The sequence below is a fragment of the Mycetohabitans rhizoxinica HKI 454 genome (assembly GCF_000198775.1).
Taxonomy (GTDB): domain Bacteria; phylum Pseudomonadota; class Gammaproteobacteria; order Burkholderiales; family Burkholderiaceae; genus Mycetohabitans; species Mycetohabitans rhizoxinica.
On record NC_014718.1, the window covers coordinates 461,037 to 576,379 of the forward strand.

The 115,343-nt window shown below is 59.9% G+C and carries 82 protein-coding genes and 13 pseudogenes (1 of these 95 only partly in view); 48 read left to right on the plus strand and 47 right to left on the minus strand.

What is annotated here, in order from left to right; translation table 11 throughout:
• Positions 1–415, minus strand: a pseudogene (locus RBRH_RS13875) (GNAT family N-acetyltransferase) (it extends 210 nt beyond the left edge of the window).
• Positions 416–622: 207 nt separating this feature from the next.
• Positions 623–937, minus strand: a complete 315-nt coding sequence (locus RBRH_RS19340; RefSeq protein ID WP_157864542.1) for a hypothetical protein — start codon at positions 935–937, stop codon at positions 623–625.
• Positions 938–1,037: 100 nt separating this feature from the next.
• Between RBRH_RS19340 and RBRH_RS19345 the strand changes: the two genes are divergently transcribed.
• The 5 genes and pseudogenes from RBRH_RS19345 (at position 1,038) to RBRH_RS16480 (ending at position 4,801) form a co-directional block, all read left to right on the plus strand.
• On the plus strand, positions 1,038–1,256 hold the full coding sequence (locus tag RBRH_RS19345) for a hypothetical protein (RefSeq protein WP_157864543.1): 219 nt from the start codon (positions 1,038–1,040) through the stop codon (positions 1,254–1,256).
• Complete coding sequence (locus RBRH_RS21465; protein ID WP_370645099.1) at positions 1,159–1,425, plus strand: D-glutamate cyclase family protein; 267 nt, start codon at positions 1,159–1,161, stop codon at positions 1,423–1,425. The genes RBRH_RS19345 and RBRH_RS21465 overlap by 98 nt, the downstream gene beginning before the upstream one ends.
• Before the next feature lie 601 nt (positions 1,426–2,026).
• Positions 2,027–2,589 (plus strand): annotated as a pseudogene (gene ahpC, locus RBRH_RS13890) (alkyl hydroperoxide reductase subunit C).
• A 77-nt stretch (positions 2,590–2,666) separates the two neighbouring features.
• Positions 2,667–4,268, plus strand: a complete 1,602-nt coding sequence (gene ahpF, locus RBRH_RS13895) for an alkyl hydroperoxide reductase subunit F (RefSeq protein WP_013428723.1) — start codon at positions 2,667–2,669, stop codon at positions 4,266–4,268.
• A 116-nt stretch (positions 4,269–4,384) separates the two neighbouring features.
• Complete coding sequence (locus RBRH_RS16480) at positions 4,385–4,801, plus strand: hypothetical protein (RefSeq protein ID WP_049786542.1); 417 nt, start codon at positions 4,385–4,387, stop codon at positions 4,799–4,801.
• Between the two features lie 328 nt (positions 4,802–5,129).
• Here the strand turns inward: RBRH_RS16480 and RBRH_RS13905 are convergent, their stop codons facing one another.
• On the minus strand, positions 5,130–15,407 hold the full coding sequence (locus tag RBRH_RS13905; protein ID WP_049786543.1) for a non-ribosomal peptide synthetase: 10,278 nt from the start codon (positions 15,405–15,407) through the stop codon (positions 5,130–5,132).
• A 917-nt stretch (positions 15,408–16,324) separates the two neighbouring features.
• Here RBRH_RS13905 and RBRH_RS13910 point away from each other — a divergent pair.
• The 3 genes and pseudogenes from RBRH_RS13910 to RBRH_RS21585 all read left to right on the plus strand — a co-directional run.
• Positions 16,325–16,597, plus strand: coding sequence for a hypothetical protein (locus RBRH_RS13910; RefSeq protein ID WP_041754802.1), 273 nt, complete (start codon positions 16,325–16,327; stop codon positions 16,595–16,597).
• A 67-nt stretch (positions 16,598–16,664) separates the two neighbouring features.
• On the plus strand, positions 16,665–16,874 hold the full coding sequence (locus tag RBRH_RS21470) for a transposase (protein WP_041755025.1): 210 nt from the start codon (positions 16,665–16,667) through the stop codon (positions 16,872–16,874).
• A 99-nt stretch (positions 16,875–16,973) separates the two neighbouring features.
• Positions 16,974–17,096: pseudogene (locus RBRH_RS21585) on the plus strand (HPP family protein); the annotation flags it as partial.
• Between the two features lie 789 nt (positions 17,097–17,885).
• On the opposite strand, the gene RBRH_RS19365 reads toward RBRH_RS21585, so the two are convergent.
• Both RBRH_RS19365 and RBRH_RS19370 read right to left on the minus strand, forming a co-directional pair.
• Entirely contained in the window at positions 17,886–18,029 is a 144-nt protein-coding gene (locus RBRH_RS19365) for a hypothetical protein (RefSeq protein ID WP_013428734.1), read from the minus strand.
• 284 nt (positions 18,030–18,313) lie between these two features.
• The gene (locus tag RBRH_RS19370; protein WP_232509382.1) at positions 18,314–18,919 is read right to left on the minus strand and encodes a hypothetical protein; all 606 of its coding nucleotides are present in this window, start codon (positions 18,917–18,919) and stop codon (positions 18,314–18,316) included.
• 1,153 nt (positions 18,920–20,072) lie between these two features.
• Between RBRH_RS19370 and RBRH_RS20600 the strand changes: the two are divergent.
• The 3 genes and pseudogenes from RBRH_RS20600 to RBRH_RS13945 all read left to right on the plus strand — a co-directional run.
• Positions 20,073–20,294: pseudogene (locus RBRH_RS20600) on the plus strand (hypothetical protein); the annotation flags it as partial.
• Positions 20,295–20,428: 134 nt separating this feature from the next.
• Positions 20,429–20,737: a DUF1488 family protein gene (locus tag RBRH_RS13940; RefSeq protein ID WP_041755027.1), complete on the plus strand. Its 309-nt coding sequence runs from the start codon at positions 20,429–20,431 to the stop codon at positions 20,735–20,737.
• Positions 20,738–20,824: 87 nt separating this feature from the next.
• Positions 20,825–21,184 (plus strand): DUF3564 domain-containing protein, encoded by a 360-nt coding sequence (locus tag RBRH_RS13945; protein WP_041755028.1) that lies wholly within the window; start codon positions 20,825–20,827, stop codon positions 21,182–21,184.
• 11 nt (positions 21,185–21,195) lie between these two features.
• On the opposite strand, the gene RBRH_RS13950 is transcribed toward RBRH_RS13945, so the two are convergent.
• From RBRH_RS13950 to RBRH_RS13975, 5 genes are all read right to left on the minus strand, one after another.
• A complete protein-coding gene (locus RBRH_RS13950) occupies positions 21,196–22,257 on the minus strand; it encodes a lysylphosphatidylglycerol synthase domain-containing protein (RefSeq protein WP_013428741.1) in 1,062 nt (353 codons plus the stop codon).
• A complete protein-coding gene (gene hpnK, locus RBRH_RS13955; protein WP_013428742.1) occupies positions 22,254–23,111 on the minus strand; it encodes a hopanoid biosynthesis-associated protein HpnK in 858 nt (285 codons plus the stop codon). The genes RBRH_RS13950 and hpnK overlap by 4 nt, the downstream gene beginning before the upstream one ends.
• On the minus strand, positions 23,108–24,529 hold the full coding sequence (gene hpnJ / locus RBRH_RS13960) for a hopanoid biosynthesis associated radical SAM protein HpnJ (RefSeq protein WP_013428743.1): 1,422 nt from the start codon (positions 24,527–24,529) through the stop codon (positions 23,108–23,110). The genes hpnK and hpnJ overlap by 4 nt, the downstream gene beginning before the upstream one ends.
• A gap of 88 nt (positions 24,530–24,617) precedes the next feature.
• The gene (hpnI, locus tag RBRH_RS13965) at positions 24,618–25,844 is read right to left on the minus strand and encodes a bacteriohopanetetrol glucosamine biosynthesis glycosyltransferase HpnI (RefSeq protein ID WP_013428744.1); all 1,227 of its coding nucleotides are present in this window, start codon (positions 25,842–25,844) and stop codon (positions 24,618–24,620) included.
• 768 nt (positions 25,845–26,612) lie between these two features.
• Positions 26,613–28,037 (minus strand): F-box domain-containing protein, encoded by a 1,425-nt coding sequence (locus RBRH_RS13975; RefSeq protein ID WP_157864548.1) that lies wholly within the window; start codon positions 28,035–28,037, stop codon positions 26,613–26,615.
• A 1,244-nt stretch (positions 28,038–29,281) separates the two neighbouring features.
• Between RBRH_RS13975 and RBRH_RS13985 the strand changes: the two genes are divergently transcribed.
• The 7 genes from RBRH_RS13985 (at position 29,282) to RBRH_RS14015 (ending at position 36,124) form a co-directional block, all read left to right on the plus strand.
• Positions 29,282–30,685: a TfuA-like protein gene (locus RBRH_RS13985; RefSeq protein ID WP_041754814.1), complete on the plus strand. Its 1,404-nt coding sequence runs from the start codon at positions 29,282–29,284 to the stop codon at positions 30,683–30,685.
• A complete protein-coding gene (locus RBRH_RS13990) occupies positions 30,682–31,911 on the plus strand; it encodes a YcaO-like family protein (protein ID WP_013428751.1) in 1,230 nt (409 codons plus the stop codon). Before RBRH_RS13985 ends, RBRH_RS13990 begins: the two co-directional genes overlap by 4 nt.
• 75 nt (positions 31,912–31,986) lie before the next feature.
• A complete protein-coding gene (locus RBRH_RS13995) occupies positions 31,987–32,931 on the plus strand; it encodes a phytanoyl-CoA dioxygenase family protein (protein WP_157864549.1) in 945 nt (314 codons plus the stop codon).
• Complete coding sequence (locus tag RBRH_RS14000; RefSeq protein ID WP_041754815.1) at positions 32,924–33,862, plus strand: ketopantoate reductase family protein; 939 nt, start codon at positions 32,924–32,926, stop codon at positions 33,860–33,862. The genes RBRH_RS13995 and RBRH_RS14000 overlap by 8 nt, the downstream gene beginning before the upstream one ends.
• A gap of 176 nt (positions 33,863–34,038) precedes the next feature.
• Positions 34,039–34,311 (plus strand): MoaD/ThiS family protein, encoded by a 273-nt coding sequence (locus RBRH_RS19790; RefSeq protein WP_157864550.1) that lies wholly within the window; start codon positions 34,039–34,041, stop codon positions 34,309–34,311.
• 1 nt (position 34,312) lies between these two features.
• Complete coding sequence (gene moeB, locus RBRH_RS14010; protein WP_157864551.1) at positions 34,313–35,470, plus strand: molybdopterin-synthase adenylyltransferase MoeB; 1,158 nt, start codon at positions 34,313–34,315, stop codon at positions 35,468–35,470.
• Between the two features lie 3 nt (positions 35,471–35,473).
• Complete coding sequence (locus RBRH_RS14015; RefSeq protein WP_013428756.1) at positions 35,474–36,124, plus strand: class I SAM-dependent methyltransferase; 651 nt, start codon at positions 35,474–35,476, stop codon at positions 36,122–36,124.
• 26 nt (positions 36,125–36,150) lie between these two features.
• Here the strand turns inward: RBRH_RS14015 and RBRH_RS14020 are convergent, their stop codons facing one another.
• Complete coding sequence (locus RBRH_RS14020) at positions 36,151–37,302, minus strand: YcaO-like family protein (protein ID WP_157864552.1); 1,152 nt, start codon at positions 37,300–37,302, stop codon at positions 36,151–36,153.
• 100 nt (positions 37,303–37,402) lie between these two features.
• Positions 37,403–37,636: a Nif11-like leader peptide family RiPP precursor gene (locus RBRH_RS14025; protein ID WP_013428758.1), complete on the minus strand. Its 234-nt coding sequence runs from the start codon at positions 37,634–37,636 to the stop codon at positions 37,403–37,405.
• A gap of 199 nt (positions 37,637–37,835) precedes the next feature.
• Here RBRH_RS14025 and RBRH_RS14030 point away from each other — a divergent pair, with 199 nt between their 5' ends.
• The gene (locus RBRH_RS14030; protein ID WP_157864553.1) at positions 37,836–40,967 is read left to right on the plus strand and encodes a type 2 lanthipeptide synthetase LanM family protein; all 3,132 of its coding nucleotides are present in this window, start codon (positions 37,836–37,838) and stop codon (positions 40,965–40,967) included.
• A 69-nt stretch (positions 40,968–41,036) separates the two neighbouring features.
• Here RBRH_RS14030 and RBRH_RS21590 read toward each other — a convergent pair.
• From RBRH_RS21590 to RBRH_RS21475, 5 genes and pseudogenes are all read right to left on the minus strand, one after another.
• Positions 41,037–41,204 (minus strand): annotated as a pseudogene (locus RBRH_RS21590) (gamma-mobile-trio protein GmtX); the annotation flags it as partial.
• An 87-nt stretch (positions 41,205–41,291) separates the two neighbouring features.
• Positions 41,292–41,700: pseudogene (gmtX, locus tag RBRH_RS21005) on the minus strand (gamma-mobile-trio protein GmtX); the annotation flags it as partial.
• Between the two features lie 1,552 nt (positions 41,701–43,252).
• Positions 43,253–44,314 carry a lipopolysaccharide heptosyltransferase I gene (waaC, locus tag RBRH_RS14060; RefSeq protein WP_013428763.1) on the minus strand — a complete coding sequence of 354 codons (1,062 nt, stop codon included), beginning with the start codon at positions 44,312–44,314 and terminating at the stop codon, positions 43,253–43,255.
• 272 nt (positions 44,315–44,586) lie between these two features.
• Positions 44,587–44,925 (minus strand): GNAT family N-acetyltransferase, encoded by a 339-nt coding sequence (locus tag RBRH_RS21165; protein WP_013428764.1) that lies wholly within the window; start codon positions 44,923–44,925, stop codon positions 44,587–44,589.
• 28 nt (positions 44,926–44,953) lie between these two features.
• Complete coding sequence (locus RBRH_RS21475) at positions 44,954–45,103, minus strand: hypothetical protein (RefSeq protein WP_232509383.1); 150 nt, start codon at positions 45,101–45,103, stop codon at positions 44,954–44,956.
• A gap of 106 nt (positions 45,104–45,209) precedes the next feature.
• Between RBRH_RS21475 and RBRH_RS14075 the strand changes: the two genes are divergently transcribed.
• On the plus strand, positions 45,210–46,442 hold the full coding sequence (locus RBRH_RS14075) for a metallophosphoesterase (protein ID WP_013428766.1): 1,233 nt from the start codon (positions 45,210–45,212) through the stop codon (positions 46,440–46,442).
• A 230-nt stretch (positions 46,443–46,672) separates the two neighbouring features.
• Complete coding sequence (locus RBRH_RS14080; RefSeq protein ID WP_041754823.1) at positions 46,673–46,873, plus strand: hypothetical protein; 201 nt, start codon at positions 46,673–46,675, stop codon at positions 46,871–46,873.
• 365 nt (positions 46,874–47,238) lie between these two features.
• Here the strand turns inward: RBRH_RS14080 and RBRH_RS14085 are convergent, their stop codons facing one another.
• The 5 genes and pseudogenes from RBRH_RS14085 to RBRH_RS16800 form a co-directional block, all read right to left on the minus strand.
• Positions 47,239–47,949 carry an MIP/aquaporin family protein gene (locus RBRH_RS14085; protein WP_013428770.1) on the minus strand — a complete coding sequence of 237 codons (711 nt, stop codon included), beginning with the start codon at positions 47,947–47,949 and terminating at the stop codon, positions 47,239–47,241.
• Positions 47,950–47,970: 21 nt separating this feature from the next.
• A complete protein-coding gene (glpK, locus tag RBRH_RS14090) occupies positions 47,971–49,467 on the minus strand; it encodes a glycerol kinase GlpK (RefSeq protein WP_041754825.1) in 1,497 nt (498 codons plus the stop codon).
• A 334-nt stretch (positions 49,468–49,801) separates the two neighbouring features.
• Complete coding sequence (locus tag RBRH_RS20620) at positions 49,802–49,957, minus strand: hypothetical protein (protein ID WP_232509423.1); 156 nt, start codon at positions 49,955–49,957, stop codon at positions 49,802–49,804.
• A gap of 38 nt (positions 49,958–49,995) precedes the next feature.
• Positions 49,996–50,262: pseudogene (locus tag RBRH_RS20625) on the minus strand (AMP-binding enzyme); the annotation flags it as partial.
• A 509-nt stretch (positions 50,263–50,771) separates the two neighbouring features.
• Entirely contained in the window at positions 50,772–70,472 is a 19,701-nt protein-coding gene (locus RBRH_RS16800; RefSeq protein ID WP_041754829.1) for a non-ribosomal peptide synthetase, read from the minus strand.
• A gap of 1,295 nt (positions 70,473–71,767) precedes the next feature.
• Between RBRH_RS16800 and RBRH_RS14110 the strand changes: the two genes are divergently transcribed.
• Together RBRH_RS14110 and RBRH_RS21010 are read left to right on the plus strand one after the other, a co-directional pair.
• Positions 71,768–72,058, plus strand: a complete 291-nt coding sequence (locus RBRH_RS14110; protein ID WP_157864555.1) for a hypothetical protein — start codon at positions 71,768–71,770, stop codon at positions 72,056–72,058.
• Positions 72,059–72,303: 245 nt separating this feature from the next.
• Positions 72,304–72,435, plus strand: a complete 132-nt coding sequence (locus tag RBRH_RS21010) for a hypothetical protein (RefSeq protein ID WP_255743527.1) — start codon at positions 72,304–72,306, stop codon at positions 72,433–72,435.
• 378 nt (positions 72,436–72,813) lie between these two features.
• On the opposite strand, the gene RBRH_RS14120 is transcribed toward RBRH_RS21010, so the two are convergent.
• A complete protein-coding gene (locus RBRH_RS14120) occupies positions 72,814–73,017 on the minus strand; it encodes a hypothetical protein (protein ID WP_041754833.1) in 204 nt (67 codons plus the stop codon).
• Positions 73,018–73,025: 8 nt separating this feature from the next.
• Here RBRH_RS14120 and RBRH_RS14125 point away from each other — a divergent pair, with 8 nt between their 5' ends.
• The gene (locus RBRH_RS14125; RefSeq protein ID WP_013428777.1) at positions 73,026–74,126 is read left to right on the plus strand and encodes a DNA topoisomerase IB; all 1,101 of its coding nucleotides are present in this window, start codon (positions 73,026–73,028) and stop codon (positions 74,124–74,126) included.
• A 36-nt stretch (positions 74,127–74,162) separates the two neighbouring features.
• Here RBRH_RS14125 and RBRH_RS19380 read toward each other — a convergent pair.
• A pseudogene (locus tag RBRH_RS19380) lies at positions 74,163–74,282 on the minus strand (LysR family transcriptional regulator); the annotation flags it as partial.
• Positions 74,283–74,453: 171 nt separating this feature from the next.
• Here RBRH_RS19380 and RBRH_RS14130 point away from each other — a divergent pair.
• From RBRH_RS14130 to RBRH_RS14145, 4 genes are all read left to right on the plus strand, one after another.
• On the plus strand, positions 74,454–76,583 hold the full coding sequence (locus RBRH_RS14130; RefSeq protein ID WP_041754836.1) for a 3-hydroxyacyl-CoA dehydrogenase NAD-binding domain-containing protein: 2,130 nt from the start codon (positions 74,454–74,456) through the stop codon (positions 76,581–76,583).
• 364 nt (positions 76,584–76,947) lie between these two features.
• Positions 76,948–77,751 carry an EAL domain-containing protein gene (locus tag RBRH_RS14135; RefSeq protein ID WP_013428780.1) on the plus strand — a complete coding sequence of 268 codons (804 nt, stop codon included), beginning with the start codon at positions 76,948–76,950 and terminating at the stop codon, positions 77,749–77,751.
• A gap of 75 nt (positions 77,752–77,826) precedes the next feature.
• Positions 77,827–79,236 (plus strand): NADP-dependent phosphogluconate dehydrogenase, encoded by a 1,410-nt coding sequence (gene gndA, locus RBRH_RS14140; RefSeq protein ID WP_041754840.1) that lies wholly within the window; start codon positions 77,827–77,829, stop codon positions 79,234–79,236.
• A 162-nt stretch (positions 79,237–79,398) separates the two neighbouring features.
• Positions 79,399–80,811: an MFS transporter gene (locus tag RBRH_RS14145; RefSeq protein ID WP_157864556.1), complete on the plus strand. Its 1,413-nt coding sequence runs from the start codon at positions 79,399–79,401 to the stop codon at positions 80,809–80,811.
• A gap of 427 nt (positions 80,812–81,238) precedes the next feature.
• Here RBRH_RS14145 and RBRH_RS14150 read toward each other — a convergent pair whose 3' ends face one another.
• Positions 81,239–81,577 (minus strand): hypothetical protein, encoded by a 339-nt coding sequence (locus RBRH_RS14150; protein ID WP_013428784.1) that lies wholly within the window; start codon positions 81,575–81,577, stop codon positions 81,239–81,241.
• Positions 81,578–82,094: 517 nt separating this feature from the next.
• Between RBRH_RS14150 and RBRH_RS21480 the strand changes: the two are divergent.
• Positions 82,095–82,238: pseudogene (locus RBRH_RS21480) on the plus strand (double zinc ribbon domain-containing protein); the annotation flags it as partial.
• Positions 82,239–82,765: 527 nt separating this feature from the next.
• On the opposite strand, the gene RBRH_RS20630 reads toward RBRH_RS21480, so the two are convergent.
• Positions 82,766–83,008 carry a hypothetical protein gene (locus RBRH_RS20630; RefSeq protein WP_232509384.1) on the minus strand — a complete coding sequence of 81 codons (243 nt, stop codon included), beginning with the start codon at positions 83,006–83,008 and terminating at the stop codon, positions 82,766–82,768.
• 85 nt (positions 83,009–83,093) lie between these two features.
• On the opposite strand from RBRH_RS20630, the gene RBRH_RS20635 reads away from it, so the two are divergent.
• Genes RBRH_RS20635 through RBRH_RS14175 form a run of 3 tightly spaced genes read left to right on the plus strand, consistent with a single transcriptional unit; the run spans position 83,094 to position 85,322 of the window.
• Positions 83,094–83,345 carry a hypothetical protein gene (locus tag RBRH_RS20635; RefSeq protein WP_049786546.1) on the plus strand — a complete coding sequence of 84 codons (252 nt, stop codon included), beginning with the start codon at positions 83,094–83,096 and terminating at the stop codon, positions 83,343–83,345.
• A 19-nt stretch (positions 83,346–83,364) separates the two neighbouring features.
• Positions 83,365–84,048, plus strand: a complete 684-nt coding sequence (locus RBRH_RS14170; RefSeq protein ID WP_049786547.1) for a hypothetical protein — start codon at positions 83,365–83,367, stop codon at positions 84,046–84,048.
• 29 nt (positions 84,049–84,077) lie between these two features.
• Entirely contained in the window at positions 84,078–85,322 is a 1,245-nt protein-coding gene (locus tag RBRH_RS14175) for a zinc ribbon domain-containing protein (RefSeq protein ID WP_041754846.1), read from the plus strand.
• A gap of 434 nt (positions 85,323–85,756) precedes the next feature.
• Here the strand turns inward: RBRH_RS14175 and RBRH_RS14180 are convergent, their stop codons facing one another.
• From RBRH_RS14180 to RBRH_RS14190, 3 genes are read right to left on the minus strand one after another with little or no spacing between them, the layout of a single operon-like run.
• Positions 85,757–86,074, minus strand: coding sequence for an AtuA-related protein (locus RBRH_RS14180; protein WP_013428790.1), 318 nt, complete (start codon positions 86,072–86,074; stop codon positions 85,757–85,759).
• A 1-nt stretch (position 86,075) separates the two neighbouring features.
• The gene (locus tag RBRH_RS14185) at positions 86,076–87,431 is read right to left on the minus strand and encodes an acyclic terpene utilization AtuA family protein (protein WP_041755037.1); all 1,356 of its coding nucleotides are present in this window, start codon (positions 87,429–87,431) and stop codon (positions 86,076–86,078) included.
• A 21-nt stretch (positions 87,432–87,452) separates the two neighbouring features.
• Positions 87,453–88,757 carry a CitMHS family transporter gene (locus RBRH_RS14190; RefSeq protein WP_013428792.1) on the minus strand — a complete coding sequence of 435 codons (1,305 nt, stop codon included), beginning with the start codon at positions 88,755–88,757 and terminating at the stop codon, positions 87,453–87,455.
• A gap of 71 nt (positions 88,758–88,828) precedes the next feature.
• On the opposite strand from RBRH_RS14190, the pseudogene RBRH_RS14195 reads away from it, so the two are divergent.
• From RBRH_RS14195 to RBRH_RS21485, 3 genes and pseudogenes are all read left to right on the plus strand, one after another.
• A pseudogene (locus tag RBRH_RS14195) lies at positions 88,829–89,673 on the plus strand (LysR substrate-binding domain-containing protein); the annotation flags it as partial.
• Positions 89,674–89,828: 155 nt separating this feature from the next.
• Positions 89,829–90,636, plus strand: a protein-coding gene (locus RBRH_RS18010; RefSeq protein WP_157864558.1) for an IS5 family transposase whose coding sequence is annotated in 2 segments (ribosomal slippage) — positions 89,829–90,107 and positions 90,109–90,636 — 807 coding nt in all. Because the reading frame shifts where the segments join, the coding sequence is not laid out codon by codon here.
• A 318-nt stretch (positions 90,637–90,954) separates the two neighbouring features.
• The gene (locus RBRH_RS21485; RefSeq protein WP_415878043.1) at positions 90,955–91,089 is read left to right on the plus strand and encodes a hypothetical protein; all 135 of its coding nucleotides are present in this window, start codon (positions 90,955–90,957) and stop codon (positions 91,087–91,089) included.
• Positions 91,090–91,219: 130 nt separating this feature from the next.
• Here RBRH_RS21485 and RBRH_RS18015 read toward each other — a convergent pair whose 3' ends face one another.
• The 3 genes from RBRH_RS18015 to RBRH_RS14220 form a co-directional block, all read right to left on the minus strand.
• On the minus strand, positions 91,220–91,390 hold the full coding sequence (locus tag RBRH_RS18015) for a zinc ribbon-containing protein (RefSeq protein WP_083813545.1): 171 nt from the start codon (positions 91,388–91,390) through the stop codon (positions 91,220–91,222).
• Between the two features lie 34 nt (positions 91,391–91,424).
• Complete coding sequence (locus RBRH_RS14215; protein WP_013428800.1) at positions 91,425–92,213, minus strand: OBAP family protein; 789 nt, start codon at positions 92,211–92,213, stop codon at positions 91,425–91,427.
• A 70-nt stretch (positions 92,214–92,283) separates the two neighbouring features.
• Entirely contained in the window at positions 92,284–92,523 is a 240-nt protein-coding gene (locus RBRH_RS14220; protein WP_157864560.1) for a hypothetical protein, read from the minus strand.
• 323 nt (positions 92,524–92,846) lie between these two features.
• Here RBRH_RS14220 and RBRH_RS14225 point away from each other — a divergent pair, with 323 nt between their 5' ends.
• From RBRH_RS14225 to RBRH_RS21015, 3 genes are all read left to right on the plus strand, one after another.
• The gene (locus tag RBRH_RS14225; RefSeq protein ID WP_083813563.1) at positions 92,847–93,542 is read left to right on the plus strand and encodes a PadR family transcriptional regulator; all 696 of its coding nucleotides are present in this window, start codon (positions 92,847–92,849) and stop codon (positions 93,540–93,542) included.
• Positions 93,539–94,381, plus strand: coding sequence for a siderophore-interacting protein (locus RBRH_RS14230; protein WP_013428803.1), 843 nt, complete (start codon positions 93,539–93,541; stop codon positions 94,379–94,381). The genes RBRH_RS14225 and RBRH_RS14230 overlap by 4 nt, the downstream gene beginning before the upstream one ends.
• Before the next feature lie 331 nt (positions 94,382–94,712).
• Entirely contained in the window at positions 94,713–94,844 is a 132-nt protein-coding gene (locus tag RBRH_RS21015; protein WP_255743525.1) for a hypothetical protein, read from the plus strand.
• A gap of 419 nt (positions 94,845–95,263) precedes the next feature.
• On the opposite strand, the gene RBRH_RS21595 is transcribed toward RBRH_RS21015, so the two are convergent.
• The 8 genes and pseudogenes from RBRH_RS21595 to RBRH_RS14265 all read right to left on the minus strand — a co-directional run.
• Complete coding sequence (locus tag RBRH_RS21595) at positions 95,264–95,524, minus strand: KfrB domain-containing protein (RefSeq protein WP_463140225.1); 261 nt, start codon at positions 95,522–95,524, stop codon at positions 95,264–95,266.
• Positions 95,481–96,572, minus strand: coding sequence for a zeta toxin family protein (locus tag RBRH_RS16495; RefSeq protein ID WP_049786548.1), 1,092 nt, complete (start codon positions 96,570–96,572; stop codon positions 95,481–95,483). The genes RBRH_RS21595 and RBRH_RS16495 overlap by 44 nt, the downstream gene beginning before the upstream one ends.
• A 1-nt stretch (position 96,573) precedes the next feature.
• Positions 96,574–96,837 (minus strand): hypothetical protein, encoded by a 264-nt coding sequence (locus RBRH_RS19390; RefSeq protein WP_013428807.1) that lies wholly within the window; start codon positions 96,835–96,837, stop codon positions 96,574–96,576.
• A gap of 176 nt (positions 96,838–97,013) precedes the next feature.
• Positions 97,014–97,433, minus strand: a complete 420-nt coding sequence (locus RBRH_RS14245; protein WP_013428808.1) for a PIN domain-containing protein — start codon at positions 97,431–97,433, stop codon at positions 97,014–97,016.
• Positions 97,430–97,714, minus strand: coding sequence for a prevent-host-death protein (locus RBRH_RS14250; protein ID WP_041755040.1), 285 nt, complete (start codon positions 97,712–97,714; stop codon positions 97,430–97,432). Before RBRH_RS14250 ends, RBRH_RS14245 begins: the two co-directional genes overlap by 4 nt.
• Before the next feature lie 242 nt (positions 97,715–97,956).
• A complete protein-coding gene (locus RBRH_RS21020) occupies positions 97,957–98,211 on the minus strand; it encodes a DUF4158 domain-containing protein (protein ID WP_255743526.1) in 255 nt (84 codons plus the stop codon).
• 113 nt (positions 98,212–98,324) lie between these two features.
• Positions 98,325–98,588 carry a DUF4158 domain-containing protein gene (locus tag RBRH_RS21025; RefSeq protein ID WP_269764298.1) on the minus strand — a complete coding sequence of 88 codons (264 nt, stop codon included), beginning with the start codon at positions 98,586–98,588 and terminating at the stop codon, positions 98,325–98,327.
• 54 nt (positions 98,589–98,642) lie between these two features.
• Positions 98,643–99,428: pseudogene (locus tag RBRH_RS14265) on the minus strand (tyrosine-type recombinase/integrase); the annotation flags it as partial.
• A 131-nt stretch (positions 99,429–99,559) separates the two neighbouring features.
• Here RBRH_RS14265 and RBRH_RS14270 point away from each other — a divergent pair.
• Positions 99,560–100,567: an IS110 family RNA-guided transposase gene (locus RBRH_RS14270; protein ID WP_013428815.1), complete on the plus strand. Its 1,008-nt coding sequence runs from the start codon at positions 99,560–99,562 to the stop codon at positions 100,565–100,567.
• Between the two features lie 14 nt (positions 100,568–100,581).
• On the opposite strand, the gene RBRH_RS18030 is transcribed toward RBRH_RS14270, so the two are convergent.
• Entirely contained in the window at positions 100,582–101,214 is a 633-nt protein-coding gene (locus RBRH_RS18030; protein WP_013428816.1) for a transposase family protein, read from the minus strand.
• 454 nt (positions 101,215–101,668) lie between these two features.
• Between RBRH_RS18030 and RBRH_RS19795 the strand changes: the two genes are divergently transcribed.
• A complete protein-coding gene (locus RBRH_RS19795; protein WP_041754855.1) occupies positions 101,669–103,024 on the plus strand; it encodes a hypothetical protein in 1,356 nt (451 codons plus the stop codon).
• 593 nt (positions 103,025–103,617) lie between these two features.
• On the opposite strand, the pseudogene RBRH_RS20645 reads toward RBRH_RS19795, so the two are convergent.
• The 3 genes and pseudogenes from RBRH_RS20645 to RBRH_RS14295 all read right to left on the minus strand — a co-directional run.
• Positions 103,618–103,824, minus strand: a pseudogene (locus RBRH_RS20645) (transposase); the annotation flags it as partial.
• The gene (locus RBRH_RS18040; protein ID WP_013428820.1) at positions 103,767–104,132 is read right to left on the minus strand and encodes a transposase; all 366 of its coding nucleotides are present in this window, start codon (positions 104,130–104,132) and stop codon (positions 103,767–103,769) included. The pseudogene RBRH_RS20645 and the gene RBRH_RS18040, both read right to left, overlap by 58 nt.
• Before the next feature lie 158 nt (positions 104,133–104,290).
• The gene (locus RBRH_RS14295) at positions 104,291–106,606 is read right to left on the minus strand and encodes a TAL effector repeat-containing protein (RefSeq protein ID WP_013428821.1); all 2,316 of its coding nucleotides are present in this window, start codon (positions 106,604–106,606) and stop codon (positions 104,291–104,293) included.
• A gap of 364 nt (positions 106,607–106,970) precedes the next feature.
• On the opposite strand from RBRH_RS14295, the gene RBRH_RS18045 reads away from it, so the two are divergent.
• From RBRH_RS18045 to RBRH_RS14320, 5 genes are all read left to right on the plus strand, one after another.
• On the plus strand, positions 106,971–107,402 hold the full coding sequence (locus RBRH_RS18045; RefSeq protein ID WP_232509410.1) for a transposase family protein: 432 nt from the start codon (positions 106,971–106,973) through the stop codon (positions 107,400–107,402).
• Positions 107,338–107,475, plus strand: coding sequence for a nucleotidyltransferase (locus RBRH_RS21490; RefSeq protein ID WP_370645097.1), 138 nt, complete (start codon positions 107,338–107,340; stop codon positions 107,473–107,475). The genes RBRH_RS18045 and RBRH_RS21490 overlap by 65 nt, the downstream gene beginning before the upstream one ends.
• Before the next feature lie 61 nt (positions 107,476–107,536).
• Positions 107,537–107,689 carry a hypothetical protein gene (locus RBRH_RS20650; RefSeq protein ID WP_232509411.1) on the plus strand — a complete coding sequence of 51 codons (153 nt, stop codon included), beginning with the start codon at positions 107,537–107,539 and terminating at the stop codon, positions 107,687–107,689.
• A 12-nt stretch (positions 107,690–107,701) separates the two neighbouring features.
• The gene (locus RBRH_RS20655; protein ID WP_041754861.1) at positions 107,702–107,896 is read left to right on the plus strand and encodes a hypothetical protein; all 195 of its coding nucleotides are present in this window, start codon (positions 107,702–107,704) and stop codon (positions 107,894–107,896) included.
• A gap of 547 nt (positions 107,897–108,443) precedes the next feature.
• On the plus strand, positions 108,444–109,820 hold the full coding sequence (locus RBRH_RS14320) for a hypothetical protein (RefSeq protein ID WP_013428825.1): 1,377 nt from the start codon (positions 108,444–108,446) through the stop codon (positions 109,818–109,820).
• Between the two features lie 153 nt (positions 109,821–109,973).
• Here the strand turns inward: RBRH_RS14320 and RBRH_RS19410 are convergent, their stop codons facing one another.
• The gene (locus tag RBRH_RS19410) at positions 109,974–110,117 is read right to left on the minus strand and encodes a hypothetical protein (protein ID WP_157864562.1); all 144 of its coding nucleotides are present in this window, start codon (positions 110,115–110,117) and stop codon (positions 109,974–109,976) included.
• A 297-nt stretch (positions 110,118–110,414) separates the two neighbouring features.
• Between RBRH_RS19410 and RBRH_RS14330 the strand changes: the two genes are divergently transcribed.
• Positions 110,415–111,110: a hypothetical protein gene (locus RBRH_RS14330; protein ID WP_013428827.1), complete on the plus strand. Its 696-nt coding sequence runs from the start codon at positions 110,415–110,417 to the stop codon at positions 111,108–111,110.
• 117 nt (positions 111,111–111,227) lie between these two features.
• Here the strand turns inward: RBRH_RS14330 and RBRH_RS20660 are convergent.
• A pseudogene (locus tag RBRH_RS20660) lies at positions 111,228–111,774 on the minus strand (error-prone DNA polymerase); the annotation flags it as partial.
• 37 nt (positions 111,775–111,811) lie between these two features.
• On the opposite strand from RBRH_RS20660, the gene RBRH_RS20665 reads away from it, so the two are divergent.
• Both RBRH_RS20665 and RBRH_RS14345 read left to right on the plus strand, forming a co-directional pair.
• Positions 111,812–112,150 carry a tyrosine-type recombinase/integrase gene (locus tag RBRH_RS20665; protein WP_232509385.1) on the plus strand — a complete coding sequence of 113 codons (339 nt, stop codon included), beginning with the start codon at positions 111,812–111,814 and terminating at the stop codon, positions 112,148–112,150.
• A gap of 476 nt (positions 112,151–112,626) precedes the next feature.
• Positions 112,627–114,225 (plus strand): hypothetical protein, encoded by a 1,599-nt coding sequence (locus tag RBRH_RS14345; RefSeq protein ID WP_013428830.1) that lies wholly within the window; start codon positions 112,627–112,629, stop codon positions 114,223–114,225.
• A 95-nt stretch (positions 114,226–114,320) separates the two neighbouring features.
• Here RBRH_RS14345 and RBRH_RS18070 read toward each other — a convergent pair whose 3' ends face one another.
• Positions 114,321–115,094: a hypothetical protein gene (locus RBRH_RS18070; protein ID WP_157864563.1), complete on the minus strand. Its 774-nt coding sequence runs from the start codon at positions 115,092–115,094 to the stop codon at positions 114,321–114,323.
• Positions 115,095–115,343: the final 249 nt, after the last annotated feature.

Consider the following 115,343-nt stretch of genomic DNA (forward strand, 5'->3'; position numbering starts at 1 on the left):
GTAGCCGCGGGTGGCCGCCCAATGCTCGGCGAACGCTAGCAGCATCGTGCCGAGCCCGCGTCCTTGCCATGCCGGATCGATGCCAAACTGACGCAGCGTCGCAACATCACGCAGCCGATAGTAATCGCATGCGGAATCGACATCGCGGGCATACAACGTCATTGTGCCGATTGGCGCAGAGCCATATGCCGCGACGAAGCAATCGCCGGCCCGCGCACGTTGCATCGTCGAGATGACCGGCTGATCGACGCAGGTGCAGTTCAGCCCCATGGCCCCAAGGCCGGCGAATGCCACGATGCAGCATAGCGGTCAACGACGCATAGGAATCCACGCGTGGATCGAATCGTCTGAGCGTGACGCTCCGTCCGACTGTTCGCGCCTTGCCATCATCGACATACGAGCGCTGCAATGACATGCGACCTCCTCCACACTGAATCAGCTGTACGAAGTCTAGAGCCCGGCTTTGCGGCGTCGCAAGAAAAAATACCGTAAAAACAGCGACGAACCGGCGTCGCAACGCGCGCTGCGCCGTCAGGCCGCGTGACTCGCAGGCCACGCGGGTGCCGATCGTACTGCGCTCGTTATATTCGTGCCAATAGCGATATTGATCGTTGTATTGCCGTCAATGCCTTTGTTGATCGTTATATTGACGCCAGTATCGTTGCTGATCGTTATATTGGCGCCAGTACCGTTGTCGGTCGTTATATTGCCGCCAATACCGTTGTTGGTCGTTATATTGGCGCCAGTATCGTTGTCGATCGTTATATTGGCGCCAGTACCACTGCTGATCACGACGCGCCCGCTCGCTCGCGTTGTCGCTGATGCGCATGCGCCAATCGTCGTTTCCGTGCTGCATGGTGCCCGGCTCCACGGCCACGCATCGAAGCGCGTACGCAAGGATCATCGTGGCCAGCAGCATCGCTCGTTTCTTGTGCACCGACATTCTCCATTGCATGGCTTGTACGGGACGTGGCACGGTAACGTGGCATCGCGGTCACGTGCCAAAACAACTTCGCATGCGGCGCGACGGTAACGCAGTGCCAAATACAAAATTCGTCAAGCCGGTCATGCTTTCGGATACATTGGCGACCCTGGCGGATCACCACATGGACAACCCAGGCAAGAGGGCGCAGAAAACAAACGGTGTCGAAGGCATGCTTGACGTCGGCAACGGCATCACTGAGTTGTTGGACGATATCGAGAAGCTGTGCGAACACTTGCGCATCGAGCACTGGGTCGTGTTCGGCGGCTCATAGGGTACGCCGCTCGCACTCGCCTATGGCAAGAGCTTGCGGGCTTACCTCGCAAGGCACCGTGATGGCAGCTGAGCTACCTTTTGCTATCGGTCACGCTGCGGGGCACATGTTGATTAACGGACATCTCAATCGAAACGCTTTTATCCTGACAGGTTGCAGACGCTGTTGACTCCACCAAGACGCCTCGTTGCTGGCTCCCAGACTGGCGACGAAGTCCCGCGCCTATCATCAAAGCTGCAGAGCGTTTCATACGGCTTTTATGCGACTAGGCCTCGGCGGCCGCTAATAGTGCTTCGTTGGACGCAGGTCACAGTCATTCGTCGGGGTCATCGCGGACCGCATTAGAAGATGTCAGTTTGAACACAGAGAACTATAGGGCTACCTTTGACAAAACTAGCCCATTCAGGTTTTGTTCGCAACGGGCGTCGTCCAGTCAAACGGTCGTCGTCCGGTCAATGTCCGCAGGCCCAGCAACGTCGCAGCGTTCTGTCACGATATAGGGCATCGTCAACGATGGGTTCAAGTGGACCTCGGATTCGGCTGGCCATAACCGCTACGACATGTCCAGCCCAGCGAACGTAAGGCTTAGGCAGCGCCTGATCAACGCCTTCGCCGCACCGTTGCCCTGCCCGCGACGTGAGGCGGTCCAAACATCGGCGTCGCACCATAGAATATTTAAATTTAATTCATAAAATCAATTAAATTTACCTAATCACATATCGGCGACATACTGGATTCCTGGACCAAGACCAGACAAACAGGAGGACCGAATGTCGATCATCAACAGCCGGATCAAGCCGTTCAACGCAACCGCTTATCGCAACGGTCAATTCGTACCGGTCAGCAACCAGACGCTTAAGGACAAGTGGTCGGTGATCGTCTTCTACCCGGCCGATTTCACCTTCGTCTGCCCGACCGAGCTCGGCGATCTAGCCGACCGGTACGCTGAGTTCCAGCAACTCGGTGTCGAGATCTACAGTGTATCAACCGACACGCATTCCACACATAAAGCGTGGCACGACACGTCGGACACGATCGGCAAAATCGCCTACCCCATGATCGGCGACCCGACGCAAGCGATCTCGCGTCACTTCGACGTGCTCGTCGAAGAGGAAGGCATGGCGCTGCGGGCACATTCGTCGTCAATCCGGCAGGCGAGATCAAGTTATGCGAAATCCATGACAACGGCATCGGCCGCGACGCCGGTGAGTTGTTGCGCAAGGTGCAAGCGGCCCAGTATGTCGCTGCGCATCCAAGCGAAGTCTGCGCTGCGAAATGGTCCCCCGGCGCGCAAACGCTCAAGCCGTCGCTGGACCTGATCGGAAAGATCTGACGCAAGGCGTCGCATGACGCGCGACGCCGTCACCCCGAAGGCGCCGCGCCCCCCAATCGTACCCAACTGGCACTGACATGCTCGACACAACCCTGAAGCATCAACTCAAAGCGTACCTGGAAAAGGTTAGTCGGCCAATCGACATCGTCGCATCGGTCGACGACAGCGACAAGTCGCGCGAACTGCTCGCGTTGCTCGACGATATTGCGTCGCTGTCCGACCACATCCGTGTCAACGTGCGGCGCGACGAGGAACCGCGCAAGCCGTCGTTCTCGATTGGCGAGCCGGGCAAGCCCAACGGCATCCGCTTTGCGGGCGTCCCGCTCGGCCACGAGTTCACGTCGCTGGTACTTGCGCTGCTGCAGACCGGCGGACACCCATTGAAGCTCGACGATTCACTGATTCAGCAGATCCGTGAATTGGACGGAGACTACCGGTTTGAAACGTATTTTTCGCTGTCCTGCCAAAACTGCCCGGAAGTCGTGCAAGCGCTCAACTTGATGGCATTGATCAACCCACGCATCCATCATGTCGCGATCGATGGCGCGCTGTTCCAGGATGAGGTCCAAGCCCGGCAAATCATGGCGGTACCCACGATTTTCCTGAACGGTGAACGCTTCGGCCAAGGGCGTAGCGGCATCAAGGATATCCTTGCCAAGCTGGACAGCGGCGCGAGCGCGCGCGCGGCGCAGGCACTACAGGACAAGCCGGTGTTCGACGTACTGGTTGTCGGTGGCGGACCGGCAGGCGCGGCCGCCGCTATCTACGCCGCGCGCAAGGGGATCGCCACAGGGGTGGTGGCCGAACGCTTCGGCGGGCAAGTACTCGATACACTGGCAATCGAGAATTTCGTGTCGGTGCAGGAAACGGAAGGACCCAAGTTCGCCACAGCGCTCGAACAGCACGTGACCCAATACGACGTCGATATCATGGATACGCAACGGGCCGAAGCACTCATTCCCGGCCCCATACATCAGGTGCGGCTCGCCAGCGGCGCGGTGCTGGAGGCGAAAGCCGTCATCCTCGCCACCGGCGCGCGCTGGCGCGAGATCGACGTGCCGGGCGAGCGAGAATATCGCAACCGCGGTGTCGCCTATTGTCCGCACTGCGACGGCCCCCTCTTCAAGGGCAAGCGCGTCGCCGTCGTGGGGGGCGGCAATTCGGGCGTCGAAGCAGCCATCGACTTGGCGGGCATTGTCAGTCATGTCACGCTGCTCGAATACGGCCCCCGGTTGCGCGCCGACGCGGTGTTGCAGCGCAAGTTGCACAGCCTGCCCAACGTCACGGTGATCACGCAGGCACAGACCGCCCGCATCACGGGCGACGGCAGCAAGGTAGACGGGCTGACGTACCGGGATCTTCGCACAGGCGAGTCGCAACACATCGAACTGGCGGGTGTGTTCGTGCAAATCGGCCTGGTGCCCAATACCGAGTGGCTGAAGGGCACGGTCGAGTTGTCGACGCACGGCGAAATCGTCGTTGATGCCAAGGGGGGGACGTCGATACCGGGGGTGTTCGCTGCTGGCGACGTGACCACGGTGCCATTCAAGCAGATCGTGATCGCTATTGGCGAAGGAGCGAAAGCGTCGCTCGGCGCGTTCGACCACCTAATCCGCCACGCTGACCCGGTAGTGACCGAGCCGGTGACCGTGCAGCCCATTCGCGGCGGCACGGCGTAGCCTGCGCACGTGGCGGCCCGCCGCTACGTGCGGCACGCGCCTTGCGAGCGGTCCCATTGCAAGCGCGTCGGCGCCATAGGGGCGCAGCGACCACGCGCGCAGAATGGAGAATCGACATGATCAGCATCCCGGATTCGACTTTGCCTCAATTCGACCGCCCGTTCCGGCTGTTCGCGACGGAAAAGCGCGTGCTGGCGCAGAACGCGGTGGGCAAGCTGATCGATATTGGTGCCATTGAACACCTGCACGACGGCCACTGCGCGATCCACCTCGATGTCGATGCAATCAACACCGGCCCGCAGCCGAATCCGCAGTCGGCGCTGCGTACCCTAGTTCCGAAGCTAAACTTCGACTATCTGGACGGATTGTTCACCGCCGAAGCAAATGCGAGGTTTGACGGTCGGCCCGATATGACGGACGTGACGGATACTTCACTTGGATCAAGGTTGGCAGTACCAGATGTCGGTGTATCGCAAGGCGCTCCAAAAGCATTCCGTCATGCAGAACATGTCGCGCCGACGCGACCGGCATAACGCGACTGAACACGTCGTCGAGTAAGTGTGCGGCGTGTGCCTCAAGCAACGCCGCTGTCTCGGGGAGATCGACCATCGAGAACGTTGTTTCGGCATCGGAATGCGCACTACCCGGCTTAGACCGATTGCTTGCAAAAAACGCGGCTGGGTGCTGCGCGATCAGCTACTCAAGCCACACGAATTCGCCGCGGTCCACGTCGAACCAATGCAATACATCGTTCAACTCGCGTGCTGCGCTGTCATTATCAGGCAGACTAACCATGGCCATTACCGGTTGGCGCGATCGAATCCGCGCTTAAGGATATTGAGCATTTCTGCACCGTAAAATTTATCGTACCGCATTCGTCTGTCCTTGAGCTTGTTGATTCTCCAATTCATTTAGCTTGCGGGCTAGAATGGGACCAATGAGGGCCGTTGATTCCGGCTTGAACATTTCTCCATGGCTGCAGTGAACATTGCAAACTTCGATATTCCCACACACATAAGGGTTCCACGCATCGGGTGAGACGAGCGTTTCATCTTCAGCCTCTACTACCGTGGCTCGAAACAATAGCGCATTACCGCCATACTGCGATGGAGAATAATCTTTTATGATACGAGAATTATTCTTTACAATTTCCTCGGTTTTTTCCAATAAATGCTCATCCATCGCCGAGACTAATTCATTGCCATAGTGGTGGGCGAATACATCTCTAACCATCGCCTTGTCAAGTTGGTTTTCTTTCTCTGCAAAGGCGTTGCTGCCCACAAGAGGAGTACTATCCAGTAACACCAGCAACGCCACTTTTTCGCCTTGGTGCTCGAGTCGAACAGCCATGCTATGCGCCACTATGCCACCAAAGCTCCATCCTAATAAGCAGTAAGGCCCTTTGGGCTGAACACGGCGTATGTGCTCAAGATAGTCTGACACCATCTCGTCAAGAGTAGACGCAAGCGGGCTTGTTCCATCGAGCCCGCGAGCCTGCACACCATAAAGGGGCTGATCCGTGTGAAGGTAATTGGACAGCCCCATATAGCTCCAGCTCAAACCCAATCCGGGATGAATGCAGAAAAGAGCAGGACGGCTGCCTGTGGGCTTAAGAGGAAGCAGAACAGAGAACGAATTTTCTTGAATCCCGTCACGCTTAACTAAATGGCGTGCTAAGCCTGCGAGGGTGGGTGCCTCAAACAGCGTGCGAATAGCAAGGTCAACTCCTAACGCTGTGCGTACACGATTGATCAGGCACATGGCCAACAGCGAATGGCCCCCGAGCGCAAAGAAGCTGTCATGCCGACCCACACGTTCGACACCCAATAGCTCGGCCCAGATCGCTGCGAGCGTCGTCTCCAACTCGCCTTGCGGTGCTTCATACGCTTGATGCGCCAGCGCCTGATCATCCGGTGCGGGCAGCGCACGCCGATCGAGCTTGCCGTTGGGCGTCAGCGGAAACGCATCCAGCCGCACAAACGCGCTGGGCACCATATACTCGGGCAGGCTTGCTGAGACATGCGCGCGCAGCGTGCTCGCGAGTGGCTCGTCCGCTTCAGCCTGCACATACGCCACCAGCCGCTTATTCGAACCCTCGCCTGTTGCCAGCACCACCGCATCACGCACCTGCGGATGCGCCGTTAAGCACGCTTCGATTTCACCTGGTTCAATGCGAAAGCCGCGGATCTTGACCTGCTCATCATTGCGCCCCACAAACTCCAGATTGCCGTCCGGTAAATAACGCGCCAAATCCCCAGTCTTATACAGCCGTGCACCCGCGTCCTCTGAGAACGGATCGTGCACAAAGCGCTCGGCGGTCAGCGCCGGGCGGTTCAAGTAGCCGCGTGCCACCCCGACGCCACCAATATACAACTCGCCGACCGCGCCCAATGGCACCGGCTGGCCGTGCGCATCGAGCAGATAAACGCGCACGTTCGCAATCGGCCGACCAATCGGGACCTCACCGCTGAAGTCACGTGTACCACGCCATGCTGTGGCACAAACGGTCGCCTCCGTGGGGCCGTAAGCATTAAAGACCGTGCCTTGGTCGGCCAAGTTTCGAATCAACGTTGCACTGGGCGTTTCGCCTCCCAAAATTAGAGTTAAAGGCGTATGCAGGTTAGGCAGCCCCTCGCCATTTTGAAGCAGCGCAGGAGGTAAGGCGACATGCGTGATCTGGTGTCTGGTCAAATAGTTCCATAATCCGTTTCGATCATGCCGGGCCGTCTCAGGAGATAGATACAAGCTTGCCCCGCAACCTAAAGCTGTAAAAATGTCGGAGGTGCTTACATCGAAACTGAACGAAACAAACTGCAAAATGCGGCTAGCTGGCTGCACCCCAAAACAGGCAATCTGCGCCAGAGCAAGGTTCACCACGCCCCGATGCTCGACCATCACGCCCTTCGGGGTGCCGGTCGAGCCCGACGTATAGATCACATACGCCAGATACCGGGCCGTCAGCTCGGCGATCGACGGATTCGTGTCCGGCAACGCCGGCAGGGTGGTCGGATCGAGCACCGTGCACTCGACCAGCGCTGCCTCGCCCAACGCAGCGCGCCCAGCCGCATCGGCCAGCACAATGTTCGGTGCCGCATCGGCGAGGATGTGCGCCAAGCGCTCGCCCGGATAGCTCGGATCGAGCGGCACATACGCGCCCCCAGCCTTCAAAATCGCCAGCAGCCCCACGACCAGCGCGGCACTGCGCTGCACGCAAATCGCCACGCACGTGTCCGGCTTAACGCCCAGCTCGATCAACTGGTGCGCGAGGCGATTGGCTTGTGCGTTCAGCTGCGCATAGCTCAGTGTCTGCGCTTCATACACCAGCGCTGGCGCTTCGGGCGTGCGCTCAACCTGCGCTTCGAATAGCTGGTGGATGCATAAGTGCGACGGGTAATCCCGCTGTGTCGCATTCCACGTGTCAAGCAGCAACTCACGCTCCGCCTCGGGCAGCACCTGCAACTGCTGCACGGCGATGTCGGGCGTCGCCTCGAGCGCATCGGCCAAGCTTTGCAGCGCCTGCTGCATATACGCGCACACTCGCTCGGGCTCCAGCGGCGGCACGCTCTGGGCCGTTAGACCCAGCGACTGCCCAAAGTCCTCCACTGACAGCCCGATTGGATAATTGGTGCGCTCCTGCGCGCTGAGCAGTTCCACACCCGGTAGCCCGCTGCGCTCATCCGAGCCCATCGCATTGTGCCGGTAATTGAGCAGCGCACTAAAGAGCGGCGTGCCCGCCGGCACGCCACTGCAGCGCTGCGCCAGCGCCAGCGACGCGTGCTCATGCTCGAGCAACGCCGCCAGCCGCGCATGCGTCGCATGCACGGCGGCCTGCACACTGCCCTCCAAATCCACGCACAGCGGCAGCGTATTGATAAACAGGCCCATCGCACGATCAGCACCCTCACCCGCTTGCATGCGCCCGAACAGCACCGTGCCAAACACCACGCGTGGTTGGCCACTCGCGCGTGCGAGCACCTGCGCCCACGCCAAGTGACACAGGCTCGCTAAACTCACGCCCAGGCGCCGCGCATGCGCACGCAGCCGATTGTTCAACGCCGACGGCAGCATCCGGTGTGACTCGCTCACCTCACTGCCGTCGCGCTGTACCTGCGCGAGCCCAAACGGCAATGTCGGCTCCACATCCGCGAGCAGCTCGGTAAAAAAGTGTTCGTGTTCGGCTTGACTGACACCCAGACGCGCTTGCGCGACCAGGTAGCGGAACGGCTGCGCCGGCGGCAGTGCGTCGCCTCGACCTTCGATGAACGCGCGCACCTCCGCGTGCATCACGTCCAGCGTCGAGTGATCGCTGATTAAATGGTGCAGCCGCTGCATGAGCAGCCAGCGCCCCCTACTGTCCTGTGCAATCGCACAGTGCAGCAGCGGCGCTTGCGTCAAATCCAGACGCGTGTGACGCGGATCAAAGCGCCGCGCCAATTGCTCCGCGATCGGCCCGTCAGCGGCGTCCAACGTCAACTCAGTGACCGGCAGCCGCGCGTGGCGCCACACCACTTGCGCGGGCATGGACACGCCTTCCCAGACGAACGCGGTGCGCAAAATATCGTGGCGATCGATCACYTGCTGCAGCGCGTGCAAATACTGGTCAAGCCGCTCACGACTGTCGAAAGCCAACTGCACCATCAGTAGATACGGATCGCCTGTGCTGGCCAGCAGATGGTGAAACAGCAGCCCGTCTTGCAGCGGCGACAGGGCATAAATGTCCTGAATATTAGCCACGCCACCGGACACTTGCTCGACAATCTTGTCAATGTCCGCTTGCGTCAGCTCAATGAGCAGCAGCATCGACGGCGTAATCGCACTCGTGTCGGGCGTGATCGCGTTCGCAGGCACCGCCACGTCACAATGCTCACCCAACGTCTGGGCCAACGCGCTGAGCACCGGCGTGTCGAACAGCGCGCGCACGGATAACCCGACTCCCCGACGCCGCAGGCGCTCAATCAACCGCACCGCGAGCAGTGAATGGCCCCCGAGCGCAAAGAAGCTGTCGTGCCGACCCACACGTTCGACACCCAATAGCTCGGCCCAGATCGCCGCGAGCGTCGTCTCTAACTCGCCTTGCGGCGCTTCATACGCTTGATGCGCCAGCGCCGCGTCATCCGGTGCGGGCAGTGCACGCCGATCGAGCTTGCCGTTCGGTGTCAGTGGAAACGCATCGAGTCGCACAAACGCGCTGGGCACCATATACTCAGGCAGGCGAGCCGAGACATGCGCGCGCAGCGTGCTCGCCAGTGGCTCGTTTGCTTCGGCCTGCACATACGCCACCAGCCGCTTAGCCGTGCCCTCGCCTGTTGCCAGCACCACCGCATCACGCACCTGCGGATGCGCCGTTAAGCACGCTTCGATCTCACCCGGTTCAATCCGAAAGCCGCGAATCTTGACTTGGTCATCGTTGCGCCCCACAAACTCCAGATTGCCGTCCGGTAAATAACGCGCCAAATCCCCGGTCTTATACAGCCGTGCACCCGGCTCACCCACGAACGGATCGCGCACAAAGCGCTCAGCGGTCAGCTTCGGGCGGTTCAGATAGCCGCGTGCCACCCCCGCGCCACCAATATACAGCTCACCGACCGCACCCAGTGGCACCGGCTGGCCATGCGCATCAAGCAGATAAACTCGCGTGTTCGCTACCGGCCGGCCAATCGGGATGCTGGCGTTTGTTTCCGAAACGGACGTGATCTTGTAAGTCGTCGCAAACGTGGTGCTCTCAGTCGGACCGTAACCGTTGATCAGCTGCTCAGGAGGTGACTCGCGCATCACTCGCGCAACCAACCTCGCACCCAACACGTCTCCTCCGACAATCAATACCTTGAGTTGAGAGAAGGCCGTGTCCACCTGTGCGGCCATCTGATTAAACAAGCCAACGGTGAGCCACAAGATGCTGATGTGCTGTTCGCGCAAAGTGTGCGCAAACGCAGCGGGCATTAGCACCGTGTCATGATCGATCACCACAACGGTGGCGCCATTCAACAGCGGTGCCCACACTTCAAACGTGCTCGCGTCGAAAGCCGGGTTCGCTGCGAACGCCACACGATCACCGGTGCAAATGTCAACATAGTCATTGTTGATGACCAACCGCGCAATCGCATGATGCGGCACCATCACGCCCTTCGGGGTGCCGGTCGAACCCGACGTATAGATCACATACGCCAGATGCCGGGCCGTCAGCTCGGCTACCGACGGATTCGTGTCCGGCCACGCCGGCAGGGTGGTTGGATCAAGCACCGTACACTCGGCAATCACCGCCTCGCCCAACGCAGCGCGCCCGGCCGCATCGGCCAGCACAATGCTCGGTGCCGCATCAGCGAGAATGTGCGCCAAGCGCTCACCCGGATAGCTCGGGTCGAGCGGCACATACGCGCCGCCGGCCTTCAAAATCGCCAAGAGCCCCACCACCATCGCCGGTGAGCGCTCAGCGCAGATCGCCACCTGCGCATCCGGCTTGACGCCTAACTTGATCAACTGGTGCGCGAGGCGATTGGCTTGTGCGTTCAGCTGCGCATAGCTCAGTGTCTGCGCTTCATACACCAGCGCTGGCGCCTCGGGCGTGCGCTCAACCTGCGTTTCGAATAGCTGGTGGATGCATAAGTGCGACGGATAGTCCCGCTGCGTCGCATTCCACGTGTCAAGCAGCAACTGACGCTCGGCCGGTGACAGCAACTCAAGCGTTGCAACCGGCTGCTGGGGGCGAGCCACCATGGCGCGCAACATCGTCTGTAGATACCCGACGTGCCGCTCGATCGTGGATCGGTCAAACAGCGCCGTCGCATACCCTAAGCTGCCAACGACCTCCTCGCCTGCCTCAGATAAATTCAGCTCGAGATCGAACTTCACTGCGTCATACTCCAGCTCCGCCGGCGTGGCCGCGAGCCCGGGTAGGCGCCACTCGCCTGGCGCATTGTTCTGCCACGCCAACATCACTTGAAACAGCGGCGTATGATTCAAGCGACGCGGCGGCTGCACGATCTCCACCACTTGCTCGAACGGTAAATCCTGATGCGCTTGCGCATCGAGTGTCGGGCGCCGCACGCGCGCGAGCAGCTCTGCGGTATCAGGCTCGCCCGACAAATCCATGCGCAACGCCAACGTATTGACAAAAAAGCCAATCAACGGCTCGATCTGCGGGTGGTTACGATTAGCGCTGGGCGTGCCGATGACCATGTCGTGCTGACCTGACAGACGCGCGAGCACCGTGCTCCATGCAGCGAGCATCGTCATAAATAGCGTCGTGCCGTGCTCAGCGCTTAAGCGCTTGAGCGCTTGCGTGGTGGCCGCATCAATGCGCACCGGCGCCTGTGCGCCGGCAAACGACTGTTGCGCCGGGCGCGGCCTGTCGGTCGGTAGCTCAAGCAGCACCGGCGCATCCGCGAGCGTCGCGCGCCAATAGTCACTTTGCGCCTGCAGCCGCTCACCTGTGAGCCACTGTCGTTGCCACGCCGCATAGTCCGGATACTGAACCGCCAACGGCGGCAGCGGATCGGCTTGCGCCCCGACGCTTGCGGCGTACAATGCGCTCAACTCGCGCGCGAGCACCCCGATCGACCAGCCGTCCGACACAATATGGTGTTGCGTGATTAGCACCACGTGTTCCTCATCGGCCACTTGAATGCCGCATGCGCGCATCAACGGGCCCTGCGCTAGATCGAACGGCGCGTGCACGGCTTCGTGACTCAAGCGTGCCAGTTGTGCCTGCGCGTGCGGCACCCCGCGCAGATCATGCCAGCGCAGCGGCACGCCCGTGTCCGCCGGCAGCAGCCGTACCTGCGGCTGACCCTCGACGCTCACAAACGTCGAGCGCAACGCTTCATGACGCGCGAATAGCGCATCGAGCGCCTGCTGCCATGCCGCTCGATCCAGCGGCCCGCGCACGTGCAGCGCCAGCGGCGTATGATACGACTCACTGACTCCATCGAGCTGCGCGAGGAACCACAGCCGCTGTTGTGCGAACGACAGCGGCAAACTACCTTTGCGAGACACCGGTGTGATCTCGGACAGCGCATCGGTGCCTTGCTGCAAGTGGGCTTCGAGCGCCGCGGCAAACGCGGCCAACGTCGGTGTGGCGAACAAGGTCGCCAGCGGCACGTCAGCGCCCAGCCTTCTGACCCGGTTCATCAACCGCACTGCCAGCAGCGAGTGGCCCCCGAGCGCAAAGAAGCTGTCATGCCGACCCACACGCTCGACACTCAATAGCTCGGCCCAGATCGTCGCGAGCGTCGTCTCCAACTCGCCTTGCGGTGCTTCATACGCTTGATGCGCCAGCGCCTCGTCATCCGGTGCGGGCAGCGCACGCCGATCGAGCTTGCCGTTCGGTGTCAGCGGCAACGCATCGAGCCGCACAAACGCACTGGGCACCATGTACTCGGGCAACGCGGCCGCCACATGTGTGCGCAAGGTACCGGCCAACGCGTCATCGGGCTCGGCCACCACATACGCGACCAGACGCTTGGTGCTGCCTTCTCCCATGGCCAGCACCACCGCCTCGCGCACCTGTGCATGCTGGGCCAAGCACGCCTCGATCTCGCCTAGTTCAATGCGAAAGCCGCGGATCTTGACTTGATGGTCGTTGCGTCCCAGGAACTCCAGATTGCCATCGGGTAAATACCGTGCCAAATCCCCCGTCTTGTACAGTCGCGCATCGGGCTTGTCTGAGAACGGATCACGCACAAAACGCTCAGCGGTCAACTCCGGGCGGTTCAGGTAACCGCGCGCGACGCCCACGCCGCCAATATACAGCTCACCGACCGCACCCAACGGCACCGGCTTCTTGTGCGCGTCCAGGATATAAAGCCGAGTATTGTCAATGGGACGACCAATCGTACGCCAGTTATTTTCTTCGTCGATGACCTCATGCACGGTGGCGGTCACCGTCGTCTCAGTCGGACCATAAACGTTGAACAAACGCGGTCGGTAACCTGCCCCCGCAAACCATGCGCTTTGTGCTGACACGCTCAGCGCCTCTCCACTAATCATGACCACGCGCACATTGTCCGGAACAGGGACTTTTTCCTGCGCCAATTGGGACCAAAATTGGGTAGGTAAATCCGTCACGCTCACACGGTTCGCCTTGCAAAGCGCCCAAAATTGCTGGGCCCCAGCTAACCAAGCATCGGTGCGTAGCACCAATGCCGCACCCTGGGTCAACGTGACAAAAATCTCTCCGACCGACGCATCGAAGGACAGCGACGAGCATTGCAACACCCGGTCGTGCGCAGTGACGCCAAGTTTTTGAGTCATGGACGTCACAAGGTTGACCGCGCTGCGATGTTGAATCATCACCCCTTTGGGCTGGCCCGTGGAACCTGACGTATAAATCACGTAGGCCAAGCTCTGTGCAGTCAGTGTCAATTCAGGATTGCGTGCGCTTTGGCGTGTCCACTGCGCTACATCAGCCTGCAAGTCCAGTACCGGCACTCCGGCTCCCAGGCATTGCGTCACTGCGGCAGGCGGAGTGCCAACGCTCAACAAGGCTACGGGCGCACTGTCCGCCATCATATACGCTAAGCGTTCTGGCGGATACGCGGGATCGAGCGGCACGTATGTACCGCCCGCCTTTAGAATCGCGAGCAGTCCGGCCACCATCGCCGGTGAACGCTCGACGCAGATCGCCACCCGTGCATCGGGCTTGACGCCCCACTCGATCAACTGGTGCGCGAGGCGATTGGCTTGTGCATTCAGCTGCGCATAGCTAAACGTTTGATCTTCAAACACCAGCGCTGGCGCCTCGGGCGTGCGCTCAACCTGCGCTTCGAACAACTGGTGAATGCATAAGTGCGACGGATACGCCCGCTGCGTCGCATTCCATTCAACCAGCAGCCGATGCCGCTCGTCAGCGTCGAGCAGATCGATGCGGTCAATCGGTTGCGTGGCATCGGCTGCGAGCACTTGCATGAACCGGATAAACCGGCGCTGATGCGCGTTAAGCGCCTCTGTCGTGTAGCATGCAGGATTGGCATCAAAGTCAATCCGTAATTGGCGGCTATGGGGTGTCCAATAAACACCAAGCATCAGATCGTCAACCGGACCAGCGAGCAGATTATGGTTCGTCGATGCATGCCCGCCAAACGACAGCGCGTAGTCAAACGGCATCACGTTGACCGTGGTACCAAACAGCCGCTGCCCGGGCGCCAGCCCAAGTTGACGCTGCAGCGCTTCGCTCGGGTAGCGTTGATAGGGCAGTGCGCTTTGGATTTCCTGCGCCGCCTGCCGCATCAACGACAATAAGTTCATCTCCGGCTCGACGCTAAACCGCAGCGGCACCGTATTGGCCACCATGCCAGGAATGTGCTGGTCTGCCCCTAATCGGGCAGTCATGGGCAAACCGAGCACCACGTCCTGCGCGCCGCTCATCCGATGCAGATACGCGGCTAGCGCGGCGCTCAAGAACTGCGCCAGCCGGCCCGCATCCAGCACATAGTCGTCCACCCATTGGGTAGCCAGGTACGTCGTCTGACGCAGCCGCTGCTGTAAAGCCGGGGCTGCGCGGCTTGCCAGCGTCACGGGCTCAGGCCAATGGGCGCAGTGCTGAAGCCAATACGCTTCGTCTTGTGCTCGTTGGGCCGATGCCTGATATTGCGCATCACTTTCCAATAGCTGTCGGATCGAGCCAAAATTACATGCCGTCGGCGCCTCTCCCGCGCACAGCGCGCTATACACGTGTGCAACGCGTTGGGCGATCAAGGACTGGCCATAGCCATCCATCATGATATGGTGATAGCGCTGGTACCACATCCATTGCGCGGGCGCCACTTTCAGCAACGCATAGCAAAAAAGCGGTCCCTGCATTAGATTCACCGGCTGCTGATAATCGGCCCGCATCCACGCCTGGGCCGCTGCTTGAGGATCGGTTTGTGCCGTGAGGTCCAGCACCGGCATCGACCATGCGGGTGCACCGATCCTCTGCCGCAGCCCGTCATCGCTATCGATAAATTGCAAGCGCAGGGTGTCGGCCTCGTCGATCACTTGACGCAATGCCGCTTCAAACACGGCCGGCTCAACTGCACCTTCGATCACCGTGTACTGCGCAATGTTGTACACGGGGCTGTCTGGATGCAGCTGCTGCGCGAGCCAAATCTCCGTTTGAGCAGCGGATAATGCATACGTAGTGAGCATGACGCTGACATCCATAACACAGCTCCGATTCATGCGACCGAGCGGCCTGATGTTTAATAGGTGTACGAATAAATATTAATACGATAATCAGAATCTATCGTTGCGCTTCAGGGACCACGACGGCTTTGATGACACGTAGCGTGTAATTTTTAGTCATTCACTGCGGCGACCAGGGCCACTCATCACACGCGTCAGTGCGCCGTTCGTGTCACCTGGCCGGCCAGTGATCACGGCACGACCAATTTATGTCAAGCTTTAGCAAAAACGCTGAGTATCACGCGCGTGACGCTGCGCGCAAATTAACATTACAGTCGGTCAAGCAAGACGGTTCAAAAAACAGGGCAAGCCAGCGCATCGCACAGGCGTGGCGTCATTGGGTTCAGTACTGCGTACTGCTTCATTTTCCCGCCAGACATCACTTTTATGTAGCCATACGACTACGGCAACGCACTCGTTCTCTGGCCCATCAGCTCGACATTAACTGCTTCACGTCTCGCAAACACTGTGCCCAGCTGTCAGGAGCCGCTACAAAGATTCAGGTCATTGCAACGCTTAGCGCCGAGTTGAAAGACTATAAAGCGCCCGCCATGATGCACTCAAGTCCATTATCTTTTCTTAAAACGACAGTTCTTGAATGAATGAAACGATAAAGTTGAAACTCGCAAACAAAAGCGGAAGGCAAGCCATTGCGGTTCGCCACTGTGCCAACCTATCAGCGAGGCTTGGCACGCACTTAGCTCAGACTGCTGGGGCAGCAGAGCGCATTAAATGCTGTTAAGTGTGAAGCCACCGCATTGCTGGCATAACAGCGTCGCCCTTCGATTACAGACCATCACAATCGCATCATCGTATTTTGCGCCCTACATCATTCTCACCGCCCATCGATCATCGTGGGCGCCGCTACCTCATCCGTCAGCGTACAGCGATCCGTTATGAGCGTGAGTCCTTGGCATTACCTTGCTGACCATGACACTTGGGGTTATCGGTATCACCTTTCCGATTCTGCCCAGCCTGCTGCGCGCGCTCAGCACCACCGAGCCAATCTTCACATCCTGCTGGACGCCTATGCGTTGGCGCAGTTGCTATGTTCATCCGTACTCGGCGCGCCCAGTGATCACTTCGAACGCCGCCCGGTGCTGCTAGCCTCGTTAATCGGCGGGGCGGCGATTAACTCTGCTGTGATGGCCATCGCGCCTACACTGTGACCGCCTGATTGCCAACATGACTGTGAACCGACCCCGGAAAGTTGGACGCTAACCTCTCGGGGGCTTCATAAGCAGGTACACCGAGCAGCAGAAGCTGCGAGTAGTTGAGGATTATTTGTCGGGTCAGTCGGGCCTGAAGACTGCCGCCAAGCGGCATGATGTCGATATTTCTGCGGTGCGCAGCTGGGTGGCAGCATATCGCGAGCATGGGTGCGTCGGGCTCATGAAGAAGCAACGTGTTGACTACAGTGCCGAATTCGAGCTGGCGGCCCTTTAACGGGCCGCTGTTCGCGGCCAGCCATCGGCAAGCGCGGGTCATCCTAAACGGCCTGTTCACCTGGCTAGTAGACGCCGGCTACCTGCGCGGCAACCCGATGGCGCTGCTGCGCCAGCGCGCCAAGCGCTCAGCCCCACGCGCGCCGACCTCAATGCCGTGTTGGCACGGCGCAGTGAACTGCTTGACATCAACCCGGACGACCTTGAGGAAGTGCTGCGCGAAGCGATCCGGTACAACCGGCAGTGCAGGTAACTGCGCAGCGGTGCAGCGGCAGCGGCAGAAGGTGGCGCGGAGCCCATTGTGCGGCAACTGCTCAGCGATGGCTGCCCCAGGTACATGCGTTGCTGGATAACAATGAGTTAATACGAAGAAGCAGGATCACCTTATGCGTATCGCACTGAAACGTATCGCGCCGCAACGATCGTCGGCCTGTCGTCGCTCGACTCGGGCATCACTGTCGCGTAATACGCGCAGCAGCCGCACGCCGATCCGTTCCAAGGCTCCGGCATCACACGTCAACAGCAAAAGAACGAGTTGCTGCTATTAGAGCGTAATGGATACCAGCCAAGTAGCAATAGCCCGTATTACCCAGAAGACATCCAGCGTGCAGAGCAGCGCGCCCATAACGGCACGGGTGGCGTTAGCCCGGGAAGCAGCAGCGCTGGCTCGCCGGCCAAACCTAGCCACCAGGACAACGGCGGCAACGCTGCCCGATCGGCTGTGCCGGGCAACGATATGGGCAACGGGATAAATCCAGGCGGCGTGTCGTTAGGTACGCGCTAATCGCCGGCGCCGCAACCGAGGCGCCGGGCGAGCCAGCTGTGATGCGGCGTGCGCAAACGCCGTGACGCTGCGCGAAGTTGCGTATCTCGCTGGCCACGATCGCAAACGAGCGTCCCGCCTCATCTACAAACGAGCGCTCCGCTTCATGTAAGCGGTGCAAACGAAGCGCCCCGTCGTGCATGCGCGCATACAACGCTTGCGCGTGCGCGACCTCTTCGCGCGGCGGCTTCACGCGCACGCTAAGGTAGCAGACCATTCGCCCGGTCCGATGACCGGCGTGACGCTGTCCAGCACCCAGTCATCGTCGCCGTTCTTGCAACGGCTCTTAACCAGACCGCTCCATTGACAGCCATGCTCAAGCGTGCGCCACATGTCACCAAACGCCCTCTAAGGTCATGTCAGAATGCCGGATGATGTGGTGTGGCTGGCCGATAGATTGTTGGAGGTCATGTCACCGAGCCTTCACAAAAATTGACGGCTTGGATATCCAACTGGCGGATGCCGATGTGGGGCCGGCCGTGGCCACCTTGCAACCATGGATGCCGCACCGGGCCGGGCCGTCTGCGGCATCCGGAACATGGCCAACCAGCAGCGTGCGGCGCCACGGGAGCGTAGCCGGACATATTGGTCACCTATGACGTCCGCGATGGTCCACGTCAATCGCGCGGTGTCGGCGACGGCAGTGTTTCGAAGTCCCAAGCGATACTGGCATACGCACGTGCGGCCCGCTGGGGATCCGACGACCGTCGAGCATCGTCGAAATCATGCGCCGGTCCGACTGTCATCGACGCCACGCCATTGATTAGAGAGCCAACACAATTTACCACAGCAAGGTACGTCTCACCCGATTTGAAATGTTCAATGGCATCGCGTCCGAATACCCTGCTTTCGACCAGATGCGCCCCCGTATGGGTTTGCGTACCAGAGCGCAACCCTTCCATATTCGCAATAACCCCATCATGCGCGCGATCCGATATGCCGATGTTCTGTTTCTCCAATAGGCCACTGATTTGTTGCACCACGGGGGGATAATACTTCGCTTCAGGATGCTGGGCAAAACAGGCGGCCTGGCTCGTCACATTTCTGCGCCTTGCCATCGACGTGCGGCATGCGAGCGCAGGCAGTTCAGCCAGCACGCCCTCTGGCTTTGAACCGGCACGTGCCTGCCGCTGTCCCGCGACTTCACTACCTGTATTCAGCTCATTGTGAAACGACAAGGAATCCACCTGCGCCGAGCCTGGACTGATCGTATTGACTTGCATGGGGAGCCTCACTAATTGAACTGTCAAATAAAGGCATCTGACTTGGCGGAAATGCAACGCGCATCTATTTAACACCCTCAGTCAGTGCCCAATCAGGTTAGGTCCGCACACGTAAATTAATAGCCAGGATGGCGATCTAAGCGCTGTCTTCGCGAAGTCTCGGCAAGACTATGATTATTAATTAGATACCCTAATTAACATACTACTAATAGTTGTCAAGACAACGATACAGAAGACGCGACCAATAGTCCTGCGGCACTGCGTCACAGGATGGCGACAGCGTATAATCGACTTCTTTGCGAGATAGATTAGAGACCGCTCGAACGATGGGCCATATACGTGATCGCCTGGTCAGCACGCCCCCCTTGTGGTGAATCCGTATAAACGTCTTTTCGACCAGTGCGTCACCCGCCCTTAACGTTGCTCCGCTGCCAATGGATCGTTAACCGGCATCACCCATGCAGGAGACAGCATGCGCGGCATACCCGATATTGAGGTCATGTCATGGCAGCAAAGCGCCTACCGTCGATTCGCGTGATGGCCCACACCCTGCAGGTGCCCAAACCAACGATTGGGGACGCGTACGACCGGCTCGTCGCGCACGCACGATCACTGCTCCACGCGGATCCGGCTTCTACGTATCGTCGCGCGCCGCGCCGCTGTCGCTCATGGACATCGGCCCGCGCCTGGATCGTGCGATCGATCCGCTATGGATCGCGCGACAATCGCTTGAAACCAGTTCGAACATGTTGACACCCGGCTGCGGCTCGATGCCGCATCGACTGGATGCCCGAGGCCGGCGTGCGCCGCGCACTGCGGTCGCTGGCACGCGATGGATCGGGCCGGGATAGCTTGACCGGGTGCGCGTTGCACGCCACTCCCGAAAAACCTCACCTTTGTGGCGCCCGCCGCTGCGCCACATTGAAATCCTACACTCTTGTCCCGAATGCGCTCACCTCTGGGATGTGGGGCGCATGCCTGCGTCACGCTCGCGCGTCAGCGTGCCGCATCAGCGCAATCCGCCTGTTACAACTTCAGGCGTTTGCATACGGCCATGATGCCCACGCATGGTCGCCGTGGGCCGTTGCTCTACGCAAAGGCGCCGTCATTGCGCCGGCGCCCCGACGAACCCACAGGAGCATTCGAATGGAGCATGCCATGTCCAGCAATTCCGCACCTGCGCGCGCTCGCGCTCGCCGCAGCTGTACCCGCCGCGCTGGCCGCGTGCGTGGTGGAGCCCACGCACCCGCCGCAACCAGCCCTCGTCGTCGAGGTGGTGCCAGGCGCTCCCGCGCCGGGATACCATTGGGTCAGGGGTCACTACCGGTGGGGCTACAACCATGGAAAATGGGTGCACAAACACTGGGCACCCGTTATTGATTTTCTTGCTTTTCGCGCGCCAGCAGCTACGATCATTCAAATAGGGGCCGGCAGAGCGCCCAGCCCCGGGTGATGCGCCGTCGCGCGGCCGTGCGCACCACCTCCGTCCGCGCCACGTGGGAGCCTTTCATGGAGATCACTTTCGTCAATACCCCGCCGGAATTCCGCGGCTGGAATCTGACCGTGGGGTTCACCGCGAAGGTCGATGACCGACAAGTCGATTGCTCGATCTCGGCAGAAGCACTCGAGGACCATTTTGGTGCGCAGTCGCCTAATCCGGGCGACCTGTTGGCGGCGTTCGACCGGCACCGTTCGGCGATCGAGCATGCCGCGCGCAACGTGCTTCAAGTTTCGGATTCCAACGAGATCTTGTTGCGTAGCGGCTACTTGCGCTTCCAGCAATGCCGCAAAGCGGCACGCGCGATACAGCGTGGCTGAGGCCGCGCCCCTATCACGTCGGTTACGCTGGTTCGCCGGTCACGGTTGAGATCAGACGGTGTCCCCGCCAATCGCGAGGAGCACATGATGCACTTGACAATCCTAGTTAACGGTAGCGATCCGCAGGCTCGCGACGACTTCGCGGTATTGTGGCCTGATATTGATGAGCGTGTCTGGTCGCGTGAATTGCACAGTGGCATCGATCTGCCATCGCGGGGACGACGGCACGACGAGGACGACACAATGCTGCTGTGCAGCCCCGAGGAAAACGCCCCGCTGTGCACGCTGCACGGCTTGCGCTTTGGGCGCGGCGTGCGCGCCGCAATCGAACATGGCGCCGCGGCCTGGGTCAGCACCCGCAGCGGTGAGCCCGCGGACGGCCGCTGGCACCTGCAGGCGATCGAGCGCGACGTCAAACCGGCCGAGCACAGCGCATTGTGCCGCTAACACGGCTCGCGTCAGCGACGCCCCAACGGCACGGAAGCCGCGGCAGTACGGCGCGCCCGCAGTCGCAGGCGTCGCTGCACCCGCCAACGACGGCGCCATGGCTCGCCAATAGCCCGGTGTGCACGCCAGAACTCCGCAAGCTGCCATGACGCGAGCGCCAGGCCGCTGAACACGACCTCGCGCATGCGCTTGGTCACCGCCAGCGACATCGCGGTCGCCGCATCGACCCCCAACATCTGCGCCAGCACGAGCACCGCCGCCTCTTGCACACCGAGACCGGCCGGCACGATGAACGCCGCGTGGCGTACCGCCTGAGTCAGCGCCTCGATGGCCAGCGCCGCGCCGATCGATACAGGATGGCCAAGCAGTGCCAATGCCCAATACGTTTCCAGCGCGCCGATTATGTAGCCGGCCAGTTGCCAAGCGAACGCTGACGCCAACGTCGCCGCACGCGTGAGCATCGCGTTGATGCAGCGATCCAATGCAGCGCCATCGACGCCGGCCAGCAACCGGTGACCGGCCCCGAACAATCGTTTCGCGAAACGGTCGAGCTTGTCGAATAAGCCACCGCGTCGCAACAACACCGCGCACACGAACGGTATCGGCAACGACAACACAAGGCCGACGACAATCGGGGTCAACGAACCGCGGTGCGAAGCCTGCAGGAAGATCAGCACGATGCCCAGCGCCGAAAACACGTACTGGACCGCGATCGTGGTCAGCACCTCGACCACCACCGACGCGGCCACCAAGCTCGAATCGTTGACGCGCCACGCAGCCAGCCGGATACCGACCAGTTCACCGCCAATGCCCGCGGACGGCAGCATTCGAGACACGGCTTCACGTACGGTCGCCGCCCAGGTCAGGAACGGCAGCGACGCGCGCCGCTCCAACAGGATTCGCCATGCTTGCGCATCGAATGCAAGCGGCACGACGTGAAACGGCACCAGCCATAACAACGCAAATCCCGCCTGCGATAGCGGCTGCTTCACGTCATGCACACCCTCGTGCCACAGCAGCGCGACGAAGATCGCGATGCCCAAGGGCCAGCTCAGTGCGCGCAGCAGCTTCATGCGAGCGCCTCGCGATTCGCGCGGGGCCGGGCCGGCAGCACATCGCGAAAACCGCCGCGCCGCACGTTCGCCGCTGCCAGCGCCGCGGCAACACGCGGCGACAACAGTGCATCGAGTTCGTCCGCATGGCGGTAATCGCGCATCGACGACGTGATGGCCCCCTCGCCCGGCACGGCCGGATGCAGATAGATCTCGCCGACCCCGGGCGGCAGATGCGCGACAGCCGCGAGCAGCGCGGCCTCGTCCATCTGGCCACTGCGGGCCATGCCCACGACGTAGTCGTTGTGCGCAATCCCGGCACGCCGCAGCCGCGACTTGACCAGCGCAATCCACGGCCGCAGCAGCAACGGCGCGTCAACCTCTCGCGGCAGTCGCATCGCGTGCATGCCGTAGTCGCGACCGATTTCAACGATCAGCGACAAGACGGTCGGGTGCAGGTGGAAATGCTTGTGCGTATTGACGTGGTCTAGCGTCAAGCCGGTTGCAGCGAACGCATCGAACTGCGCGCGGATCTCGCGGGCCAGCTGCCGGCGCACAGGCGGCAGGAAAAAAAACCGAGCCCCATCACGAGCCATCGCATCGCCAAACCGGCCGCGTGCATCGACCAGGGACGCGATACGCTCACGCGGCAGCATCGCATTGCCGTCGGCCAGCACCAGATGCAAGCCGACACGCAGCGACGGCATCCGGCGCGCGCGCTCGAGCGCATCGCGCGCGGCTGGCGCGGCCACCATCAAGCTCGCCGCACTCAGAATGCCATCGCGATGCGCGCGCTCAACCGCCTCGTTCACGCGCGGATGCAGCCCGAAATCGTCGGCGGTGACGATCAATGCGCGAGCCGGCGACTGGGTCACGCCTCGTGGGCTCGCAGGAAGCGGAAGAACTCGACCCCTTCGCGCAGCCGGCGCTTCATCATTTCCCAGCTCGTCAGCATCTCCCGCACGATCTCCCAGATCTTTGACGGCCGGAAATAGAACCGCTTATAGAACTCCTCGAGGCCGTGATAGATGTCCTCGCGCGACAAGTGCGGGTAGCCGATCGCCGCCAACTGCACGCCCTCGTGGCTGACCAGGTTGATGACCTTGTTTTCCTCTAGCCAACCGTTCTCAACGGCCTGCTTATACAGCGTCGTCCCAGGATACGGCGCGGCCAGCGACACCTGGATCGTATGCGGATTGATTTCCTTCGCATACGCAATGGTTTTTTGAATCGTCTCGCGCGTTTCCCCGGGCAGGCCAAGGATGAACGTGCCGTGAATCTTGATGCCGAGCTTGCGGCAGTCTTCACTGAAACGGCGCGCGATATCCGTGCGCAATCCCTTCTTGATGTTCAGCAAGATCTGATCGTCGCCAGACTCGTAGCCGACTAGCAACAGCCGCAGGCCGTTCTCCTTCATGATCTTCAGCGTCGAATACGGCACGTTCGCCTTCGCATTGCACGACCATGTGACACCGAGCTTGCCGAGCCCGCGCGCGATTGCCTCCACGCGCGGCTTGAAGTCGGTGAACGTGTCGTCATCGAACATGATCTCCTTGACTTCAGGCATGTTGTCGCGGATCCACTTCACTTCTTCTAACACGTTCTCGACCGAGCGTACCCGATAGCGATGCCCGCCGACCGTTTGCGGCCACAGGCAAAACGTGCAGCGCGAGCGGCAGCCACGGCCGGTATAGATCGACACGTATGGATGCTTCAGATAGCCAATGAAATAGTTGTCGATCTTTAGGTCCCGCTTGTAGACGGGCGCCACGAACGGCAACGCGTCCATGTTCTCGATCATCGGCCGCGGCGGATTGTGCTCGATCGAGCCATCGGCCAGCCGATACGACAGGCCAGTGACTTCCTTCAATGGCCGGCCCTCGGCCACTTCCTTGCACGTATAGTCGAACTCCTCGCGGCCGACCCAGTCGATCGCCGCACTCGCGCCGAGCGAGCCATGCGGATCGACCGCCACTTTCGCGCCAACCATGCCGATCATCACCGACGGCTTGCGCTCCTTGAGCTTTTGCGCAAACAGCGCGTCGGTCGGGAACGACGGCGTGCTCGTGTGGATCACGACCAGATCGTAGCCTTGCGCGATATCAAGCGTCGCCTCGACCGATAGGCCGTCAGCCGGCGCGTCGAGCACGCGGCTGCCCGGCACCATCGCGGCGGGCTGCGCGAGCCATGTCGGGTACCAGAATGAACGTATTTCGCGCTTGGCCTGATATCGTGATCCGGCGCCGCCGTCAAAACCGTCAAACGACGGAGCCTGCAAGAAAAGGGTCTTCATTTAGTCGAATGCTCCGCAATGTGCGATGAACGCCGCACCCCGTTCCCCAAAAAAGCCGTGACCTCGATCGCGGCCGGGGCGCATGCCGCTACAGCGACTCACGGTTGCGCGACGGCAATGGCGTGCCGACCAGCGGCACGCGCGAGCCGCGCCAGTCTACGTGCGAGCCGACCGCAGCGCTCAGCCATTGGCCCAACAGCAATATATCCCGCAATGGCACCAGCGGCAAATCGCGCAGGAAGGGGCGCACGGCGCGCGCGTCGTGGTCCCGAGCCAACTCACCAGTGATGTCGATGCCACGCCAATGCAGCGCCAGTCGCGCGAGCAAGCCGATGCCAGCCAGCGCCGCGGCCACACCGCCCAACAGCGTCTGGGACGCAGGCTGGACCAGTGCGAGTGCCGCAGCCGCGATCAGCCATGGCGACGTGAACGTGACAAACAGGCAGCCGAAACCGAACGGATTGATCGAGCGGATCGTGCGCAACCAACGCGTTTCACGCCGCCACAGCGCACCGAAATGCGACTCCGCGACGTCGGTGGACACCGTGATGTCGGACAGCACTGTCGCGAGCCCGGTTTCGCGCGCGTGCTCGGCCAGCCAGTAATCGTCTGCGAGGCAGTTCTTCAACCGCTGGAAACCGCCAATTGTATCAAGGGTCTGACGCCGCAACGCCAGCGTCGAGCCGAAACCAAAGCGGGTCGATCCGCCGGCATGCGCGACCCGCACCGACGGCGCAAACCAGTCGTTGACGAACATCGCGCCGAGCCGCGTCCACCACGGACCGACGCCGTGCGCCCGGTATAGGCACGTGACCACGCCCACAGCCGGATCGGTCAGCGGCGCACACACCGAGGCCAGGTAATGCGGCTGCACCGCGATATCGCTGTCGGCAAGAACAATCGTATCGTAGCGGGCACGTGCAGCCAGGTTAATCAGATTGCTGACCTTCAGATTGCTGCCATGCACATGCGGATCGACAACCAGTCGGATGTCGCATGTCGGATAAGCCGCTTGCAGCCGCTCGACGACCGCGATCGCCGGATCGTTCGGGGAGTGGACGCCGCAAAGCAATTCGAAGCACGGATGATCCTGCTCGCAGAATGTCGCGAGATTCTCAAACAGCCGCGGCTCTAGCCCACATAGTGGCTTGAGCACGCTGACCGGTGCAAGCGGCGCGCCTGGCGCGTTCAGCCGTGCCGGATGCGAGGGGCGACGCCTGCGCAGCGACGCCGCCGCGGCGACCACGGCGTACAACACCGCCATGGCGGCGACGGTCACGATTAACCAGGACGCAAGATTTGCGGTTGCTGCCATCACACAATATGACGCATGCTACCTTGGCAACATGCGTCGTTTTCGTTTGTTGTGGCCAGTTCAAGCCGGGCCGGGGCAACGCTAAAGTAATAAACCGAAAGTAATATGAAAGGCTATTTTCTTCCACAGCTCCCCGGTTGCACGCCCACGCACGTCCATTGGCGCGCCGGACTCAAAATCGAACCACAGATGATAACGACTCGATGTAATGGCAGCAACTGCATCTTGACGAAAAGTCCCAACCGCGCACAAAACTACGCGAAGGACTCTCGTCATCCTGGTAGGCATGGTTTGGCGTGGTATCGAGCACCGCCAGCACCACCGCATCGCGCACCTTAAGGTGCGCAGCCAGGCACGCCTCGATCTCGCCCGGCTCAATGCGAAAGCCGCGGGTTTTGACCTGGCGTCAGGTCGCTGGCCAGCAGAGAGGGGAAACAAGGGGTCATCTTGCAGTGGCGAGAGCGCATAGATATCCTGGATCGGCCCTTCGCATCATCGCGGTGGGCGTCTTGACATTCGCCGATCATGTTGACCTGCGCGGCTCATGCGGCGCGGGCGGCGGCCAGTGACTCGGCCAGCTCACCGTTCGTGCCCGGCGCCATCGCAGGCATCGTGCACGGCGACCGAGTCGATCCGAGCGGCGATTGCCAGTCGCGTGTACTCCGCTGCGACGCCGGCGCGGCGATGTTTGGGTATTGTGCCGCGAGCGACGCCGTGTCGAGATTACGCGCCTTCAATCGCTGCTATGCGTCGTCGCCGCGGGCTAGGTTATAGTGTTTGATACATATGGAACCAACAATAGTTCCGTGAGTTCAGCATCTCATCGCGGGTGACCTGATCGAATCGGTTTCGCTTGAAGAAGGCCTTCATTTCAGTTTTTGCGCTCTCCCATTGCTGATTATTGAGTGTCAGTCCAATCCGTAAGTGGATATCGTAGAACGTTTCCGCTATGTCGGGGCCATTGCTGCCGTCAAGCAGGCGCATCGCGCGCTGCCATACCTGTTTTAGCAGTGCGTCGTCCAACTGAGAGGTTGCTTCAAGCAGCCCGAGCGCCGCTAATTCGCGCTGCGCAAGCGGCACGCGCTCAAGGGCGGGTTCGAGCAATGAAATCTCATGCGCATGTTGCTCTGGCGGTACCGCCCGCACTAAAGCGCCCGGCAGGTAGCGTAATGCGCTGCCTAGTTGATGGTCCGGAAGTGACAACGTCAAATGCCGCAGATGAGCGACGTGCACGGGCCTGTGTGCCTCTGGCAGCATCGATACTCGATCGGCTAGTGCACCGATTGGGGCGCCCCGATATGACGCTGGCAGGCGTTGCATCCATTGGAACAGTGTTTCGTACCATTCAATAATCGTCGCGCTCGCAATATCGTAACGATAAGCATGATATTGAGCGGAGGGAAAAGATAATGAGAAGGCGCCTAGCACGTCGGCTAATGCCGTTATCAATTCGGCCTGCCCAGACGCGTCCAACGCAGGAAGCCGGCTTAGAAGAGCCCGATATTCGCTTTCAATCTGCGGTGCATCAAGCCACAAGTTTGACGGCGGTGTATAGCCGTAGATGGGTAGCATCGATGCGATGGCGCCCCAGGTGCTGGCTTGCTCAGGAGCGCGCCGTTCGGCGTCTGCATACACAAACCTATACAGATTGCGTTGGTACTGGATCGGAATCCCTGGTAAGGTCCCGATCATGTATTTTTGTACCTGCAAGCCTTGCTTTGGCACACGGCCCGCAGCTTGGAAGATCGCGATGAATATCTCGGGCTTTACTTTGTACTGCCTTCTTGCCCGTTGCCACAGCGCCTGAAGCAATTCAGCGCGCACGGAGTCGGCGCCAATCCGCTCAATTTCAGTCAACACCTGTTGTACTGACGTGCGATCCAGCGCACCGGCATGGGAAATGCGTTTGCGGCAAAGCCAGCTCAGTCGCTTTTCTTGCAGCGCGTGATAAGTCTGGCTGTTCACAGTGGATAGGTTGCCGATGTCGTCGAACGGCATGTGGTCGGCCACTTGTTGGAGAATTTTGGCTGGCAGGTCGTGGTATGTCGCGGGTCGGCTGGCTGACGTGTTAGCCAAAGCACTGCTTGGCGGCTTCAATGACGGCGGCGCTGACGCGGCGGGTTGCGGGCACGCTTCCAACGCGCAGATATAGGCCTGATGATTGTTTAACGCAGCATTTAGATCGAAGTCCATTCGCAAGTTCAGCAAGAGGTTAAACACACGCAGCACAAAGCGATGCTGCGCCGTAAGATAGCTGAAAGCGGGCGGATGAACGTAATTGTGAGCCGCAATCCCTAAATTTTTGGCGGATAACCCGTTGTCGGCTAGAGCCGCCGGATCGCCACAATCTGCTGATTTCGCTCGCCGAGTCGTTGAACAAAGCGCTCGATGTGCCGCTTGTTGTCGTGGGTGAGCAACGCCGTGCCCCGGCCCAATAACTAACAGCCTACGCGGCGAGGGCAAGGCACCGCTCGCGGCACATACGTGCGTCGCTGCTGCGTGGGCGCACAGGCTTGTCGCCAAGGTTGGAGGGCTTGACGCACGATGCCGCAACTGCCTTCGAATCCCTGAGCTGCGATCACCGAATATTAGCTCGCCGCATTTGATAACCTTCACGCCAGCGCTGGGCAAGATAGGCTCGATAGGGATCCAGCTTGCTGGTCGCTAGCGGGCGCTACGCCCGTTCGGGAAACTCGCCGGCATGAATCCAGTGCCGGACCGTGTGCCGGTCCGCTTGCCGACGCCTGTACTGCTGTTGTTTCGCTCGTGACGTTGTTGCCACGTGTAGCGTGTTCGATTCGATCGCCAGCGATGCGAGAGAAGCGTCCTCGTGATCGAGCGAGCGAGCAGCCTCACGGATGTGCTGTTGGCAGCGGCCCAGCGCGCACAAAACAAATGATGCAGGCCTCGGCCTGGCGCAGGATCCCAATGATTTGCTCTTCGGTAAAACGTTCCTTCATCTAGCTCCATGTACAAAAATATTAAGAAGATTAACTATCCGGCTGGTTACAAGATTCCGATCAGGTCAGTTCAGCTGATGTATAACCTTCCACTGTCGCCCCATTCGGACATTCGTAGGTTTTCATAACGCCACATTCGTAGATGCTACTAACGCGAGGGCGACCTTAGCGCAGCGCTGACGTTCTTCAAACAACTTCGGGAGCGCGCGCAACCTTACGCCGGCGGCTTTCTGACGCGTGCATTCTGCGGCTGAGTAGCGTCCGCAGGAAGCGACTATGCGGGGCGCTCGGCGATATGTTTTAAACTCCCTGCACCTTGCATTCAGTTTTAAGCTATGTCAGGATGTTCGTCATCCAACGATTCATCGCAGATGTGAAATCGTAGTTTGGTAGTCTGCCGCATTAGCGAGTAAAAAACCTTGCTGATCTGCCTTGGAAACCTCGCGCCCGCGTAGGTCACAAATTGGGAGCATTCCTTTGAGTACGCACCAAATTGCGGTTTTCCTGGGGCCCTCCTGCCCCCTTGACGAAGCCAGAACCCACCTGGCCGACGCCGATTACTTTCCTCCTGCCGCGCGCGGCTCCTTTTACGACATTATCAATGACGGTTATCAAATCATTGTCCTAATTGATGGGTTCTTTTACGGAAAACTATCAGTGTGGCATAAGGAGATTCTCTACGCCCTCGACTCCGGCATCGTCGTCATTGGGGCATCAAGCATGGGCGCGCTAAGAGCGGCCGAGCTTCAAGGCACCGGAATCATTGGAGCGGGCACGATCTTCGGCTGGTATCGCGACGGACTGATTGATGGCGACGACGAAGTCGCCCTGCTACACGAAAGCACTCAGGACAACTACACTGGGTTGACGATCCCGCTCGTTAATCTGCGCTGGCAACTCATGCGTGCCGTGGAGGATGGCCTGATTGACTCGCGCAGCGAAGCATTGATCATCGATCGTGCCAAGCAGATGTGCTTTACGGAAAGAACCCTCGAAGGAATACTCGAGCCGTTGCGGGACGTGATCGATATCGGGGCCGTCAAAACCACGCTTTCTAACGGAACCGACCTCAAGAAAAGCGACGCCATTCTCGCGCTCAAGCTGGCCGCTGAGCACAGGTCATCAGCGGGCGCCCCGTCTTCGCTCAGGCTGCGTGAATATGAATATGCCCACATGAACCTCGGGATCGAGTATTACACGAGCGAGCGGCTGACATCGATTAAGGCAAAAGGCAGTGCCGGCGCGATACCCCTCGCCGAATATTTGGGCAGGACAGAGGCGGATCAGATCGGCTACCGTGACCTGATCAGGGCGCGTGTCTGCCAGCGGCTGATCGTGGGGTGGGCCAGGGAACTGCATCTCGACGTCGGGAACGAGGACGATATCGGCCTCGGCGCGTCGCCTTGGAACGTACAGGTGCTCGATCTTGAGCACCGGCGCGCGACCGGCCTGACACTGATCGATATTGCTCGGGAAAGCCGTGATGCCGAGTTCAGTCGCCGCATCCAGCAGCGTTTCTGCCGCACCGCCGGTGCCAGTCAGGTCATTGCTGACATCGACAAGCGGTTGGCGGCGCAGGTCCAGGATGCGCCTATCCCATGGCGCCGCATGGTGGATCTCACCGGGGACCTTGTCTACACGATGTGTTGCCTAGGCCTCGAAAAGGGCATCGGCCCCGCGCCGCAGGAAGTGCAGCCGTGCGGCGCGCGATGGGAGGACGACGCCATTCTGACCGATGCCGAGCGCATCATGGCGTATGCCGAATGGATCTATCAGGTCGGTCCGCGCCTGTTTGGCTATGTCCTCGACCCTGCGCGCGAAGTACTGTTGGCCCATCAATATTTGAATTGCCTGGATCGGCTCGACAGGAGAGCACCATGACTTTGAGTCCCGCCACATCGCACGAATATGCGCAGGGAACGCAGCGCGTTTGCGCGCCCGAAGAAACACTGCGCAGGATCCAGCCCGTTCTCGCCCGCTGCGGCATCACGCGCGTGCTGGACGTCACCCAACTCGACCGCATCGGCATCCCAACCTATAACGCAATCCGGCCCAACGGCATCATCCTGAGTATTTCTAACGGCAAGGGATGGTCCAGCGCCGCGGCGGCTGTTTCGGCAATCATGGAATCGATTGAGGTTGAGCATTCTGAGTACCCAGACACCTCGAGCTGGCGCCTGGCCACGAGCGCGACGGCCCTGCGCACGGAAGGTCTTGACCCGGTCGATCCGACCACGCTGATCCGTGACTGCTTGTGGCCCAAAGATGAATATGGCGGACTTTACTATACGCCAGAACTCGTGCTGGACTGGGTCGAGGCGGATGAACTGATCAGCGGGAATAAGGTGATGATTCCGGCAAGCACAATCTACGCCGTCCCGCCGTTCCTACAATATTTCACCAGCAACGGCCTGGCCAGCGGCAATACCTATGCGGAGGCGGTCCTTCATGCCATTTGTGAGATCGTCGAACGTGACGCGATTGCCAAGCTCATGGGCAGAACCAAGGATTCCCCGCCGTCGCGCCTGCGCCCGATCCGCCTGGACAGCTTGCCGGGGCATCTCGTCAAGCTAGCCGAACTGATCACCTCGGGCGGAATCGAGCTGTTCCTGTTGAGCATGCCGAGCGCGATCGACATTTACACATTCTGGACGATCTTTTACTGTCCCGGCGAGCCGGCATTCATCTTGAGCACGTCCGGCGGCTATGGCACCCACCCCGATCCAGTGATCGCCGCATCCAGGGCGCTTACTGAGGCGGCTCAGGCACGCTTGGCCCATATTCATGGCGCGCGCGAGGACCTGGGAATCGATCATGTCAACCGACAATTGCCCGCGTCGGAGCTGGAGCAACGATCGGCCCTGCAGGTACGAAGCTTCGACAAGTTCCGAACCATGCCGGCCTGGAGCTGGGACGAGATGTTGCAGGTCTATCCCCACCGTTGCAAGGGCCGGAACATCCAGGGCAGTCTCGATCAGGTGTTGGAGATGCTGGCTGGAGCGGGCAGCGACAAGGTCTATGTTCATGACCTGACCAAGCCCGATCTCGACCTTGCCGTGACCCGCGTCTTCATTCCCGGCATGAAGATCTGCGCAAGCATGCTGTGAAACCGGGCGCCGGCCCGACGAAGCTGTGTAAGCGGGCCGGCTTGGCAGCCCGTTCGATCACCGAGGAGAATGTGGATGCCGCCCGTCGCCGAGCGCCCCAGCGAAACGCCGTTTGGAGAATTGTTGCGGTTAGCCGAACTGCATCCGGCCTGGAGCTTGCTGCAGGTGATTGAATTGCTCGATCGCGAGCGCTGGGATATCGAAACACTTACGCCCGCGCAGCGCGCACTCTACGGGCGGATCAATGCACGCGCCGCGCTGGCCCGGTTGCACGGGTCGGTCGACGACTTCCAGTCCGGCCACGCTCTCGACGCGCCGGCCCGATCGCCGCAGTGGCTGGCGACCGGCCGTCACCTGTGCGTCAGCGGCCTGCTCGATGCGCAGACGCGCGCGCGACTGGTCGCGCAATGTGACGCGACACTGAGCGTGCCGGGGACGCCACCGATCAGGCTGTTCAGCCACCCGGATTGCATGGACCAGGCCGAGCTTCGGTCGATCGCGAGCGCGGTGCTGGCGGCGCTGCCTGATCCACTGCCGCCAGGGACCCGCCCGACCATTCTCAAACGGCGGACCATCCTTCGCCGCACGTTCCCGCCGAGCAGACTGCCATCGCAGCCTGGCAATGCCAACAACCAGTTCTGGCACCAGGACAGCAACGCCCAGTTCAATGACTCCCCCATGCTGACGCTGTGGATTCCGCTGCAGGACCACGCTGGCGTGACCAGGCCAGGCCTGCAGATCAGCGATGCTCCGGTCGCCAATTTTTCGATCTTCCACGGCGACTCATCGCATGACATCGGTCCCATGCTGGCACAGATGTTTCCCGCATCGCAGATTGTCTCTCCGCAGGTGGCGGCCGGCGAGTGTCTTGTCTTCAACGGCCTGACCTTCCACCGGACCCTCGCCACCCCGGCGATGGCGGAGCATCGCGATGCCCTGTTGATCCGCGTGCTCGACCAGCGAACCGCGCATCGATTTCCGGTCGCCGATCATGACCAGGATCTGCTGCCCCTTGCATGAACTTACCGTCCATGTGGTGGGCACCGGCGCGGTCGGCCTGGCCTATGGCTACCTGCTGACGGAGCGTGGGCATCGCGTCTTCCATTCCAGCCTGCGCGGCCGGGTAACTTCGGCATTGCCGCTCAGCCTGCAAACCGGCACGGGCACGACGCATGGATGCTACACGCCCCGGTATTGGCACGACACACCGCAGGCATCGATACCGCATGTGCAGATCTTCGCCGTGCACGGCGCTCAGCTCGCGCCCGCGTTGCAGCTTTGCGGTGGCGCACTGGCGCCACAGGCATGTCACCTCGTGTTCTGTAGTAACCCGGACGCTGTCAACGCCGCGTGGCGACGGGTGGCGGCCGACAGCTACACACTCGTCTATCCATTGCTGTCGGCGGAGCATTGCGGTGACCAGGGGCTGCGCATTATCACAAATGGCGAAGTAGAAATCACTCTGCCACAGGGCAAGCCCATTGGCGAGCGGATAGCGCTGAAAGCGCTGCTGGAGCGCATGGGATTGACGGTATCGGGCGACGTGCCGCTGTCCCGCTTCCGAGCCCGTTACCTCCAGACCGCCGCAATCTATATTGCCCTGCTCGCCGTCAGCGTCGGAGCCATCGACCACGCCCAAGTCGATGGCGCGCTGCTGTCCGCCATCCACGACGAGCTCGCGGCGATGGTCGAACGGCGCGACGGGGCACGCGTTGCCGACGTTCCCGGCCAGGCCCGCCATTTCGCTTCACTGGCTGCACTGATTGCCGCAGGAGAGCGCGACGGTGCGATGCTGGGCGCCACCCTCGAATACCTAGTCCGTGACGGACGCCGCAAGCTGACCGCGCATCTGGCTGCCATTACACCGGCATGGGACGACCATCTCGCGGCGCGGCCGGCGACGGCGAGCCAGCGCCTGATTTCCGCCGTCCTCGCCCTGTGCCGACTATGAAAGCGAACGCGGACCATCAACCAATGGACGTGCCATCTAATTATCGGCCTGCCGATCGCCGCTTCCAATGATCACTCTGATATGATCGTTGATGTTGCCGAACAGTCGTGATTTCCTGGGACCGCCAACGTCATGCGTGGCGGGCTGTCATGTTGTCAAAACTGGAGGAGCCGAGATTGAATACCGTTACTGTCATTGTGCCTCCATCGATGCGCAAGTTCCTGGGCGGTCGCACACGTGTGCCTGTACAGGCCGAAACGGTACGAGGAGCGCTTGACGCACTGGCTGGCGGATCAGACACGCTGCGCGGTCATTTATTCGATCAGACCAACGCCATCAATCGTTTCGTGCGGGTGTTTGTCAACGGCCGGCAGATCCATTCGAGCGCCGAGGAACCGGTGAGCGATGGAGCCGAGGTGACGATCCTGGTTGCGCTGGCGGGAGGCTGACATGACGCTACAACAACAACGCCTGGCGCAACTGAAGGCCGAGATTACCGAGATCGATCCGCGTGAAGCGGCGCAACGCCTGGCTGCCGGTGCGATCCTGCTCGATATTCGCGATACCGACGAATGGGCGCAAGGCACGCCGGTCGCCGCCGTCCGTGTGGGCCGTTCCTTTCTCGAGCAGCAGATCGAAGGGGTGGTTGCCGATCCCGACACAGCGCTAATGATCTTATGCGGCAGTGGCGTGCGCTCGCTGTTCGTGGCCGATGCCCTGAAAAGGCTCGGCTACCGGTCGGTGGCCTCGGTCGCGGGCGGGTTCCAGGCATGGACTGAGTGTGACCTACCGGTCGAACGCCCAAAAATCCTCAGCGCCACCGAGCGGGAACGCTATGCACGTCACCTGCGCATACCCGAAGTCGGGGAAGCCGGCCAGGCCAAGCTGCTGGCGCGACGGGTAGCGCTGGTCGGCGCCGGGGGGCTGGGTTCACCAATTGCCTATTATCTTGCCGCAGCGGGCGTAGGCACGCTCGGACTGATCGATGACGATCGCATCGAACGCAGCAACCTGCAGCGGCAAATCCTCCATACCGATGCGCGCGTCGGCCAATCGAAGGCTCGCTCGGCAGCTGAAACGCTGACGGGCTTTAATCCAAATGTGGCGCTGGTCCTGCATGAGGTACGGCTGGACAGCGCGAACGCCGAGGCCATACTGGCCGATTATGATCTTGTCATCGATGGTAGCGACAACATCGCCACGCGCTATGTCGTCAACGATGCCTGCGTGAAGCACGGTATCCCCATGATTTACGGGGCGATCTTTCGCTTTGAAGGCCAGGTATCGGCATTCCATCCGGCCGGGCCAAACGGTGGGCCGTGCTATCGCTGCCTGTTCCCCGAGCCGCCACCACGCGACTTGACTCCCTCGTGCGCCGAAGCCGGCGTGCTTGGCGTGTTACCGGGCGTGATCGGCACCCTCATGGCCACGGAGGCCCTGAAGATCCTGCTGGGCATCGGCGAGCCGCTCGTAGGACGCCTGCTCACCTACGATGCACTGAGTGAGCGCTTCGACGAACTGCGGCTGGAGGCCAGCCCGGACTGCCGGTGGTGCGCGCCGCACCGCCGCGATCGCCCGACACTGAACATCCCGGCATTGACGGAGTGACGCATGCGGACCCCAATCCCCCCGTTGCCGGACGCGGGGCCTACGGCCGCGTCCTCGCCGCTCAGCGTGAAGCAAGCGTTCCGTTTCGCGCCAACCGATCAGGGTCACATCGACCAGCTGCTCGTCTGGGCCGAGTTGCCTATCGGGGCAAACGTGCTCGACCTGGGCGCCGGCAACGGCTGCGTCGCGGCACGGATGCGAGCGCGGCGGCCCGACTTGTCATTCTGTCTGGTCGATCAAGATCGCCGCGCGCTTGATGCCGCGGGATCTACGTGGCACACGCATTGCGCTGATATTTGCAACATACCCGAGCCCAACGGCAGCTTCGACGCCTTGCTCTGCTGCTATGCAATGGGCTATGTGCCGACAGCGGATTTTTTCCGCGAAGCGGCAAGGGTGGCGCGGCGCGGCGCGGTGGTGTTCATCGTCGACATGGTGCCGCTTGATGGCACGCTCGACTCACTGTCGCTGTTCGGCTATGCGATTCGTGGCCGGACCAACGTTGAGTCGCATGCGGCATCGGCAGGTCTAAAGCTGGATTTCTATTTGGAACCGACAGACGATCGTAGTTGGGGAGAAGCCCAGTTCCCTGGTTATTTTCATATCTTGTTCGGTGAGGTGCGGCCGGCCATCTGGCGCTTCACACTGCCCTAGCGCAATCGCCCCCGCTGGACAGGGGCTCAGGAGAACAACGATTCAAATTCCGGAATCACGCATTTGACGACCGCGAAGGGGCGGTGTGGCGGCGAAAGCGTCCATGACAGAACATGCGAGATGCCCGCCTCGCGCGCGAGAGAGAGGACCTGTTCCAACGCCACCGGAGCGGCAGCCAGCGTGCCCTCGTCGGCTTCGCCCAAGGACGCTGGCGCGCTGCGGCAGGCGCGCAGGTGCGCATGCAGAATCTGCTCGCCCACTGGCGAGCCCGACTTCAAGCCCATGAGTTGCTCGCTGGAGAGCAACATTCCCCCCTTCATCCGCGCTGGCGGGATGTTGCCCAGCTGGCAGGCAGCACGCGTAGCCCAGCCCTGCACGGCTTCGGCAAGCGCACGCGCCACCGCAATCGACAGGCTGTGATGTGCACCCCAGCCGAAGTGCACGTCCGACCGTCCAGCCTTCGCAGCTGTCAGGGGCGACAATGCGCACTGGATGACCGTGACCCCCAGTGTCCATCCGAGCAGAAAGAATTCGCTGCGCCAGCCAGCCTGTTCAATCTCGTCCAAGGCTTTGCGCAACGTCAACGGAATATCCTCCAGGGCGATGGACAATACTTGCCCTAGCGCCCGCAGGCTTGATGCCGCCACATGACGTTCGAGCAGCTCGTAAATGGCGTGCAGACGCGCTTCGGCCAATGAATTGCCGCTTGCCAGACCGTCAGTCGACAGGTGGAGCCTTTCACCACCCCATTGCTGGGGCAAAAAATTTTCGTCGACATAGCCATACACTTGCATCGACGTCAACAAGTCCACGCCGCCAATTACAGGACGATGTCTCTCTTTATCATCAAGCATGCCAGCGCGTTGAGCGGCTTTTCTCGCCGCAGTATAGACAAGAGATACCGGGGCCAGGTCGCCCGTGCTCAGAACCGGCACCTGCGGCGCCTGTTCGATAGTAGATACTTCGATCGCCTCCATATAGCCGGAAGCGAGCGCGGCGTCGAAGCCGAAACCCTTGCCCAGGTTGAGATAACCCGATCTCGGATTGCCCCTAAATACTTCAATGGAGCGAATGGACGCAATGCCGGCCGGTGTATGTTCGGCATAGCCATGGATATCGTACTCGGCGAGAATGGGACCAATTGACGACAGGGTGTCGGTTGCGGTGATCAGGCGCATCGACGTCACTAGATTGGTTGGCATGGCAGCGCCATCCTTATGCTTCAGCTAAACGGCGCCGCTCAGGCACATCGGTCCAATCCCAAGCCGCGCCGGCTGCTTACTTGATGAGGGCCGCGGCCATCGGGGTACCGACAGAGACGGATTCGAGTTCTTCATCCGTCAGGTCGGTATCGCTGTTGACCAGAGCCTTGGCCAAGTCCGCCTCCGACAAGCTAATGCCTTCGGCTTGGGCGACCGAGATGATTTCACTCGAATTGGCACAGTTCTTGATTTTCTTAACGAATTCCGGATCAGACTCCAACTTGGTGCGAAACTGCTGAATTGAACTCATAATAGTTTCCTTCCAATAACTCGTTGTAAAATGACCAATACTACGCTGATATTTATAGTTGATATTGGCATAACAGGCAAGATAATGTTGTGGTCGCCTTCAATAATTTGAGCTCGCGAACAACATCGATGTCAGCGGCTCATAGCGCGCATAAAAATGCACCCAATCGCGCCGCCTGCCGCCCATGGAAAACGCAAACATGAGTTTCCGCTCACCACCCCTCCCACTGTCTCCACCATGGCAAACGGCGCTGGCTGGCGAGGCTCCGTTCCCCAATACCGACGACGATGCGTGCCGCGAGATACTGGCGCAACTCTGTGAGGCGATCAAGGCGTCAAGCTCCAGCGCCTGGCACCTGGAAGACGTGGCACTGTCGGCTTCGGGTCAGCAGCTTCCCTTCGTCGACCTGTGGCGACCGGCCGTGAACGCAGCGCTGGCATGGTTGCACCTTCGCGTCGATGCATCACTCGGCGCGCCGCCTGCGGCCCCGGCAGATCGGGATTTGGCCGACACATTGCTGGCACGACTCTGCCTGCTGAGCCAGTACGCGGTTTGGGAACTATTCAAGGCCGATTGCGGCGTGGGTATGGCGGTTTGCGCTTGTTTTGGCGTCGATGATGATCGGTCCGGGCCGCCGTCGCGCGAACGCTACCGGAGCTTCATCCAGCAGCATCGCAGCGACGGTCTAGCGAGGCTGTTGGGCGATTTCCCCGTGCTTGGGCGCCTGCTGGCGCAGACCGTCATGTTTTGGCTGGACAGCAGCGCAGAAATCCTGCTGCGGGTGCACGACGACCGCCAGGTCTTGCTGGCCGAATTCGGCATACCCGTGCATGCCCGCCTGGTCCGGATCGGCCAGGATAGCGGTGATCGCCACCGCCACGGGCGCACAGTGGCAATGCTCGGCTTTTCGGATAACAGGCAAGAGTGGAAAGTCGTGTACAAGCCGCGAGACATGGCAATCGATTTTGCATTTCAGCGCCTGCTCGGCGACCGTGACGTTATCGCTCATTTGCCTGCGCTGGCATCGCTGAAAGTGCTGCCAAGGGCTGGCTACGGGTATATGGAGGTCGCCATGCACCACCCGTGCGCCGATGAACAGGCGCTCTCGCTGTTCTACCTGCACGCCGGCCGGTTGTGCGCCATCCTGTATGTGCTCGGTTGCACCGATGGCCATCATGAAAACCTGATCGCGAGCTCAACCAACCTGTTCCTGATCGACGCCGAAACACTGTTCGAGCCCGTGGTACGGGCGGACCTGCGGGCCGTATCACGACCGGACTCGGTGCTGCTCGGTTCTGCCTTGCAAGCACGTTTCGAGGAATCGGTCGCGCGCACCGAACTGTTTCCCGTTTGGTTATTGGTGAGCACGCAACGGCAAGCGATCGATACCAGCGCGTTTGGCGTTGCCTCATCGGCGCTCGAGTGTCGTCCAGTCAGCGGTTGGCGGAACATCAACTGTGACGCCATGACGTTCGGCACGGTCGACGTCCTCGATCAGCAGCCTGCCAGTTTACCGGTGGGGCGAGGACAAGCTAATCCCTTTGCATGCCACCTTGCGACTTTCAGCGAAGGCTTCCGGCTGCAAGGCAGCGTCATCATCAGGCAACGCGACGCCTGGCTGAAGACCGGCGGTATCCTGGACCGTTTCGCAGGCCTCACCGGGCGCGTCGTGTTACGGGCAACGCGTATCTATTCCGCAATCGGGCAGCAACAACTACAGGCCGGCGCCCTTCGCTCCGCGCATGCGCAGCGGCTCACGCTCGAGCCGCTGGCGCGACTGTTTTCGACCTCGGCTTCGCCCCTGGAGAACTGGTCGGCGCTTGCAGCTGAGCGATCTCAGATGGCGCAGCTCGACATTCCATATTTCACCCACCGCCTCGACCAGAATTGCCTACTGCTGGGGACCGGCGAACGCGCCATCGAGGGCTATTTCGAAGCGAACGGACTGGACGATTGTCGGCGCCGCCTGCAGTCATTGGACCTTGATGTTATCGAATTCCAACTGTTGGTGATCGATGGACTGGTCGCCGCAAAAACGCTCAGGGCCCATGCCGGCCCGGTCGGAGAAAGGGCGTCGCCAACGCCGCAAGCGCGGCCTTTGTCCCCGGATGAACGCCTGCACATGGTCCGGTCCGTCGCTGCTGACCTGGTTGGCCGCATCTTCGACGATCGCCCCGAGTGGCTGGGTTTCGACATGGCGCGGGACGGCCGGCGGTTTCATTTCCGCCCGCTGGGGTTGTCGCCATATAGCGGTACGCTGGGCATTGCTGCTTTCTTTGCCTGCCTTGCCGGTTCACCGCTCGCACAGTCGTCGCGATTCGGCCTCGATGTGTGGGTCAAGCGCATGATCCAACCGCTCGAGGTGCTGGCGGGGCAACCCGGCGCAGCATTGTCTCGATGGTGGCGTGACCAGCCGCTCGGTCTTGCAGGATGTGGCGGTCAGTTACTCGCGCTGATGGCCATATGTGCGACCAACATCGCACCGTCGGCAGCGAGTGCAGGGCGGGAGCTGGCGTCCAGGCTGCTGGAGGGCTTAGACGAAAGATGGCTTACCAACGCGGCGCTCGACTTGATCGAAGGCGCCACCGGCTTAGTCGGCCCACTGCTGATGCTTGATTCGGATAACGCGCTACGCATCGCAATGACCATCGGCGATCGCTTGGTACATGATGCGTGCGCCTGGTACCCGATGACGGATGCGCAGCGGGGCCTCGCTCCACATTCGCCGGGATTTGTCGCAGGGGCGTCAGGCATGATAGCCGCGCTGACGCGGTTACATCATCACACCGGCGTCAACCGGTATCGCGACTGCGCCCAACGGTTGCTTACGCATGACCGAAGCACACTGGGCATCGGCAACGACGGATGGGAGAGCAGATTCTCGCTTGCCCTGGGGGGTAACGACGCCTTGCATCACAGCTGGTGCCATGGACTAGCCGGCGTGGCTCTCGGACGACTCAGCATGTTCGAAACCGAGTTGTGGGAGGCAACGGCGGAGCGCGAGCTCGACGCAATCCTCGCTTCGCTGTGCGCTGCAGCGTCGCCAGCTGATCACGTATGTTGCGGCCAGTTCGGCGCCATCGCCGTGCTACGGATTGCCCAAGATATGTTGAGAAAAAGGGCATGTGAATCTCACGCTGAGCAGCTAGAAGCCGCGGCGGTGATGGGCATGATCCGAGATCGAAACCATTTGGCTGTGCGTTCACACGGGCCAGGAAAGCATCATCTGGGACTCATGAACGGCCTCAGTGGCATTGGGCTAGTGTTAACCGACAACCGCGTTAGCCGGGCGATGTTAAAGACGCTGCTTGGAGGCGGTCTTTTAGGTTAGGAATTGTGCGTTAGAAATACTCACGTCATGCAAACAGATAGGTCAGCAACTGAACCAAGCGCAGTCGTCGCGCAGCCGACTGTAGTAGGTATTGACGTTTTGTACGTGCGGAGCCAGACGGGGGAATAGGTGTTCGTGCAATTGCTGGGCTGTCACTGGACCTTTGCTGGGCACGAAGTCCAGCGTTTGTCTAGCACGGTCGCGTGCGACGAGGATGTACACCTGTTCGTTCAAAATCCGGCCGGATGCGGTCCTTTGTGAATAGATTGTGGTAACGAAGCCGGCACCGAAGACGACCTGGCCGCGATTGGTAAGGACCCGGCCATTACTGTCAATCAACCAGCCCCAGTGTTCCAACGTCTTCTCCGAAATCGCCGCAGCGAAAGACTTCTTCTCTTGAGGGGTTAAAGCAGCGTCTGGTTGCGCAGGGGCAGTGGCGAGCGCCTCCGGGCCGCTGAGGACCAGGACTGAATTTTTCGAGGCAAGATGTCGTGCCGCAAGCAACTGCGCTCTGGTGGACTCTAGATCGGCTATTAGCAGGTTGATGCGAGCGCGGAGGACCGGATCCGAGACGCCCTCAAGGAGTTCGTCAACCGCAGAGGATTTCGGGGGCCGCACCTTTTTTCTTCCGTCCGCCAGCATGATCGGCGTATGCGGCAATCAATGCGCGGTACCGTTCGCCGGTCTTGTTTCGGATGGCCGGCGCGCTCGGGCCGCCCCGGGCGTTTGCCAATTTTCCGATGGTGGCTACCGAATAGTCCGCGCTGCGGCGCTCTTCCTGTTCCTGGCAGACTTAAAAGATGATTCGCAGGGATGCGGCCGTTCTCGGATGCGCGTCCTTGCATAGTTCACCGAGCAATTGAGTGGGGTCAGTCTTTTTCATACATTAGGCCTTTCTCCGCATATCGAGCAGTCGAACCGAGCTGGAGAATGCCCTCTGCAGCAGTCGGTCCACATCTTTGGTTATGCCTAGATCATCGAGGAGAAGTTTCCCTTCGACGAGAGCCTGGGTGTCGTTACGACCGAGTCTAGCCATCAGCAATTCGACGAATTGGTTCCCGACGGAGAGAGCCTCCGATTCTGTCAGAGAGGCGAAGATCGTTGGTTTTCCGCTCCGCGAGAGCATTGCGTCAAGCACCCGCCCTCGCCGGAGGTTGGCGAGCACAACACTCTCATTCGGATAGACCGTCGCGCGCTGGCACACAGCGTCGTAAAACTCTATTCGCTGCACTCTGAAAGAGCAGCCTGCAGATCTTCGACTCCGCCAGCAAGTACGAGCTTCACTTGCTGCTTACCCTCGGTTGGCGCAGTCAGCGTTGCCCTACACCTTTCGACAAGCCAATAGATAGCATGCCAGATATGGGCAATCCCGTCGCCTTCATCCAGTACCCGGTCGCGACGCTCGTATGCGCGCGTAAGGCTGCCTGTATTATCGCTTGGCACCTCCGCATTGAACCGAGCCACGAGGCCGCCCAAGAATGCTGGTCCAGTGATGAAGAATCGACACCGCACGCAGTTTTTTGCCCCGCCCAGTCCCGGGGAATAGTATGGTTTCGAAGCTGCGGAATGCTGCACCGGCCCGCCTTGATGGCACTTGCTACCACTGACGGGGCAAATTCCGAGATCTCCGATAATCCACGATTCGGGAGCGCTCGCGTCCAGCGCCGAAACCCCGCATACTCGACCATCGCCATCAGCGCGGAGGGGGCCACGCCGTCGCTCCCGATCAAGTAGAGCACATGGATTCGCTTGTCCGGGAGTCCCGCACGCAGGACTGTGGTGTAAGCAACGGTGTGGTAACGCGCAGTTTCGCGGCGAAAGCTTATGGTTCCGACAAGCTCGTCGTTTTCCTCTACTCAACGCAAGCCAACATGTTCAAAGTCGCCTCAGCCGACGCAGACGTCTCAACTTTTAAATCGAGCGACACAAGTCTGGCAAACCGGATTTCAGCCATGATCATTTTCCCTTAAAAGGCTTCTTATTTTCGGGTGGCAGGCTCCGCTACGCCTGCAAAACCAATTCTTTACCTTGCCAGGTAAAAATATTATATATGTTTAATATGCACTAGCATCACCCAAAAATGCAAGGCCAAAAAAATGGAGTATTGAAGCCCCGCTTCTTCTAATTTGCTGGCTTTTATTACGCTGCGTTCACTATCAAATAGCTTGGCATGCCCAAGGAGCAACTGAACGGTCTCGATCGAATGGTCCTGCGCCACCAGTAGTCTGCTCACCCGTGACAGGTCCGTTGCCCGGCGTATCGACGAGGGCCGCGCGTCGGCACGGTCAAGCTGCCTCATGCCGGAACGGGATTATCACCGGACACGACTTCACGGCCACGATCGATTCGACGCGGGAACCAGTGGAAATGGTGCTAACCACTCCGCGCGGGTACACCGAGTCGATTGCAGCCAGTACATCGCGCACGGCTGGCGGGCTCCCTTCGTCCCCGACTGATGTGGCGCGACCCGGTATGTCGATGCCGAAATGCGAACGCGAAGTCGCGGTGAAGATCATCACGGTCGGCTTGTCAAGTGCATAGGCAAGATGCACGAATCCGGTATCCATGCCGACCACGAGTTCCGATGCTTCGATGAACTGCGCACACTCTGTCACCGTGAGCTTGGGCAATACCTGAGCCTGCGGCACACCCGCGGCGATCCGGCATGCTTCGTCGTGCTCCCGTTCCGAGCCCCATGGCAGTAGGACCTGCAGGCCTCGCGCAGCCAAGGCCCGGGCCACGTCGATCCAATGCCCAACCGGCCACTTTTTTACATCAGTTGAGGTCGCGTGGAACAACATGGCGCGCCGCCCCGAATCGCCGATCGCCGACAGCGGCAACGCTGGCGGCAGCTTCAGGCCGAAATGCGGGCGCCCCTCGACCGAATAGCCGAGTGCATCGCCGACACTGCGGCGCATGGCATACCACGCGTTCAACGAATGCCGCCGGTCAAACCGGTCGGTATACGCGAATGCTGCGCCTGCCTCGCCAAGGTTCTCGCGGCAGTAGCCATAACGCCGTCGCGACCGGGCGATGAATGCAATGATCGCGCTTTTGTAGACGCCGTGAATATCGAGCACCAGATCATAGCGCTCGCTGCGCAACATGCGGATCGACGCGATGATGGCGCGCAGGTCGTCCAGATTACGCGCTTTCTTGAAACGCCGCAGCGGCGCGCACAACACGCGGTCAACGCCCGGATTCCAGCGAACCACGTCGGCAAACGCCTCGTCCGCCGCCCAATCGATCCGGGCTTCAGGAAAGGCGCGCCGCAGGTCCCACACAACGGGCTGCGCCTGCACAATGTCGCCAAGCGACGTGACTTTGACCACGAGAATGCGTTTCATTGGTTATTGTGAACAAGGCCCTTGTTGTTGCTGGAAATAGACGCGGCAGGCTTGGCGCCGCCAGCCTCTATTGTGCCTGTGCACATTGCCATGAAACGCTGTTCTGCCCTGTCGGTGGCTATCCAGTAGTCACGTAAAGTAAAAGGTCGCCGTACAAATACGCGCTGGTAATGCGCCGTCACATGGCGTTTTGACGGCCGGCGCAAGCGCCAACCACGTTCGCATTTTACTGCGTGACTGGAAACGACGTCGGCGGACCCGTCGCGTGCTCACTATGCAGGATCGCGCTGCAGCCAGACACGCAGATCGTTACGCACCGCCATCCATTCAGACCCCGAAATCGAAAGCACTACCGTGTCGCGATAGCTGCCGTCAGCCGCGAGCGGGTGATTGCGCAAGTTGCCGTCCTGCCTCGTACCCAATTGTAGGATCGCCGACCGCGCCGCGGTGTTCACGTAACGAGTGCGGAATTCGACTGCAATCGCATCAAGCCGCTCGAACGCATGGGTGAGCAACAGCAGCTTCGCTTCCGTATTCACCGCGGTGCGCTGGTACTGCTTCACCGGGGCACGCAGATACCACGTCGCATACCACGTGCATACCATGTGCATACGACGTGCATACCACGTTGCACCGATTTCAGGCGTCGGTGCAGCCTCTTAACGCCCACCACTCCCATAGCCGGCGGTCGGTGACGGCCTCCTCCAATGCGTCGACGTAGTCGAGGCTGAGCAACTCGAGCACGATCGCCTGTCCGCTTAACGTCACGGGGTGAATCCAGGATTCCATTGCGATTCTCGTGAGCCGGTCAGGCGCCGTATGTGAATCATCTACCGCTAGAATAGCCATGCACCCGCCCAGCCATCGCGCAGGCGGCTTACCATGAAAGGATTACATGCGACGCTATAGTTTTCTAATCCGGATCATCGCGATTGGTATTTTGATGCATCTCTACGTCGGCGTGCGCTTGGTGCCGGTACTGCCAGGCGGCCCCGCCGTGTGCAACGCGGCAGTCGCGTACCTTGGACTGTCCGTCATATTGATTCTATTCGGAATGCTGGCGCAGGCAATCGAACGACAGCCGCTTTCCGACTGGCTTGCGTGGGCGGGCATGCTGGCGATGGGATTTTTCTCGTCATTGCTTGTGCTTACGTTCGCGCGCGACGTTGCATTGCTCTTCGTGCATGTGCTCGATGCCGCGCTCGCGGCGCACTGGCCGCTTGAGCAATGGCAGCGCGATTCGGCACCCGTCGTGCCCGCGCTTGCGCTGCTGGCCTCGTTCGCGGGCTTTGTCAATGCACGCCGGCGCGCAGGCGTGGTGACTGTCCAGGTCCCGATCGACGGGCTGCCGGACGCATTGGACGGCTTCACGATCGCGCAGATCAGCGACATCCATGTCGGGCCGACGATCAAACGCGGCTATGTCGAGGCGATCGTCGAGGCGGTCAATACACTGCGGCCGGACCTGATCGCGATCACCGGAGATATCGTCGATGGCCGCGTCGAGCAACTGGCGCCCCATACCCAGCCGCTGGGGCAGCTACAAGCGCGGCACGGCGTATTCCTGGTCACCGGTAATCACGAATACTACTGCAGTGCGCACGCGTGGATCGACGAATTCAAGCGGCTTGGCCTAACCGTGCTGATGAACCAGCACGTGGTAATCGGCCACGGTACGGCGTGCGTCGTGGTGGCCGGCGTCACGGACTATTCGGCGGGTCACTTCGACGCCGCGCATGCCAGCGATCCGGCCGGTGCGCTGCGCGGGGCGCCGCCGCACGCCGCCGTGAGGATCCTGCTGGCCCACCAGCCGCGTACCGCGTCGGCAGCCGTGCAAGCAGGCTATACGCTACAGTTATCCGGGCACACGCACGGCGGCCAGTTCTTCCCGTGGAATTTCTTCGTGCGGCTGCAGCAGCCGTTCACCGCCGGCCTGCACCGGCTGTCGCAGCTATGGGTTTACACGAGTCGCGGCACTGGGTATTGGGGGCCGCCGAAGCGCATTGGCGCACCATCAGAGATTACGCTGGTGCGGCTGGTCCCGGCACGCGCCGGCTCGCGCGCTCCCGCCCCGCCCGGCTCGAGCGTCGCCCGTGCGGCACGCCCGCCGTCACCACGGTCACATTGACTGGCCGAGCAGGCACGATTCCCGCAACAGTTATTTTCGCCATAGGGCGTTCGACGCGCTCGGGCAAGCGGCGCATCTAGGCCGTTGCTGGCAGGGCAACGCACCAATCGTTCCATCGCTGCGCCGGTAAGCGTGTAGCATGGAAGCATGAGGTAGCGTGGGCACACGCCGGTCGCATGTGTGACAGCGATCAAAAAACGGCAGTATTTGGGATGGAGGCTTGTAGCAGGATGGACATCCTCGAACTTGCAAAACAGTCCGGCTTTTTCGTGACGCTCGACGGGAAGATCGGGCATGAACAGTATCAAAGCGTGCACGGCTCAGTCACCGCCCTGGAGCGTTTCGCGGAAGCGGTGCGCACTGAAGCGGATCATGATCGGCACGAAAAATGCGCAGTGACGCCCCAACCGGGGACACGCCAAACCGGATGACGCGGCGCACGACGGCTCGGCCGCGGATCGCAGCGGAGCGTAAAGGCGTGTAAAGGGACGGATCCGCGGATCGCGGTGACGGCACGCGCGTCAACAATGGCCGCGCCACAGACCACGGCCACCACGCCGCTCGTTTGGGTGTCCAAGCTGTTGCCAGCGATATGCGGTGGCCGGCCTCCCAGACAGGGGGACCGGCACGCATGGATGCGTCGAGCTAAGCGGCCTGGCCGATCGCACAGCACAGCACGGCGCGCCGCCGAGCCGTCAGGCGCGGCGGCGCCGGCGGGCGCCGGCACCGGGTTCTCTTTATATTGATCGCGCACTGGCGCCCTCGGACGCTCAGCCGGGCGGAAGGCGGCCCCGTTCTATCCCTGGAGCACGCAAACCACCGCCGCCAGCACACCGCCGATCAACGAGCCGGCGACCGGCACCCACGCGTAGCCCCAGTCACTGTCGCGCTTGCCCGGTATGGGCAGCAGTGCATGCATAATCCGCGGACTTAGGTCCCGCGCCGGGTTCATCGCATAGCCGGTCGTGCCGCCAAGCGACACACCGATGCCCAACACCAGCAATGCGACCGGCAGCGCGTTGATCGCGCCCAGGCCCACAGACGGCGCAGCCATGTGCAGCACTGCGTACACGAGTACGAACGTGGCGACAATCTCTGACGTGAGGTTGCCCAGCGTATTGCGAATCGCCGGGCCCGTGCAGAACACCGCGAGCTTTGTGTCCGGGCAATCCGTCGACTCGAAGTGCTTACGATAGACGAGCCAGACCAGGAACGCGCCGAACATGCCGCCGAGCATTTGCACGGCCACATAGGCCGGCACCTTGGCCCACGCGAACTTGCCGGCGACGGCGAGCGCCACAGACACAGCCGGGTTCAGGTGCGCACCGCTGTAGGCGGCCGAGCAGACGATGCCCACGAATACAGCCATTGCCCAGCCTATCGCGATCACAATCAGCCCACTATTGTGGCCTTTCGTGCGCGCCAGGATCACATTGGCGACGACGCCGTCGCCGAGCAATACCAGCAGGGCAGTTCCGATCAATTCTGCGATCAACGCATGGGTCATGATAATCTCCGTTGTCGTCGATCAGGCCGCCGCCCACATCATCGCGGCGGATACCGCACGCTGCCAGCCTGCCCTGTGCCGCGCCGTCTCCTCCGACTCCAGCGCCGGTATGAAGCGCCGGTCCAGCTGCCACTGGTCGCGGACCTCATCGATGCCGTCCCAATATCCAGTCGCCAGCCCTGCAAGGTAGGCGGCGCCCAGCGCGGTGGTCTCCGTCACGCGCGGGCGCACCACGTCCACGCCGAGGATGTCCGCCTGAAATTGCATCAGCAGATTGTTCTCGACCGCGCCCCCATCGACGCGCAGCTCGGTGATCGGCTGGCCTGCATCGGCCTCCATTGCCTTGAGCACGTCAAACGATTGATGGGCAATGCTGTCCAGCGCGGCGCGGGCAATATGCGCGGCCGTGGTACCCCGCGTGGCGCCGAACAATGTGCCGCGTGCGTGCGGATTCCAATGCGGCGCGCCCAGGCCCGCGAAGGCCGGCACTAGGAACACGCCATCGCTGTGCGGCACGGAGGCGGCCAACGCCTCGATATCGGCCGCCTGTTTGATGATTCCCAGCCCGTCGCGCAGCCATTGCACCACAGCGCCGCCGATGAAGATGCTGCCCTCCAGCGCATAGGTGGTCTTGCCGTCGATTTGCCAGGCAATCGTCGTCACGAGGTTGTTGCGCGACTCAATCGGCTTGTCGCCGGTGTTCATCACCAGGAAGCAGCCCGTGCCATACGTATTCTTGACCATGCCGGGCGTGATGCACATTTGCCCGAACAGCGCGGCATGCTGATCGCCCGCCACGCCGGCGATCGGAATCCGCGACGCGAACACGGTGGTCTTCGTCGCGTCGTACAGCCCCGAGGACGGCTTGACCTGCGGCATCATGCTACGCGGAATATCCAGTTCGGCGAGTAATTCGTCGTCCCAGTCCAGCGTATGGATATTGAACAGCATCGTGCGGGACGCATTGGTCACGTCCGTCGCGTGCGTATTGTGACGCGTGAAATTCCAGATCAGCCAGCTATCAACCGTGCCGAACGCGAGCTTGCCCTGCTTAGCGCGCTCGCGCGCGCCGGCGACGTTGTCTAGGATCCAGCGGATCTTCGTCGCGGAGAAGTAAGCATCGATTGGCAAGCCGGTCTTCGCGCGAACTGCGCCTTCAAGCCCACGTGCCTTGAGTTCAGCACAAAAATCGGCGGTGCGTCGGTCCTGCCAGACGATAGCGTTATAAATCGGCAGCCCGGTCTCACGATCCCATACGATTGTCGTCTCGCGTTGATTCGTGATTCCCAATGCGTGGATCGACCCGCCGTTCAGTCCCGCGCGCACGACGGCTTCAGCGGCGACGCCCGCCTGGGTCGACCAGATTTCCTGCGGATTGTGCTCAACCCAGCCGGGTTGAGGGTAGATTTGGCGGAATTCCTTTTGAGCAGTCGATACGATATTGCCCCCGCGGTCGAACACGATCGCGCGCGAGCTGGTGGTGCCCTGGTCCAGCGCCAGGACGTACTTGCCTTCCATGACTGTCTCCGTCGGTTTGGCCGTTGTTGAACGCTGCACCGTCTACACAGTGCAGTGCCGCGCGAGGCGAGGCAGTCCGGCCATCAATGTTCGTTTTTGAACATTCAGTCCCGTCATAACGCCCACTACATCGCTGCGCGAAATTTAATGTTCTAATTCGCAAATGTAAAGTCTGTTTTCGAACAAATTCGGGAAAACCCTTGGTTGACAACACCTAAATTAGATTAACCTCTCAATTTTATCTGGAAAACGGGGTGCATACTGTGCGATGCGGCATGCCCCCACTGGCGCCCATCCCAGGGCACCGCGTCCGAGATGCGGTGCCAACCAACGTTCAGGCGGTTACCACCCGGCCGCGCTCCTGCGACGACGCGCCATGCAGTTGGTCGAGCTTTTCCCGCAGCACGCGGCCGATTTCCGCCGACGGGCCCGGCCGGTCCATATCGTCGTGCGTGCACGCGATGTCATGGGTCTCGATCTTCCCCAGCACATAGGGACGCCAGGCGGCCGGTCGATTTTGCCGTTCGGCGTAAGGGCAAACGCGTCGAGCCTCAAAAATGCGCTTGGCACCATATAGTCCGGCAACGCGCCTGCCACATGAGCGCACAGCGTGGCCGGCAACGATTCGCTGGGATCGACCACGACATACGCGACGAGTCGCTTGTCCGCTCCGTCGCCCACCGCGGCCACGACAGCCTCCCGCACCAGGGGATGCTTGGTCAGGCACGCCTCGATCCGCCGTGCTTCCTTGCGCTCACCGACACCATCCTCGACCGACTCGTTCGCAAAGCACATCGCCCCACGTTTTGCGGGAAATCATGCGCAAGCGCCGGAATGGTTTGACCAACAAGGAGATCTCGGAGTAAAAACGTACAGCCTCGCATCACCACGCTTTACGTGTTCACCCCGCTGTGCATTAAGCGGTCGAATTCGCGTGGAATCAGTGGTCGCCTTCGCATGGAACCGCTGCTCGGATTCTGTGGAATACGCATATCCAGCCAACCGAGAAGGTAATCGCGGTGCGCAAAAATATGGAATATCCAAACGCTTGCCGCAAACGAGCGCTAATTGGTTCTCATTTAGACAACCTTGACGCGCGAAGCGGAGCTGACACGGCCATGCGTCCACGAGACAAGTTGACTGAATCAATACGTTAACTCGACGCATAGATTCGCGCTTTACTCTTGGCCAAATACGCCTGACGTTCGGCTTCACCAAGATACACACCTGTCCCCACCACACCGTTTCAGCTTCCGAGCCTTGCTGCATCAGTCTTGGCGAATTACTCAAGGGTAGCTAATTAATCATATTAGCGTTTCCTCTTTATTGTCGCTTTTTTGTTCCCCCTGTAGCATATTCAGCTTCTGGCGCAAAATGCGACCAATATGTGCAGTAGGCACGGGCAACTCCATGTCGTAATGTTGGCAAGCGATGTCGTGAACTTCAATATTGCCTAACACGTAAGGCTGCCATACCTCCGGTGAAATAGGTTGAGTCCAGGCATTTTGGGCCACTGCTGCCCTAAAAAACAACATGTCACCACCACAAATACGTGGCGAAAAACGTTGAGCAAGCTGAACATTATTTTGAAACACTGCACGGGTTTTATCCCACAAATAATGGCCGGTCTCCGACAAGCTGCCTACAGCGTGACGTACAAACAGATGGTAAAAATCGTCTTCGGCGAGCTCCGGCTTGTTATCCAGCTGCACATGACCCGGCGTAGCATCAAGCACCGCTAATAACGCGACCCGTTCGCCCTGTTGTTCAAGCTGCGTTGCCATGCTATGGACAACTTTGCCGCCAAATGACCAACCTAGCAGATAGTAAGGCCCATGCGGCTGAATACAGCGGATTTGCTGAATATAGTCCAGAGCCATCGCCTCGATCGTGAGAGCGGGCGACGAGCCACCGTCAAGTCCACGAGCTTGTAAGCCATAGACCGGTTGATCTGCCTCCAAATGGCTCACCAGGCCCCGATAGTGCCAACTTAACCCAGTCACAGGATGGACACAGAAAAGCGCAGGTCGAGCGCCATGAGGTTGAATCGGCAGTAGCACAGCAAAGGACTCGTCCCGCACGTTCTCTTGTGCCGATACACGCTGCGCTAGCGCGGCAAGGGTCGGTGCTTCAAACAGGACGGGCATCGGAATGGAGATACCCAAAGCGGTGCGACTCCGGCTAATCATCTGCACCGCGAGCAGCGAATGTCCCCCCAGTGCGAAGAAATTATCGTGTCGGCTCACTTGCTCCACACCGAGCAATTCGGACCAAATCTGAGCCAGCGTGGTCTCGAGCTCGCCCTGCGGTGCTTCATACGCCTGGTGCGCAAACGCGTCAGCGCTGGGTGCCGGCAACGCTCGCCGGTCCAGCTTGCCGTTCGGCGTCAGCGGCAATGCATCGAGTCGCACGAATGCACTGGGCACCATGTACTCAGGCAACGCGGCCGCCACATGCGTGCGCAACGTGCCCGCTAACGCGTCATCGGGATCGGCCACCACATACGCGACTAGCCGTTTATCTTGGCCTTCGCCTGTTGCCAGCACAACCGCGTCGCGCACCTGCGTATGCTGAGCCAAGCACGCCTCGATCTCACCGAGCTCAATGCGAAAACCCCGGATCTTGACTTGATGATCGTTGCGGCCCAGGAATTCCAAGTTACCGTCCGGTAAATACCGCGCCAGGTCCCCCGTCTTGTACATCCGCGCATCGGGCTCAGAGGCGAACGGATCGTGCACAAAACGCTCGGCCGTCAATTCGGGGCGATTCAGGTAGCCGCGTGCCACCCCGGCGCCACCAATATACAGCTCCCCCACCGCGCCCAGCGGCACCGGCTGACCGTAGCGATCGAGCAGGTAAATGCGCGTGTTCGCGATCGGACGCCCAATAGGAATGCTTGTATCCTGTTTGACATTGCTCACCTCATACCAGCTCGCATAGGTGACTGTTTCCGTTGGGCCATACACATGTAGCAGATGCCGCGGCTTCGCTTGCTGTAGGACGCGGAACACGCATCGCGGATCCGCATTTTCTCCTCCAAACAACAAGTAATGCAGATCACTAAAAGCCTCAACCTTCTCTTTAACCATCTGGTTAAAGAGCGCCGTCGTCAAAAATAGTACTGTCACACCACTTTGCTTGAGCTTACGGGACAACATGGCAGGAGAAAGCAAAGTCTCCCGCTCGATAACCTCGATGCGTGCCCCATTCAACAGCGGTGTCCAGATCTCGAAAGTCGTCGCGTCAAATGCCAGGTTCGATGCGAGTGCGAAGACGGCTCCCGGCTCAACTTTTATGTAATCTGTATTTCGCACCAACCGAACCACGCCTTGATGATGGACCATCACGCCTTTGGGCACACCGGTCGAGCCCGACGTATAGATCACATACGCCAGATGGCGGGATGTCAGATCCGGCACCACCGGGTTCGTCTCCGCCTGCGCCGGCAGCCGATTCGGATCCAGCACCGTGCACTCGGCCAGCGCCGCCCCACCCAGCGCCGCCCGGCCCGCTGCATCGGCCAACACAATATCCGGCACCGCATCCATGAGAATATGCGCGAGCCGCTCGCCCGGATAGCTTGGGTCAAGCGGCACATACGCGCCACCCGCTTTCAGGATCGCCAGCAGCCCCACCACCATCGCCGGGCTGCGCTGCACGCAGATCGCCACCCGGGCATTCGGCACAACACCCAGTTCAATGAGCTGATGTGCCAAGCGATTCGCCCGCGCATTGAGCTCCGTGTAGCTTAATGCTTGGTCTTCGTACACCAATGCTATGGCTTCAGGCATGCGCTCGGCCTGCGCTTCAAACAGCTGGTGAATACATTGGTGCGCCGGATAGTCCCGCTGCGTCGCGTTCCACGTCTGTAGCAGCAACGTGCGCTCGGCCGGCGACAGCAAGTCGACGCGCGTCACCGGGTGCGATGTGTCAGCGGCCATCGCCTGCAACATCGTTTGCAGATAGCCGACGTGCCGCTCGATCGTCGCGTGATCGAACAACGCCGTCGCATAGTGCAGAACGCCGATCATCTCTCCACCGACTTCATGCATGTGCAGGTTCAAATCGAACTTGGCCACCTCGTGGTCCCGGCCAGCGGACGTGACCTCCAGCCCCGGCAAGGCCCACGTGCCGCGCTCGTTGCTCTGCCACACGAACATCACTTGGAACAGCGGCGTATGATCCAGCCGCCTCGGCGGCTGCACAATCTCCACCACCTGCTCGAACGGCAAGTCCTGATGCGCTTGCGCCTCCAGTGCCGTGCGCCGCACCCGCTCAAGCAGCTGTGTGGCGCTCGGCTCGCCCGACACATCCATGCGCAACGCCAGCGTGTTCACAAAGAAGCCAATCAACGGCTCAATCTGAGGATGGTGACGATTGGCGCTTGCCGTGCCAATGACCAGATCCTCCTGCCCCGATAGCCGCGCGAGCACCGCGCTCCACGCGGCCAGCACCGTCATGAACAGCGTCGCGCCTTGCGCCTGGCTCAAACGCTTGAGCTCACGGGTTGTCTGCGCATCGATCCGAATTGGCACATGCGCGCCGGCAAACGATTGCTGCGCCGGGCGCGGTCGGTCGGTCGGCAACGTCAGCAGCACCGGTGCATCGGCCAGCTGCGTGCGCCAGTACTCACTTTGCGCCTTAAGCCGCTCACCCGAGAGCCACTGACGCTGCCACGCCGCATAATCCGGATATTGGATCGTCAGTGCCGGCAGTGGATCTGTCTGTCCGTCACAGGCCGCGCGATACAACATATTCAATTCGCGCACCAGCACCCCGACCGACCAGCCATCCGACACGATATGGTGCTGCACGAGCAGCATCACGTATTCGTCATCGGCCACTTGAATGCCGCACGCGCGCATCAGCGGGCCACAGGCCAGATCGAACGGTGCTTGGGCGGCCTCGGCGCTGAGTTGGACAAGCTGAGTAGCCGCGTCAGACACGCCGCGCAGGTCATGCCAGGTCATCGGCATCCCTGCCTCGGCGGGCAACAGCTGCACCTGCGGCTGACCGTCAACGCTGACGAACACCGAGCGCAGCGCTTCATGACGCGCCCATAGCGCATCCAGTGCTTGTTGCCACGCGATGGGATTCAATGTACCGCGCAGGCGCAATGCCATCGGCATATGATACGTATCGCTCCCCCCATCGAGCTGCGCGAGGAACCACAGCCGTTGCTGCGCGAACGACAGCGGCAGTGCACCGTCACGCGAGACCGGCGTGATTGCGGGTAGCGCCGCACCGTCTGACGCGCGTTGCGCCTCGAGTACCGCAGCCAAGCCGGCCAATGTGGGTGCAGCAAACAACGTCGCTAGCGGCAATGCGATGCCCAGCGCAGCTACCCGGTTCATCAAACGCACCGCGAGCAGCGAATGGCCACCGAGCGCGAAGAAATTGTCGTGCCGACCGACTCGGTTGACACTCAGCAACTCGCTCCAGATCGCCGCTAGCGTGGTCTCGAGCTCGCCCTGCGGTACTTCATACGCCTGGTGCGCAAACGCGTCAGCGCTGGGTGCCGGCAATGCGCGCCGATCCAGCTTGCCGTTCGGTGTCAGCGGCAATGCATCGAGTCGCACGAATGCACTGGGCACCATGTACTCGGGCAACGCGGCCGCCACATGCGTGCGCAACGTGCCCGCTAACGCGTCATCAGGATCGGCCACCACATACGCGACTAGCCGTTTATCTTGGCCTTCGCCTGTTGCCAATACAACCGCGTCGCGCACCTGCGTATGCTGAGCCAAGCATGTCTCGATCTCACCGAGCTCAATGCGAAAGCCCCGGATCTTGACTTGATGATCGTTGCGGCCCAGGAATTCCAAGTTACCGTCCGGTAAATACCGCGCCAGGTCCCCCGTCTTGTACATCCGCGCATCGGGCTCAGAGGCGAACGGATCGTGCACAAAACGCTCGGCCGTCAATTCGGGGCGATTCAGGTAGCCGCGTGCCACCCCGGCGCCACCAATATACAGCTCCCCCACCGCGCCCAGCGGCACCGGCTGACCGTAGCGATCGAGCAGGTAAATGCGCGTGTTCGCGATCGGACGCCCAATACTTTCGATGAAGGGCGCCCCCCGCTGAATCGATAACCACGTCGAATAGGTGGTGCTCTCCGAGGGCCCATAAAGGTTGCATAAACGCTGCACCGGCGTTTTCTCGAAAACCTGCTTGATTAACGACGCCTTCAGGGGCTCGCCTGCCATATTAATCGTAACAGCCGAAGATAGGTCCGCTTGATGAGCGAGCAGCGACTGCAATGCAGATGGCACCGTATTGATCAGCGAAACTGGCTGAGCGTGATGCATTAACGCCAGTGCATCCTCAACCAGGTGTACGGTTGAGCCTTGAGCGAGCGGTACAAAGCACTCGTAGATGGACAAATCGAAGCTGATCGAAGTGGCAAGCAACGTATGCTGCGTTTCTGCGGAAGTAAAGGTTTGAAGGGCCCAGAACAGGAAATTGACCGTTTGAGCATGCTCGACCATCACCCCTTTGGGTATACCGGTGGAACCCGACGTATAGATCACATACGCCAGATGTCGGGACGTGAGTGCCGGTACCGACGGATTCGTCTCCCGCTGCGCCGGGAGCCTATTCGGATCGAGCACCGTGCGATGAGCCAAGGCCGCGTCACCCAACGCCACCTGGCCCGCTGCATCGGCCAACACAATATCCGGCGCCGCATCCATGAGAATATGCGCGAGCCGCTCGCCCGGATAGCTTGGGTCAAGCGGCACATACGCGCCACCCGCTTTCAGGATCGCCAGCAGCCCCACCACCATCGCCGGGCTGCGCTGCACGCAGATCGCCACCCGGGCATTCGGCACAACACCCAGTTCAATGAGCTGATGTGCCAAGCGATTCGCCCGCGCATTGAGCTCCGTGTAGCTTAATGCTTGGTCTTCGTACACCAATGCTATGGCTTCAGGCATGCGCTCGGCCTGCGCTTCGAACAACTGGTGAATACATTGGTGCGCCGGATAGTCCCGCTGCGTCGCGTTCCACGTCTGCAGCAGCAACGTACGCTCGGCCGGCGATAGCAATTCAACGCGCGTCACCGGATACGCTGCGTCAGCAGCCATCGCCTGCAGCATCGTCTGCAAATACCCGACGTGTCGCTCGATCGTCGCGCGATCGAACAGCGCCGTCGCATAGCCTAGCGCGCCGACAATCTCCCCACCTGCTTCATATAGGTGCAGGTCTAAATCGAACTTGGCTACGTCATAAGCCAAGTCCGCAGGCGTGACTTCTAACGCCGGCAGATCCCACACGGCACGCTCGTTGCTCTGCCACGCAAACATCACCTGGAACAGCGGCGTATGATCCAGCCGCCTCGGCGGCTGCACAATCTCCACCACCTGCTCGAACGGCAAGTCCTGATGCGCTTGCGCCTCCAGTGCCGTGCGCCGCACCCGCTCAAGCAGCTGTGTGGCGCTCGGCTCGCCCGACACATCCATGCGCAACGCCAGCGTGTTCACAAAGAAGCCAATCAACGGCTCAATCTGAGGATGGTGACGATTGGCGCTTGCCGTGCCAATAACCAGATCCTCCTGCCCTGACAGCCGCGCGAGCACTGCGCTCCACGCGGCCAGCACCGTCATGAATAGCGTCGCGCCTTGCGCTTGGCTCCAATGCTTAAGCGCTTGCGTGGTTTGCGCATCGATCTGAATCGGCACGTAGGCCCCTTCGAACGATTGCTGCGCCGGGCGCGGTCGGTCGGTCGGCAACGTCAGCAGCACCGGTGCATCGGCCAGCTGCGTGCGCCAGTACTCACTTTGCGCCTTGAGCCGCTCACCCGAGAGCCACTGACGCTGCCACGCCGCATAATCCGGATATTGGATCGTCAGCGCCGGCAGCGGATCTGTCTGTCCGTCACAGGCCGCGCGATACAACGTATTCAATTCGCGCACCAGCACCCCGACCGACCAGCCATCCGACACGATATGGTGCTGCACGAGCAGCATCACGTACTCGTCATCGGCCACTTGAATGCCGCACGCGCGCATCAGCGGGCCACAGGCCAGGTCGAACGGTGCTTGGGCGGCCTCGGCGCTGAATTGGGCGAGCTGAGTAGCCGCGTCAGACACGCCGCGCAGGTCATGCCAGGTCATCGGCATCCCTGCCTCGGCGGGCAACAGCTGCACCTGCGGCTGACCCTCGACGCTGATGAACACCGAGCGCAGCGCTTCGTGACGCGCCCACAGCGCATCCAGCGCTTGCTGCCACGCCACTCGGTTCAAGGCGCCGCGCAGGCGCAATGCCATCGACATATGATACGTATCGCTCCCCCCATCGAGCTGCGCGAGGAACCACAGCCGTTGCTGCGCGAACGACAGCGGCAGTGCACCGTCACGCGAGACCGGCGTGATTGCGGGTAGCGCCGCACCGTCTGACGCGCGTTGCGCCTCGAGTACCGCAGCCAAGCCGGCCAATGTGGGTGCAGCAAACAACGTCGCTAGCGGCAATGCGATGCCCAGCGCAGCTACCCGGTTCATCAAACGCACCGCGAGCAGCGAATGGCCACCGAGCGCGAAGAAATTGTCGTGCCGACCGACTCGGTTGACACTCAGCAACTCGCTCCAGATCGCCGCTAGCGTGGTCTCGAGCTCGCCCTGCGGTACTTCATACGCCTGGTGCGCAAACGCGTCAGCGCTGGGTGCCGGCAATGCGCGCCGATCCAGCTTGCCGTTCGGTGTCAGCGGCAATGCATCGAGTCGCACGAATGCACTGGGCACCATGTACTCGGGCAACGCGGCCGCCACATGCGTGCGCAACGTGCCCGCTAACGCGTCATCAGGATCGGCCACCACATACGCGACTAGCCGTTTATCTTGGCCTTCGCCTGTTGCCAATACAACCGCGTCGCGCACCTGCGTATGCTGAGCCAAGCATGTCTCGATCTCACCGAGCTCAATGCGAAAGCCCCGGATCTTGACTTGATGATCGTTGCGGCCCAGGAATTCCAAGTTACCGTCCGGTAAATACCGCGCCAGGTCCCCCGTCTTGTACATCCGCGCATCGGGCTCAGAGGCGAACGGATCGTGCACAAAACGCTCGGCCGTCAATTCGGGGCGATTCAGGTAGCCGCGTGCCACCCCGGCGCCACCAATATACAGCTCCCCCACCGCGCCCAGCGGCACCGGCTGACCGTAGCGATCGAGCAGGTAAATGCGCGTGTTCGCGATCGGACGCCCAATAGGAATGCTTGTATCCTGTTTGACATTGCTCACCTCATACCAGCTCGCATAGGTGACTGTTTCCGTTGGGCCATACACATGTAGCAGATGCCGCGGCTTCGCTTGCTGTAGGACGCGGAACACGCATCGCGGATCCGCATTTTCTCCTCCAAACAACAAGTAATGCAGATCACTAAAAGCCTCAACCTTCTCTTTAACCATCTGGTTAAAGAGCGCCGTCGTCAAAAATAGTACTGTCACACCACTTTGCTTGAGCTTACGGGACAACATGGCAGGAGAAAGCAAAGTCTCCCGCTCGATAACCTCGATGCGTGCCCCATTCAACAGCGGTGTCCAGATCTCGAAAGTCGTCGCGTCAAATGCCAGGTTCGATGCGAGTGCGAAGACGGCTCCCGGCTCAACTTTTATATAATCTGTATTTCGCACCAACCGAACCACGCCTTGATGATGGACCATCACGCCTTTGGGCACACCGGTCGAGCCCGACGTATAGATCACATACGCCAGATGGCGGGATGTCAGGCTCGCCACCGACGGATTCGTGTCCGGCAACGCCGGCACGGTAGCCGGATCGAGCACCGTGCACTCGGCCAGCGCCGCCTCGCCCAACGCAGCACGCCCGGCCGCATCGGCGAGCACAATGCTCGGTGCCGCATCAACGAGGATATGCGCCAAGCGCTCACTCGGATAGGTGGGATCGAGCGGTACATACGCGCCGCCGGCTTTCAGAATCGCCAACAGCCCGACGACCAACGCGGGACTGCGCTGCACGCAGATCGCCACCCGGGCATCCGGCACAACACCCAGTTCGATCAACTGATGCGCGAGACGATTCGCCCGGGCATTGAGCTCGGCGTAACTCAGCGTCTGGTCTTCATACACCAGTGCTGTGGCTTCAGGCGTGCGCGCCACCTGCGCTTCAAACAGCTGGTGAATACATTGGTGCGCCGGATAGTCCCGCTGCGTCGCGTTCCACGTCTGCAGCAACAACGTGCGCTCGGCCGGCGACAGCAACTCAACACGCGTCACAGGATGCGATGCGTCAGCGGCCATCGCCTGCAACGTCGTCTGCAAATAACCGATGTGTCGCTCGATCGTCGCGCGATCGAACAGCGCCGTCGCATAGCCTAGCGCGCCGACAATCTCCTCGCCAGACTCGTACAAGTGCAGGTCCAGATCGAACTTGACCACATCGTAAGCCCACTTTGCTGGCGTGACCTCCACCTCCGGCAGATCCCACACGGCACGCTCGTTGCTCTGCCACACGAACATCACTTGGAACAGTGGCGTATGCTCGAGCCGACGCGGCGGCTGCACAATTTCCACCACTTGCTCGAACGGCAAGTCCTGATGCGCTTGCGCCTCCAGTGCCGTGCGCCGCACCCGCTCAAGCAACTGTGTGGCGCTCGGCTCGCCCGACACATCCATGCGCAACGCCAGCGTGTTCACAAAAAAGCCAATCAACGGCTCAATCTGAGGATGGTGACGATTGGCGCTTGCCGTGCCAATAACCAGATCCTCCTGCCCCGATAGCCGCGCGAGCACCGCGCTCCACGCGGCCAGCACCGTCATGAATAGCGTCGCGCCTTGCGCTTGGCTCCAACGCTTAAGCGCTTGCGTGGTTTGCGCATCGATCTGAATCGGCACGTAGGCCCCTTCGAACGATTGCTGCGCCGGGCGCGGTCGGTCGGTCGGCAACGTCAGCAGCACCGGTGCATCGGCCAGCTGCGTGCGCCAGTACTCACTTTGCGCCTTAAGCCGCTCACCCGAGAGCCACTGACGCTGCCACGCTGCATAATCCGGATATTGGATCGTCAGCGCCGGCAGCGGATCTGTCTGTCCGTCACAGGCCGCGCGATACAACGTATTCAATTCGCGCACCAGCACCCCGACCGACCAGCCATCCGACACGATATGGTGCTGCACGAGCAGCATCACGTATTCGTCATCGGCCACTTGAATGCCGCACGCGCGCATCAGCGGGCCACAGGCCAGATCGAACGGTGCTTGGGCGGCCTCGGCGCTGAGTTGGACAAGCTGAGTAGCCGCGTCAGACACGCCGCGCAGGTCATGCCAGGTCATCGGCATCCCCGTCTCGGCGGGCAACAGCTGCACCTGCGGCTGACCGTCAACGCTGACGAACACCGAGCGCAGCGCTTCATGACGCGCCCATAGCGCATCCAGTGCTTGTTGCCACGCGATGGGGTTCAATGTACCGCGCAGGCGCAATGCCATCGGCATATGATACGTATCGCTCGCACTATCGAGCTGCGCAAAAAACCACAGCCGTTGCTGCGCGAACGACAGCGGCAGTGCACCGTCACGCGAGACCGGCGTGATCGCGGGTAGCGCCGCACTGTCTGACGCGCGCGCCTCGAGTACGGCAGCCAAGCCGGCCAATGTGGGTGCAGCAAACAACGTCGCCAGCGGCAATGTGATGCCCAGCGCAGCTACCCGGTTCATCAAGCGCACCGCCAGTAGTGAATGCCCACCGAGCGCGAAGAAATTATCGTGTCGGCCCACTCGTTTGACACTCAGCAACTCGCTCCAGATCGCCGCTAGTGTGGTCTCGAGCTCGCCCTGTGGCGCTTCATACACTTGCAGCGCAAAAGCCGCGCTATCCGGCGCCGGCAGCGCACGCTGGTTCAGCTTGCCACTCAGCGTCAAAGGCAGCGTATCAAGCTGCACGAACGCGACCGGCACCATGTAATCTGGCAGCGTTTGGCTAAGATAGGCTTTGAGTTCGACCGGTGTCATCGCACCACCGTCAGCCGCGACCCAATAGGCCACCAAACGTCTGTCACCCGGATGATCCTCGCGCGACACCACCACTGACTGCGCGATGCTCGGATGCTTGACCAATGCCGCTTCGATTTCGCCGGGTTCGATGCGAAAGCCCCGAATCTTGATTTGCTGATCTAAGCGGCCGATATATTCCAACTGTCCATCCAAGCGCCATCTTGCCAGGTCACCTGTTCGGTATAGCCGTTCGCCGGGTCCAAATGGGCTCGGTATAAAGCGTTCGGCACTCAGTTCAGGTTGGTTGATATAGCCACGCGCCACTCCCGCGCCCGCAATATACAACTCGCCCGTCACACCTATCGGCAAGGGCTCTAAATGCCGCCCCAGCACATAGACTCGCACATTGGGCACCGGCCGACCGATCGGCACCCTTCCTTCCTGCTGGGCGTCGGCCTTGAACCACGTTGACGCCATCGTGCATTCGCTTGGCCCGTATTGATTGACCACCGTTACTTGAAGGCCAAACGCCTTATGCACCTGCTCACATACACTTGCCTCTAGCGGCTCACCAGAGGTCAAGATAGTGTTCAACGAGGATGCAATGGGACCCGCCGGTACGGTTTCACAAAGACTACGCAAAAAGCTCGGTGTGATACTCAGCAGTTTCGTCACCGACCTTTCACGAATCGCTGATAGATAGCGGCCTGGCTCTTTCGCCTGCTCATTGGGCAAGATGATCACGCGCGCGCCTGCTGTCAACGGACCAAACAAGTCGCGCACACAGGGGTCAAAGGCAAGACCCGTAATATTTAAAATAGTATCCGCACACGTGATGGCGTAATGGCGAGTCAGAAAACTTAAATAATTGACAACGCCACGATGCGAATGCATCACCCCTTTAGGCTGCCCTGTCGAGCCTGACGTATAAATCATGTAAGCAAGATGCTCGGCCGTGACTCCACTGTCCAGTCGTGTCTTGGGACACGCGGCAATCTTGGCCCAGTCCGTATCCAGATCAATACGTCGTGCCTGGATTTCAGGCAGCCTCGCTTCAAGGTGGGATTGCGTCACCAACACCGCGACGCTCGCCTGGCGCAACATAGATGCTAAGCGTTCGGCCGGATGGCTGGGATCCAGCGGCAAATACGCACCGCCCGCCTTCAGAATGCCTAATAGGCCAATGATTGCCTCAAGCGAGCGCTCGGCGCATAGTCCCACCACGACTTCCGGACCCACATCTAAGGCACGCAGGTAATGCGCCAGCTGGTTTGCCTTATCGTTTAATTCCGCGTAGCTCAGCGTCTGGTTCTCATAGACCAACGCCGTCGCCTCGGGCGTGCGCTCCACTTGCGCTTCAAACAGCTGGTGAATACATTGGTGCGCCGGATAGTCCCGCTGCGTCGCGTTCCACGTCTGCAGCAGCAACGTGCGCTCGGCCGGCGACAGCAACTCAACACGCGTCACAGGATGCGATGCGTCAGCGGCCATCGCCTGCAACATCGTCTGCAAATACCCGATGTGTCGCTCGATCGTCGCACAATCGAACAGCGCCGTCGCATAGTGCAGAACGCCGACCATCTCTCCACCGGCTTCAGATAAGTGCAGATTCAGATCGAATTTGGCCACGTCGTAAGCCCAATCCACTGGCGTGACCTCTACCTCCGGCAAATCCCACACAGCACGCTCGTTGCTCTGCCACACAAACATCACCTGAAACAGTGGCGTATGATCCAGCCGCCTCGGCGGCTGCACAATCTCCACCACCTGCTCAAACGGCACATCCTGATGCGCTTGCGCCCCCAGCGTCGTGCGCCGCACCCGCTCAAGCAATTGAGCCGCGCTCGGCTCGCCCGACACATCCAGGCGCAACGCCAACGTGTTCACAAAAAAGCCAATCAACGGCTCAATCTGAGGATGGTGACGATTGGCACTGGCCGTGCCAATCGTCAGATCCTCCTGCCCCGACAGCCGCGCGAGCACCGCGCTCCACGCGGCCAGCACCGTCATGAATAGCGTGGCGCCTTGCGCTTGGCTCAAACGCTTGAGCTTACGGGTTGTCTGCGCATCGATCCGAATCGGCACACAGGCACCGGCAAACGATTGCTGCGCCGGACGCGGCCGGTCGGTCGGTAACGTCAGCAGCACCGGTGCATCGGCCAGCTGCGTGCGCCAGTATTCGCTTTGCGCTTGCAGCCGCTCGCCCGAGAGCCACTGACGCTGCCACGCCGCATAATCCGGATATTGGATCGTCAGCGCTGGCAGCGGATCCGCCTGTCCGTCACAGGCCGCGCGATACAACGTATTCAGTTCGCGCGCCAGCACGCCGATCGACCAGCCATCCGACACGATATGGTGCTGCACAAGCAACATCACGTACTCGTCATTGGCCAACTGCACCCCGCACGCACGCATCAACGGGCCACAGGTCAGATCGAACGGCACTTGGGCCGCCTCAGCACTAAGTCGCACCAACTGGGCCTCCGCGTCGCGCACGCCGCGCAGGTCATGCCAGGTCATCGGCATCCCCGCCTCGGCGGGCAACAGCTGCACCTGCGGCTGACCCTCGACGCTGATGAACACCGAGCGCAGCGCTTCGTGACGCGCCCACAGCACATCCAGCGCTTGTTGCCACGCCACTCGGTTCAATGTACCGCGCAGGCGCAATGCCATCGGCATATGATACGTATCGCTCGCACCGCCGAGCTGCGCAAAGAACCACAGCCGTTGCTGCGCGAACGACAGCGGCAGTGCACCGTCACGCGACACCGGCGTGATCGCGGGTAGCGCCGCACCGTCTGACGCGCGTTGCGCCTCGAGTACGGCAGCCAAGCCGGCCAATGTGGGTGCAGCAAACAACGTCGCCAGCGGCAATGTGATGCCCAGCGCGGCCACCCGGTTCATCAAGCGCACCGCGAGCAACGAATGGCCACCGAGCGCGAAGAAATTGTCGTGCCGACCGACCGGCTCCACACCGAGCAATTCGGTCCAGATCTCGGCCAGCATGATCTCGAGCTCGCCTTGGGGTGCTTCATACGCTTGGTGCGCAAACGCGTCAGCGCTGGGTGCCGGCAATGCGCGGCGATCCAGCTTGCCGTTCGGTGTCAGCGGCAATGCATCAAGCCGCACGAATGCACTGGGCACCATGTACTCGGGCAACACTGCCGCCACATGCGTGCGCAATGTATTGGCCAGTTGCTCATCGGGCTCAGTCACCACATACGCGACTAGCCGTTTATCTTGGCCTTCGCCCATGGCTAGCACCACCGCCTCGTGCACCTGCGCATGCTGAACTAAGCATGTCTCGATCTCACCCAACTCAATGCGAAAACCCCGGATCTTGACCTGATGGTCGTTGCGACCCAGAAATTCCAAGTTACCGTCCGGTAAATACCGCGCCAGGTCCCCTGTCTTGTACATCCGCGCATCGGGCTCAGAGGCGAACGGATCGCGCACAAAACGCTCGGCCGTCAATTCGGGGCGATTTAAATAGCCACGCGCCACCCCTGCGCCACCAATATACAGCTCGCCCACCGCGCCTAACGGCACCGGCTGGCCATGCGCGTCGAGCAAATACACCCGCGTGTTCGCAAGCGGCCGGCCGATCGGCAACACTTTACCGTTGAAAAGGTTCAAGCCGCGCCAAGCGCTCACACAAACGGTTGTCTCCGTCGGGCCATACGCATTGAAGACAACCACGCCTTGATTCATTAAGTTGTGAAACAGAGCAACACTAGGCGCTTCACCTGCCAAAATCGCTGTAAGTGGCTGATTCAGCCTAGGCAAGTCTCTGCCTTCCTGAAGCAGCGCAGGAGGTAAGGTCACATGTGTGATGCCACATTCGGTCAGATACTGCCAGAGTCTATAGCGATCGTAACGAACGCCATCCGAGGGTAAATGTAGGCTTGCGCCACAGCCCAAGGCCATAAAGATCTCGAAGACGCTCGCATCAAAACTGAAGGAGGCAAACTGCACGATTCGGCTGGTTGCATGGACATCAAAGCAAGCGATCTGCGCTTGAGCAAGGTTCACGACACCGCGATGCTCGACCATCACGCCCTTCGGAGTACCAGTGGAACCGGACGTATAGATCACATACGCCAGATGGCGAGATGTCAGATCCGGCACCACCGGATTCGTCTCCGCCTGCGCCGGCAGCCAATTCGGGTCCAGCACCGTGCGATCGGTCAAGGCCGCCCCACCCAGCGCCGCCCGGCCCGCTGCATCCGCCAACACAATGTTCGGCGCCGCATCCGCGAGAATATGCGCGAGCCGCTCGCCTGGATAACTTGGATCGAGCGGCACATATGCCCCACCCGCCTTCAGGATCGCCAGCAGCCCCACCACCATCGCAGGACTGCGCTGCACACAGATCGCCACCCGGGCATCCGGCATAACACCCAACTCAATCAGCTGATGCGCCAGACGGTTGGCCCGCGCATTCAGCTCAGCGTAACTGAGCGTTTGCTCCTCGTAGACCAACGCCATCGCCTCGGGCGTGTGCTCCACTTGCGCTTCAAACAGCTGGTGAATACATTGGTGCGCCGGATAGTCCCGCTGCGTCGTGTTCCACGTCTGCAGCAACAACGTGCGCTCGGCCGGCGACAGCAACTCAACACGCGTCACAGGATGCGATGCGTCAGCGGCCATCGCCTGCAACGTCGTCTGCAAATAACCGATGTGTCGCTCGATCGTCGCGCGATCGAACAGCGCCGTCGCATAGCCTAGCGCGCCGACCATCTCCTCGCCCGACTCGTACAAGTGCAGGTCCAGATCAAACTTGACCACGTCGTAAGCCCAATCCGCTGGCGTGACCTCTACCTCCGGCAAATCCCACACAGCACGCTCGTTGCTCTGCCACGCAAACATCACCTGGAACAGCGGCGTATGATCCAGCCGCCTCGGCGGCTGCACAATCTCCACCACCTGCTCAAACGGCACATCCTGATGCGCTTGCGCCCCCAGCGTCGTGCGCCGCACCCGCTCAAGCAATTGCGCCGCGCTCGGCTCGCCCGACACATCCATGCGCAACGCCAACGTGTTCACAAAAAAGCCAATCAACGGCTCAATCTGAGGATGGTGACGATTGGCGCTTGCCGTGCCAATAACCAAATCCTCCTGCCCTGACAGCCGCGCGAGCACCGCGCTCCACGCGGCCAGCACCGTCATGAATAGCGTCGCGCCTTGCGCTTGGCTCCAACGCTTAAGCGCTTGCGTGGTGAGTGCATCGATCTGAATCGGCACGTAGGCCCCTTCGAACGATTGCTGCGCCGGGCGCGGTCGGTCGGTCGGCAACGTCAGCAGCACCGGTGCATCGGCCAGCTGCGTGCGCCAGTACTCACTTTGCGCCTTGAGCCGCTCACCCGAGAGCCACTGACGCTGCCACGCTGCATAATCCGGATATTGGATCGTCAGCGCCGGCAGCGGATCTGTCTGTCCGTCACAGGCCGCGCGATACAACGTATTCAATTCGCGCACCAGCACCCCGACCGACCAGCCATCCGACACGATATGGTGCTGCACGAGCAGCATCACGTACTCGTCATCGGCCACTTGAATGCCGCACGCGCGCATCAGCGGGCCACAGGCCAGGTCGAACGGTGCTTGGGCGGCCTCGGCGCTGAGTTGGGCGAGCTGAGTAGCCGCGTCAGACACGCCGCGCAGGTCATGCCAGGTCATCGGCATCCCCGCCTCGGCGGGCAACAGCTGCACCTGCGGCTGACCCTCGACGCTGATGAACACCGAGCGCAGCGCTTCGTGACGCGCCCACAGCACATCCAGCGCTTGTTGCCACGCCACTCGGTTCAATGTACCGCGCAGGCGCAATGCCATCGGCATATGATACGTATCGCTCGCACCGCCGAGCTGCGCAAAGAACCACAGCCGTTGCTGCGCGAACGACAGCGGCAGTGCACCGTCACGCGACACCGGCGTGATCGCGGGTAGCGCCGCACCGTCTGACGCGCGTTGCGCCTCGAGTACGGCAGCCAAGCCGGCCAATGTGGGTGCAGCAAACAACGTCGCCAGCGGCAATGTGATGCCCAGCGCGGCCACCCGGTTCATCAAGCGCACCGCGAGCAACGAATGGCCACCGAGCGCGAAGAAATTGTCGTGCCGACCGACCGGCTCCACACCGAGCAATTCGGTCCAGATCTCGGCCAGCATGATCTCGAGCTCGCCTTGGGGTGCTTCATACGCTTGGTGCGCAAACGCGTCAGCGCTGGGTGCCGGCAATGCGCGGCGATCCAGCTTGCCGTTCGGTGTCAGCGGCAATGCATCAAGCCGCACGAATGCACTGGGCACCATGTACTCGGGCAACGCGGCCGCCACATGCGTGCGCAACATGCCCGCTAACGCGTCATCGGGCTCGGCCACCACATATGCCACCAGACGTTTATCTGGGCCTTCGCCCACGGCCAGCACCACTGCGTCGCGCACCTGCGCATGCTGAGCCAAGCATGCCTCGATCTCACCGAGCTCAATGCGAAAGCCCCGGATCTTGACCTGATGGTCGTTGCGACCCAGAAACTCCAAGTTCCCATCGGGCAAGTAACGCGCCAAGTCGCCCGTCTTGTACATCCGCGCATCCGCCTCGTCCACGAACGGATCGCGCACAAAACGCTCAGCGGTCAGCTCCGGACGGTTCAGGTAACCCCGCGCAACGCCCGCGCCACCGATATACAGCTCGCCCACCGCGCCCAGCGGCACCGGCTGCTTATATGCATCTAGCAAATAAATTTGCGTGTTCGCGATCGGCCGGCCAATTGGGATACTGAGCGTGTCTTCCCGAATGGCGTCGATTCTATACGTCGTTGTAAACGTCGTGCTCTCGGTCGGGCCATACCCATTAATTAATTGTTGGGGTGGCGTACCCTGTAGCACTTGCGCCACCACGTTGGCATCCAGTGCATCTCCTCCTACAATCAATGCCTTGAGTTGCGGAAAAACCGGCCCTAGCTCTATAAACAACTGATTAAACAGCCCAACGGTGAGCCACAAAATGCTAATGCGCTGTTCCTGCAAAGTTTGAGCAAAAGCAGCAGGATTGAGCACCGTGTCGCGGCTAATGACGACAGCAGCTGCGCCATTAAGTAACGGAGCCCAGACTTCAAAAGTACTCGCGTCAAATGCTGGGTTGGCTGCAAGCGCCACACGATCAGCAGCCCCAACATCGAGATAACCATTGTTGATGACCAGTCGGGCAATGGAGCGATGCTCGACCATCACGCCCTTGGGCATACCCGTGGAACCGGACGTATAGATCACATACGCCAGATGGCGAGATGCCAGATCCGGCACCACCGGATTCGTCTCCGCCTGCGCCGGCAGCCAATTCGGGTCCAGCACCGTGCGATCGGTCAAGGCCGCCCCACCCAGCGCCGCCCGGCCCGCTGCATCCGCCAACACAATGTTCGGCGCCGCATCCGCGAGAATATGCGCGAGCCGCTCGCCTGGATAACTTGGATCGAGCGGCACATATGCCCCACCCGCCTTCAGGATCGCCAGCAGCCCCACCACCATCGCAGGACTGCGCTGCACACAGATCGCCACCCGGGCATCCGGCATAACACCCAACTCAATCAGCTGATGCGCCAGACGGTTGGCCCGCGCATTCAGCTCAGCGTAACTGAGCGTTTGCTCCTCGTAGACCAACGCCATCGCCTCGGGCGTGTGCTCCACTTGCGCTTCAAACAGCTGGTGAATACATTGGTGCGCCGGATAGTCCTGTTGCGTCGCGTTCCATTCGATCAGCAGTCGATGCCGTTCCTCAGTATCGAGCAGGTCTATTTCACCAATTGGTTGCGTGACGTCAGCGGCCAGCGCTTGCATAAACCGGACAAACCGACACCGATGCGCCTCAAGCTCTTCCGCCGTGTAGCATGCAGGATTCACGTCAAAGTCAATCCGTAATTGAGGGTTATCTGGCGTCCAATAGACCGCAAGCATCAAATCCTCGACCGGACCATTAAGCAGATTATGATTCGACGACGGGTACCCATCGAACGATAGATCGTAGTCAAACGGCATCACGTTGACTGTGGCGCCAAATAGTGCCTGTCCAGGCATGAGCTCAAGCTTGCGCCGCAGCGCTTCGCTCGGATAACGTTGATACCGGAAGCCACGTTGGATCTGCGTAGCCTGCTGCAGCAACGATGCTAAGGTCATCTTCGCTTCGAACGTGAACCGCAGTGGAACTGTATTAGAAACCACACCAGGAATATGTCGATTCGCGCCTAGGCGAGCGGTCACCGGCAAGCCTAGCGCCACATCTTGGGCTCTGGTCATCCGATGCAAATACGTAGCTAACGCGGCCGTTAAAAACTGGGCTAGCCGGCCCACATCTGACGCAGCGTCGCCCAGCGCCTGGGTCGCCAGATAAGCTGTCTGACGCAACCGGTGCTGTAAAGCCGGGGCGGCACGGCCTGCCAGCGTCGCAGGCACAGGCCAGTGGGCGCAGTGTTTGAGCCAATACGCTTCGTCCTTCTCTCGTTGGGCGGAAGCTCGGTATTGCGCATCGCTTTCTAACAGCTTCAAGACCGAGCCAAATGTGCAGGGCGCTGGCTCACGCTCCGCGCACAGCGCGCTGTACACTTGCGCAACACGCTGCGCGATGAGCACAGCACCATAGCCATCCATCATGATATGGTGATAGCGCTGATACCAAATCCACTGCTTGGGCGCCACTTTCAGCAACGCATACTGAAAAAGCGGCCCTTGCATCAGATCCACCGGCTCTTCATAATCGGTACGCATCCACGCCTGGGCCACTGCCTGGGACTCGGCTTCTGCCGTCAGATTCAGCACCGGCATCGACCATGCCGGTGAGCCGATCCTTTGCCGCAGACCTGCTTCACTTTCAACAAATTGCAGGCGCAAGCTGTCCGCTTCATCGATCACCTGCCGCAATGCCGCCTCAAACACTGTGGGATCGATCGCACCTTCAATGACCGTGTACTGGGCGATGTTGTAGACCGGGCTGCCGGAATGAAGCTGCTGGGCAAGCCAGATCTCCGTTTGCGCCGAAGAAAGGGGGTAAGTGGTTAGAGAAATCGCGCCAGCAGACATCACATGGACTCCAAATTTGATCAATGATTTATTCGATTTCAAGGGCGTGAGTCCACCTATCCCCTCACGCGTCACACATAACCGCCTCGTCTCCGGGCAATCGCTTTGGTTTACCGCGGGGTGTCTTCACCAAGCTGATCCGGATCAAGTCTGTACCCCGTTTTCGCACCTGGCTCCTCCGGCGGAATCGGACATTATTTGAGTAACCAGTTCTTGTCAACAAATTGAAAGCCATTTGGTAATTTCGCGCTTATCATTAAGATACTTAACTAACATCGGAAAATTTTACAAAACATGGATGACGGATTCTTGTCTCTGATTGCCGCAGGAGGAGGAGTAAGGTGGATCTCACGGGCCTGCGGCATTGAATTGCCAAAGTGGAAAATGCACGCATTTCTCAGCAGCCGGGAAAACCCACAAATGAATTGCACGTCAGCAGTTGGTGTGGATATCGCAAAGGCCGTGTTTGTGCGGCCTGCAAGTCGCCTACATTTCAGTTTCACAGGAGAAGGTATGACCTGACGAAACCGGTTGTTTATCAACCGTCCTCTACCGGGACATGCGGAGCGGGTAACGGCTCAGTGCGAAGCGCTGGGGATAACGTAGCCACCGGATAACCGGCACGCCAAGCTGTGAGGCAAGACGGAATCTGCCAGTACGAAGGCGCTGAGGAGCAAAAGATGAGCAGGTACGACCAACATAGGCGAACTTCCGTTTAAACGTCGTGACCTTTGGAACTTGCTGAGAAAAGAGTCCCTCCGCCCAAAGATTTATGCAAAACAGGGTAAGCTCATCGTGCTGCCGACAACGGCAAGCGAACCGCAAAGAACGCTGTTGGCGCGGTAAGGATAAAGAAAAGCGGAAAAACGAATGCCCATCTGTAATGGACAGAATACGGGGTAAGACATTGCTCGGCACCAGAGAGGGCAGACTATCAACAGCAACTTAGAAATGGCTCCTCTCCACTTTGTGGAAACTTGAGAGAAACGACGACGTTCAAGCCGATATTGCATTGCGTGGACTACTGGCATAAATTTTTCCCTCCTTCAACGCTTCTTGCTCGCTCCCAATATACGTATTGTCGAATGGGAAATGATTGGCAAATCGGCTCATTGTTGCGCTGAAACATAAAGGCCTCGTTGTGCAATGCACGACATGTGGAGCAACAAGCTCCCGAGTACACGCAAAGTACTGACGACGCGTTGAGGACCTGCCGTGTAGTGGCCATCGCGCCACGCAGCAAATGCAGATTCGGCGCTTTCACTGCGAGAACAGAACGTATCGTTGACAAAGATTTGCCGAAAGCCTTCCGTTTTTGTCGCACGCCATCAACACCGCACGGCCAGAAGCAAACCATCCCGACATCGCCGCTGACCATGGTTGGCGGCGATGCCGAGGCATTAAGACACGCTTATCACTATGGCACCCTACTGGTCGATCTGGAGAAATGCCGACCACTGGACCTGCTGCCAGAGCGCAATGCAACGACAGGGACGAGTCGGCTAAGCGGCCATCACGCAGTGCAGTGGGTGTCACGCGATCGCGCTGGCGTCTACGCCAAAGGCGTTACGCGTGGCGCACCGTGAGCAATACAAGTGGCCAGCAAGTGGCATCTGTTGAAGGATCTTGAAGACCCCATTGCACGCGCGCTGGGCCGCTTCCACAGCATATAATTGACGCTGATCCACAGTACAGGCTTCACACAAAGTGGGGAAGAGCCATTTTCAACGTGCTGCTGGCGCTGCGACGCCGCAGCTGGCTACGGCGTGGTTGAGCAATTGAACCGTTAAGCAACGCCCCTATAACAAGCCCACCGAGAGTCACCAGTACCATGGTCGGCGCAGTCTTCGGCGAACTGCTCGGCAATCAAAACCGCCGCGGCCCTGAGCGCGATACCACCACCGTGATCAGCGCCCTTAGCCGCACCATCGCCAACAATAGAATCGGCCAGCAATACGCATAGCCTATCTTTACCGACTATCAGATCGTCGCGTCGTTCAGTAGCGACACATCTTCTACATTCGACGTGCTACCGCCCGGCAGCTTGCGTCCCAGCGATCTTGTCAAAATCGACGGCAATCGGTTGACGCATTACTGACCACGCTCGCTCACGCGTCTTCCCCTACGTCGTTCGGGGCAGGCAGTGGTTCCTGCCCTGCGTTGGTGGGTGGGGGCGGATGCCCTGTCATCGTCGCCTTCTGCGCTCCGGTGAGTCGGCGATCCGCCGCGGTCGGCACGTCAAGGCGTTGCCGTGGCGCGCCTGCCGGTTGCGGAGATCGCGCCTCACCCGGCTTCGCCGGTGCATCATTTGGCTTTCGTTCCATCAGTCGTGCTCCTCAATCTAAAAACCCGTGTCGGTCGAGCCCAGTGCGAGCCAGCTTCCCTCCCACACCCACGGCCAGGCCGCCGCCGCGCCGCGTACCGCCCCACCAGCGCCGCCACCGATGCCCGGCGCGCCCTGCCAATGTTCCAGCAGACCGCATTCCCGGCCCAGGGTGTGACGGGCATGCAGATTGCGCCGCGTGCCTTCTCTCGCAGCTGCCATGAAACACCATGCCTGGCACACCGGCCCCCACTGCAACACAAGCCACCCCGCGTCGCCGGCAACGCCCCGCGCCCGATGCCGATGCGTGCGAGCAGTTGCGCTACGTGAGCGACACGCAGCCCGGCTATACGCGCCGTGCGGTTAACGGCCGGTTCGCGTACTTTGACACACGGGGCACGCGCATTCGCGATCGCGCGCGCATCGAGCGCATTAATGCGTTGGCGATACCGCCCGCGTATACCGACGTGTGGATCTGCCCGGACCCATACGGTCACTTGCAAGCCACTGGCCGTGACGCGCGCGGGCGTAAGCAATACCGCTATCACGCCGCGTGGCGCATGATGCGTGACACACACAAATACGCACGGATGGCCGACTTTGCGCGGGCGTTGCCGAAGATCCGCACGCGCGTGACGCGGGACCTGCAGCGCCCGGGGATGCCACGCGAAAAAGTGGCCGCGGCGTTGGTACGGCTGCTCGACCGTACACTGGTGCGGATCGGCAGCCCCGAGTACGCACGTGAAAACCGGTCCTACGGCTTGACGACCCTGCGCAAGCAACACCTAGCGCTCGACGCCGACCGCATGCGGCTGCGGTTTCGTGGCAAGAGCGGCGTCGAGCACGACGTCGACATCGACGACCCACGTATCGTGCGCGTCGTGCGACGCTGCATGGACCTGCCTGGCCATGAACTATTCCAGTATGTCGACGAGTGCGGCGAGCGGCACGCTATCGGCTCGACCGACATTAATGCGTACCTGCGCGAGATAAGCGGAACAGGGTTCACTGCCAAGGACTACAGAACGTGGGCGGGTAGCGTCCTTGCACTTGGCGTGTTGCGCCAAATTCCGCCATGCAATCTCACGAGCGCGCGCCGGCATGTGGTTGACACGGTCCGTCAGGTCGCCGATCTACTGCGCAACACGCCTGCCGTATGCCGTAAATGCTATATCCATCCCGTAGTGCTCGAGGCTTTCGAAACAGGTACGCTTGCCACACTTGAGCCGCTGCGCCAGCACCGGCGCCTGAAGGCCGACGAAGCGCTGTTCGCCTCCCTGCTTCACCATCACGCGCGTACAGCCCGCGCAGGGTCGCGCCGTACCCGATGACCCCTGCGCCACGGCGGGACATGTGCGCGCGTTAGCATCCAGCTGATTCAAATGGTAGCTTACGTTCGCACGCGACATCTTCAGCCGACGCGCGGCCTCGCCGAGATTGCCGGCTTCGAGGATTTCGACCAGCAACGTAAGGGCGTTCAGGTCCATGGTTGCACGCGCTTCGCAGCGCATAAGGCATGACGCACGGCGCCATCACGCAGCAGTTCAAAATTTTTTGACAGTCTGTCAACCATCGTTGTAATTGTTAATACAGGTTATCGATTGGACAATTGGCCGGCGAAGTGCGCCGCGCGCCCCCCTATTCCGGAGACACGCCCAATGACCCTCGCTCCCTCCCCGACCCAACCCGTGAGCCATGAACGACACGGTAAGGTTCTAGTTGTCACGATCGACTATCCGCCAGTGAATGCACTTGGGGTCGCGGTACGTCGAGGCCTGATCGACGCGATCGACGCCGCTGAGGGCTGCGACGAAGTCGCAGCGGTGTTGCTGCTCGGCGCGGGCCGTAACTTCATCGCCGGCGCCGACATCCGTGAGTTCGGCAAGCCACCATTGCCGCCGTCGCTGCCGCAGGTATGCCAGCGCATTGAATCGTGCCGCAAGCCCGTGGTCGCCGCGATTCACGGCGCGGCGCTGGGGGGCGGCTTAGAAATCGCGCTGTCCGCGCACTACCGGATCGCCACCCCCGGCGCGAAACTCGGCTTGCCGGAAGTGCAGCTCGGCCTCATGCCGGGGGCCGGTGGCACGCAACGCACACCGCGACTGATCGGCGCGCGTGCCGCGCTCGATCTGGCGTTGAGCGCACGCCATGTCAACATCGACGAAGCACTCCAGCTCGGACTACTGGACCGCATCAGCCAAAGCGACGACACGCGAGCGGAAGGCCTGGCCTATGTGCAGGCGTTGTTAGCCTCGCACGCCGGAGCACGTCCGACCCGCTGCGCCAAGGCACTCGCGGATCGCGACGCGAGCCATGCGGCCGTGCAGGCCGCCCGCGCCGACGTCGTGCGCCGCTCGCGTGGGCTATTCTCGCCGCTGAAAATCGTCGAGGCGATCGAAGCAGCGATCGATTTGCCGTTCGACGAAGGAATGAAGCTTGAACGCCAGGCATTCCTGCAATGCCTTGACAGCCCGCAGCGCGCGGGGCTCGTGCACGCGTTCTTTGCCGAGCGCGAAGCCGCCAAGACACCAGAAAGCCAGCATGCATCACCACGCACGATCGACACGGTTGGCGTGGTCGGCGGCGGCACGATGGGCGCCGGCATCGCGCTAGCCGCGCTCGACGCGGGCTTTCCGGTCACCCTGATCGAACGCGACGATGCGTCACTGGCACGCGCTCGGGCCCATGTGCAACGGGTCTACGACGGGCTGATTGTCAAGGGTAAGCTGAGCGCGTCGGCCAGTGCCGCCACGCTGTCCCGGCTCTGCGGCAGCACATCGTATGACGCGTTGGCCAACGTGGATTTGGTCATCGAAGCGGTATTCGAAGATCTCGTGGTGAAGAAAGCCATTTTTGCGGAGCTGGACCGTGTCTGCCAGCGCGGCGCCGTGCTGGCGACCAACACGTCATATTTGGACATCGACGAGATCGCCGCCAGCACCGGGCGCGCGAGTGACGTGATTGGACTGCACTTCTTTTCGCCGGCCAACGTGATGAAGCTGCTCGAGATTGTCGTGCCGGCCAAGGTGGATGCCGACGTCGTGGCCACGGCGTTCGAGTTCGCCAAGCGCCTGCGCAAGACGCCCGTGCGAGCCGGAGTGTGCGACGGTTTCATTGGCAACCGGCTGTTGGCCGTGTATCGTGCTGCCGCCGATGCGATGATGGAGGACGGCGCCTCGCCCTACCAGATCGATCGCGCGATCCGCGATTTCGGCTTTCCGATGGGACCATACCAGGTCATCGACCTGGCTGGCGGCGATATCGGCTGGGCCGCCCGCAAGCGCCGTGCGGCTACGCGCGATCCGCGCGCCCGCTACGTGCAGATCCCGGACCGCCTGTGCGAACGTGGCTGGTTCGGCCAGAAAACCGGTCGTGGTTATTACGTGTATGAGTCGGGCCAACGCACCGGCACGCCCGATCCCGAGGTCGAGGCAATCATCGCATCCGAGCGACAGCGGGCCGGGATAACACCACGCGAATTCACCGACGAGGAAATCGTGCGCCGCTATTTGGCCGCCATGATCAACGAGGGCGCCAACGTCGTGCATGAGCGCATTGCATTGCGGCCGCTCGATGTGGATGTCGTGCTCGTGCACGGCTACGGATTTCCGCGCTATCACGGCGGCCCGATGCACTACGCCGACACGCGGGGCCTGGCGAACGTGCTCGCCGAGATCCGGCAATTCGCGCGTCAAGATCCGTTATTTTGGCAACCATCGCCATTGCTCGTCGAACTCGCGGACAAAAGCGCCACCTTTGCAAGCCTGAACCGCCTCGCCGACGCGTAGGCGCAGCGGCCCGTCGCCCTGGCGGGCCCTGGGCATATAACTTGCGAAAGCGACGTCCGGTCGGTTACTCGGACGTTGCGCAACGCTTATGCTCGGACAATCCTGATATTCGCCCGCCCGGAAAGTCACTATATTGAAGGCTGTCTAGTCGACGTGAACCATAACGCTGCACGCAAACCACCAATACGAGTCAAGTTCAGACCGTATTGACTGGGTACTTTTTACACGACGACAAAAATCCGACAAGGATGTTGTCAGCGCGGGGAAAGCACGACCGACAGGGCCATACTTAAAGTCACCGCCCAGGCAGGCTATTGTCTTCATCCAGCCTGGAACGGCGTCCTCTTTCTATGCCACGTACGGTATGAACGCCAGTCTCAATGCACCAATGACACTCAAGGAGAGTGTGGAACAGGCGATACGCGACAACACGTTCCGCCTGCGCTATCAGCCCCAGGTCAACCTGACCAGCGGCTGGATAGAAGGGGCCGTCGTATCGCTGTATTGGCCGGACCCGGACGGCAAACCGGTCGCCCAATCGGCCTTGCTGAGCGCCGCGCACGACAGCGAGATCGTGGTCGAGGTCGGCGAGTGGATGCTGCGCCAGGCCTGCCAGCAAAATTACAAGTGGCAGCAGGCCGGACTGCCACCGATCCATGTCGCAGTGCCGATGCCCGCCGCGCTATTTCGCATGCAGAACGTGGCGCAGCGCGTGGAAGCGATTTTGCAGCAGGCGCAGTTGCATGGATGCTACCTAGCGTTAGACATCGCGGAAACGGCATTGCTCGAGAACCTGGCCCATGCCGATGCGGCGCTGTCCGCGCTGCATGCGTTGCAGGTCCAGAGCACGGTTACGGACGTGCGTTTTCGCGCGCAGGGCGACGAGCACCTGGCCACGCTGCAACTGGACCGGATCAAGCTCGATGGCGCGTTGGTATCGCCATCGGCCAAAGCACGCACCGGCGAGACACTCGCCAGGCTGCTGGTGGCGCATGCACACTCCACCGGCCTAAAGATCACCGTCCATGACGTTAACAGCTTCGAGCAATTCGAGTTTTTCAGGCGTCACGAATGCTTCGAGATGATCGGCAATTTTTACTATCGCCCGGTCGACAGCGCCGTCATGTCGCAATTGCTTAACCGCGAATCGAAATCGTCACTGCTTTGAGGTATCCAACCGGTCCGCGCAAGTTGTGCGAAGATGCGACAATCAAAGACTTGCAACGCGTTTCGGAGCTGCAACATGGGCAAGCAGGCCATTGGCGTGATCGGACTCGCGGTCATGGGTCGCAATCTGGCATTGAACATCGAAAGCCGCGGCTATGCGGTATCGGTCTACAACCGCACGCGTGAGCGCACTGACGCGTTGATCAGGGCATTGCCGGATCGCAAATTGGTCCCGACTAATACGTTGCAAGCGTTCGTCGAATCGCTCGAAACGCCGCGACGTATCCTGCTAATGGTCAAGGCCGGCACACCGACCGACGACACCATTGCTGCGCTCAAGCCGCTGCTGGAACGGGGGGACGTGCTGATTGACGGCGGCAATACCCATTTCACCGACACGATGCGCCGCCACCGCGAACTGGCCGACGCCGGCCTGCATTTCATCGGCACCGGCGTGTCGGGTGGCGAAGAAGGCGCGCTGCACGGCCCGTCGATCATGCCGGGCGGGCCACGTGACGCATACGAGCGCGTCGAACCGATTCTCACGCGCATTGCCGCGCGTGCCGACGACGGCGAGCCATGTGTCGCGTACATGGGACCGGACGGCGCCGGCCACTATGTGAAGATGGTCCATAACGGCATCGAGTACGGCGACATGCAGTTGATCGCCGAAAGCTATGCCTTGCTCAAGCATGTCGCGGGCTTGTCCAACGCGCAATTGCGCGACGTGTACGCGCAGTGGAACGAAGGTGAGCTTGACAGCTACCTGATCGACATCACGTCCAAGATCTTCGCGCGCAAGGATGACGAGACCGGCCAGGATCTGGTCGATGTCGTGCTCGACCGCGCCGCGCAGAAAGGCACCGGCAAATGGACCAGCCAGAACGCATTGGACCTGGGCGTGCCATTGCAGTTGATCACTGAGTCAGTGTTCGCCCGCGTGCTGTCCTCGCTTAAATCCGAGCGGGTGATGGCCAGCCGCCAACTGAGTGGCCCGTCGCCGCGCGCGCTGACGGGTGCACGCGAGCCATTCATCGAGGCGATCCGGCGCGCGCTGTATCTAAGCAAGGTGATTTCATACGCGCAAGGGTTCGCGCAATTGCGTGCCGCGTCCGATGAGTATGGATGGGATTTGCAATATGGCACGATCGCGCGTATTTTCCGCGCCGGCTGCATCATCCGCGCGCGCTTCCTGCAAAAGATCACCGACGCGTATGCGCAGAATCCGGCGCTGGTCAACCTGTTACTCGCGCCCTATTTCCGCGATGTCGCCGCACAATACCAGGCGGCGCTGCGCGAGGTCGTGGTTGCGGCTGTGCAAGCCGGCGTGCCGGTGCCGGCGTTCGCGTCCGCGATCGCGTATTTCGACGCGTACCGCGCCGAAACATTGCCAGCCAACCTGATCCAAGCGCAGCGCGACTTTTTCGGCGCCCATACGTTTGAACGCATCGACAAACCCGGTAGTTTCCATGCCCGTTGGGTGTAGCGACACCCGCTTCGCCATGACACCGCGTGTGCCGTGCCGCCCTGCCGTGACGGACACGCAGCCGTTCCTGTTGATTGATTGTCCTGTATTCATGCTGCGCAACGCTGTTCCGCCCCAGCCGTTATTTTGCTTACCCCGTTTGTGCCCCAACGGAGGCCGGGAATGAACGATCCACGATTCGATCCCAACATGGCGACAGCAATGCCTGGGGCAGCAGCCGCAGACGCGGCGCTGGCCGAACCACCGGCAAAGCAAGCGTCAAACGCACCACCGAATCCGTCAAACGATCCGGCGCAGGATGTTCCGCTGGAACCCCCGCCCGCGCCGCCGCCCTCCGAGGCAGCCGCGCGTCAATGGCACGACCTGCCGCGCCCCACCGTCCAACCGGATCCAACCGGTGCGTTGTTCCGTTCGCTCTCCGGCCTGCTCGCCGCGTATGCGGTGCTGATGGTCGGCAACGGGCTGTTCACAACGCTGATCCCGATCCGGATGCTGCATGCGGGACTGTCGACCGTCGCAGTCGGGCTCGTGCAGTCATGCTACTACGTGGGATTTGTCGCAGGGGCCGTGACCAACAGCCGGCTGATCGAGCGCATCGGCCAGCATCGCGCATTCGTCGCGTTTTCGGCTGGCGCTGCGCTGACCGCGCTCGCATTCGGCACGTTCGACTCGCCATGGATCGGCGGCGCGCTGCGCTTTTGCAGCGGTGTTGCATTCATGGGTGTCTACGCGTGCGTCGAGAGCTGGCTCAACGGCGCGGTCCCGAACGCGATGCGCGGCCGGGTATTCTCGACGTACCTGGCGATCACGTACCTGGGCGTCGGCGCGGGGCAGTTCCTGCTGGACATAGCCGGCGCATCCGGCGGGCGCAACCTGCTGATCGTCGGTGCGCTGTTTGTTGGCGCCATCCTGCCCGTCACGCTGCTGGAGGGTTGGCCAGTACACGTGTTCGAGGACCGAGCCGGCGTGCGCCGCCCTCGGTCATGGATTGGCAATGCCACCGATCTGTGGCGCGATACGCCCTTGGCGATTCCCGGTTGCATCTGCGCTGGGTTGCTGTCCAGTGCGTTTTATTCGATGACCCCAGTGTTCCTGACCGGCATCGGCTTTTCGGTTAGTGAACTGTCGCACTTCATGGGCCTCGTGTTGATCGGCGCATTGCTGTCGCAATGGCCAATCGGCAAGTTGTCAGACCGCATCGAGCGCCGCGTGCTGGTGTTCCACCTCGCGGTGCTGGCCGCCATCCTGAGTGCCTCGTTGATCGTCGTACGCGTGCATTGGTTTGTCGGCATCGCAACGCTCGTGTACGTCGCCGCGGCGTTCACGCTTTACGGGGTCATCGTCTCCTATGTGAACGATCATATCGACGCAAACCGGCGCATTGCGATCAGTGCGACGCTGTTGATCTTGTTTTCGATCGGCGGACTATCGGGGCCGACGATTGCATCCATGGCGATGACCGTGCTTGGACCGGGGGGCCTGTTCGTGTTCAATACCGCGACGGCTGCACTGCTTGCCTATGCAGCGCGCCGGTCGATCACCGGCGGGCGGGCAACGCGGCCCGAGATGCCGTGATGACATGACGGCGCGCAGCGGGCTGCCACGCGCTTGTACAACCTTGTGCGCCATCATTGCGCTTGCACAACCCTGTAGCACCATCATTTCGCGATCGGGATCGCCGCCTTCGCGGCCGGCTACGGCGCATTGAGGCCGCCGGCTGCCCCAGGCGTGCGTTGTCCGTCACCATGACGATTGTCGTGCCCGCCGGCTAGCCTTGTAGATTCTTCTCGACGCTGAAGGTACCTACGACCCGCTTTGCGAGCGGCGCAGCAAAGCTACCGATAAAGTGATGTTGTTGTGCACGAACACCTTTCGACGTGCTGGGCATCGGCCATCAAAACAGGGCCGGCGCAAATGCAATACAGCACAAAGTGCTCGACGATAGCGTCGGGCAACGCCATGCTGGCCGATGTATCGGCCCTGTTGCTCGTGGCTCGGACCGTCAACCATTCCAGTACGCCGCGCTCGTCGCCGCATCAATGCAGCGGCCCATTCGCGATCGTCCTACTCCAGCGCCGCGATGATCTGCCATGCTCGGTACACAACGGCACATGTAGCGGTTATTCGCAACACTCGCGATGGTCTCGTGAAAATCAGTGCCTACCGCAAAAATCTCCCGCCATTGGATTGCTCGCGTGAATTTATCCAGCCTGTACTCGACCGGCAGTTGCAACGCGATGCACACCGGATTGCCGTGTCTTATTTTCGCCCAACCGATATACGTCGATGGCGCGCGCCTATCGAAACCATTTCGTCCGAAAATAATATGCACATTGTGCATTCTTGTGGCCGTCGTATAAACGCGGTGATAATCCGCTCGCCTATTGCCGCGGCCAGCACGGTTTCAACTAACGTGCGAGCGCCTAACGCGTCGCTAGTGACTCACGCCGTGCATGCCGACCGTACCGCGATATTGGGTTTGGTGCAGCAATTTACTTCTCAAGTTCATTAATTGCTAACGCCAAAATACTGGAATGGAAAGGAATAAATTTATCAGTTTAAATTTGACCGCCGCATCACGGAACACATGAATACATTATTAAAATTCGAAGCGCGTGGCACCATTGTGCAAGCACGTTCCTCAACGAGGAAGCGTGCACGTGCCCATGTCGCGGCATTTCGCATGACACGCCGATCGCACGCGAGGTGACATTCTGCGCCGCTAATCTACTGTCACTGGTCTTCGCCGATCCGCTCAGCCGAATCCGCACCACGAACCCAATGCTGACAGACCGTTACACATCTCGATCGACGCGCGCGCATGCGCTGCGTCAATCGAAAAAACAACAGGAATACGCATGATTTCATGCGCCCACTGCAAGGCCAAACTAACCAATAGCCAGAAGTTCTGCAACACATGTGGCACGCCGGCCATGGCCGCCCCGAGCAAAGAAGCCAGGACAGCTTGCCGACATTGCGGGCATACGCTGCCCGCGCGTCAGCACTTCTGCAACAAGTGTGGTACGCCCGTCGCAGCTTCAACGAATATCGATAAGGTCGACGTCGAATCAAGCCTGCCGAGGGCCAGAACGCCCGTGGCTTCCCCGGCCGCCCACCATGGACCCGAGTCGCCCCCGGTCAAAACTCACCCGACAGACTTGCCTGACGTTCAGGCCGTATCGGCGAATGCAATAGCAAATACGCAGCATGACGGCAACGGCAACGTCACTGGAGCGTCTGCCGCGCCGGATGATGTCGATGGCAAGCATTCGGCCCCGGCCCAGCTGAACGCCTCACGCCCAGCGGCCGCAGTCAACCAGCACGGTGACGCGGCTTCCGACACGGACGGCCGAATCACGCTTAAAGCACTGACCCAGCCCGCACCGACTGAGTCGGGTCCGTCGTCACAACCGAGTTCATGCACCGGTACTGCGTTGGCCCCGAACACGCCGTGGCGGCGGACAGTGGCCATCGCGAGCGTCACGATCGTCGCGGCATGCGTTTGCGGCGCACTCTGGTGGCATAAGTATCACGCTGCTTCCACACAGGCCCCGGTCGCGGCATCGACCATTTCCAATTCGAGCATGAACGCTTCCGGTGCGGTAGCTTCCGAATTGGCGGCTGCCAACACGCCCACGTCGAACGCGGCTTCCTTAGGCACAGCAGCTTCGGACACGGCCGTCGCCACCACCGCCGCCCCGGCCACGATGCTTTCAAACACACTGGCGAATGCGCCGGCGTCGGCGTTGGCTGAAACCGCCGCGGCGTCCACGCCAACCACAGCGGACCCCGCACCCGCAGCACGGGTTGCGCAGTCTCAATCAGCGGCAACGGCACCGGCCGAGCCCCCTGTCGTTGTGGCAGTGCCCCCCAAGCCGCGCCGTGCGCCCGAGCGCAAGTCGAACGCAACGGCGCCCCCCGCATCCGCAATCAGCGGGCTACTCAGGCGCGCCAACGGCGATCTGTCGCGCGGCCAGTACGACAAAGCCATCGCGACAGCAGAGAGCGTGCTGATGCTTGACCCCGGTAACGGACAGGCGAAGGCGCTCGTTGCCCGAGCCAAGGCGCGGCAAATGGAAGCACTGCGAAATAGCAGCTCACTTGAGTGACATATTGGAGAAGACTGAGATGAAATTCCAGAAAACCCTGGCGGTGACCTGCGCGGTCACGTTGCTGGCAAGCGCCTGCGCCACTCAGAACGGTATGAACACGGGCTCGACAGAAACCGTGTTGCGTTGCGCGGCACTGGGCGCCGGCGGCGCAATCGTTGGTGCACTGCTCGGCGGCACGAAAGGCGCGCTCAGCGGCGCGACGGCCGGGCTCGCCGCGTGCGCCGTAATCGAAGTGGAGACGCGGCAGACTAAGACGTCCGCCGAAGTCGATCGCGAATATCGTGCAAGCAATCGCAATAGCCTGCCGACGTACGCGAAGATCGATGCCTACACTACCACGGTAACGCCGCGCACGGCCATCAAGACCGGTGAGCCGATTAAGCTGCAATCGCAGATCCGCGCGGTATCGGGCACGAACGAGGCTGTGCAGGAAGTGAAGGAAGTGGTGACCGTCTACGCCCCTTCTGGCCAAGCATTCAAGCGCGGCGAAAAGATTGTCAACGCAGCACCCGGCAGCGGCGAATTCGACAACAGTTTCACGTTGAAGCTACCGGCCGGTGCGCCGCAAGGCACGTACACACTCAAGAGCCAGGTCGTGCTGAACGGCAAGCCAGGCTCGACCCGTCAATCGAGCGTCCAGCTTGCCCAGGTCGAGGGTGTCACCGTCGTTGCGCTGCTCGACGCACCCGCCGAACGCTAAGCCGGCTCAAAATCGAAAGGAGATTGACGATGTCCATGACCGACCACACGCTAGCAACAGGCCAGTTCGGACTGCTGCGTGCAGCCGAAGCGGTGACGAACTGGCGCGCGCTAGCCATGTGCGCGCTCTCCGTCGTCGCGACGATGCTCATTGGCATGCTTACGATGCAGATGCTGCGCCACAGTATCATGCTTGGCTTGCCGTTCATCCTTGCAACGATCGCCGCGATGATCGTTGGCTATTCGGCAGTCGGCATCATCCTGATGCGTGGTGCACAGGGCGAACGCGTTGGCTTTATCGATGCGCTGCGTCAGGCTGCGCTCACCGCGCACCGGTTCGTCGGTGTCGGCGCCCTGCTCGGCACCGGCTGGCTGGCGCTACTGCTGGCGCTGCTGTTCGTATTCTTCGTCTGCAAGATCCCTGGTGTCGGCCCACTACTGTACGCGATCGCCTATCCGATTGCAGCAATCGTGGCGGGTGCCGCCTTTGCCGGTATGTGGTACGTCGGCTACCCGCTCGCGGCCCCTGCGATTTGGCAGGGCAACTCGACACTGCAGACTACCGCGCGCCTGCTGCACATAGGCCGTCATCAACTGCTTGGCATGATCATTCAAATGTTCATGCTGCTGTTGCTCGTCGGCGTTCTATCCATTATCGTGTTCGGCATTCTTGGCACCGGCATGGTGATCGCGTCGTCGGCATCGATGGGGGTGGGCATCAGGCCGTTAAGTGGTCTGTTCGACCTGCTCAGTGGCCTCGGCAGGGTTGACGGATTTGGCGGGCTCAGCACTTTCGACGGCCAATACGGCGGCTATGGCATGAACGGCAATGCGATGGGCAGCGCGTCCGGCAACGGCTTAGACCGCCATAGCATAGCGTACCTTGGGTCGTTCGGCTTCGGCAACGGCCTGTTGATCGCGATCGGCCTGGTCATTCCCTTTTTGACGTTCGTGAACGGGACGTGCCTTATCTATCTGCAAACCGCCAGTGGCATCGACGTTTCGGTTACCGAAAGGAAGCTAAGGCAGCGCGTCGCCGACGCAAGGAGACGGGCTAGGCAGGCGCGCGCGGCTTATGCGAGCGGCGCGATGACGAACCCGCCCGCTGCGCCGCACGGTGCGTCGCCGCACGCCCCGACGCCCACGTCGCGTGACACGGCGACGCACCCTACGCCAAGCGACAACAACGGCGCCACGACGTGCACGCAATGCCACAAGCCGATGGGCGAGGAAGACCTGTTCTGCGGCGAGTGCGGCACGCGGCGCCAGGCCTAACGGTTACATGCTAACGGTTATGGGAATCGGCGGCCTGCCTGTTGGCCACGGCCCTCGCGTTCGCCGTACAGGCCGCGATTAACGTGCGGTCGCCTGCCGGGGCGCGGCAGCAAACCGCAACGACGACGGCGGGCGGATACTGCATGGCATCGGGCGGCAGACCGTCGCAGCCGGCATCGGGCTGGCCGACTGACCGAGGCAATTCATGGCAGACACCGACGCGACACCGAACGGGGATCCGGCCTATATCGTCAGTTTGGCAGAACGACCGGTTGCAGACGTCTATTCCGGCCGGCAATCGATCGTGGACCGTTGCGGCGCGTTGGTGGGCTACAAACTGCTATTCCGACATGAGCAGGACGACATAACGAGGCGATATGCACTACCGCCGTGCCCGGCCTGGACTGCCAGCAGGCCGGTGGTCCGCGAAAGCGTTAGACATCCTCGGCGTCTTCGAGATCCAGGTCAAGCAGCACACTGCTCAGCGACTTGCCATGCGCGTCCAACGCAAGCGATCGAGTCACGCCGCCACCGAGCGCATGTTGGGCAACGAAGTTGAACGCCGCGAGCCTCGGCAATTCGTAGCGGATGACGTCGCCCCGTACCACGTCCCGAAGGTGAGCTTTCACCCGCTCGGCCGACAGCGTGCGACGCAGATACTCATAGTGGCGACTGTCGTAACATATGACCGATATGTTCAACGTATCCCCCTTGTCACCGGTACGCGAGTGAGCTAGATCCCGCAACTTCATCTTATGCCTCCACGAATTCGAATGTCGGGTGCACATGTGCCCTTGGCAACAAGATCGATTGCACGGCGAGTACCTCGCGTGTTGTCTTGCTGACGCCACCGCCGCCCGCAGGACCATTGGTATAGAGCGTCTCCACCTCATTGCCGATGCGCATCGCATCCCCAATCGACGCAGTCCGTCCCGCGACGCGCGCCCGAACTTCGTATGGCTCACCGTCGCGCGTTCCCGCGCGTCCAGACAGGGCGTTCACGCCAATCAGGTCAAGCCGCAGCTCCCGGGTTTCAACGCCGGTCAGTTGCAGCCGTTCACGCACGATATCGAGTGCGGCGCGCGCCCGCGCCAACGCGCCCGGGCCACAGTACGAGATCTGTCCTTCGCCGATGAAGCCATCCAGATAACCGACCGAGACCTTCAGCGTATCGGTGTGCGCCGTACCACGGCCGCCGGTCAGACGGACACGATCGGGCGCTTCTTCCAATACCCGGACCTCGGTGAAATCCGCCACGACGTCAGGTTGCACGTAGCGACTCGGGTCATGGATCTCATAGAGCAATTGCTCCTTGCACGTTGCCTCGGTCACTCGACCGCCGGCGGCGGGCAATTTTGTTATGACGGCGGCTCCATCCGCGCAAACCTCGGCGATCGGAAACCCCAGGCGGGCAAGATGGGGTACGTCTTTGAAACCCGGATCGGCAAAATAACCGCCTGTGACCTGGCCCGCACACTCCAGCAAGTGCCCGATGACAGTGGCTTGCCCGAGCCTATCCCAGTCATCCCTGTTCCAGCCGAACTCATGAATCAGCGGTGCGATGAAAAGCGCCGGATCGGCGACGCGTCCCGTCAGCACAACATCCGCACCGGCCGCCAGCGCGGCGATGATCGGCGCCGCGCCCAGATAAGCGTTCGCCGACACAAGCCGCTCAGCGTACGACGCTACGCTGTCACCCGACTCCTCAAAATAGAAGTTGCCCTGTCGTACGACGTCTAGCACGTCATCTCCTGTCACCGCGGCAATCTTCAAGCCGTCCAGGTCTAATGATCGAGCGATCTGGGCTGTCTTGCGCGCAGCCGCAAGCGGATTGGCCGCGCCCATGTTGGAGATGATTTGCACGCCGTTACGCGCTGCGACAGGCAGAACGGCCATCATGCGTGCCTCAAGCAGCGGGTCATAGCCCAGTTCTGGGTTACTGCGCCGCATTTGCTGGGCGATGGCGATCGTTCTCTCCGCGAGACATTCGAATACGAGATAGTCTAGTTCGCCGTATTCGGCCAGTTCGACAGCGGGCTCTATCCGGTCGCCCGAATATCCGGCGCCCGCACCGACGCGCACTCGGCGCGGATCGTGAGTTACAGCCATGGCCTCATTCTCCATCAACACTCACAAGGGGAAAACGCCCAGTACGACTGCTGCGACAGTCATGACAATCGAAGCACCAAACAACAGAGGGAAGCTAAATTTCTGGTGATCGGCGAGATCGATACCACACAATCCGACCACGAGGAATGTGGCAGGCGTGAGTGGACTAACGGGAAATCCCGTGGTCATTTGTCCGAGCAACGCTGCTTGCGCGACCTGCAACGCAGGCACACCAAGGTGCCCCGCCACTTCGGCAACAACCGGTAATACACCAAAATAGAACGAGTCAGGATCAAACAGCATGCTGAGCGGCATCGCTATGAGCCCGAGCGTAAAAGGGATATGGCTAGCCATCTCTTGGGGCACCAGGCCCACTGCAGAGTGAGCCATCGCTTTGAGCATGCCACTACCTTGCAGCACTCCGGTAAAAACGCCCGCCGCCAGTAGAATGCCGGCCATCATCAATGCGGCTCGCGCATGCGCATCGATACGATTACGCTGCATCTCGACATTCGGATAGTTGACCACTAAGGCAATGCATAGCCCGACCATAAACACTATTGCAGGCGGCACTTTGTCTCCCATCGCCACCAACGTGCCAAGCACGCTTATTGTAAGGCCGACGTTAAACCAAAAATACTGAGGACGACGTACCTTCATTTCTTCGGGTGTGAGCTTGCGCTCGGGTATCGGTATTGGCTTGGTGAGGCGCGTGAATCCAAGTCGCTTTTCCTCGCGACGACCAAGCAGATATGCGGTACCAAATACGAACACCAACCCAATCGCCTGGACTGGTATGAGCGGGTTGAAGATCGACGAAACGGGCAAATTCAACGATGCGGATGCCCGGATCGTGGGCCCTGTCCACGGTAAAAAGTTAATCCCCGCCGCCATTGATACAGCTGCCGCCAACACACGACGATCCATCTTCAAGCGATCGTAAAGTGGCAGCATCGCTGGAATGGTTACGAGGAAACACACTGCACCTGAACCGTCGAGATGGATCAGTAACGCCAGCAGTGTCGTTCCTATGACGATGCGTGTCGGCCTCGTACCAACCGCTCTTAGGATGCGATCGATAATCGGATCAAGCATACCGGCGTCCGTGACCGTTCCGAAATAAAGAATCGCAAATATGAACATGCCAACGACCGGCGCCATGTTTCTTAAGCCGTCGATCACGAACTTGCAAGTCTGCCACCCAAAGCCTCCGATCAACGACGCAGCAATGGGCACCACAATCAGCGCTACCAGCGGCGACATTCGCTTCGAAAGGATAACTGCGAGCAAGACCACGATAGTAGCGAATCCTAGCAACGGCAACATGATCGGTCCATGGTTTGTCGTTCAACTCGACCAAGAATATTTTCATCCATCGGATAAATCAATTGAAATAATTTAATCGCAGCATTCGAAAACACAACGGATATAAGACTGCGCTAACCTTCCAGGTTCGCAGGTTGGAAGAGGCGGTGGGCACGCGCCTACTTGACGCAACAGTCGTAAAGTGGCGATGCACCCGTGGGACGTGCATTGCTTCCTGCGCTGAAGCAATCGCTGCATGATATGGAAAAGTGCTGGTTGACGCACGCACGTTGGGCGGCGGTTTGAGCGGTGTTGTGCGGATCGCTTGCCTGCCGACGTTTGCCGCCAGCCTTCTGCCTGGGTTAATTCAGGAGCTAAGGGCGGATATGCCACGCATCAGTTTCTATCTCCGCGACGTGGTGGCTAGCACCGTCAACACATTGGTGCGCAGCGAGGAGGCCGACATTGGCTGACCGGCGCAGACTCGCTCGACACCGCTTTCGAGGTCTTGTATTCTGGTGTCGATCGCCTTGTCGCGGTGTTTCCGATGGACCATCCGCATGCCCGGCGACAGCACATCGGATTGGACCATCTGTTAAGCGAACCACTGGTGCTCATGGTGCAGGGCACGAGCGTGCGAGCGATCGTAGATGCCGCCCTGGCCAACGCCAGTTCAACGCCGGATATTTCGTGCGAGCCGACGTACATGATGACGGCCGTCGCCATGGTGCGCAGCGGGCTCGGAATTACGATCTTGCCCAGCAATGCACGCGAGGTCCGGGCCGAGCCGGGACTCGTGGTGCGGCCCATCGCAGACGAGGCGTTTGTCTGTCCGATTGCGCTGGTTAAAATGCGAAGCCGTACTCTGCCACCCGTAACGGAGCGATTTGTATCGGCGTTGCGGCGCAAGCTCAATGACGGCACAACATTGGCGTAGGCTGGGTCGGCAGTCGGCCTAGCTCAGCAAGCACAGATCGATAAAAATTCTCAAGGCATGCTGATCGTTCCGGGCCCGTAAGGCAGGCACGATGGTCCACTAAGAGTCGCTAACGCAACCTGGACGTCAGGCTGTAAAGCCCGTATCCTGGGGTTATGGCAAGACGCAAAATCAGCAATGAATTGTGGGCGGTGCTGGAGCCGTTGATTCCAGCGTTCACGCCCTCACCCAAAGGCGGGCGTCGGCGCACTGTTGACGACCGGGCGGCATTGAACGGCATCGTGTATGTCCTGCATACAGGCATTGCATGGGAAGACTTGCCGCAGGAGCTCGGCTTCGGCAGCGGCATGACATGCTGGCGACGATTGCGCCACTGGCAGGCCGCAGGCGTGTGGAGCAAGCTGCACCTGGCGATGCTTTGCCGGTTGCGTGAAACATGACCAGATTGATTGGCAGCGAGCGAGCTTGGATGCGGCCAGCGTTGCCAGCCCCCGGGGGGGCCAGGAAACCGGCCCCAACCCGACAGACCGGGGCAAACTGGGGAGCAAACGGCATCTGGTCGTAGACGCCCGAGGCGTTCCTTTGGCTATCACAGTCACGGGTGCCAATCGGCATGATTCGATGGCGTTTGAGCGCACCCTCGATACCCTCCCAGCCGTGCCGGGCTTGAACGGTTCGCCGCGCAAACGCCCGGGCAAACTGCATGCGGACAAGGGCTACGACTTTGCCCGCTGCCGACGCTATCTGAAGCAACGCGTAATCACTGCACGCATCGCCCGTCGCGGCGTAGAAAAGCGCGAGCGGCTCGGACGGCATCGCTGGGTAGTCGAGCGCACGCACGCCTGGTTTGCCGGTTTTGGTAAGCTGCGCATTCGCTTCGAGCGGCGTCTGGACATTCATATCGCCTTGCTCCGCTTGGCCGCTGCTGTTATCTGTTCGCGCTTTGTGGACGACTTGTGTTAGCGACTCTAAATTCTGTGTTTTCGCTGGCCGCAATTTAACCAATACGCCGATGGCGCGATGCCCGATACTCGCGCGATCTCGAACGAATATGGCAGGCAAGCACGACAGCACGTGCGATGCGCGAACCTCACACGGGCACGCACGTGCTCAATGCCCTTGTCTTTCAGGCATTCAATGGTGCGCTCGTAATCGACGTGCCTGCCTATTTGGGACATTTATTTACCGCTGGCGGTCGCACGCGAGCAACACGGACGGATCCGTTTGAGGTCGGTGACACTTCCCGCAACCGAAGACGGCCAGATTCGCATCGCGGAGATCGTGGGTCTGGGTCGTCAAGCATGCGGCAACATCCACCTGTCCGAAACCGGAGCCTTGCGCCCAATCCGCATTCTGAAAATCGACAACAAGGGCCGGCACAACCGTCGCGTATGCATTGGCTTATTGAATCGATGAGCGCGGAGATCAGGTCTTGAACCAATGACACACACTGTCCCGCTCTTATCTCGCTACCAGCAGCATGGGCGCAAAGAGCGTACGGCATGCACATCGCAGGCAGCGTCACCCGGTCCGTCGGTCACAGCTGTCAACTTGATCGCTTGTTGCCGGGCTCGTGCGTGCGCTCGCTATACGTTTCATTGCCGCAATGCGAGCATTTCGGAATCGGCGTGCCGGCCGGCACGTGCGTCGAGCGATGGCACTTTGCGCAACGAAAGTCCCCCGTCTTCTGCGCCCTTTCTCCAGCACGCGCTGTTATCTTCGTCCTCTGGCCAGCCCGATATACGCGCCACTCAACGCGGCACTTTTACCTTGACTTCAGCCGCCGCAAGCTGCAGCGTGCTGCCGTCCTGCCACGCGTCCGCACCGGCAATCGGCTGCGGCTGCGCCAGATCAGCACGACGCCGACGCAGCGCGTCGGTAGACACGCCGAACCGCGCGTCACGCGCCCGCACGCGCGCACGGTCAAGTTGCCCGTCATCTGTGAAACTCATCATCAGTTGCGGAATGCCAAACGGCAACGCGTGATCGCGATCGATCTGCCACGTATGCCACGTCTTGCCATACGTGTTGACGAGTTGCCCCATCAGCGCGTGCTCGGCCTGCTCCGGGATGCCCGGCGCCAGAAGTTCTCCGGAGCGCACTTCGTAGCGGTGACTATGCCATAGCCGTCGCTCCTCGTCGGGCAGCGTGCGGAATACACGCTCGCTGACGATGTATTCGATGCCAATCAGCTTGGCATCCGGCGCATCTGAATCGTAGATCACGCATTGATGGAAGTCTTCTGTCAGGTGCGTGCAGTAATGAAAGGCCTCGACCTGCCGGCCCATGTCGTCCGCATAGAAATGGAAACCGTTCAGGAACGCGCTCATCGCGTCAACAGGCCGCTTTTTCTGCAACAGTCGTGCGCCCGTATCGAGCACGCGGCTTCGCGGCGACAGCTTTGCTCCGGGCACGGGTGTGCCGTGATCTTCGTCGGCGCGGGCCAACGACGCCGACACGCCAGCCGCGGAGGCCAGCGCGATCTTGAGCGCTGACGACGTGAACGCTCGGCGGCACGCGCAGATTGCAGGTTGTTTCATTGATCACCCCGTTATTCGTGAATAGGGCCGCGGTGGCCCTCAAGATACAGACCGATGTGCCGCACAGGCATCATGCCGATAAATCGCCACCACTGCGCGGCTCAACGTCCTTTGGATTATCAAGATGTCCCGGCGGCGGCTGGTATGGGCCCCGGTCCGGTTCCGGTTTCTGCGGAATCATCGTTTCATCCATGCTGCCATGGCCTTTTTGGTGCACCTTGCCGTCCTTGTCGATGGTTACTTCGCTTTCACCCTCCGCGTGTTTACGCATAGCGGGGTCGGCGCAATCAGCGGCATCGCGATGTTTCATCATGGGTCTCCTTCAACAGGCGCGCAGCAACAGCGCGCGTCCCTGGGTAGAGCAAACCGCATGCCGCTATGTGGCAGCCCGGTGCCGGAACGAGCAAACGCCGCGATGCTCCGTCGTCATGGCCACTACACTGCTATGAAAGGCAACGCCGGTGCTCGCCGACCGCCGAAGACCGCTGCCACCCACATGCCGCCTTGGCGGACGGCACCAATCTTCATCAATGGCGGAAATTGGACCGCTAGGTCTTTTACATCTACGACCTTGACAATGCATCTAAGTATTTATATCTTTAGATATGTCTTACGACTTTATTGGAGAAAGCGATGCGTCATTTTTCTCTTTTCCGCGATGGGCCACGCAGCCCGCGCTCGTGGGACGATTGCATGCCGTTTGCCGCGCTACGCCACGCGATGGGCCGGCACAGCCACCAACGACACGGCGGCAGTAGCCCGTTCTGGGGCGGCGGTGGCAGCGGCGGCTTCGGCGACGACGAAAACATGTCACGTGGCCGCAAATTCTCGTCCGACGACCTGCAATTGCTGCTGCTCGCGCTAATCGCGCAACAGCCCAGCCATGGGTACGAGTTGATCAAGACATTAGATGCCCGCTCTAACGGCTACTACAGCCCGAGCCCGGGCATGGTTTATCCGGCCCTGACCTACCTCGAGGAACTCGGCTACGTCACGGTCCAACTAGAAGGCAACCGCAAGCGGTACGTATTGGCGGATCCCGGGCGCGACTATCTCGACGCCAACAGGGAGCGCGCAGACCTGCTGCTCGCCAAGCTGCAGCACATCGGTCGCAAGATGGAGATGATCCGCCGCTTCTTCGCCAGTGGCGAAGGCGACGACATGTCGGGGGGCTCGGCGTGGCTGCCGGAATTCAACGAGGCCCGGCTCGCTCTGAAGCAAGCGCTGTACCGCCGCGATAATCTGCCACCGGACGAGCAGCGGCGCATCGCAGCCATCCTGATGCGCGCGGTCGCCGAAATCGAGCAGAAGCCGGAGGCAAGCCAATGACATCTAATCAGGATAACGTAACGGGGCGAGACCGCTCGGAGCGCATCGTGACACGCGTTCGCCATCCGTTGAAGTTTCGTCTGCTGTGCGTGAAGCGTGTGCGGCAAATCACGCCAACGCTGGTGCGTGTGACGCTGGCCGGCGACGATCTGCATGATTTCATCTCCGCCTCGTTCGACGACCACGTCAAGGTGTTTTTTCCATTACCCGGCATGGACAACCCCCCGTTGCCGACTGTGGGACCGGATGGCGTCGCGTTCCCGGAGCATCATCCGCGCCCCCCGGCACGCGACTACACGCCGCGGCGCTACGATCGGCACGCAGGTGAATTGGATCTGGAATTCGCACTGCACGATGCCGGCCCCGCATCCGCATGGGCAAGGCAAGCGCAACCGGGACAATGGCTCGGCGTCGGCGGACCACGAAGCTCGCTGGTCATCCCAACCGACTTCGACTGGCATTTGCTGATCGGCGACGATACCGCACTGCCGGCCATTGCGCGGCGGCTTGACGAGTTACCCGCCGATACTCGAGTGGCCACCGTGATCGAGGTAGCGGACGCGGCGTCGCGCATCGACCTCAAGACCCGCGCGCAACTGCATGCGGTGTGGTGCTATCGCGACTGCGCGGGGCCCGACGGCGGCGCATTGTTACGCGCGGTACGGGATACGTACCTGCCGGACGGCGATGGCTACGTTTGGGTGGCGGCCGAGGCCAGCGTGGCGCGCGCAGTACGCCAGCACTTGGTGGAGGAGCGCGGCGTACCGAAGTCCCGAATCCGTGCGGCCAGCTATTGGCGGCGCGGTACCGCAGCGGTGCACGAGACGATCGATGGTTGACGATCTGCATCGTGCTCTGCCTGGTCAGCGTGCGACGGGTATTCGCAAAGTCGGCGCCGGCGCCAATGGACGGCGACCAGCAAGCTGGACGAGGCGATGCAACTGATGTGAACGCTGGATCTGCGCCCGAACCGAACGCCATACGTCGGCGACACGACACACGATTACAACGTCGCGCGCGCTCGGCTGGCGACCCGTTCTCGTGTCGATGGGTCATCATGATGCCAGCCGGCTACTTCGCAGCAGCGCCCCGGTGTACGGCGGGCTCGGCGAGTTGCTCAGAGATCTGACGTGCAGATGGCAACCGACAGCAACGATAGGAGCGTTGAACATGGCTGATTTTCTCAATCCGGCAGTCCTCGCCGTGGTGGTGGCTGCCCTCACCATGCGCGCGCTCGTCGCATTCTACTACCGCGATAGTACGCGGGTGCTGCATCTGCTACGCCTGCTACCGCGTCTGTAGGGCCGCTAGCGTAGTGCTTTTAATCCCGCCGAACGGAAGTTGTGTAAACAGGACAAAAGTAGGTAACAATTTTTTCTATGCGGGGAGATACAATTTTTGTTTAGTAATACTAATATTTTCCCTCCCTCTTAGATGATTAACGACCCGACAACTTCAGTACCCTGCAGGCCAGGCGCTGGCGCGCCACTCAAGGCAAGCTGCATGGCGTACCTTGCAACACGGGTGCATATCTCCGTGAAAGTGCTGATTGGGAAGCCCGGCTGACGACCCAGATTTTGTTTCGCAAAGCTGAAAAAGCTTGAGGCGAAATACGGGTTTGCGGGCTACGACCCAAACTCGATTGCGGAACAGGTTTTTTCGTAAGTGGTCGATATCTATAAAATTCTCGGGATCCTCAAGAACCGAGCGGGCCGGCTCTTTTATATTGACGTCTGCTTATCGGACCATGTCACGCGCGTGTTCACGCGCCGGCTCTTGACCCTATTCATAGACTTGGCTTTTTTATCTCCGTGCTGAATGACCACCTTTTCGCCGACGCGCACTTCACGGTCGAGATGGGCCTTCTCGTAGCAAATGGCCACCATGTCGGATACCTGCACTAGGGCGTGATGCGAGGATGTGGCGACCACCTTGTCTTTAAAGTCTTGCTTCCTTTGGCCAGCACTTCCTTTGGCCAGCATCTCGAACCATAAGGCCCCGTTGTCCTGCAGCCATTTCAATCACGCGGCGCGACTCGTCCAGGGCCACATTGCCTTTGGGCACCTGTTCGCGATGAAGCTGCTCGGACAATTGTGCGCTGACGCTGAGGTAGGGCGTTTCGCGGTCGTTTTGCGATATCTGCGTGACTCGGCCCTGCTTGATATCGTGGAGCTGCTTGTAGGCGCCGTCTAGTTCAGGATGCTTGGCTAAGGCCTCGAGCTTGGCGGCCAACTCGTCGTGGTCGGCCGACACGGGGCGCAACGTGCGATCCTGCTCGGACCGGCTTACTTGCGCATAAGTGTGACTTGGTGGATTTTCATTGCCGTCCATGGCCTTCCCGTCCGCGACCATGCGTAGGGTATCGGCCACGTTGTCGCGGTAGCTCCCGCGTTGACTGGCCAAGGCGTTGATTTGCTCCAGCACCGATACGTAATCGCAGCGCTCATCGTAGGTCCAGTCTCTCGCACGCTCCTGCTCCAGCACCTGAACAGCCTCGGGCGCTTTCTGCCAGTTGCCGCGTTCTTGCAAATTTTCGTAGATGGGCTGCTGGTTGGCGTCATAGACGCGCACGGCATCCACTAGCTTCTCGTGCTCCAGCGCACGCACCGATTCAACGATACCAGTGTAGGCGTTATCGTGCTGCTCCTCGTTCACAAAGCGCCCGGTGCCGCGCTCAGCCACTTGTTCCTCAAAGCGCAACCGGGCTCGCGCAAACGAGGTTTTGGCATTGACGGCCATGACACGAGCCTCGATCTTGTAGCCTGCATCCTTAAGTCGGCGCGTTAGGTCACAGATGCTCTCCGGGCTACGCATGGTGTCGTCAATCACTAGGTTGCGCCGATTCTCAGCGGCCACGATGGTCAGCCGGGTTACCCACTCTCCTGCTTCCTTGTGCGTGCGATCGGCTGCGTGCTGCGGATCTTCGCGAGAAAGCCGCTTATGGCAGAGATTTCGCTCCCGCATCCGGTCCGCATCGATGAGCACGGCGCCGCCGCTGCTGCGTAGCTCGTGGATCGCTTCAGCGGCCAACTCAGTAGCCGTACAGTCCGCGGGCCTGCGGAGCGTACTGCTGGATAACGCGCTCGATAGCCTCAGGCTCCTTTGGGTCAAGTTCGTCGCGCAGTGCGTCTAACGCATCCACCTCCTGCAAGGCGCGCTCAATAGCCGGCTCGTCGGGCACCGGCCTGTCGCGCTCGGCCGCAATGGTCTCAGAATGGTGGGCAATAATGGCGCCCAACACGTCCAGCGCCACCTCGTAGCGAACGCCGGCACGACTGAATAGTTGCTTGGTCATGCTTGAGACTCCAACAATAGTATCTGAAGCTGATTCAGGCCATGGCGGACATGGGTCTGAAACCGGGTCATGCGGCCGAACGGCTGGGCCTGAGCGCGCGTCAGATTGAGCGGCTGGTGATCCGATATCGTAAGTCGGGCGCGCCTCCCTTTGGCTGTTCTCACGCTACATAGGATCTAATTTAAATAGAATTGGATTCGATCTGTCGTCCAAGTCGCCACCCCCGTCCCGAAGAAATCCGCATCCTCCGTCCAAACCGGACATCCGATTGCCATAGCACATGCCAGGACGGGCCAATCGTCGGCATCCCTTGCCCCGATGCGCTGGAGCGCAGCGGCCTGGGCATCTCCATAGATTTCAGCGTCAACAATTTGGATCAAGGGAACCAAGCTATCCAGCACAGCTATCGCTGACTCCGACGCAACGCCTCTTTTCTCCAGTAATGCTGGCAGGTACTTTCTGGCGTCTGTGTACGCCACGTCGGGAGCAAAAAACTGAACTGCGTGAACATGCGCCATGACCAACTCGCGCACGCGCGTGCCAAGAACTGCCCGAATCAAGATATTTGCATCGAGTACGATTGCCTTATTGCTCATGCGGATTTGGCACCGGTCTTGCCCTTGCCGGTCGATGCCCGGCGAACTGCCTTAAACTCGGACACCACCTCTTCGACATCCACGCCACGGCCAGTCAGCAGATCATCCAAGATTTCACTTGCCTTTTTCATAGCGGCAAGATGCGCTTCGGCTTGGCCATGTGCCGGAATGAAGTACCCTACCGTCTGGCCGTGCCGCGTCACCGCAACGGGCATATTCGCCGCGATGTATTCCGCCAAGTCAGCACGAAACTCACGGATTCCGACTGTGATCGCTTCCATATCCATGCTCCTACGCGCTCGCCGAGCGCAAAATGTGAATCAATGTGTACATATTTTAACAGATAGCGGCCTGGGTGCAAGCACCCACAAGACCGTAGCAATAGGTGTATGAGGGGTACCGTCAGAATTCACAAAATATCGTACGCCAGTGGCCCGGAAACCCTTGTTGGACTTGCCTTGAGTGCACAAATTGTTTTTCGAGCGCGATTTGGATCGAGCCTGCATCGTCTAATTGATTGATTTTATTGATTGTGCATTGCAGCTATCGTACGGAAAATTTCGAATCCTGAAGGCGCCCCAGCGACTGGTCGAGTCTTTGACGATGCTCGTCCCAAAGAGGCTCCTCCGTCAATATTTTGTAGATCTGGCGGGTTGTACGCCGTCATCACTTTGGCGCAGATCCTCTCGATGACGTTCACGCTAGGCAGCAGGATGACCTGCCGGCGCGGGTATTCGACCAACGCTTGCGCGAGGACGATGCCCTTATTCGTCTGCATCGCGAGGCCGACGAGCGAATGCACCGTCGCCCGATAGTGCGATAGGCCGAACAATTACAGGCCGAGATGAGCGCGCAACTCGAGTTGGTGTTCGCGACGGGTTTCCTCGCGCTTCAGACACTGGGACCAGCACGCCGGATTGATGCGCCGTTGCGGGGCGTCCATTGCAGCAATGCGGGCGGCACGTCGGTCGTCGTCAACCCTCCCTGGCCCAAACACCAAAGTAAGCAACGCTGCACGGCGAAGCCAAGACGATTCGCATCGCCATGCCGCTGACGAATCACGAGCAGGTCGGCCTCACTGAACGTATAGTGGCAAATCAGCTTGCCGAGCTCCTCGGGGATAGCTAGGAGGCGCTCCCGTTCCGATGCCGACAGAAAATCGGGCGATCGGGCGACGTGACATAAGGCTCCTTGAAGAGAGGCGAAACGTCAGTCCCAACTGAGCCGGTGACGTGTCTGCATGGCTTCGTGCCGCACATCGTCTTCGGCATGCAGATAGACGCTTGTGGTCGCGAGCGAGGCATGCCCAAGGTTGTCACATACGAAACGCAGTTCGAGCTGCTGATCGGTCATGTGTGGGCCGGCTGTATGCCGGACCCAGTGCGCCGATGCGCGGGCAAGCTGATCGGCCTAAACATGCCACTCGAGGCCACGCGAGCGCAGTCGTGCCGCGGCCAATGCGAAGATTTCCTTGACGATCAGGTGGATCGAGCTGCGCGCGAGCGGTTTCTCATGGCCGATGAGCGGCAGCAGCAGCGTGCGGTTCTCACCTTGATATGGAGATGGCGCCAGGCCGTGCGCGCGCCGGTAACGGGCAAGTTCGGCGATCGGCTCGTCGGTGGCTGGCACCAGGCGCATCCGGTTGCCCCTTGCCATGCACCTCGTTCACCAGCGTTCGACGCCGGCGGCATCGCGCCGGCAGAAGACACCCCCTATCGGCGTGCTGGCGATCTCCGCCGCGTACAGGCCAGCCAGGTACAACACGGTGAACAGCCATCGGCAGCGCGCAGTGTGCAGCCGCTCGCGCTCGGTGCCGACGAGCAACGTTTCAATTGTTGTTTTGACCACGCTCCACCACTCGTAGGTCAAATAGCGCGCCACGGCCGGTCTCGTCGCGACGCCGCGGCGACGCGTGAGCGACAGCGGGTTACCGGCCAGGTAGCCGGCGTCCACAAACCAGGCGAATATCACGTTGAGAATCGTCATCGCGTGCCGTTGTCAACAGCAACTCAGATGGAATGGTCGCCTCCCGCCTCAGCAGCTGTTCCAGCGACTGACCTGGGTGCTTGGTTTCGGTGCAAATATGCGACAGTGTCTTTTCCGTTCTTTCGTGAAGGAGAGATTCAATGGAGCCCACGACGATCGCCATCGACCTGGCTAAGCGCGTTTTTCAGATCCACTTTGTCGATACGGACGGCACGATTCACAGCAAGGCGCTCAAGCGTGTCCAGATGTTACCGTTCTTCGCCAACCGGCCAGCGGCCCGGATCGTCATGGAGGCGTGCGGTAGCGCCCACCACTGGGCTCGGCAACTGACCAGGCTTGGGCACGAAGTCAGGCTCATTGCTGCCCAGTTCGTGTGCCCGTTCGTCAAGTCGAATAAGAACGACGCGGCAGACGCGGCCGCCATCTGGGAGGCTTCTCAGCGCCCAGGCATGCGCTTTGTTGCCGTCAAATCGGCGCACCAACAGGCGATGTTGGCGCTACATCGAATGCGCCAGCAACTGGTCCGGATCCGCGTCATGCAAGTCAATCAATTGCGTGGATTACTCTATGAATTCGGCGTCGTTTTGCCACAAGGGCGACGCCCATCGATCCAGGCCGCTCAAGCGGCGATCGCGACGCTGGCCGATCAGTTTCCGGCAATGCTGATCGATAGTCTTCGGGATCAATTGTCTCGACTTCCTCTACTCGACGAGCAAATTCAACGCATCGAGCAGCGCATCCTCGAATGGCGACGCGGTGACCCAGCATGCCGTTGTATCTCGGAAATTCCGGGTGTTGGCCTGTTGACGGCAACTGCAGCGGTGTCGGTTATCGGTCAAGCGAAAACTTTCCGCTCCGGTCGGGAATTTGCGGCCTACCTTGGCCTCGTGCCGCGACAGAACAGCTCGGGTGGCAAAGTCCGGCTGAGCGGCATCAGCAAACGCGGTGACGTCTATTTACGTACCTTACTGATTCACGGTGCACGATCAGTCATCTCGAGTTCGAAACACTTACCAGAGCGATTACGTGCTCTATTAACTCGACGGCCGACGAACGTCGTCGCTGTCGCGCTGGCCAACAAGATGGCGCGAACGATCTGGGCGCTGCTGGCGTACGGGCGAACGTATCAGGCAGCACCAGCACAATGATCACGCTTTAAGGCCTAACCCATCCATGGTTGCACAGGTGTATTGAACGATGGCAAGACAGGTTGGACCGCGCGAAGGCGAGCCTGAGACATTTCTCGGACCTCCAGTCCGCCAATTAGATTAGGACCTTTGCGGCGCAATCCATTGGGGCCGGCGGGCACGCCCGCGATCGAGTCCGGATATAAGTCCGCAACCACCCTCCTGCCGCGCACAATCGCCTTGCAAATGGAAGGCGACCATATAAGGAATGTCGTCGCGACGTACTTCTGGCCGTTGCGTTTAAGCAAACGAAGCATTGTTTCGCCGCTGATCGAAATGCCCAGCCGCTGCGCCAGGCGCGCACCCGCGGCGTCACTGAGCGCCAAACCCACATGCCACAGCACCGTCTGTGCTCGGGCTGTACGACGCTGCTGACGCGCGCCGAATGGCGCAAGGCATGGGGCAAATGTTCGCCGGCGACACATTATGTTATCGCAGCGAAAGTGCTGCACATGGATTTCCAGTGTGACGCGGTGGCCGCTACACGGTAGGTCCTCAACGCGTCGTCGGTACCATCCGTGTATCCGGGAGCTTGTCGCTCCACACGCCGTGCAGTGCGCAACGAGCCCTTGATGTTTCAGTGCAACGATGAGCCGATTGCCGATCATCTCTCATCCGAGAATGCGCATGTCGGCAGCGGGCAACAGGCGTTGAAGAAAAAACTCATGCCGATTATCTGAGTAATGCGATACCGGCTTGATCGTCATTGCTACCTGCAGGTTCACACAAAGTGTGGAAGAGCCATTTTCAACGTGCTGCTGACAACGTGTGTACGGTGAGCCTCGGGATGGTGGAATGTAACTAAACCTGCACCACCACTTATTCGATCCGCACGTTGTTTCGACTGCGTACTGCTTACCATTGCCAGCTTCACACGAGCTTCTTCAGCAGTGTGCGTTGCCAACAGACGATGTAACAGCTGCCGCATATGAGCATAGCACTATCCGCCAAGAACGTGGCGGTCACAGTCCATCGCTGTGCTTAGCTTCACGTTTTCAGCTAGCCTGCTGTGCGGCCTCACTTCGTATTGCGCCGTTTTTTTATCGACTGCCGAGCTTACCGATGGACTTTGATCTGCATGCCGCTTTGAACGACTACCAAGCCTACATGCGTGCGTTGGAGTCGTGCCCGCAAGCTGCTGCGTCGGCCCCTCCGCCGACATTGAAACCAGCAAGCGGTGAGCTGATGAGCCCATCGGCCAGCCGGCCCACGACATATCATGACCTGCCACCCGAACTGATTCAGCAGATCGGTGACTACGTACCCGTCCAAGACGTGGGAAATTTTTCAGCAGTCGATCGTCGTACGTATCATGCGATGCACAGTCGGCGCGTAGTCTACCGCTACTGGCAACGAGCCAACCAAGTCGTGAGTCTCGCATCAGTCAACCAGCTGCTTAAGGAGATGGACGGCACGCTCGCCGATCCGGCGCAGCATGTCGAGCCGCTTGAGGCGTTGCGCCAGCGTTTGGAAGCGTTGCCGTATCGCGAGCAAGGCGAAGCCTTCAAGCGCATGTACGCGGCGGCGCAGCGCATTCCGAAGGATGGCGTGCAGATACAAAAAGCGCTGTTGTTGCACTCATTGCGCGATTTTCATTGGAGCCATAGTGATGAATTATTCGACTTCGCTTACGCGATGGCGCAGCGGCGTGCGCCCGAGGAGGAGAATGTCTGGACGGAACTCGCTGACAGTTTGGAGTCGTTGTTGTTTGGCTCAGCTGAGTTTGTCGAGCGTTATCAAGCGCTCGTGGCTCGGCTTGCGTCCTTAAGGGTGTCCGAGCAAGCGGAGCTGATCCCGGTATTGTGTAGGCGAATGATTCACTTTGGTGGAAGCGACGACCGCCTCCCTGGGCTGTATGCGGTGTTACGCGAACACGCGTTGGAGCTGCCGCCTTCTCATCAAGGCGCACCGGTTGGCAGGTTAGCCAGTGCCATATGGGTTTTGCCGCACGCGGAGCGGCTCGCACAGTACACGCAGTTGCGTGATGTGGCGCTGTCGCTGCCTGACGAGCAGTTGGGCATTGCGCTACGCGATCTTCCAGAGGGGTTGACGAGGTTACCGAGCGAGCATCATGCACACGAATTCCAGTTACTGGTGCCGGCATTACTGCGCGTACTGCCAGCGCAGCGTGCGCAGGTCGCACTCGGCCTACTCATGTATACTTACAGACTAGACGATGCACTGGTACAGTGGGTCTGGCAGCAGGGCTTGAGTCTACTGAATGGCGCGGGCGAAGTCGCTTTATGCGATGTGCTTAGCAGGCTTCGAGCGCAGGGTGCGATAGGTAACTTAGACGATCGCCAATGGAATATAGCGAAGGGTGAAATCACCCGCTTTATGGAAGCCAACCAGTTCTCCGAGCCGGCCCGGGCGCGAATCCAGGACAGTGTGCCTTGGTTCAGAAGTGTGCCACGTTAACCTGCGGCTGAACTAGCATGCTTCGTTTACTCGGGGGATCCTTCGAGCTAGGCAGGTTGATGCCAGTTCACCGTCTACCTTCAAGTGGTGAACCACCACCCTAGGATTCGTCATGGACCGCCGGATGTCAACCGCAACTTAGAAGTGGCTCTTCCATGCTTCGTGTGAACCTGTGGGCCAGCGGCATACCTGAAATGCGGCGATTAAGGTAAGTCTCGGCCACGACTATAATGCAGTACACGCAGCACTGCTGATCCCCTACAGTAACGGCATCGTCGAGGGCCATGTCAATCGGCTCAAGTTTCTCAAGCGACAGATGGATAGCCGCGCCGGCTTTCAGCTGCTTCGTACTCGCGTGTTGAATCGATACTGGACCGAGGCACAAATTTCACACAAAGTGTGGAAGAACCATTTTTACTTTGCGCGTAACAGCACGCCTGCATCGCGATCGCAGCGCTGTGAAACGCGACATCGATACGTTGTTCGCGGCGGGACTCGTGTCGGTCGAAACGGCGGCAAACCCGGCCACGGCACGCAGAAGATCGTGCGCGCCGTCGCCTCACGCGTCGATTTGCACGTGTTAATCGACTGCCCGTTTTGTTACGCAGTAACAGTTCGCTTCTGTCGCTCGGGAAGTGGCCGCGGTTCTTCACGATCTTGCGCAGCTGCATGTGCATGCTCTCGATGGCGTTGGTAGCGTAAATGATTCGACGCACCTGGGGCGGATAGGCAAAGAAGGGAATCACCTGTTCCCATTGGCGTTGCCACATGGTTGCAAGGGTAGAAAATTTACGGCCCCATTCACTTTGCGCGAAATATCAAGCTTTAGCTCGCCATTGGGCGTGATCACCGTCTTGGGGCTGGTGCCGTTGCGGTGACTGCCGCTCTTGCCTTGCGCTGCTTCCGTCTCCAGGTGGTGCGTCAGTTCGGCTGCAAGCATGCGCTGGGCCAGTTGCTTCTTCAGCTGCCCGGCCAAGCCCGATTCGTCCAGAATCGACTCGGCATCCTTGCTTTGTACCTGCGCCAGCAGTTGGTCTATCAGCTCATCGGGAAACAGCTTTGGCGCCTTGGGATTCTTGCTCTTTTTGTTCACTGTTGTGTTGGTCATAGTACGTGATTTCTATTATCGTCTCATGACCTCGGCACACGAAAATTCTGGCAGGCTTTGCTCATGCGCACGGCAACGGGCAACCGTACAGCCCACCGTGGCACCACCAACACGCCCTGCGTTTTGTCGCGGCCCTTTAATGCTGGTAACCGCCCACTCTATTGCCGCTCCAGCAAGGGTGCCACCATCTTTCGTATTCGACCGGCTCCTCCTCGGCGCGCGGCCACATGTACGATCTCCTCGTTGGAGCGTCCTGCCTGCATGAGCACCGGCCCATATTTGAGCACCGCTTTCAACGCCTGGGCGCCGCCATTGCTCGCAATCTCCACGATATCGATTAGACTCAAGCCGCGCTGCCGCAGTGTCGGCCCATGCTCAAGCACCGCCTTCAGCGCCTGAGCCCCACCACTATTGGCCGCCATTTCGACGATATCGGTCAGATTGAAGCCGCGCTCGTTCAGTGTCGGCCCATGCTCGAGCACCGCTTTCAGCGCCTGGGCGCCGCCGCCATTGCCCGCGATTCTGACGATATCCGCTCGACTGAAGCCGCGCTCGTCCAGTGTCGCCTCATGCTCGAGTACTGCCTTCAGTGCTTGCGCCCCACCGCCATTGCCCGCAATTTTAACGATATCCGCTCGACTGAAACCGCGCTCGTTCAGTGTCGCCTCATGTTCGAGTACTGCCTTCAGCGCTTGCGCGCCACCGTTATTGCCCGCGACGTTCACGATATCCGCTCGACTGAAACCGCGCTCGCCAAGCATCCGCTCAAGGTCAAGCACTGCATGCAGCGCCTGGGTTCCACCATCGTTGCCTGCGATCTTGACGATGTCAGCCTGACTGAAGCCGCGCTCACGAAACGTCAGTTCAAGGTCAAGCACCGCCTGCAGTGCCTGCGCTCCACCACTATTGCCTGCAATCTTGACAATGTCAGGCTGACTGAAGCCGCGCTCGCGAAGCGTCAGTTCAAGGGCAAGCACCGCCTGCAGTGCCTGCGCCCCACCTCTATTGCCCGTTATTCTCACGATATCAGGCTGACTGAAGCCGTGTTCGACAAGCGTCAGCTCAAGGTCAAGCACCGCCTGCAGTGCCTGCGCCCCACCGGTATTGCCTGCAATTTTCACGATATCAGGCTGGCTGAAGCCGCGCTCGCGAAGCGCCGGCCCAAGACTAAGCACCGCCTGCAGTGCCTGAGCCCCGCCGATATTACCTGCCATTTTCACAATATCGGGCTGGCTGAAACCGTGCTCGTCAAGCACCGGCTTAAGGTCAAGTACCGCCTGCAGTGCCTGAGCCCCGCCGATATTGCCCGCCATTTTCACGATATCGGCCAGATTGAAGCCGTGTTGCCGCAGCGTCGGCCCATGCTCAATCACTGCCTGCAGCGCCTGTGCCCCGCCATCGTTGCCCGCAATCTTGATGATGTCAGCCTGACGGAAGTCGCGCTTGCGAAGCGCCGGCTCAAGGTCAAGCACCGTCTGCAGCGCCTGCGCCCCGCCATTATTGCCCGCCATTTTCGCGATGGTGGCTTGGCTGAAGCCGCGCTCGCAAAGCGCCGGCTCAAGATCAAGCACCGTCTGTAGCGCCTGCGCTCCGCCGATATTGCCCGCGATTTTCGCGATGGTGGCTTGGCTGAAACCGCGCTTGCCAAGCGCCGGCCCAAGGTCAAGCACCATCTGCAGCGCCTGTGCCCCGCCGATATTGCCCGCGATTTTTGCGATGGTGGCTTGGCTAAAGCCGCACTCACGAAGCGTCGGCCCAAGGTCAAGCACTGCATGCAGCGCTTGCGCCCCACCATTATTGGCCGCAATTTTAACGATATCGATCCGGCTAAAACCGCGTTTGCCAAGCGCCGGCTCGAGGTCAAGCACCGTATGCAGTGCCTGCGCCCCACCGGTATTGCCTGCAATCTTGACAATATCCGCTCGACTGAAGCCGCGCTTACCAAGCGTCGGCTCAACGTCAAGCACCGAATACAGCGCCTGCGCTCCACCGTTATTGCCCGCGATTTTCACGATGTCGGCTTGGCTGAAACCGCGCTCGCGAAACGCCGACTCAAGGTCAAGCACCGCTTGTAGTGTTTGTGCCCCACCGATATTGCCCGCCATCTTAGCGATATCGTCCCGGCTGAAGCCTCGTTTGCCAAGCATCGACTCAAGGTCAAGCACCGCCTGTAGTGCCTGTGCTCCACCGATATTGCCCGCGATTTTCACGATATCGGACTGGCTGAAGCCGCGCTTGCCAAGCATCGGCCCACAGTCGAGCACCGCTTGCAACGCGTGGGCTGCGCAGTCATAGCTTGCGATTTTTAGGATGTCAGCCCGGCTCAGTATTTGAGCGAGTTCATTCTGCTTATTTGAGATAAACGCCAAGGTGGTAGCACCACCATATTGTTTCTCAATCTTTGAGCGTTCGAGCGGGCTGAGATTAAGCCGGTTAGCCATTTGTTTATCTTGGTCCACGAACGCCGTCGACATGGGTCACCACGGCGCTGAGCCATCCGCACACCGATTATCTCGCACGAGCGAGCGCACACTGGTTTGCGTGACATTGTCCGCGACAAAAGATTGAGTGCGGCTGGTAAGCCGAGCCCAATCACTTGCCCACCTATCCATTTCAAGTAATCCGTGCCATTGACAGACATATACTTTGAATGGCATGTGAAACGCGTTGCGCTCGACAGCGAACGCATTGCGTGCTGAACGAAGCAAAGCGTACTATCTGACAATGAGCGTAGTAGCGCTCAACATAGCGAAGAGGTTTGCGTTATCTGCGCCACAATCACCCAATGGCTGGCTCGAAGTCTTGATGACCCGACACCGTCCCATCTCGAAGAAGAGAATGCCCGCGAACATTCTGAACCTGCCCGACTACGCCGTTCTGGCGGTCGAGCACGACGACCACCTTTGCGTCGAGGTGAGGCAGCCGCCTACACACTGCCCAAACTGCAACTCGGACCGGCTTGTTGGCTTCGGACGCCGCGAGCCGCTTGTCAAGGACCTGCCGATGCATGGCAAGCGCGTCGGTATGTACATCAACACACGGCGCATGCAGTGCCGAGCTTGCGTTAAGACCTTCAGCGAGACACTTCCCAAGGTAAACGAGAAGCGCGCCATGACCATGCGCCGAGCCGACTGGATGGCAAAACGGAGGATCATGACCAATGGTTTGCTTAAAACTCACTTCGATCGCGTTGGACATGGCCGGTATTGCGTTCGATGTGCTTTTGGAGACGGGCGTGCTGGTCGAAGCGTTGCCGCTTTGGGAGGATGAGATGGAGCATCCCGAACTGTTTAGTAACCCGGCATTGATCAGAAACATCCATCGCGAGGGCATTGCGCTATGAGCATGACGGCCAAAGACTACATCGCCAAGCGGGGCACGCACTCGAAGAGGCGCATGTACTGTTGAATGCGGGCGGGTTTGAAGGGGCATGCAATCGAGCCTACTATGCGATGTTTGATGCTGCACACGCGGCGTTGCTCGTGACGGGCGTGACAGTGCCAGACGCATCACCGAAGAAGCACCGTAGCCTTATCGCTTCTTTCGGCCTAAATTGAGTGAAAGCTGGCATGGTCGAGTCGGAACTAGGCAGCGCGCTCAACAAAGTCGAACGGCTGCGACGACTCGCCGACTACACTGGCGAGACCGTCACCGAGGAGGACGCTCGCTGGGCTGTTGAACAGGCGGGTAAATTGGTGAATACGGTGCGCGAGCGCATGCTGCCCAACAAGTCTACTTCGCTGCCGTCTGCGCCGCGCCCGTAATAAGGTTGGCCAGAACGTCTGGTGGCAACTATCCCCCCATCGTCTGTCTCGGCCAAAGTTAAAGTAGACCGGTTTTGGGCGGTCCCTCCAGTGGGGCAAGGCTGAGCATGCCACGCCCCGCTATCCACTGGACGATCGCGCTGCGGCTCATCATGAGTGGGCTTGAGCGAAGCGACTGGCAGTTTCCCCGCGACAACGCGCGATTTATCGACGCACTGCAATCATGCTCGCGGTAACAGGGGCAATGTATCTGCTTGGAAGAACAAAAGGTGGGCGACGGCAAGGACTAGCGAGGGGAGGAACACTATAGATACAAGACCTGCGGCGAGCCTATGTCGGAAACACAGCGGCCGTGACGATGACGAAGAGAACGGAGAACCGCATGATGCCGATGATGCTGTGAGCATGTCGGCACTGCCGCGGCTTATCCGCCGACTTGTGTTACCCGCCAAAAACATCACGCTTGTGACGTCTCGCTGCGCGCCTGTGCCCATTTTTTCGCTAGCCTGCTGCACAACCTCGCGACGCGTGGCGTCTTCTTTCCTTCTTGCTGAGCTTGCCAATGGACTTCGATCTGAATGCCGCTTTAAACGACTATCAGGCCTATACCTGCGCGTTAGAGGCTCGCCCGACACCCGCCGCGTCGGCGCCCCCACCGCCGCAGCTGCCCAGCGCCGCGTGGGCCAATCCACCAGCCAAGCGGCCCACCACCTACCAGGACCTGCCGAGCGAAGTCATCGCGCGCATTGGTGACTACGTGCCCGTCCAAGACGTGATGTCGTTTGCCACCGTCGATCGGCGCACCTATTATGCGATGCAGACCCGGCGCCTCGTTCACAGCTATTGGCAACGAGCAAAACAAGCGGTGACCTTTGAGTCGATCAACCGCCTGCTCGATGAAATGGACGGCACGCTCGCCGATCCAGCGCAGCATGCTGAACCCCTGGACGCGCTGTGCCAGCGGCTGCGAGCATTACATAGCGCAGATCGCGGCGATGTGTTCAAGCGCTTATTCGCAGCCGCGCAGCGTATCCCGCAAGACGGCGTGCAGATACAAAAAGCGCTGTTGCTCATGCACCGGGATTTCACCTATGAGCGTGAACGGATTGAACTGTTTGACTTTGCCTACACGCTGGCCGAACAGCGCGAGCCTGGGCAAGACAATGTGTGGCCGGAACTGGCGCTTGGGCTGTCGAATTTCTCACCCGATACCCCCGAAACCCCTCACTTTGCTCAGTGGTATTACGCGATTCTGGCACGGCTGCCGTCATTGAGCGTAGCCGAGCAAGCGCAGATCATTCCCACATTGGCCCGTTTACTAAGTAAATTTAGACAACCCGACTCGCGCATCTCTGAGCTTTATACGCTCTTACACGACTACGCGTTACGCCTGCCCCCCTCTCATCAAGGCGCATCGGTCGGCGCGTTGGCAAGTTACGTGTGGCGCTTTCCGGAAGCGGAGCAACCCGCGCGGTATACGCAAATGCGCGATTGGGCGCTGTCGCTGCCCGACGACCAGTGGGGGATCGCGCTGCAGCGTTTGCCTGAAGGACTGGGTAGTTTCTCACCTAAGCGACAAGCGCAGGAGCTGGCGTTGCTTGAACGCTATTTGGGGCGTGTGCCTACGGCGCAGCGCACGCAAGCAGCAGTCGGGTTAATCAGAAGTATCTATTTCATAAACGACACGCTAGCCAAGCGGGGATGGCAGCAGGGATTGAGTCTACTGAACGGGGCGGGCGAAGACGCTTTATGGGAAGTACTGACCGAGCTTCGGGCCAATGGGATGCTATGTCGTCGGAGCAATCGTCAATGGAAAGTGGCGATGGGCGAGATCACGCGCTTTATGAAAGCCAACCAGTTTTCCAAACCCGCCCAGGCGCGCATCCAAGACAGTGCGGCCTGGCTCAGAAGTGAGCCAGATTAACCGCCACAGCAACTCAAGTACATAATCGTGGGGGAATTTCGCTGCATCGAGGTGGCGGGTATCGACATTCCGGAAGACGAAGATTCACTAAATTAATCGGTAAACGCACCGAAAACGCCCAATCTTGAGCCAGTTTATCTCATCAAGGGACTATCACAGCACGCACATCATTTGCGTGCTGTGCGCCGCCATCGCGATGATCGGCGCCGACGGCTTGCGCAAGGCCAGCCGTGCCGCTGCTCTACGCACGGCGCATCCGACAACGACCCGCGCCAGCGGTACAAAATGTTCGCGCATTGGGATGGTTTTTCGCAGCGCCAAGCCAGTTATGCACGCCACGCGCCACATTGCAACTGTGCCTGTTCAAGGATATTTTCCAATGAGCTCCCCTGCAATATCTCGCACTGCCTCTGTTAATTCGACTGTAACCGACGCGCCAAGTGTTGTGCCAAGCTCGAACGCTCTTTTAGGACAAGCCACCCGTCAAGGTCAACATGGACGGCTCTCAGGGCTAAACAAAGTTGGTTCGAAACTCAGGCAAATTGGTCCAGCGTTGGGTAAGGTTGGATCAAGCTGAGCGAGGTCGGCTTAGCGTTGGGTGAAGCCAACACGGACTGCATGGCGGGTTGCCCGCCGTTCCTAAAAACGAACCGAGCTAACTGGGCGCCACGACAGCATCGCGCGCACTGCAAGAAGGCAGTAGAGTATGCGAAAAATGCCGTAGCAAAACATACACTACGGCATGAAGCCGAATACAATAAATTGTCTGGCAAAATGTGCTGGGATGCGGTTAAGTACTGTGCGTTTAGCGCGAACATCATTACCGAGGATGAACACGATGCGCTCAACGCCCGGTGGGATTTGGTCACGCCGCATGACTCGCGCATACGCAATAGCGATGATCTTAAAAACGTGCCACCGGGACACGCGCTCGGCTTTTTCAGAATTGAACACTTTGCAGCCAGCAATGCTTCTAACGTGAGAATGGATCCCTTTCACGTCATGCTTAACACCGGTGGCAATAAGGCCGCTGGGAATAAAAACGACTGCGTTGGTTTGGGCGATATGTTCGGCTGGGAAGAGCGCGATCTAAGTCAGTTGAAATGGTATCAAGGCGCAGTCGTCGCGCCGAAGGGCGGGGACGTTACGGTGGATCCTGCTCATCAAGACGCGCTGAGTAAGTTTCCGGAAGAGATTGTGGCGCGCGCTAAAACAGTTCCGTTCAAGAAAATCGAGCAACCAAGCTTCCACATCAGCACAACCGCAATGATTCATGCTGACAGCTCGTGACGCGTGATTGGCCATCAGTTACGGATGAGTGACACCGCTAAATGATTCAACATATGCGCCACATAGCGACGCTGCACGTGGGTTCGAGCCATTTCTTTAATGCAGTGGGCTTGACCATCAACAAAAATCGCGACTCGTTGTCATCAGCGAACCGAGTAAATGCGACAGATCCACCAGGCGCTGAGCAACTAAATGGGTTACTTCGCCTTGCCGTTGCCAAACGCCATAGACGGCGAACAGTGACGCACCCAGCGCCTCCTTGCGCTGGCGCTCCAGTAGTGACGGCCAAATAATCACATTTGTGTGGCCGCGCTCATCTTCGAGCATCACAAACAGCACGCCTTTTGCCGTGCCGGGGCGCTGGCGCACCGTCACCAGGCGCACGGCGCGCCAGTTGCCCGTCGCGGTAGCCCTGCAGCGTCGTTGCCGGCAGCAAGCGACGCCGAAGTAATTGCGTGCGCAGCAGTGCGCGCGGATGCCGCCCGAGCGTCAGACCCAGCGCGCGATAGTCGTGCGCAATGGCTTGCCCCTACGTGAGCGGCGCAAACGCCGGTGTCGCGTCGTCCGCGCCAGCCGCACGGAGCAGATCCCTGTCAGGCACCGAGGCGAGTGCGTGCCACAGCGCCGCGCGGCGATTGCCCGCAAGGCTCGTCAAGTTTGCATCATGCCGGATTTTTCTACTTTTGAATGACCCAGTTTTTTTGATTAGCCTCAAGGCGCGTGATGTACCGCTTTCTAGCCGAGCCGTAACAACACTATCCGCCCTGCCGTGCCACGTTAGCGGTTATTTTTTTCCGATCACGCCTGACGTCTTTAAAAAGGTTCTCGTCCGCGCGTGCGAGCGCGCGAGGCTTGACAACTTCCACTTTCACGACCTTCGGCATGAGGCAACGAGCCGGATTGCCAAGCGCCTCGACAACATCCTCGAGCTGTCGGCCGTGACGGGCCATAAGACCGTCCAAATGCTAAAGCAGTACTATCATCCACGAGCGACAGACCTTGCGCTGAAACTGCTATCCAGTAGTGTTCAGGGCCGATGACTGACATCGCTTGTAAACAGAATTGTGCCTCAGTCGTCTAGGCAATGCCCTTGTGAGTGTTGAGGCGTTGGATGGCGTGTGGGTCGTATTCGACAATTTCGTTTGTCTTGCCACACATAGATTCGCGCGGACCGCTTAGCGTTTAGCGCTTGCAGCACGGCCAGATTAGCGCCGTCCTTTCCAGATAACAAAATTACGTCTAGCGAGTAGCACAAGGCTTCGATGCCGTGGCAATAGCCAGCGGGCAAGGCGTTTTTGGCCCCAACACAGTCGCGCCTACCGGATCTTGGCGGCCCGTGATTCTATCCTATTGTGTTGATGCAACAAAACCATTGAAAACGACTTTATGCATGCCGGATCAGCAATGATTCGGAAAACCGTTCACCCATGCGTTATATAGTCGGCGCACTCCTATTCGCCTCTGCCCGGGCGGCATTGCGACCTTAGGCTTTTCTTTTATTCTCGATACGTCTAGCATGGATTTCAATACCACACCACCACCGAACGCTCACAATGCCGCCATCTATGCGTCCATCGACTCGCACAGTCCTGGCAACTCGCCCCCAAGCGGTTTCCTCAGCGTTGGGGACCCTAATATGGCTCAGCGGCAGGCGCCAGCCAGTTATGCTGGTATCGCGCCTATGGAGCGCGTTCATGCGTTTTTAAAGACGCTGCGTAAGAAGGACATCGAAAGGGAGGTCTGCATAGAAGCATTGCGTGACCTTTTGGACGGGTTGCGCAGGGACGTTGCGGACCCGTACGCGTTATCCCAAGCCCTAGACAAGCTGGCCATGTCCGGAATCAATCGATTTCCTCGCCTTGGTCAGACAGAAGCATTTGCTCACATCTTTGCTGAGGTGCTAAAAATCCCAAACAGTAAGGCGCTACAGGACAAGATGATTGATCATTTTAGCTCTGACTATTATGTATTGAGCCACGATGGGCTAGGCTCCTATCATGTTGTGCCGGCCGAGTCGATGATCGCGGTGTTCGATGAAATTTTCAACCGCACGATTGAGAGTCCTTTAATTAAGCGGCGAGAGATACTGCCATTCCTGGCGTTGCAACTGGACTCCTCTCATTGGATTGGTGATCAGACTTGGGGCGCCCTGCATGGCAGGCCCTATAATCCAAGGCCCGAGTTGGCGACGCGATTTGATTGGCTCCTGAACGAAATGGCGCGGCTGGATGACATCGGCCGGGCAGCATTAAGCACACGACTTGCCGACCAGTTATTTATGCTTCATTGCCTGGATCGAAACTTGGTACTGGAGCGGCATCAACGCTTGCTTGATTATGTCGAAGCGCTTCCGGTGGGCCTACAATCTAGCCCCCGAAAGACACTAGCTACGGCGATCCGATGGCTGCCTGAACACACACGCCGCGCGACCTACGACTCCATGCTGGATGCGGCCACTCGATTGACGGTCGGCAAAGGCGAAGCTTTATCAGGATTGCCTGAAGCGATGATCGGCTTGAGCGCCGGTGAACAGAACCGCAGGTTACAACAATGGAAGTACGAAATCCTACCCACGTTGGATCTCTCAGACCAGGAGCCGATCGTTGCAGGATTAATTGATGCGTTTAGCAAACTGGCCGAGGGTAACAATCCCGAGTTTGCACTGACACTGGCGCTCGATACCTTAAACAAGACATCCGGTGGCAAGGGCTTAAATAAACGCCAGTTCGATTATATCATTCGAGGTATTACAGATAAGGACAATTTAGCGCATACTTATTCTCCCGAGATACTGGAGCGTGTTCTTGATTTGGGTCGCGATATTCCGCTGGAGACACGAGAAAGGCTTCTCTTAGACCTTGAGCGGTGGCTAGAGCTAAGGTTTGTTAATAAGATGTTGGGCAAGCGAGAACAGCTGTTTTTACCCATACAGGCTCGCATCCGCGAGGAGCGGGCCGAATTAATTTCTTTTCCGCTGCTTAACCTCGACCCTGACCCGTCACCACTAACATGGTGGGACGATCCGAGTCAACGGAAAGCACCTGACCACACCAATAGTGAGCGTCGTCGCCGGCCCATTGTCGATTGGGTCAAGGCACGGCTGCGCCGACAATGAGATAACTTCAATCTTGGTGAGGCGAACGGATAAGGTTGATGCAGCCTTACCCATTCACCTCACCTATTAAATATCCACAGCATTGCGCAAGCGTATTATAATTTATACAAATCATCGAATATATTTTTGGTAATTCTCAGCCTAGACTGAATACCCAGTTCGATATTATCAAGTTTTTTCATTAAATCATCGTATTGTTTTTTAGATAGCCCCGCCTTAGGCAGAGAGCCACTTCTTTGGTAAGAATTAATTTGCGTAATTTTATGAATTCTTCTTCTTGATAAATCAATTTCCGAGGTAGCTTCACCAAAGATACCTCTTAATCTAGAATCTAGCACCTCCCTATTTTCTTTATTATTTCTATTTCTATTTATAAATACATTGCGCCGCGATCTATTAATGGCCTCCTCAGCATTATCGAGCCGTTTAAGCAAATTGTTTGCTCTTTCTTGCAAAACGTCACGATCTTTATCTGATACAGTGCTGGTTTTTTGAAAAAAACCATTGGCTATTTTTGCTCCACTCAATGAGCTTTTTAGTTTAACGTTGATGCCCTTCGGGGGCATCGAGCCACTAGTTTTATGTAGCCAAACATTATTTACTACTTTAGCAAAATCAACATTGATTTTTCTTGGCAAAGCAGGCCGATTCACTGGCTTCTGACTGGCAGAAATGCTCCAACGCGCCTTGACATCCTTATTGACACCCAAAGGTCGTATATTGTCAAGAATAAAGTTCTGCCCCTTTTTGGCTGCAACACTACTGTTTTTTTGGAGTTCCTTCCAGCCATCTTTTGTTTTATTTGAAATAATGGTACGAATGTTACCGATGCCGGGTAGTTTCACGATCGCTCCAAGTTTATTTTCCATTCCATGTTTGGATTCGGGGCGCCATAGACAATTTTTCACCAGCTCAAATCCGCACTCGATACACATGAACCGCCTTCGAGTTTTGCAATTGCTCATCGACACGTGACTACAACCCAATATAAGATTGGTTTTGCGCTCTGACACGTTCATAGGCGAAGCCATACACAACGATGCGCAGTTTGCTGCGCTGCGTAGGCGTACACGCCCGCGAGTAACGCTGCGCGTCTTTTCCTTCAGTGGGCCGATGTC

Coding starts and splice junctions, on each gene's coding strand:
- RBRH_RS13910 (WP_041754802.1), top strand. CDS start 16,325: ATGAGCGTGAGTCCTTGGCATTACCTTGCTGACCATGACACTTGGGGT.
- RBRH_RS20655 (WP_041754861.1), top strand. CDS start 107,702: ATGGTCGAGTCGGAACTAGGCAGCGCGCTCAACAAAGTCGAACGGCTG.
- waaC (WP_013428763.1), bottom strand. CDS start 44,314: ATGAAACGCATTCTCGTGGTCAAAGTCACGTCGCTTGGCGACATTGTG.
- RBRH_RS14190 (WP_013428792.1), bottom strand. CDS start 88,757: ATGTTGCCGTTGCTAGGATTCGCTACTATCGTGGTCTTGCTCGCAGTT.
- RBRH_RS19370 (WP_232509382.1), bottom strand. CDS start 18,919: ATGCAAGTCAATACGATCAGTCCAGGCTCGGCGCAGGTGGATTCCTTG.
- RBRH_RS14020 (WP_157864552.1), bottom strand. CDS start 37,302: ATGCGCCTGATCACCGCAACCGACACCCTGTCGTCAATTGGTCCCATT.
- RBRH_RS14075 (WP_013428766.1), top strand. CDS start 45,210: ATGCGACGCTATAGTTTTCTAATCCGGATCATCGCGATTGGTATTTTG.
- RBRH_RS19365 (WP_013428734.1), bottom strand. CDS start 18,029: ATGTGGCGCACGCTTGAGCATGGCTGTCAATGGAGCGGTCTGGTTAAG.
- RBRH_RS14270 (WP_013428815.1), top strand. CDS start 99,560: ATGGAGCCCACGACGATCGCCATCGACCTGGCTAAGCGCGTTTTTCAG.
- RBRH_RS18045 (WP_232509410.1), top strand. CDS start 106,971: ATGCCCGCGAACATTCTGAACCTGCCCGACTACGCCGTTCTGGCGGTC.
- RBRH_RS14025 (WP_013428758.1), bottom strand. CDS start 37,636: ATGAGTTCAATTCAGCAGTTTCGCACCAAGTTGGAGTCTGATCCGGAA.
- RBRH_RS13945 (WP_041755028.1), top strand. CDS start 20,825: ATGCACTTGACAATCCTAGTTAACGGTAGCGATCCGCAGGCTCGCGAC.
- RBRH_RS14150 (WP_013428784.1), bottom strand. CDS start 81,577: ATGCACAATGTGCATATTATTTTCGGACGAAATGGTTTCGATAGGCGC.
- RBRH_RS21475 (WP_232509383.1), bottom strand. CDS start 45,103: ATGGAATCCTGGATTCACCCCGTGACGTTAAGCGGACAGGCGATCGTG.
- ahpF (WP_013428723.1), top strand. CDS start 2,667: ATGCTCGACACAACCCTGAAGCATCAACTCAAAGCGTACCTGGAAAAG.
- RBRH_RS14120 (WP_041754833.1), bottom strand. CDS start 73,017: ATGGCAGCTGCGAGAGAAGGCACGCGGCGCAATCTGCATGCCCGTCAC.
- hpnI (WP_013428744.1), bottom strand. CDS start 25,844: ATGGCAGCAACCGCAAATCTTGCGTCCTGGTTAATCGTGACCGTCGCC.
- RBRH_RS13950 (WP_013428741.1), bottom strand. CDS start 22,257: ATGAAGCTGCTGCGCGCACTGAGCTGGCCCTTGGGCATCGCGATCTTC.
- gndA (WP_041754840.1), top strand. CDS start 77,827: ATGGGCAAGCAGGCCATTGGCGTGATCGGACTCGCGGTCATGGGTCGC.
- moeB (WP_157864551.1), top strand. CDS start 34,313: ATGACGCTACAACAACAACGCCTGGCGCAACTGAAGGCCGAGATTACC.
- RBRH_RS18030 (WP_013428816.1), bottom strand. CDS start 101,214: ATGATCGGCAATCGGCTCATCGTTGCACTGAAACATCAAGGGCTCGTT.
- RBRH_RS13940 (WP_041755027.1), top strand. CDS start 20,429: ATGGAGATCACTTTCGTCAATACCCCGCCGGAATTCCGCGGCTGGAAT.
- RBRH_RS21015 (WP_255743525.1), top strand. CDS start 94,713: ATGGCTGATTTTCTCAATCCGGCAGTCCTCGCCGTGGTGGTGGCTGCC.
- glpK (WP_041754825.1), bottom strand. CDS start 49,467: ATGGAAGGCAAGTACGTCCTGGCGCTGGACCAGGGCACCACCAGCTCG.
- RBRH_RS14175 (WP_041754846.1), top strand. CDS start 84,078: ATGTCCATGACCGACCACACGCTAGCAACAGGCCAGTTCGGACTGCTG.
- RBRH_RS21595 (WP_463140225.1), bottom strand. CDS start 95,524: ATGCTGGCCAAAGGAAGTGCTGGCCAAAGGAAGCAAGACTTTAAAGAC.
- RBRH_RS13995 (WP_157864549.1), top strand. CDS start 31,987: ATGCCGCCCGTCGCCGAGCGCCCCAGCGAAACGCCGTTTGGAGAATTG.
- RBRH_RS14295 (WP_013428821.1), bottom strand. CDS start 106,606: ATGTCGACGGCGTTCGTGGACCAAGATAAACAAATGGCTAACCGGCTT.
- RBRH_RS14245 (WP_013428808.1), bottom strand. CDS start 97,433: ATGAGCAATAAGGCAATCGTACTCGATGCAAATATCTTGATTCGGGCA.
- RBRH_RS13990 (WP_013428751.1), top strand. CDS start 30,682: ATGACTTTGAGTCCCGCCACATCGCACGAATATGCGCAGGGAACGCAG.
- RBRH_RS14345 (WP_013428830.1), top strand. CDS start 112,627: ATGGATTTCAATACCACACCACCACCGAACGCTCACAATGCCGCCATC.
- RBRH_RS14015 (WP_013428756.1), top strand. CDS start 35,474: ATGCGGACCCCAATCCCCCCGTTGCCGGACGCGGGGCCTACGGCCGCG.
- RBRH_RS14125 (WP_013428777.1), top strand. CDS start 73,026: ATGCCTGGCACACCGGCCCCCACTGCAACACAAGCCACCCCGCGTCGC.
- RBRH_RS19795 (WP_041754855.1), top strand. CDS start 101,669: ATGGACTTTGATCTGCATGCCGCTTTGAACGACTACCAAGCCTACATG.
- RBRH_RS16480 (WP_049786542.1), top strand. CDS start 4,385: ATGATCAGCATCCCGGATTCGACTTTGCCTCAATTCGACCGCCCGTTC.
- RBRH_RS19390 (WP_013428807.1), bottom strand. CDS start 96,837: ATGACCAAGCAACTATTCAGTCGTGCCGGCGTTCGCTACGAGGTGGCG.
- RBRH_RS14230 (WP_013428803.1), top strand. CDS start 93,539: ATGACATCTAATCAGGATAACGTAACGGGGCGAGACCGCTCGGAGCGC.
- RBRH_RS18070 (WP_157864563.1), bottom strand. CDS start 115,094: ATGGAAAATAAACTTGGAGCGATCGTGAAACTACCCGGCATCGGTAAC.
- RBRH_RS14180 (WP_013428790.1), bottom strand. CDS start 86,074: ATGAAGTTGCGGGATCTAGCTCACTCGCGTACCGGTGACAAGGGGGAT.
- RBRH_RS21010 (WP_255743527.1), top strand. CDS start 72,304: ATGGTCGGCGCAGTCTTCGGCGAACTGCTCGGCAATCAAAACCGCCGC.
- RBRH_RS14220 (WP_157864560.1), bottom strand. CDS start 92,523: ATGAAACATCGCGATGCCGCTGATTGCGCCGACCCCGCTATGCGTAAA.
- RBRH_RS14130 (WP_041754836.1), top strand. CDS start 74,454: ATGACCCTCGCTCCCTCCCCGACCCAACCCGTGAGCCATGAACGACAC.
- RBRH_RS16800 (WP_041754829.1), bottom strand. CDS start 70,472: ATGTCTGCTGGCGCGATTTCTCTAACCACTTACCCCCTTTCTTCGGCG.
- RBRH_RS19410 (WP_157864562.1), bottom strand. CDS start 110,117: ATGCGCGAACATTTTGTACCGCTGGCGCGGGTCGTTGTCGGATGCGCC.
- RBRH_RS14225 (WP_083813563.1), top strand. CDS start 92,847: ATGCGTCATTTTTCTCTTTTCCGCGATGGGCCACGCAGCCCGCGCTCG.
- RBRH_RS18040 (WP_013428820.1), bottom strand. CDS start 104,132: ATGACCAACACAACAGTGAACAAAAAGAGCAAGAATCCCAAGGCGCCA.
- RBRH_RS14030 (WP_157864553.1), top strand. CDS start 37,836: ATGAGTTTCCGCTCACCACCCCTCCCACTGTCTCCACCATGGCAAACG.
- RBRH_RS14080 (WP_041754823.1), top strand. CDS start 46,673: ATGGACATCCTCGAACTTGCAAAACAGTCCGGCTTTTTCGTGACGCTC.
- RBRH_RS14085 (WP_013428770.1), bottom strand. CDS start 47,949: ATGACCCATGCGTTGATCGCAGAATTGATCGGAACTGCCCTGCTGGTA.
- RBRH_RS14215 (WP_013428800.1), bottom strand. CDS start 92,213: ATGAAACAACCTGCAATCTGCGCGTGCCGCCGAGCGTTCACGTCGTCA.
- RBRH_RS14145 (WP_157864556.1), top strand. CDS start 79,399: ATGAACGATCCACGATTCGATCCCAACATGGCGACAGCAATGCCTGGG.
- RBRH_RS21020 (WP_255743526.1), bottom strand. CDS start 98,211: ATGCAGACGAATAAGGGCATCGTCCTCGCGCAAGCGTTGGTCGAATAC.
- RBRH_RS14135 (WP_013428780.1), top strand. CDS start 76,948: ATGAACGCCAGTCTCAATGCACCAATGACACTCAAGGAGAGTGTGGAA.
- RBRH_RS14170 (WP_049786547.1), top strand. CDS start 83,365: ATGAAATTCCAGAAAACCCTGGCGGTGACCTGCGCGGTCACGTTGCTG.
- RBRH_RS14185 (WP_041755037.1), bottom strand. CDS start 87,431: ATGGCTGTAACTCACGATCCGCGCCGAGTGCGCGTCGGTGCGGGCGCC.
- RBRH_RS14250 (WP_041755040.1), bottom strand. CDS start 97,714: ATGGAAGCGATCACAGTCGGAATCCGTGAGTTTCGTGCTGACTTGGCG.
- RBRH_RS13975 (WP_157864548.1), bottom strand. CDS start 28,037: ATGGACTTCGATCTAAATGCTGCGTTAAACAATCATCAGGCCTATATC.
- hpnJ (WP_013428743.1), bottom strand. CDS start 24,529: ATGAAGACCCTTTTCTTGCAGGCTCCGTCGTTTGACGGTTTTGACGGC.
- RBRH_RS21165 (WP_013428764.1), bottom strand. CDS start 44,925: ATGCACATGGTATGCACGTGGTATGCGACGTGGTATCTGCGTGCCCCG.